The organism is Neptunomonas japonica DSM 18939 (genome assembly GCF_000422765.1).
Taxonomy (GTDB): domain Bacteria; phylum Pseudomonadota; class Gammaproteobacteria; order Pseudomonadales; family Balneatricaceae; genus Neptunomonas; species Neptunomonas japonica.
Map to the genome: position 1 here is coordinate 1 of NZ_KE383916.1, position 115,343 is coordinate 115,343.

General features: G+C 43.8%; 100 protein-coding genes and 5 tRNA genes (1 of these 105 running past the window's edge). 74 read left to right on the forward strand and 31 right to left on the reverse strand.

From position 1 onward, the window contains the following. The 5 genes from G511_RS0119215 to G511_RS0119235 all read right to left on the reverse strand — a co-directional run. On the reverse strand, positions 1-990 hold a 990-nt coding region (locus G511_RS0119215; protein ID WP_028471086.1), incomplete at its 3' end, for a cbb3-type cytochrome c oxidase subunit I. Between the two features lie 341 nt (positions 991-1,331). Next, positions 1,332-2,156, reverse strand: coding sequence for a hypothetical protein (locus G511_RS0119220; RefSeq protein ID WP_028471087.1), 825 nt, complete (start codon positions 2,154-2,156; stop codon positions 1,332-1,334). Then, on the reverse strand, positions 2,153-2,662 hold the full coding sequence (locus tag G511_RS0119225; RefSeq protein ID WP_028471088.1) for a DUF934 domain-containing protein: 510 nt from the start codon (positions 2,660-2,662) through the stop codon (positions 2,153-2,155). Before G511_RS0119225 ends, G511_RS0119220 begins: the two co-directional genes overlap by 4 nt. Positions 2,663-2,664: 2 nt before the next feature. Further along, on the reverse strand, positions 2,665-4,338 hold the full coding sequence (locus G511_RS0119230; RefSeq protein WP_028471089.1) for a nitrite/sulfite reductase: 1,674 nt from the start codon (positions 4,336-4,338) through the stop codon (positions 2,665-2,667). 105 nt (positions 4,339-4,443) lie between these two features. Next, entirely contained in the window at positions 4,444-5,844 is a 1,401-nt protein-coding gene (locus tag G511_RS0119235) for an aminotransferase-like domain-containing protein (RefSeq protein ID WP_028471090.1), read from the reverse strand. Positions 5,845-6,000: 156 nt separating this feature from the next. On the opposite strand from G511_RS0119235, the gene trmH reads away from it, so the two are divergent. Further along, a complete protein-coding gene (gene trmH / locus G511_RS0119240; protein WP_028471091.1) occupies positions 6,001-6,699 on the forward strand; it encodes a tRNA (guanosine(18)-2'-O)-methyltransferase TrmH in 699 nt (232 codons plus the stop codon). 10 nt (positions 6,700-6,709) lie between these two features. On the opposite strand, the gene G511_RS0119245 is transcribed toward trmH, so the two are convergent. Then, a complete protein-coding gene (locus G511_RS0119245) occupies positions 6,710-7,633 on the reverse strand; it encodes a LysR family transcriptional regulator (protein WP_028471092.1) in 924 nt (307 codons plus the stop codon). A gap of 208 nt (positions 7,634-7,841) precedes the next feature. Between G511_RS0119245 and speB the strand changes: the two genes are divergently transcribed. Both speB and G511_RS0119255 read left to right on the forward strand, forming a co-directional pair. Next, positions 7,842-8,807: an agmatinase gene (gene speB / locus G511_RS0119250; RefSeq protein ID WP_084629169.1), complete on the forward strand. Its 966-nt coding sequence runs from the start codon at positions 7,842-7,844 to the stop codon at positions 8,805-8,807. Between the two features lie 253 nt (positions 8,808-9,060). After that, positions 9,061-10,548 carry an aldehyde dehydrogenase gene (locus G511_RS0119255; RefSeq protein WP_028471094.1) on the forward strand — a complete coding sequence of 496 codons (1,488 nt, stop codon included), beginning with the start codon at positions 9,061-9,063 and terminating at the stop codon, positions 10,546-10,548. An 82-nt stretch (positions 10,549-10,630) separates the two neighbouring features. On the opposite strand, the gene G511_RS23460 is transcribed toward G511_RS0119255, so the two are convergent. The 3 genes from G511_RS23460 to G511_RS0119270 all read right to left on the reverse strand — a co-directional run bounded on the left by G511_RS23460 (position 10,631) and on the right by G511_RS0119270 (position 13,931). Then, the gene (locus G511_RS23460) at positions 10,631-11,488 is read right to left on the reverse strand and encodes a helix-turn-helix domain-containing protein (RefSeq protein ID WP_051222261.1); all 858 of its coding nucleotides are present in this window, start codon (positions 11,486-11,488) and stop codon (positions 10,631-10,633) included. 76 nt (positions 11,489-11,564) lie between these two features. Further along, a complete protein-coding gene (locus tag G511_RS0119265; RefSeq protein WP_028471095.1) occupies positions 11,565-12,950 on the reverse strand; it encodes an aspartate aminotransferase family protein in 1,386 nt (461 codons plus the stop codon). Between the two features lie 261 nt (positions 12,951-13,211). Further along, complete coding sequence (locus G511_RS0119270) at positions 13,212-13,931, reverse strand: GntR family transcriptional regulator (protein ID WP_028471096.1); 720 nt, start codon at positions 13,929-13,931, stop codon at positions 13,212-13,214. A 226-nt stretch (positions 13,932-14,157) separates the two neighbouring features. On the opposite strand from G511_RS0119270, the gene G511_RS0119275 reads away from it, so the two are divergent. The 6 genes from G511_RS0119275 to G511_RS0119300 all read left to right on the forward strand — a co-directional run bounded on the left by G511_RS0119275 (position 14,158) and on the right by G511_RS0119300 (position 20,771). After that, positions 14,158-15,495 carry a glutamine synthetase family protein gene (locus G511_RS0119275; RefSeq protein WP_028471097.1) on the forward strand — a complete coding sequence of 446 codons (1,338 nt, stop codon included), beginning with the start codon at positions 14,158-14,160 and terminating at the stop codon, positions 15,493-15,495. 256 nt (positions 15,496-15,751) lie between these two features. Next, on the forward strand, positions 15,752-16,843 hold the full coding sequence (locus tag G511_RS0119280) for a polyamine ABC transporter substrate-binding protein (RefSeq protein ID WP_028471098.1): 1,092 nt from the start codon (positions 15,752-15,754) through the stop codon (positions 16,841-16,843). A 165-nt stretch (positions 16,844-17,008) separates the two neighbouring features. Next, complete coding sequence (locus G511_RS0119285; RefSeq protein ID WP_028471099.1) at positions 17,009-18,178, forward strand: ABC transporter ATP-binding protein; 1,170 nt, start codon at positions 17,009-17,011, stop codon at positions 18,176-18,178. After that, entirely contained in the window at positions 18,175-19,134 is a 960-nt protein-coding gene (locus G511_RS0119290) for an ABC transporter permease subunit (protein ID WP_028471100.1), read from the forward strand. The genes G511_RS0119285 and G511_RS0119290 overlap by 4 nt, the downstream gene beginning before the upstream one ends. Beyond that, positions 19,131-19,946: an ABC transporter permease subunit gene (locus tag G511_RS0119295; RefSeq protein ID WP_028471101.1), complete on the forward strand. Its 816-nt coding sequence runs from the start codon at positions 19,131-19,133 to the stop codon at positions 19,944-19,946. Before G511_RS0119290 ends, G511_RS0119295 begins: the two co-directional genes overlap by 4 nt. A 99-nt stretch (positions 19,947-20,045) precedes the next feature. Beyond that, positions 20,046-20,771, forward strand: a complete 726-nt coding sequence (locus G511_RS0119300; protein WP_342664811.1) for a glutamine amidotransferase-related protein — start codon at positions 20,046-20,048, stop codon at positions 20,769-20,771. 107 nt (positions 20,772-20,878) lie between these two features. Here the strand turns inward: G511_RS0119300 and G511_RS0119305 are convergent, their stop codons facing one another. The 3 genes from G511_RS0119305 to G511_RS0119315 all read right to left on the reverse strand — a co-directional run bounded on the left by G511_RS0119305 (position 20,879) and on the right by G511_RS0119315 (position 23,434). Continuing rightward, entirely contained in the window at positions 20,879-21,082 is a 204-nt protein-coding gene (locus G511_RS0119305) for a hypothetical protein (protein ID WP_028471103.1), read from the reverse strand. 214 nt (positions 21,083-21,296) lie between these two features. After that, positions 21,297-21,917 (reverse strand): FMN-binding negative transcriptional regulator, encoded by a 621-nt coding sequence (locus G511_RS0119310; protein WP_028471104.1) that lies wholly within the window; start codon positions 21,915-21,917, stop codon positions 21,297-21,299. Positions 21,918-22,090: 173 nt separating this feature from the next. Beyond that, positions 22,091-23,434, reverse strand: a complete 1,344-nt coding sequence (locus G511_RS0119315; RefSeq protein WP_028471105.1) for a glutamine synthetase family protein — start codon at positions 23,432-23,434, stop codon at positions 22,091-22,093. Positions 23,435-23,603: 169 nt separating this feature from the next. On the opposite strand from G511_RS0119315, the gene G511_RS0119320 reads away from it, so the two are divergent. The 3 genes from G511_RS0119320 (at position 23,604) to G511_RS0119330 (ending at position 27,904) form a co-directional block, all read left to right on the forward strand. Beyond that, complete coding sequence (locus tag G511_RS0119320; RefSeq protein WP_028471106.1) at positions 23,604-24,893, forward strand: NAD(P)/FAD-dependent oxidoreductase; 1,290 nt, start codon at positions 23,604-23,606, stop codon at positions 24,891-24,893. A 142-nt stretch (positions 24,894-25,035) separates the two neighbouring features. Beyond that, positions 25,036-26,382: an omega-aminotransferase AptA gene (gene aptA / locus G511_RS0119325; protein ID WP_028471107.1), complete on the forward strand. Its 1,347-nt coding sequence runs from the start codon at positions 25,036-25,038 to the stop codon at positions 26,380-26,382. A 31-nt stretch (positions 26,383-26,413) separates the two neighbouring features. After that, positions 26,414-27,904, forward strand: a complete 1,491-nt coding sequence (locus tag G511_RS0119330) for a CoA-acylating methylmalonate-semialdehyde dehydrogenase (RefSeq protein ID WP_028471108.1) — start codon at positions 26,414-26,416, stop codon at positions 27,902-27,904. Positions 27,905-28,119: 215 nt separating this feature from the next. On the opposite strand, the gene G511_RS0119335 is transcribed toward G511_RS0119330, so the two are convergent. From G511_RS0119335 to G511_RS0119360, 6 genes are all read right to left on the reverse strand, one after another. Continuing rightward, positions 28,120-29,391 carry a hypothetical protein gene (locus G511_RS0119335; RefSeq protein WP_156905259.1) on the reverse strand — a complete coding sequence of 424 codons (1,272 nt, stop codon included), beginning with the start codon at positions 29,389-29,391 and terminating at the stop codon, positions 28,120-28,122. Next, on the reverse strand, positions 29,289-30,842 hold the full coding sequence (locus tag G511_RS0119340; RefSeq protein WP_028471110.1) for an MBOAT family O-acyltransferase: 1,554 nt from the start codon (positions 30,840-30,842) through the stop codon (positions 29,289-29,291). Before G511_RS0119340 ends, G511_RS0119335 begins: the two co-directional genes overlap by 103 nt. A gap of 206 nt (positions 30,843-31,048) precedes the next feature. Beyond that, positions 31,049-32,350: a TRAP transporter large permease gene (locus tag G511_RS0119345; RefSeq protein WP_028471111.1), complete on the reverse strand. Its 1,302-nt coding sequence runs from the start codon at positions 32,348-32,350 to the stop codon at positions 31,049-31,051. Positions 32,351-32,356: 6 nt separating this feature from the next. Beyond that, on the reverse strand, positions 32,357-32,992 hold the full coding sequence (locus G511_RS0119350) for a TRAP transporter small permease (protein WP_028471112.1): 636 nt from the start codon (positions 32,990-32,992) through the stop codon (positions 32,357-32,359). Positions 32,993-33,079: 87 nt separating this feature from the next. Then, positions 33,080-34,099 carry a TRAP transporter substrate-binding protein DctP gene (dctP, locus tag G511_RS0119355; RefSeq protein ID WP_028471113.1) on the reverse strand — a complete coding sequence of 340 codons (1,020 nt, stop codon included), beginning with the start codon at positions 34,097-34,099 and terminating at the stop codon, positions 33,080-33,082. Between the two features lie 160 nt (positions 34,100-34,259). Next, positions 34,260-35,174, reverse strand: a complete 915-nt coding sequence (locus G511_RS0119360; protein ID WP_028471114.1) for a LysR family transcriptional regulator — start codon at positions 35,172-35,174, stop codon at positions 34,260-34,262. A gap of 392 nt (positions 35,175-35,566) precedes the next feature. Here G511_RS0119360 and G511_RS0119365 point away from each other — a divergent pair, with 392 nt between their 5' ends. Continuing rightward, positions 35,567-35,989 carry a Crp/Fnr family transcriptional regulator gene (locus tag G511_RS0119365; RefSeq protein WP_425411415.1) on the forward strand — a complete coding sequence of 141 codons (423 nt, stop codon included), beginning with the start codon at positions 35,567-35,569 and terminating at the stop codon, positions 35,987-35,989. A 32-nt stretch (positions 35,990-36,021) separates the two neighbouring features. Here the strand turns inward: G511_RS0119365 and G511_RS0119370 are convergent, their stop codons facing one another. The 4 genes from G511_RS0119370 to G511_RS0119385 all read right to left on the reverse strand — a co-directional run bounded on the left by G511_RS0119370 (position 36,022) and on the right by G511_RS0119385 (position 41,165). Beyond that, positions 36,022-36,978 (reverse strand): DMT family transporter, encoded by a 957-nt coding sequence (locus tag G511_RS0119370; protein WP_028471116.1) that lies wholly within the window; start codon positions 36,976-36,978, stop codon positions 36,022-36,024. 154 nt (positions 36,979-37,132) lie between these two features. Then, positions 37,133-38,641, reverse strand: a complete 1,509-nt coding sequence (locus G511_RS0119375; protein ID WP_028471117.1) for a Na+/H+ antiporter NhaC family protein — start codon at positions 38,639-38,641, stop codon at positions 37,133-37,135. An 80-nt stretch (positions 38,642-38,721) separates the two neighbouring features. Next, positions 38,722-40,005 carry an NAD(P)/FAD-dependent oxidoreductase gene (locus G511_RS0119380; protein WP_028471118.1) on the reverse strand — a complete coding sequence of 428 codons (1,284 nt, stop codon included), beginning with the start codon at positions 40,003-40,005 and terminating at the stop codon, positions 38,722-38,724. A gap of 221 nt (positions 40,006-40,226) precedes the next feature. Further along, positions 40,227-41,165, reverse strand: coding sequence for a LysR family transcriptional regulator (locus G511_RS0119385; protein WP_028471119.1), 939 nt, complete (start codon positions 41,163-41,165; stop codon positions 40,227-40,229). Between the two features lie 238 nt (positions 41,166-41,403). Here G511_RS0119385 and G511_RS0119390 point away from each other — a divergent pair, with 238 nt between their 5' ends. From G511_RS0119390 to G511_RS0119405, 4 genes are read left to right on the forward strand one after another with little or no spacing between them, the layout of a single operon-like run. Continuing rightward, a complete protein-coding gene (locus G511_RS0119390) occupies positions 41,404-42,426 on the forward strand; it encodes a TRAP transporter substrate-binding protein (RefSeq protein WP_028471120.1) in 1,023 nt (340 codons plus the stop codon). Positions 42,427-42,482: 56 nt separating this feature from the next. Next, on the forward strand, positions 42,483-43,025 hold the full coding sequence (locus G511_RS0119395) for a TRAP transporter small permease subunit (RefSeq protein ID WP_028471121.1): 543 nt from the start codon (positions 42,483-42,485) through the stop codon (positions 43,023-43,025). Continuing rightward, a complete protein-coding gene (locus G511_RS0119400) occupies positions 43,015-44,337 on the forward strand; it encodes a TRAP transporter large permease (RefSeq protein WP_028471122.1) in 1,323 nt (440 codons plus the stop codon). Before G511_RS0119395 ends, G511_RS0119400 begins: the two co-directional genes overlap by 11 nt. Positions 44,338-44,351: 14 nt before the next feature. After that, positions 44,352-44,780 (forward strand): universal stress protein, encoded by a 429-nt coding sequence (locus tag G511_RS0119405; RefSeq protein ID WP_028471123.1) that lies wholly within the window; start codon positions 44,352-44,354, stop codon positions 44,778-44,780. Here the strand turns inward: G511_RS0119405 and G511_RS0119410 are convergent. Then, the gene (locus G511_RS0119410) at positions 44,777-45,736 is read right to left on the reverse strand and encodes a LysR family transcriptional regulator (protein ID WP_028471124.1); all 960 of its coding nucleotides are present in this window, start codon (positions 45,734-45,736) and stop codon (positions 44,777-44,779) included. The two genes, G511_RS0119405 and G511_RS0119410, sit on opposite strands and share 4 nt — an antisense overlap. A gap of 165 nt (positions 45,737-45,901) precedes the next feature. Here G511_RS0119410 and G511_RS0119415 point away from each other — a divergent pair, with 165 nt between their 5' ends. From G511_RS0119415 to G511_RS0119490, 16 genes are all read left to right on the forward strand, one after another. Beyond that, positions 45,902-47,365, forward strand: a complete 1,464-nt coding sequence (locus G511_RS0119415; protein WP_028471125.1) for a succinate-semialdehyde dehydrogenase — start codon at positions 45,902-45,904, stop codon at positions 47,363-47,365. A gap of 92 nt (positions 47,366-47,457) precedes the next feature. Further along, positions 47,458-48,810: an aminotransferase gene (locus G511_RS0119420; RefSeq protein ID WP_028471126.1), complete on the forward strand. Its 1,353-nt coding sequence runs from the start codon at positions 47,458-47,460 to the stop codon at positions 48,808-48,810. A gap of 326 nt (positions 48,811-49,136) precedes the next feature. After that, positions 49,137-49,607, forward strand: a complete 471-nt coding sequence (locus G511_RS0119425; RefSeq protein ID WP_028471127.1) for a CinA family protein — start codon at positions 49,137-49,139, stop codon at positions 49,605-49,607. Between the two features lie 94 nt (positions 49,608-49,701). Next, positions 49,702-50,739, forward strand: a complete 1,038-nt coding sequence (recA, locus tag G511_RS0119430) for a recombinase RecA (RefSeq protein WP_028471128.1) — start codon at positions 49,702-49,704, stop codon at positions 50,737-50,739. A gap of 87 nt (positions 50,740-50,826) precedes the next feature. Beyond that, the gene (locus tag G511_RS0119435) at positions 50,827-51,285 is read left to right on the forward strand and encodes a regulatory protein RecX (protein ID WP_028471129.1); all 459 of its coding nucleotides are present in this window, start codon (positions 50,827-50,829) and stop codon (positions 51,283-51,285) included. Positions 51,286-51,455: 170 nt separating this feature from the next. Further along, complete coding sequence (gene alaS / locus G511_RS0119440) at positions 51,456-54,047, forward strand: alanine--tRNA ligase (RefSeq protein ID WP_028471130.1); 2,592 nt, start codon at positions 51,456-51,458, stop codon at positions 54,045-54,047. A 42-nt stretch (positions 54,048-54,089) separates the two neighbouring features. Further along, positions 54,090-55,325: an aspartate kinase gene (locus G511_RS0119445; protein WP_028471131.1), complete on the forward strand. Its 1,236-nt coding sequence runs from the start codon at positions 54,090-54,092 to the stop codon at positions 55,323-55,325. A gap of 107 nt (positions 55,326-55,432) precedes the next feature. Beyond that, complete coding sequence (gene csrA / locus G511_RS0119450; RefSeq protein ID WP_028471132.1) at positions 55,433-55,633, forward strand: carbon storage regulator CsrA; 201 nt, start codon at positions 55,433-55,435, stop codon at positions 55,631-55,633. A gap of 62 nt (positions 55,634-55,695) precedes the next feature. Further along, positions 55,696-55,785 (forward strand) — tRNA-Ser (locus G511_RS0119455). 3 nt (positions 55,786-55,788) lie between these two features. After that, a tRNA-Arg gene (locus tag G511_RS0119460) sits at positions 55,789-55,865 on the forward strand. A 72-nt stretch (positions 55,866-55,937) separates the two neighbouring features. Continuing rightward, positions 55,938-56,014: transfer RNA gene (locus G511_RS0119465), tRNA-Arg, on the forward strand. 50 nt (positions 56,015-56,064) lie between these two features. Further along, a tRNA-Arg gene (locus tag G511_RS0119470) sits at positions 56,065-56,141 on the forward strand. Positions 56,142-56,205: 64 nt separating this feature from the next. Next, positions 56,206-57,663 carry a tRNA uracil 4-sulfurtransferase ThiI gene (gene thiI / locus G511_RS0119475; protein WP_028471133.1) on the forward strand — a complete coding sequence of 486 codons (1,458 nt, stop codon included), beginning with the start codon at positions 56,206-56,208 and terminating at the stop codon, positions 57,661-57,663. A 259-nt stretch (positions 57,664-57,922) separates the two neighbouring features. Continuing rightward, positions 57,923-58,162: an OadG family protein gene (locus G511_RS0119480; protein WP_028471134.1), complete on the forward strand. Its 240-nt coding sequence runs from the start codon at positions 57,923-57,925 to the stop codon at positions 58,160-58,162. Positions 58,163-58,223: 61 nt separating this feature from the next. Beyond that, on the forward strand, positions 58,224-60,005 hold the full coding sequence (gene oadA / locus G511_RS0119485) for a sodium-extruding oxaloacetate decarboxylase subunit alpha (protein WP_028471135.1): 1,782 nt from the start codon (positions 58,224-58,226) through the stop codon (positions 60,003-60,005). 12 nt (positions 60,006-60,017) lie between these two features. After that, positions 60,018-61,319 (forward strand): sodium ion-translocating decarboxylase subunit beta, encoded by a 1,302-nt coding sequence (locus G511_RS0119490; RefSeq protein WP_028471136.1) that lies wholly within the window; start codon positions 60,018-60,020, stop codon positions 61,317-61,319. A 72-nt stretch (positions 61,320-61,391) separates the two neighbouring features. Here G511_RS0119490 and G511_RS0119495 read toward each other — a convergent pair whose 3' ends face one another. Further along, positions 61,392-62,315 carry a histone deacetylase family protein gene (locus G511_RS0119495; protein ID WP_028471137.1) on the reverse strand — a complete coding sequence of 308 codons (924 nt, stop codon included), beginning with the start codon at positions 62,313-62,315 and terminating at the stop codon, positions 61,392-61,394. Positions 62,316-62,606: 291 nt separating this feature from the next. On the opposite strand from G511_RS0119495, the gene G511_RS0119505 reads away from it, so the two are divergent. Beyond that, positions 62,607-64,214: a response regulator gene (locus G511_RS0119505; protein ID WP_036552527.1), complete on the forward strand. Its 1,608-nt coding sequence runs from the start codon at positions 62,607-62,609 to the stop codon at positions 64,212-64,214. A 37-nt stretch (positions 64,215-64,251) separates the two neighbouring features. Here G511_RS0119505 and G511_RS0119510 read toward each other — a convergent pair whose 3' ends face one another. Then, complete coding sequence (locus tag G511_RS0119510) at positions 64,252-65,973, reverse strand: sigma-54-dependent Fis family transcriptional regulator (RefSeq protein WP_036552530.1); 1,722 nt, start codon at positions 65,971-65,973, stop codon at positions 64,252-64,254. 392 nt (positions 65,974-66,365) lie between these two features. Between G511_RS0119510 and G511_RS0119515 the strand changes: the two genes are divergently transcribed. The 18 genes from G511_RS0119515 (at position 66,366) to G511_RS0119600 (ending at position 84,956) form a co-directional block, all read left to right on the forward strand. After that, a complete protein-coding gene (locus tag G511_RS0119515; RefSeq protein WP_028471140.1) occupies positions 66,366-66,671 on the forward strand; it encodes a phenol hydroxylase subunit in 306 nt (101 codons plus the stop codon). Between the two features lie 27 nt (positions 66,672-66,698). Then, positions 66,699-67,682 carry an aromatic/alkene monooxygenase hydroxylase subunit beta gene (locus tag G511_RS0119520; RefSeq protein WP_028471141.1) on the forward strand — a complete coding sequence of 328 codons (984 nt, stop codon included), beginning with the start codon at positions 66,699-66,701 and terminating at the stop codon, positions 67,680-67,682. Between the two features lie 11 nt (positions 67,683-67,693). Further along, positions 67,694-67,960 (forward strand): MmoB/DmpM family protein, encoded by a 267-nt coding sequence (locus G511_RS0119525; protein ID WP_028471142.1) that lies wholly within the window; start codon positions 67,694-67,696, stop codon positions 67,958-67,960. Between the two features lie 20 nt (positions 67,961-67,980). Next, positions 67,981-69,483, forward strand: coding sequence for an aromatic/alkene/methane monooxygenase hydroxylase/oxygenase subunit alpha (locus tag G511_RS0119530; RefSeq protein ID WP_028471143.1), 1,503 nt, complete (start codon positions 67,981-67,983; stop codon positions 69,481-69,483). Positions 69,484-69,543: 60 nt separating this feature from the next. Beyond that, a complete protein-coding gene (locus G511_RS0119535; RefSeq protein WP_028471144.1) occupies positions 69,544-69,906 on the forward strand; it encodes a phenol hydroxylase subunit P4 in 363 nt (120 codons plus the stop codon). A gap of 11 nt (positions 69,907-69,917) precedes the next feature. Continuing rightward, complete coding sequence (locus G511_RS0119540; RefSeq protein WP_028471145.1) at positions 69,918-70,979, forward strand: NADH:ubiquinone reductase (Na(+)-transporting) subunit F; 1,062 nt, start codon at positions 69,918-69,920, stop codon at positions 70,977-70,979. Between the two features lie 349 nt (positions 70,980-71,328). After that, positions 71,329-71,637 carry a 2Fe-2S iron-sulfur cluster-binding protein gene (locus G511_RS0119545; RefSeq protein WP_036552534.1) on the forward strand — a complete coding sequence of 103 codons (309 nt, stop codon included), beginning with the start codon at positions 71,329-71,331 and terminating at the stop codon, positions 71,635-71,637. Between the two features lie 77 nt (positions 71,638-71,714). After that, a complete protein-coding gene (locus tag G511_RS0119550; protein WP_028471147.1) occupies positions 71,715-72,638 on the forward strand; it encodes a catechol 2,3-dioxygenase in 924 nt (307 codons plus the stop codon). Positions 72,639-72,735: 97 nt separating this feature from the next. Next, positions 72,736-74,196 (forward strand): 2-hydroxymuconic semialdehyde dehydrogenase, encoded by a 1,461-nt coding sequence (locus G511_RS0119555; protein ID WP_028471148.1) that lies wholly within the window; start codon positions 72,736-72,738, stop codon positions 74,194-74,196. 119 nt (positions 74,197-74,315) lie between these two features. Continuing rightward, a complete protein-coding gene (gene dmpE, locus G511_RS0119560; RefSeq protein ID WP_028471149.1) occupies positions 74,316-75,101 on the forward strand; it encodes a 2-oxopent-4-enoate hydratase in 786 nt (261 codons plus the stop codon). Between the two features lie 30 nt (positions 75,102-75,131). Next, entirely contained in the window at positions 75,132-76,043 is a 912-nt protein-coding gene (locus G511_RS0119565) for an acetaldehyde dehydrogenase (acetylating) (RefSeq protein WP_028471150.1), read from the forward strand. A gap of 16 nt (positions 76,044-76,059) precedes the next feature. Next, on the forward strand, positions 76,060-77,088 hold the full coding sequence (gene dmpG, locus G511_RS0119570; protein WP_028471151.1) for a 4-hydroxy-2-oxovalerate aldolase: 1,029 nt from the start codon (positions 76,060-76,062) through the stop codon (positions 77,086-77,088). Beyond that, complete coding sequence (dmpH, locus tag G511_RS0119575; RefSeq protein WP_028471152.1) at positions 77,088-77,891, forward strand: 2-oxo-3-hexenedioate decarboxylase; 804 nt, start codon at positions 77,088-77,090, stop codon at positions 77,889-77,891. Before dmpG ends, dmpH begins: the two co-directional genes overlap by 1 nt. Before the next feature lie 52 nt (positions 77,892-77,943). Continuing rightward, positions 77,944-78,135 (forward strand): 2-hydroxymuconate tautomerase, encoded by a 192-nt coding sequence (locus G511_RS0119580; protein ID WP_028471153.1) that lies wholly within the window; start codon positions 77,944-77,946, stop codon positions 78,133-78,135. A gap of 394 nt (positions 78,136-78,529) precedes the next feature. Continuing rightward, positions 78,530-79,501, forward strand: a complete 972-nt coding sequence (locus tag G511_RS23465) for a WD40/YVTN/BNR-like repeat-containing protein (protein ID WP_245574171.1) — start codon at positions 78,530-78,532, stop codon at positions 79,499-79,501. A 2-nt stretch (positions 79,502-79,503) separates the two neighbouring features. Beyond that, entirely contained in the window at positions 79,504-81,936 is a 2,433-nt protein-coding gene (locus G511_RS23470) for an efflux RND transporter permease subunit (protein WP_036552535.1), read from the forward strand. 14 nt (positions 81,937-81,950) lie between these two features. Continuing rightward, positions 81,951-83,606, forward strand: a complete 1,656-nt coding sequence (locus tag G511_RS0119595) for a DUF1302 family protein (protein WP_036552537.1) — start codon at positions 81,951-81,953, stop codon at positions 83,604-83,606. 33 nt (positions 83,607-83,639) lie between these two features. Then, the gene (locus G511_RS0119600) at positions 83,640-84,956 is read left to right on the forward strand and encodes a DUF1329 domain-containing protein (protein ID WP_028471155.1); all 1,317 of its coding nucleotides are present in this window, start codon (positions 83,640-83,642) and stop codon (positions 84,954-84,956) included. Positions 84,957-85,165: 209 nt separating this feature from the next. On the opposite strand, the gene G511_RS0119605 is transcribed toward G511_RS0119600, so the two are convergent. The 4 genes from G511_RS0119605 to flgA form a co-directional block, all read right to left on the reverse strand. Continuing rightward, positions 85,166-85,242 (reverse strand) — tRNA-Arg (locus tag G511_RS0119605). A gap of 153 nt (positions 85,243-85,395) precedes the next feature. Continuing rightward, positions 85,396-85,890, reverse strand: coding sequence for a flagella synthesis protein FlgN (locus G511_RS0119610; protein ID WP_028471156.1), 495 nt, complete (start codon positions 85,888-85,890; stop codon positions 85,396-85,398). A 6-nt stretch (positions 85,891-85,896) separates the two neighbouring features. After that, entirely contained in the window at positions 85,897-86,208 is a 312-nt protein-coding gene (flgM, locus tag G511_RS0119615) for a flagellar biosynthesis anti-sigma factor FlgM (protein ID WP_051222263.1), read from the reverse strand. Positions 86,209-86,334: 126 nt separating this feature from the next. Next, positions 86,335-87,039 (reverse strand): flagellar basal body P-ring formation chaperone FlgA, encoded by a 705-nt coding sequence (gene flgA / locus G511_RS23475; protein ID WP_156905260.1) that lies wholly within the window; start codon positions 87,037-87,039, stop codon positions 86,335-86,337. Between the two features lie 72 nt (positions 87,040-87,111). Between flgA and G511_RS0119625 the strand changes: the two genes are divergently transcribed. The 13 genes from G511_RS0119625 (at position 87,112) to flgL (ending at position 100,780) form a co-directional block, all read left to right on the forward strand. Then, positions 87,112-88,053 carry a chemotaxis protein CheV gene (locus G511_RS0119625; protein ID WP_028471158.1) on the forward strand — a complete coding sequence of 314 codons (942 nt, stop codon included), beginning with the start codon at positions 87,112-87,114 and terminating at the stop codon, positions 88,051-88,053. Between the two features lie 15 nt (positions 88,054-88,068). After that, on the forward strand, positions 88,069-88,917 hold the full coding sequence (locus G511_RS0119630) for a CheR family methyltransferase (protein ID WP_036552538.1): 849 nt from the start codon (positions 88,069-88,071) through the stop codon (positions 88,915-88,917). Between the two features lie 156 nt (positions 88,918-89,073). Further along, positions 89,074-89,484, forward strand: a complete 411-nt coding sequence (gene flgB / locus G511_RS0119635; RefSeq protein ID WP_028471160.1) for a flagellar basal body rod protein FlgB — start codon at positions 89,074-89,076, stop codon at positions 89,482-89,484. Between the two features lie 2 nt (positions 89,485-89,486). Then, the gene (flgC, locus tag G511_RS0119640) at positions 89,487-89,921 is read left to right on the forward strand and encodes a flagellar basal body rod protein FlgC (protein WP_028471161.1); all 435 of its coding nucleotides are present in this window, start codon (positions 89,487-89,489) and stop codon (positions 89,919-89,921) included. 66 nt (positions 89,922-89,987) lie between these two features. Further along, complete coding sequence (locus G511_RS0119645; protein WP_028471162.1) at positions 89,988-90,674, forward strand: flagellar hook assembly protein FlgD; 687 nt, start codon at positions 89,988-89,990, stop codon at positions 90,672-90,674. A gap of 15 nt (positions 90,675-90,689) precedes the next feature. After that, on the forward strand, positions 90,690-92,738 hold the full coding sequence (locus G511_RS0119650; RefSeq protein WP_028471163.1) for a flagellar hook-basal body complex protein: 2,049 nt from the start codon (positions 90,690-90,692) through the stop codon (positions 92,736-92,738). A gap of 118 nt (positions 92,739-92,856) precedes the next feature. Beyond that, positions 92,857-93,600 (forward strand): flagellar basal body rod protein FlgF, encoded by a 744-nt coding sequence (locus G511_RS0119655; RefSeq protein WP_028471164.1) that lies wholly within the window; start codon positions 92,857-92,859, stop codon positions 93,598-93,600. Between the two features lie 19 nt (positions 93,601-93,619). Next, positions 93,620-94,405 carry a flagellar basal-body rod protein FlgG gene (gene flgG, locus G511_RS0119660; protein WP_028471165.1) on the forward strand — a complete coding sequence of 262 codons (786 nt, stop codon included), beginning with the start codon at positions 93,620-93,622 and terminating at the stop codon, positions 94,403-94,405. Positions 94,406-94,435: 30 nt separating this feature from the next. Next, on the forward strand, positions 94,436-95,137 hold the full coding sequence (gene flgH, locus G511_RS0119665; protein ID WP_245574176.1) for a flagellar basal body L-ring protein FlgH: 702 nt from the start codon (positions 94,436-94,438) through the stop codon (positions 95,135-95,137). Positions 95,138-95,187: 50 nt separating this feature from the next. Further along, positions 95,188-96,282, forward strand: coding sequence for a flagellar basal body P-ring protein FlgI (locus tag G511_RS0119670; RefSeq protein WP_245574180.1), 1,095 nt, complete (start codon positions 95,188-95,190; stop codon positions 96,280-96,282). Between the two features lie 2 nt (positions 96,283-96,284). Beyond that, the gene (gene flgJ, locus G511_RS0119675) at positions 96,285-97,349 is read left to right on the forward strand and encodes a flagellar assembly peptidoglycan hydrolase FlgJ (protein ID WP_028471168.1); all 1,065 of its coding nucleotides are present in this window, start codon (positions 96,285-96,287) and stop codon (positions 97,347-97,349) included. Positions 97,350-97,417: 68 nt separating this feature from the next. After that, the gene (gene flgK / locus G511_RS0119680; protein WP_084629171.1) at positions 97,418-99,490 is read left to right on the forward strand and encodes a flagellar hook-associated protein FlgK; all 2,073 of its coding nucleotides are present in this window, start codon (positions 97,418-97,420) and stop codon (positions 99,488-99,490) included. Positions 99,491-99,505: 15 nt separating this feature from the next. Further along, positions 99,506-100,780 carry a flagellar hook-associated protein FlgL gene (gene flgL / locus G511_RS0119685; protein WP_028471170.1) on the forward strand — a complete coding sequence of 425 codons (1,275 nt, stop codon included), beginning with the start codon at positions 99,506-99,508 and terminating at the stop codon, positions 100,778-100,780. Positions 100,781-100,860: 80 nt separating this feature from the next. On the opposite strand, the gene G511_RS0119690 is transcribed toward flgL, so the two are convergent. Beyond that, positions 100,861-101,166 carry a flagellar protein FliT gene (locus tag G511_RS0119690; RefSeq protein WP_028471171.1) on the reverse strand — a complete coding sequence of 102 codons (306 nt, stop codon included), beginning with the start codon at positions 101,164-101,166 and terminating at the stop codon, positions 100,861-100,863. Between the two features lie 224 nt (positions 101,167-101,390). Here G511_RS0119690 and G511_RS0119695 point away from each other — a divergent pair, with 224 nt between their 5' ends. From G511_RS0119695 to G511_RS0119735, 9 genes are all read left to right on the forward strand, one after another. Then, complete coding sequence (locus G511_RS0119695) at positions 101,391-103,385, forward strand: flagellin N-terminal helical domain-containing protein (protein ID WP_028471172.1); 1,995 nt, start codon at positions 101,391-101,393, stop codon at positions 103,383-103,385. Between the two features lie 111 nt (positions 103,386-103,496). After that, positions 103,497-103,880, forward strand: a complete 384-nt coding sequence (locus G511_RS24035; RefSeq protein ID WP_051222268.1) for a flagellar protein FlaG — start codon at positions 103,497-103,499, stop codon at positions 103,878-103,880. Between the two features lie 32 nt (positions 103,881-103,912). Further along, a complete protein-coding gene (fliD, locus tag G511_RS0119705; RefSeq protein ID WP_028471173.1) occupies positions 103,913-105,943 on the forward strand; it encodes a flagellar filament capping protein FliD in 2,031 nt (676 codons plus the stop codon). A 36-nt stretch (positions 105,944-105,979) separates the two neighbouring features. Further along, the gene (fliS, locus tag G511_RS0119710; protein ID WP_028471174.1) at positions 105,980-106,369 is read left to right on the forward strand and encodes a flagellar export chaperone FliS; all 390 of its coding nucleotides are present in this window, start codon (positions 105,980-105,982) and stop codon (positions 106,367-106,369) included. A 201-nt stretch (positions 106,370-106,570) separates the two neighbouring features. Then, positions 106,571-108,076, forward strand: coding sequence for a sigma-54 dependent transcriptional regulator (locus tag G511_RS0119715; protein WP_028471175.1), 1,506 nt, complete (start codon positions 106,571-106,573; stop codon positions 108,074-108,076). Then, positions 108,073-109,155: a sensor histidine kinase gene (locus tag G511_RS0119720; RefSeq protein ID WP_028471176.1), complete on the forward strand. Its 1,083-nt coding sequence runs from the start codon at positions 108,073-108,075 to the stop codon at positions 109,153-109,155. Before G511_RS0119715 ends, G511_RS0119720 begins: the two co-directional genes overlap by 4 nt. A 51-nt stretch (positions 109,156-109,206) precedes the next feature. Next, positions 109,207-110,583 (forward strand): sigma-54-dependent transcriptional regulator, encoded by a 1,377-nt coding sequence (locus G511_RS0119725; protein WP_028471177.1) that lies wholly within the window; start codon positions 109,207-109,209, stop codon positions 110,581-110,583. 219 nt (positions 110,584-110,802) lie between these two features. Next, the gene (gene acs, locus G511_RS0119730; RefSeq protein ID WP_028471178.1) at positions 110,803-112,752 is read left to right on the forward strand and encodes an acetate--CoA ligase; all 1,950 of its coding nucleotides are present in this window, start codon (positions 110,803-110,805) and stop codon (positions 112,750-112,752) included. A gap of 148 nt (positions 112,753-112,900) precedes the next feature. Continuing rightward, positions 112,901-113,569, forward strand: a complete 669-nt coding sequence (locus G511_RS0119735) for a response regulator (RefSeq protein WP_028471179.1) — start codon at positions 112,901-112,903, stop codon at positions 113,567-113,569. Positions 113,570-113,612: 43 nt separating this feature from the next. On the opposite strand, the gene G511_RS0119740 is transcribed toward G511_RS0119735, so the two are convergent. Next, positions 113,613-115,343, reverse strand: partial view of a hybrid sensor histidine kinase/response regulator gene (locus G511_RS0119740; RefSeq protein ID WP_028471180.1) — the 3' portion only. It continues 2,205 nt past the right edge of the window; 1,731 of the gene's 3,936 nt are visible here — the last part of the coding sequence; its start codon lies beyond the right edge, outside the window; it ends in the stop codon at positions 113,613-113,615.

The following is a 115,343-nucleotide window of genomic DNA, read 5'->3' on the forward strand; positions in this document are numbered from 1 at the left end:
AATGGCCATCATAGGGCCTTCGAAGGTAGACATACCGTAGAAGGACAGAGACACAACTAAGAAACGAAGTATCGGGTCTGTACGTAGCTTATGCCATGCACCAGACAGTGTCATCATACCATTGATCATGCCGCCCCAAGACGGAGCTAATAGAATCAAAGACATAACCATTGCTACAGACTGAGTCCAATCTGGTAATGCAGTATAGTGAAGGTGATGACCACCAGCCCACATGTAAGTAGCAATCAGAGCCCAGAAATGCACGATCGATAGGCGGTAAGAGTAAATTGGACGCTCTGATTGCTTAGGTACGAAGTAGTACATCATGCCTAAGAAACCTGCAGTCAGGAAGAACCCTACTGCGTTATGGCCGTACCACCACTGTACCATGGCATCAACAGCGCCTGGGTATAGCGAGTAAGATTTCCACATAGAAACAGGCATAGCCATGCTGTTAACAATATGTAGAACCGCTACAGTGATAATAAAGGCCATATAGAACCAGTTACCTACATAGATGTGCGAGGTTTTACGGTTTTTGATAGTGCCTAGAAATACGATTGCATAGCAAACCCACACAATGGCTAGCAGAATGTCGATTGGCCATTCGAGTTCGGCGTATTCCTTTGTAGAAGTGTAGCCCATCGGAAGTGTAACGACTGCACTTACAATTACAGCTTGCCAGCCCCAAAAAGTAAAAGCGGCCAGCTTGTCTGAGAGAAGGCTAACTTGGCAAGTACGCTGAACTACATAATAAGATGTAGCAAACAACGCTGATCCGCCAAATGCGAAAATTACTGCATTAGTGTGTAACGGGCGTAAACGGCCGAAAGACATCCAAGCAGTATCAAAATTTAGAGCTGGCCATACCAATTGTGCAGCAATTAAGACACCAATTGCCATTCCAACGATACCCCATACGACTGTCATGATGGCAAATTGACGCACCACTTTGTAGTTATAGGTTGGGTGTGTGATTTCTCTACTCATATTGCGCTCTCATCAACAAACTATTAGATTTTTAATCCTGCATAATAAATTTACTTTCCTATAAGTTTATTGGTTATACGTATGTGCAGGTTTAAGAGTGATTACTTAAAAGACTATTTTTTGTATATATAAAGTATGTTATATGTATTTATATATTGGATGTAGGTACAGAGTTTTTATATTAATGGTGCACAGATTTTCTATTTTTATTAAGTTGTTTTCTAATTAGTTTTTTGTTTTTATAATCTATTTTTATTAATTTAATTATATAAATTATAAAAGAGTTTTATATTAATACTTGCTTTATTAGTCTTTAGATTTTGGGTGGTTATTGCTGTCGCTTATACGTTTGAACCAACTGTAATAAGGCATATTTTTTTATTGTCGATGTTTGGCGGAGGGTGATTGAGGCATAAATCATCATCACTAAAAGTACGAAGTTCTATATTGAATCTGCAGTAGTCGCGTGGTTCTGATGTACTGCCATGTAAGTGCGCGCTTGAAAAACAAAGTAGATCACCTGGGTTTATAGTAATACTTACAGCGTTTTCTTCATTGATTATTTGTGTAGCAGACGGGGAGTATGGGTAGTTAATATCCGATTTGTTTTTCTTAGCAGTGATTCTTGCGTTGCAAAAATCCTTATAGGACCAGTGATCAGTATTATTTTCAACCGCTTCGCTCCAATATCGAGGATAAAGCACAAGCGTATTTTTATCAGTGATTGGAAAAATAGTGCTCCACCAATTTATTTGATTTTGTATATTACTTCCCCACGTGTCACGGTGATATCCAATTTTTCCTCGATATTGGTTGTTTGTTGTATGTACTGGGGGCACTGAACGCATAAATATTATGTCAGAATAGTTTTTCTCTATTCTCATTCCACTTTGTTTGAGGGATAAGGCAAATAGGTTTTTGTATAATTTATTACTTCGAAATTTTTTTTGTAAAATATCAATATTACAATGGAACTCTAAGATGTTGCTTTCATCAAGTTTTTCAAACTCGATGTCTCCTTGGAATACGCCTTTTATTAGTTCCCTGAGGTGAAAGTTAAGTTCAAGCATGGCGGGTATATTATTAAATATAACTACGTCGCCATTGAATAGTATGTCATTTCTTTCTTTGTCATTAAGTGAGGTTGAAGATTTAATGATATTCATAGTATTCTATTTCTAAATAAAGGTTCAGGGTTAGTAACTGAACGAGCATATATCATGTCAAAACCTGTCAGTCCTTTTAAGGCATCTGCGGCAGACTTATCTTTGCGGACATTAAATGAGCTGAAGCCGCAATGACGCATTGCTGCAAGTTGATCGCGCAATACATCTCCAACGGCACGTAAATCGCCTTTAAAACCGTAGCGTGTTCTAAGCAGTGCCGCTTGAGTATAAGCTCTCCCGTCTCTAAAACTCGGAAATTCAAGTACTATCAGTGGTAGTGTGGAGATCCATGGTGCCAATACTGCTGGGTCGTCATCAGGTTGTAAGCTGACCCCTAGCTTAGAGGGGTCTTGCGAAGGTTGTGAGTCCAAGTGCTCTTGCCAATTAACGAATGAGATAATCTCATAAGCTGCTAGGTTTGAGCTGTTGTATAGAGAAACGGAATTCCATGGATCATCATTGGTCGCAGTAGCAACCCCATCGACTATTACGATTGTGTTTTCCATGTTTATGCACTTTCCTTAACAGCTGATTTATAAACTCGCTCTTTAAATGGAAGAAGCCCTATTCTATGCACCGTTTCTATAAAGGGCTCTTCTTGCTCTCGGTAGTCTAAGTATGTTGATAAAAGTCTATCTATTGCGTTTGGCACTTCATCAGCTTTAAATGCAGGTCCTATTACTTTTCCTATCGCACTATTTTTTCCTTGCACACCCCCTATCGTAATTTGGAAGAACTCTTCCCCTTTTTTATCAACACCTAGAATACCGATATTGCCTATATGATGATGGCCACAAGCATTAACGCATCCTGAAATGTTGAGACTAAGTTCACCCAGTTCATGTAGAAAATCTAACTTGTCAAAACGCTGTTGAATTTCACGACTAACAGGCAAGGAACGGGTGCTAGCGAGAGAGCAGTAATCACCTCCAGGGCACACAATGACATCGGTAAGTAAACCTATGTTGGGAGTTGCTAGGTTTAAATCATCAAGTATTTTCCATAGTGTGTATAAATCACTTTTACGAATATCGGGTAGTACCAAGTTTTGTTCATGAGTCACACGAATTTCACCAAACCCAAATTGCTCGGCTAAATCTGCAACTGCACTCATTTGTTTATTTGTAACGTCCCCTGGAGGTACATAGGGACCCGGTTTTGTTGATAAGATAACTGATACATACCCATCAACTTTGTGAGAACGGGTATTATTCTGTACCCAAGTTGAAAATGCATTATCTCTTGCCATCCAAGAGCCACATACTAAGTCGATAGCATCGAGTTTTTTATAGGCCGGGGGAGTGAAGTTTGCCGAAACCCGCTGATACTCTGCCAAGGTCAATTCAGCGAAGCTATCTCGGATTTGCTCCCATTCTTGTTCTACTTCCTGTGAAAAAGCATCTACACCTAAGGTTTTTACAAGGATTTTTATTCGTGCCTTGTACTTATTATCTCTGCGGCCATAGCGGTTGTAGACCCTTAACACAGCTTCAACATACGTCAGTAAATGTTGCCAAGGAAGGTCCTCCCTCACCAGTTGATTAAGAATAGGTGTTCGACCTAAGCCTCCACCCACCATGACTTTTAGTCGCATCTCTTCGTACTCATCACGATATAAATAAAGTCCAATATCGTGAGAACGAACAGCTGCACGGTCATATTCAGATGATGAAATGGCTATTTTAAACTTCCGGGGAAGGTAAAGAAATTCAGGGTTTACGGTTGACCACTGGCGCAATATCTCAGCTAGAGGCCTTGGATCAATTAACTCATCGCTCGCTACACCAGCAAATGCTTCTGTGGTGATGTTCCGAACGCAGTTTCCAGAGGTCTGGATAGCATGCATTTCGTTATTTGCCAGTAATTGCAGTATATCTGGCACTTCCTCAAGTTTTATCCAGTTAAATTGAATGTTTTGACGAGTTGTAAAGTGCCCATAGTTTTTATCATACTTGTTTGCAATCTGGCTTAGCGTCCTCAGTTGGTTAGAAGATAAGGTCCCATATGGGATAGCAACACGAAGCATGTAAGCTTGTTTTTGTAAATAAAGCCCATTTTGTAAGCGAAGTGGCAAGAACTCCTCTTCGCTAAGCTCCCCAGATAAGCGGCGTTCAACCTGATCCCGGAACTGCTGTACTCTTGCCTGCACTAAAGCATGGTCATATTGGTCATATTTATACAAAGTAATAATGCCTGTGAAAATTGTCTATTTGCACAGACTAAACTTTGCTACCGATGTGGTACAGGCTCAATGTTTTTAAAGGAATGGGGTACAGATTAATTTCATTTATGGGAGAAGTATACTTGGGAGACGGTTAAGTGCTTCAACCCTTTGCTGATTCCAAGGATGCTCGTAGCTGATGCGTAAACAGTGTTTAAATTGCCCTTTGATTGAAAATAGAGGACCTGGTGTTATGACCACTTCTTGCTTTAATGCCTCAGGGTAGGCCAGTAAGGTGTTTACGTGCTCCGGCATCTCCACCCACACAGCTAATCCACCTTCCGGAATGCTTACACGTAAATCACACGGCCAAGCATGCAAATATGCAATCAAGTGATCTCGGCGCTCTCGCAGTGCATTACGTTGACGTCTAAGGTGCACAGCGTAGCTACCGTCCTTCATATACTCGGCGACACCTTGTTGCTGATACCTGCTGTTGGCTAATTGAGTCACAAGCTTAAGATGTAAAATACGTTGGTGCCAGCGAGCCCCAGATACCCAACCTAATCTCAAATCACGTGATAAGCATTTAGAGAAAGAACTGCAAAGTATTACCCGATTTTGCGTATCTAAGGCTTTTAGAGGGTCAGGTATAGCCCCGAATGCTGTATCGGCATAAATATCGTCCTCAATTATGGCTAAATCATGCTCCTCAGCCAGTTCAAGAATGCGCTTTTTTGAGGTTAGCGGCATTAAAGCTCCGCCAGGTGTGGCGAAAGAAGGAGACACGATACAGGCTTTAACTTCCCAGCGTTTTAGCACTTCTTCTAAAGCGGCCACATCAACTCCCGTATTAGTTGATGTAGGTACTTCAATAACTTGTAGCTCAAGTTGCTCTAATAATTGTAAAACACCGTAAAATCCTGGTGACTCAACTGCGACTACATCTCCTTTTTTGCAACATGCCATTAAGGAGAGGAATAACGCATGCTGGCAGCCAGAAGTTATGCACAAATAATCGGGTGATGTTACCCAGCCACGCCGAGCATGGTGGAGAGCTAACTGCTCCCGTAAACCTACATTACCCGCTGGCTCATCATAATATTGGTAATTATCACCTCGTTGGCGTCTTAGTGAACGCCCGATTGAACGATTTAATACGGTAATCCCGTGAGGTAAATCACCTGTGTGTAAATTAGGTAACAAGTCAAATGCTGCGCTCCTACTCATAATATCATGCAGTAGATCACTTGCATTTACTGAACGTGGTGCTTCTATTCCTATGCGACTGACCGGATGCTTTACAGCGTCAGGCTGTAATGTGACGAAGTAACCTGATTTGGGTCGAGCTTCTATTAACCCTCGCCCTTCTAACTTATGTAGTGCGCGAAGTACGGTCGCTTTTGATACCTTTTGCTCTCGACACAGAATTCTTATTGAGGGCAAACGTTCGCCTAGGCCCCAGCGTTGCTCCTGGATCCCCTGTAGAAGCCAGTTTTCAAGTTCTTGATAACGATATTCCGACATGAGACGCACCTAGTAAGTAAATCTGTACCTGCAAATATTAATTTATTTACTATTGTCCTTTTTCTATGTAAAGAAATATTCTAAAAAGAATCATCAACAGTAGGTTCAGGTATTCGTTAAAATAGGGCTCTTATCAATAGAACCCAGAGTTTCATAATGACACCGCAACGCAAACAGAAACTGATATCGACGCTTGAACGACGCCAACCCGATCTGCAACTCATTACAGACCAGGTGCATAAATCCAGGAACTTAGCGGCACTTATCCGTACTTGTGATGCAGTAGGCGTCCCCTATGTACACACTGTGGCGCCTAAAACAGGTTATGGATATAGCGGCACTGCTAAAGGCAGTGATCGTTGGGTCAAAACTATTCATCACGACACCTGTGAAGAAGCAATTGAGCAAGCCCGCTCTAAAGGGATGAAAGTCTACGCGGCGCACTTTTCTGAGCGTGCAGTTGATTATCGTGATGTTGATTATGCTATTCCTTGCGCGATTTTGATGGGCTCAGAGAAAGAGGGTGTTAGCCAAGAGGCTGCTGATCTGGCTGACCAGCATATTCTTATCCCTATGATGGGTATGGTGGGCTCACTTAATGTATCGACGGCTGCCGGCATTATTATGGTTGAGGCGCAGAACCAGCGTTTAAAAGCGGGTTTGTATAACGAGTCTCGTCTTGATCCTCAGGAGTTTAAAGATACACTTTTTGAATGGAGTTGCTCCGATATTGCTGACTTTTGCCATAAAAAAGGCTTGGAGTACCCCCCGTTAGATGATGACTTGGTCATGGCTGACTCAGCGGCGTGGTATCAAGCTTATAGAGAGGGTACGGCAGCCAAGCGTGAGTGGTAGCCAATAAACGTTAGGTCGTTTGAGGCGCGTTAAAAAGGTGTATCTGCTCTTTAAGCCATATAAGCGCTGGGTCATTGCTAAAGAGTGGATGATGAATAGTTGTCATGGGGATGCTGGGGATGCTGCTAGGAGGCGAGACCTTACGTAGTGGTAGCATCTGGAAAAATAGTTCTGCCATCTGCGAGGGCAGTGTGATGATGGCCGGTGTCTTGGAAACAACTCTGGCTGCCGCCATATAATTGGTGGTTCGCGCGATAGCGTGGCGGGATAGCTGCTGGCTGCTTAGCCAGTTATCAATGGCGCTGGTGGTGTCTCCCGTAAGGTCAGAAAAAACAACATGCGAGAGTGTTACAAACTGATCCACTGACAATGACTCTGTTACCCAGTGATTATCTTGCCCAACGAGGCAAACAAACTGTTCTGTTCTCCAATGCTCTACTATCAAATGTGCCGGGATCTTTTGTGTCGCATCCATGCCTACCACGATATCTACTTGACGATTTTCCAAGCGCACAGCAGAAGCGCGCTCGCTTATCATCTCTATTTCTAGTCTGATGTTTGGAGCAATGCTTTGTAGATGTTTGAGCAGGTCAGGAAAGATAACTGACTCAAAATAATCTGTGCAGGCAATACTGAACGTACGATCGCTGTTATGCGCTACGAATGAAGCGGTAGGCGCGATAGTACGGTTGATAAGCTGCAGAGCTTCTCGGACATCAGGCAGCATCTCTAATGCGTGAGGCGTGGGCTGCAGACCATTCTCAGTTCTTATCAATAACGGATCATCGAGTTGTTGGCGTAAGCGATTGAGCGCATGGCTCATCGCTGACTGGCTCAGGAATACTTTTTCTGCGGCTTTACTAACATGACACTCACTAATAAGTGCTTCAAAAATAACCAACAAATTAAGATCAAACTGTCGCAGTGGTTTCATAGAGGGTACTTCATAGAAAGCTTATTGAAAGAAAAAACAAATTATTAATATTATGCATTTATATATTATAACTATGCATTTAACTAATAATTTATAGAAAGGTATTCTATTCTCAGGTTTTAATAAGACGCTGGATTAACCCGTTAAGTTAGCTTAATCGCTAGATTAGTAACTGGGCTAAAAGCGCATAAATATTGAGGAACAGAAGATGTCTGAGGTTGATGGTCAATCGAGTGTAAGCGTTGCTAATAGCTCGGCAGTAGCGGATGCAGATATGCCCTTGTATGGCGCTATGGGTATGACGTTCATGCAATTTCCAGCAGTAAGCACATTGTCACAGTGTGATGCAGAGGTGATCGTCAGTGGTGTGCCTTTTGATATGGCAACATCGGGGCGACCGGGTTCACGTTTTGGGCCGCAAGGCATTCGCCAAGCATCCGTTAACCTAGTGTGGGAGGGCGCTCGTTGGCCTTGGACGTTTGCTTTGGATGATCATCTAGCGGTGGCAGATGCAGGTAATGTCATTTTTAAGCATGGTGAACCACAAACATTAGTTGATAATCTTGAAGAGCATATCAGTGCGATTATGCAGGCAGGAAAAAGCGCGTTAACCTTTGGTGGAGATCACTTCATTACATTGCCTATTTTACGCGCTTACGCTAAAAAGCATGGCCCGGTTGCGCTGGTTCACTTTGATGCGCATACCGATACCTATTCTGGTGGCAGTAAATATGATCACGGCACTATCTTCCACCATGCTGTGCAGGAAGGCTTGGTTGATACCGAGCATTCCTTACAAATAGGTATTCGCACGGCTTATACCGTTGAAGATCATCCGTTTGAGGTGTTGGATGCAGCTTGGGTGGATGATCACGGACCTGCGGCAACATTAGAGCGCATTCGACAACGTGTAGGGGACAAACAAGTCTATGTAAGTTTTGATATTGATGGGCTAGATCCGGCCTTTGCTCCCGGTACAGGTACGCCTGTGGTCGCGGGGATCAGTATTGATTGCGCATTGAAAGTTATTCGTGGTTTACAAGGTTTGAATCTCATTGGTATGGATGTGGTTGAAGTAGCACCTGCCTATGATCAGGCAGAGATCACTTCTTTGGCTGGAGCAACCTTAGCACTGGAATATTTATATGTATTAGCGGCTAATAAAATGGCATAAAAAAGCCGCCTGTTATGAGCAGGCGGTAAAGTGCATATTCAAAGAAGAGCGTCGATGCCATATAGCATGGCGACACCATCCCTGTATCTTGCTGAATACTCGCGGTCGCTTTATATACCCTTGAGTGGGTAGCCGATAAATAATTACCCCTAGCGATATAGGCTACCTACTCAGGTGTATATATTGTCTAACTAGGGTTCTCGTAGACTGACTCTTATAAGTGATATCTACGGTTAAGCAGAGAGAGTAAATCATGACAAACCATACACAATGGAAAGCGTTGAGCGAATCTGTCGTTTTGCGCCATCAAGCCTATATTAATGGTGCTTTTCAGCCCGCCGTGAGTGGTGAAACGTTTCCCTGTATTAACCCGACAACAGAGAAGCTGCTGGTAGATGTTGCTAGTTGTGATGAAGCCGACGTAAATCTGGCTGTAGCAAGTGCCTTACAGGCTTACCGCTCTGGTGTTTGGTCAGAATTAGCGCCTAAACAGCGTAAGCAAATATTGTTGAAACTGGCTGATCTGCTTGAGCAGCACAAGGATGAGTTTGCGGTATTAGATACCTTGGATATGGGGAAATCGATCTCTGAAATGACAGCAATTGATATCCCAGACAGCATTGACTGTATTCGTTGGACCGCAGAGTGTATCGATAAGCTTTATGGTGAAATAGCGCCAACAGGTAACGATACCTTGGCCTTGATTAGTCATGAACCCGTGGGTGTTGTAGCGGCTATTACGCCGTGGAATTACCCACTAATGATGGCGACTTGGAAGCTTGCGCCAGCATTGGCCGCCGGTAACAGTGTTATCTTGAAACCTTCAGAAAAATCACCGTTAAGTGCGCTGCGTTTGGCTGAGTTAGCTACGCTGGCAGGCATCCCGGATGGTGTGTTTAATGTGTTACCGGGTTTTGGGCATACAGCGGGTAAAGCATTAGGCTTGCATCACGATGTTAATGTTCTGGCATTTACCGGCTCAACACGTGTGGCCGGTATATTGATGGAATATGCTGGCCAATCCAACCTTAAGCGTGTTTGGTTGGAAGCGGGTGGTAAGTCACCTAATTTGATTTTTGAAGATTGTGACGATGTAAAGAAAGCCGCCGCTACTGCTGCTGCCGCTATCTTCTCAAACCAAGGTGAAGTGTGTATTGCATGCTCACGTATCTATGTACAAAAAAGTATTAAAGCAGAATTCACTGCTGCGCTTGTTGAAGCGGCTAGCCATTACCAACCGGGTGACCCACTTGACCCTGCCACCAATATGGGGCCGATGGTTGATGGGGCGCAGTTAGAAACAGTCGCGCACTTTATCTGTTCTGCTAAAGAAGAAGGAGGAGAGGTGTTATTGGGTGGTACCCCAGAGTACGTTGAAGGGCAGGGCTTTTATGCTAAACCGACGATTATTTCTGAAGCGCACAATGGTATGACATTCGTACAGGAAGAGATTTTCGGGCCAGTGTTAGCGGTATGTGAGTTTGATACTGAAGAGGAAGCTATCGCACTAGCGAATGACTCTAAGTACGGTTTAGGTGCTTCTGTATGGACAGCAAATTTATCACGTGCGCATCGTGTTAGCCGTAAGATTCACAGCGGTATGGTCTGGATAAATACGTGGGGTGAAGGTGATTCAACCGTACCTTTTGGTGGTGTTAAAGCATCCGGAAATGGGCGTGATAAATCATTGCATGCAATGGAAAAATATACAGAATTGAAAAATGTATGGATTCGATTATAAACGGGCCTGTACAAAATAAGGTTAGCGCACTCTATGCGCTAACCTTATTTACATTTTTCGACCTTAAGTCTTTAAAGAGAGCTTAACCTGCCAATGCAATCTTGTTAGAGAGAGGTCCATCTGAAGAAGATGTTGTCGCTTCCAGCTCGCTCAAGTGCACAAGAAAGAGTGTGAATATTTCAGATTGAGTCGATGTGTTAAGGCGGGTATGGATGTTCTTACGATGAACTTTAACTGTGCCCAAACTAATATTTAGCTTGCTGGCTATCGCTTTAGAAGAGTGCCCCTGTAATATTAGTCCGGAAATTTCTTGCTCTCGCCGCGTCAATACACCACTTCCAAAAGTGTTCAGTGCTTGTTTCATCGCTCCTTCAGATTTTTCGTACTGCACATACTCCTGAGATTGCGATAACCAGAACTGACGTACCAGTGAATTAACGATGGGGTATATCTCGTTGAGACGATTCAGTTCAGCACGTGTGATGGTGCCCATGCTGGATTTTCGCCCTAAGGAGATTGCGCAGGTGACGTCATTATCCAATTCGATGATCAGGTTTATCTCATCAATCAAGTCAAAATCTTTATAGCAGGTTTGGTAGTATTCGGTGGTTTCAAATGAATCGGGTGCGATTTCAATTAAGCGGCTAAGCCCTGAATTTATGCCAGCTTGTATAGCATTAAACAGCGGATCTAGAATGTACGCTTGGTTAATGTAGGTGCGCAATGTTGGGCTTTGTTCAGCGGGATCAGTGGGGTGTAAGATTATCGGTTTAAAAGACTTCTTGTAGGTCACCATCAATATAGTGCTGACATTACATTGCGTTGCTAATAGCTCTGCCAAGGCTTTGGGGAAATTACGTAAGCGAATATGATCGATAACGTAGGCAAGATCCTTCTGCCAGTTGGCTGATGTACTGTCCAGGCTGGGTTTGTGGTTCATACCTACTTCCCTTTATTTAGCTTGTGTATAAACCAAAGTGGCTAGAGGTGATAGCCTCTGGCCACTTTGATAAATGTTATTTGCTGACGGACTTAAGTGTTAAATCAAAGCAAAGGCGGGCTTTTTCACAGAGCTCATCGACTTCAGCATGGGTGATGACAAGCGGTGGAGAAAGCACCATGCGGCTACCAACAGCGCGCATAATCAAACCGTTATCAAAGCAGTGGTCACGGCACATTAAACCAATATCCAGATCACTCGGGAAGAGTTCTTTGGTTTCTTTGTTTTTAACCAGAGCGATACCCGCGATTAAACCAACACCTTCTATATGGCCAACTAAAGGATGCTCTGTGAGCATATCGCGAAGCTTTTTCTGCAGGTAAGGGCCAATGTCATTAGCTACATACTCAACAATATTTTCTTGTTTCATTAGCTTTATATTGGCAATGGCTACAGCCGCTGACACTGGGTGACCTGAGTAAGTGAAACCGTGGTTGAAGTCGTCGTCGTGCTCAATGAACGCGTTAGCAATACGGTTACCTACTGCAACCGCAGCAATGGGTAAGTAACCAGAAGATAGCCCTTTAGCCATCGACATAATGTCTGGTGTAATGCCTAGTGTTTCGCTGCCAAACCAGCTGCCCGTACGCCCAAATCCACAGATGACTTCATCGGCGGCTAGTAATACGTCGTACTTGGTGCATATTTTTTGAATCTCTGACCAGTAGTTTGCTGGTGGTATGATAACACCGCCAGCGCCTTGAATGGGCTCACCAACAAAGGCCGCAACATTGTCTGGGCCCACTGCAAGGATTTTTTCTTCCAGTGCAGCTGCGCAGGCAATACCAAACTCTTCTTCTGACATATCACCCGCTTCACCATACCAATAGGGTTGGCGAATACGTTCGATATTGGGCAGTAATGGCGCGCCCTGCTTATGCATTCCGCTCATTCCACCTAGGCTTGTACCGCCGACGGTGCTGCCGTGATAGGCATTTTCTCGACTAATAAGAATGCTTTTATACGGCTTTCCTTTGATGGCCCAGTACTGGCGCACCATGCGAATAATGGTGTCTATTGCTTCAGATCCTGAGTTTGCAAAAAAGATGTGGTTCAGATCACCGGGAGTAACGCTAGCAATCTCTTTGGCTAATTCAGCAACAGGCGCATGTGTTGTCTGGAAAAAAGTATTGTAGAAAGGCAGCTCACTCATCTGTTGCGTAGCTGCATCTGTTAACTCTTGGCGCCCGTACCCCATATTGACGCACCACAGACCGGCCATTCCGTCCAAAATCTTATTGCCTTCGCTGTCCCAGATGTAGACGCCTTCCCCTTTGGTAATGACGCGTGCTCCTTTTTTGTTAAGAGCACCTGTATTGGTGAAAGGGTGTAAATGGTAGCTGGCATCAAGGGACTGAACATCTGCAGTGATGGATGAGCCGTTGTTTTTATCTGTGAGCATCTCTCTCTCCACAATGCTTTCATGAATAGTTGAAAGCGAAAAGTTGTCACATTGAGTTATCAATTGTGATCATTAAATGAGGTTTAATTACTGATTTCTTCATCAGGTGATGATTTCATTTTGTGATCACAAAATTTAAAAGTCAATCAAAAAACACTCACATTGATTTTTTGAGTACTCTTTTAATGCGTTTATGAGTGTGTTTTTTCTTTGGCTTTTAGCTAAGAGGGTGTGCGCCTTGAAGCACGGCACACGGTATGGTTAGGCGTGAGAGGCGGTTCTGGATTGTTCGATAAAGCGATGTAGTAATTCAGGTGTGCTAGCAAAGGCGATACCTTCACGAATATCAGCTGTGATTGCCAATTGAAGTGCAAAAGCATCCTGCTTTTCTATGGCGAGCATCGCTTCATTGTGCCTGTCTATTACATAATGTTCTTCGAGTTTGCTGGTGGCTAAACGCATGAAAGGCCCTAGCTGTAACCATAAGCTCTCGATGAGCGGCAAGGTTACTTGGTGTGGGTTGGCTGTGTAGAGCAAACGATGAAAATTTTGATTAAGAATGCTTATTTGCTCAAGATTTTCATCATCTTGGGCCTGATCAATTAAGCGATCTAGGCTGTGTAGTTCAGCTAAGCGTGTGGCATCTATATAAGGTAAGGCCCTGGCTGCTGCGTGTGATTCAATGGCAATGCGTGCTTCACATAACTCAGTAAATTTCATCGCCGTCATAGTGGGAACCATAACGCGCCGGTTGCCTTGTATTTCTAATGCACTCTCAGCGGATAGTTGGCGTAGTGCTTCTCTTATGGGCATAGGGCTTACATCAAGTAATGCGGCTAACTCTCTAATCGTGAGCGCACGCCCAGGAAGAATCTGACCGTTCATTACAGCGCCTCTTAACGTCTCATATACCCACTGGGTGATAGTTACAGAGTCATCGCGCTCAGTTAATGTAATTTGTATGGGAGACTTCTTGTCCATAATCGGTATCGGTTCTGGCTGTTTTTTTCTATTCTAATGCGATCACTAAACAGGGTGAAAGATTTTTTTCATAAAGTGTCAATTCGCCTTGTTTTATTTTTCTGATTACATAAAATTATTTTTGTGATCACAAAGTATGGTTTTTCTTAAAGTGATTATGTGAAACTATGTACTTAATCTGCTTCGGCTAACCGAGTGCACAAAAGATGTCGAGTGAGAATCTTATATGAATTCCAAAAAAGACAATGAGTTTGACCTGTTTATTACAGACCTAAACGGCAATTTACGCGGTAAGCGCATGCCAGGAAGCGCTTTGCATAAAGTAAAGGATGAGGGTGTAAAGCTGCCTCGCTCGGTGCTGGGTTTTGATTTTTGGGGTGATGACGTTTTAGAAAACGGTTTAGTTTTCGAAACAGGCGATAGTGATGGTGTTTGTATGCCTGTTCATGAAGGCTCTGTTCCCGTGCCTTGGGCAGACTCACCGCGTGATCAGGTTTTGGCTATGATGTTTAACCCAGACGGGACGCCATTTGGTGCCGACCCACGCCAGGTATTAAGTGGTGTTGTTAAGCGTTTTAAAGCACTCGGCTTAACCCCCGTTGTTGCTACAGAGCTAGAATTTTATTTGATGGATGGGAAGTCTGAGGAAACCCAGCGTCCTCGTCCACCTATTTTGATTGAAGGGCATGGCCGTCGCTTGTCTGAGACTGACTGTTATTCCATTGATGAAATGGACTGCTTATCTGCATTCTTCACAGAGGTTCGTGAGGTCTGTGATATTCAAGGAGTTCCTGCGGATACGATTATCTCTGAGTTAGGCCCTGGGCAGTTTGAGATTAATCTCAATCATGTACCAGACCCAATGCAGGCCGGTGATCAGGCGATCATGTTTAAGCGTCTAGTTAAAGGGATTGCCAGAAAACAAGGTTATGCTGCGACCTTTATGGCGAAGCCGTATGCCAAGAAAAGCGGTAATGGTATGCATGTACACTTCAGCCTATTAGATGAAGCAGGTAATAATGTTTTTGATAATGGCGGTGAGGAAGGCACGGATGTTCTCAAGCACGCGGTAGCTGGTTTGATGCATACCATGGCAGACAGTATGCTAACTTTTGCACCACATATGAATTCGTATCGCCGCTTTATGGCGGGTGCGCATGCGCCTACTTATGCAAGTTGGGGCTATGAAAATCGTACAGTTGCCATCCGCATACCTGAAAGCCCTCCTAATGCGCGTCGTATTGAGCACCGTGTAGCCGGGGCTGATGCTAACCCATATCTAGTATTGGCTTCTATTTTAGCGGGTGCGCTTTACGGTATCGAAAATAAGTTAATGCCACCGGCTCCAATTGAAGGTGATGCTAACGCTGAAAATAACGACAAGCTGGTGCTACCGAATAAGTGGGATGAATCCACCGAGATCTTTAATAAGAGCGATGTACTCAAAGAGTATCTGGGCGAAGAGTTTATCCGTGTTTATACGGCGGCAAAGCGCCAAGAACAGAAAAAACTGCATGAGCAAATCTCTGATATTGAGTATGAAGCTTACTTAGGATTGTTGTAGTCATAGTAAATAGTTAGCCTCTACTACTTTGGGCCAAATACCCCCCGATGGGTATTTAGCTCATATGCAGTGCTAGCGTAGATTTAAGGAAGTAGATAAAAATAACAATATGCAGGGCTTCGATTAACGCTTAATAGTCTGTAATGAGAAAATGCATACAGTACTGGTTGAGATCGTTTTATTAGAGCTGCAACTGAATACGAATGAGAATTTCTATTCGGATAATACAGGCATAGCCTGAAATGGAGAACGTTCAATGAGTCCTAAAAAACTTGGTTTAGCAGCCGCACTGACATTCGCACTTTCTAATACTGTGGTTGCCGAAGAGCAGGTTCTTAACATCTATAACTGGTCAGATTATATCAACCCTGAAGCGGTTACCCAGTTTGAGAAAGAAACCGGTATTAAAGTTAACTATGACGTTTATGATTCTAACGAAGTATTAGAAGCTAAGTTGATGTCTGGTCGCACTGGTTATGACCTTGTTGTACCCACAGGCTCATTTTTAGAGCGCCATGTACAAGCGGGTATTTATGCTGAAATTGATCGTTCAAAACTAACCAACTATGCCAACTTAGATACGGTGTTAGCAGAAAAAATTTCACGCCATGATGCAGGCAATAAACATAACGTTCCTTATGCATGGGGAACTATTGGTTTGGGCTTTAACGAAGCGATGGTTAAAGAGCGTTTAGGTGAAATGCCACTTGATACACTGGACCTGATTTTTAAACCAGAAGTCGCCGCTAAATTGGCAGATTGCGGTATCGGTTTATTAGACTCTCCCGCCGAAGTGATGTCTATTGCACTAAATTATTTAGGGCTTGATCCTAACTCCGAGAAGAAGTCGGATCTTAAGAAAGCAACAGCACTGGTTAAATCTGTGCGCTCTAGCTATAAATATTTCCACTCAGGCCAATACATATCTGATCTAGCAAACGGTGAAGTATGCGTAGCTCTAGGTTATAACGGAGACATTTTACAAGCACAGAGCCGTGCTGAAGAAGCAGGCCAAGGTAACGTGATTGGCTATGCAATCCCTAAAGAGGGCACCTTGGTATGGTTTGATCTGTTAGCCATTCCTGCGGATGCGCCGCACCCAGAGGCAGCGCACAAGTTTATTGATTTTGTGTTGAAAGCAGAAACCGCAGCCGGTATCTCAAATTACGTTTATTACGCAGTAGCGAATACGGCAGCAGAGCCATTATTGCTAGATGAAGTGCGTAACAACCCAGGTATTTACCCATCAGATGAAGTGAAAGCTAATCTTTTCACACAAAATGCCCATACGGCTAAATTCGACCGTTTATTAACGCGCGCTTGGAGCGGTATTAAAACCGGTCGCTAACGTCTACTTAATAGCGTAATAAATTAGTGATAAGGGGTGGCCGATCTTCCCCTTATTGCTCCAAGTAAGAGTCTCTAAGTAAGCCTTTCGTTTGCACCTGGAGAAATCTAACGGCTAGGTTTATTTAGAGATTCCCTGATAATAATAAATACCTGAGGGGTTGTTATGACGTCGTCTCAACTTAATGAACTATCTACGTCTACTGTAGCTAATTCTACTGAAGTGCCTTTGTGGAAGCAGGATGGTGCAGAACCTTTTTTAAAAATTGAGAATGTCACCAAAATGTTTGGTGAGTTTACCGCTGTTGATAACATATCGTTGGATATCTATAAAAACGAATTATTTTGCCTTTTAGGCGGATCAGGATCAGGTAAAAGTACACTGCTACGTATCTTGGCTGGGTTTGAGTCGGCAACCAGTGGCCGTATTATCATTGATGGTGTGGATATGGCGGGTATTCAACCGTGGAAACGTCCTGTCAATATGATGTTTCAGTCTTACGCATTGTTTCCTCATTTAAGTGTTGCCGATAACGTGGCATTTGGTCTTCGCCGAGAAGGCGTTGCGCGTAGTGAAGTAAAGCAACGTGTTGCACAAATGTTAGATATGGTGCAACTGAGTGCTCTTGGTAAGCGTAAACCGAATCAGCTTTCCGGTGGCCAGCGCCAGCGTGTTGCATTAGCGCGTTCTCTGATTAAGCGTCCTAAGTTGTTGCTTTTAGATGAGCCTTTAGGCGCTCTGGATAAAAAGCTACGTGAAGAGACTCAGTTTGAGCTTATTAATATTCAAGAAGAGCTAGGTGTTACGTTTGTTGTCGTGACACATGACCAAGAAGAGGCGATGACGCTTGCGACGCGCATTGGCGTAATGAGTAACGGTGTGATTGTACAAACCGCTGAACCACATGTGGTTTATGAGTATCCGAATAGTCGTTTTGTGGCTGAGTTTGTTGGTTCGGTCAACTTGTTTGAGGGTAAGGTCGTTGAAGACCTTCCTGATAGCGTACGCATTCGTTCTAAAGAAGCGGGTGTTGAGTTGTTTGTTAATCACGGTATTAGCTGTGCTCCAAACCAAACCGTGCATATGGCAATACGCCCAGAAAAGATCAAAATCAGCCGTAATAGGCCAGAACAAACAGAAAACTGCATTCAGGGTATTATTGAAGATATTGCCTATATGGGCAGCCTTTCTGTTTTTAAAGTGCGCTTAGCTAATGGCAAAGACGTGCGTGTCACTCAGCCTAATTTTGTAAGGGATATGGGAGCGCGTTTTACCTGGCATGAACAGGTTTACTTGTCATGGGATATGGATAGCAGTGTGGTTTTGACCTCATGAGTATCCCGTCAGGATCCGCCTGGATCGATAAGTCAGCATCAGGCATGGCTAGGTATAACTTATCTAGAGGCGTCAACTGGGGGCGCTTTAGTGTTATTGCTGTCCCAGGTTTGTGGTTAGGAATCTTCTTCTTTATTCCTTTTTTGGTTGTGTTCAAAATATCGCTATCCGAATCTGCGATTGCGGTGCCGCCATATTCGGCGATGCTCGAATGGGATTTGGAAGAGGCATATGCCACCTTTAAGCTAAATTTTGGCAATTACTTGTATTTGTTTGAAGATACTTTCTATCTAGATGCTTATATAAGTTCAGTAAAGATAGCGTCAATATCTACCTTCTTTACATTGATAGTCGGCTTTCCTATTGCATACTTAATCGCTCGCAGTAAGCCTTCTATGCGTGTGGTATTGCTATCCTTGGTTATCTTGCCATTTTGGACGTCTTTCTTGCTGCGCGTTTATGCGTGGATGGGCTTTCTGAAAAAGAATGGCATCGTGAATGAGTTCTTGTTATCCACAGGGATTATCGACCAGCCATTAGTCATGTTGCAGACTGATTTTGCTGTATATATCGGTATTGTTTATACCTATCTACCGTTCATGATTTTACCCTTGTATACCGCGTTAGAAAAAATGGACTTAACACTATTGGAGGCTGCTGAAGATTTGGGCTCGCGCCCTTATCAGAGCTTCTTTTTGGTGACGCTGCCTTTAGCTGTGCCCGGTATTATTGCGGGTTGTTTATTGGTGTTTATACCAGCGGTGGGCGAGTTTGTTATACCTGCGCTGTTGGGTGGTTCCGATACCCTAATGATTGGCCGTGTGCTTTGGGATGAGTTCTTCCTTAATCGAGATTGGCCAATGGCATCGGCAGTGGCGATTGTGATGTTAGTAGTACTGGTGTTGCCGGTGATGTTGATCCGCAATGCACAAGGTAAAGAGGAGGCTCACTCATGAAGCGCAGATCATTATTTTTAACTATTACCGCGAGCATGGGTTTTGTTTTTCTTTACGCGCCGATCATTGCATTGATCGTGTATAGCTTTAACAAGTCAAAGCTAGTGACGGTGTGGGGAGGCTGGTCGTTAAAGTGGTATAGCGAACTCTTCAAAAACCAACAAATTATTGATGCGGCTCTCGTTAGTTTAAAGATTGCACTTGTCAGTGCTAGTTTGGCGGTAGTGTTGGGTACGATGGCTGGCTTTGTCTTATCTAGAATGGGTCGCTTTCGTGGCAAAATGATTTTGTCTGGTTGGATTACGGCTCCTTTGATTATGCCGGAAGTTATTACCGGGCTTTCGCTGCTCTTATTGTTTGTTGCAATGGAAGGGATGTTTGGTTGGCCTGCTGGGCGTGGTACTGGAACGGTTATCATTGCCCATACGACGTTCTGTATGGCCTATGTGGCAGTCATTGTGCAATCACGCTTAGCATCAATGGATGAAACCTTGGAAGAAGCGGCAATGGACTTGGGCGCTAAGCCTTCTACCTTGTTCTTCTTGGTGACTTTACCGCTGATAGCACCGGCGCTGATTTCCGGTTGGCTGCTATCATTTACTTTGTCACTTGATGATCTGGTTATCGCGAGTTTTGTTTCTGGACCCGGTAATAGCACGTTACCCATGGTTATCTTCTCCAAAGTACGCTTGGGTGTAACACCAGAGGTTAATGCTTTAGCCACCATTATGATTGCGATTGTAGCGATTGGGGTGCTTGCGGCGATGTATCAGATGCGTAGACAGACCAAGCTATCCAGTAATCAGGAGTAGAATGTGCAAACGAGCATAAGCGCTGCATTAGCTTTAAATGAGAATGTATAAAATTTAAGTAACAGTTTATGTAATGGTATTAAGGTAGTGGCGGATAACATGATGAAATTAGGGATTCTGGCAACAGGTATTACTCCCGATGAACTGCTGGGTAAATTCGGTTCTTACGCAGATATGTTTGTACAGTTGTTCAACAAAGCGGATTGCCCATTTGAATACGAAGTCTTTGATGTACGTGAAGGAGATTTTCCTGAAAGTGCTTCGCAGTGTGATGGTTGGGTTATTACGGGTTCAAAGTTTAATGTTTATCAGAACTTGCCATGGATGCAGCAGCTTAAAAAGCTGATTCTTGATATTCATAAAGCTAACAAACCGATGGTCGGCATCTGCTTTGGTCACCAAATTATTGCCGAAGCGTTTAACGGAAAAGTAGATAAGTATGAAGGTGGTTGGGGTGTAGGTTTACAGCGCTACGGGCTAACCGGCGAGTTTGACTTCCTACCCACAGATGTAAACTCGTACGTTATCAATGCAATGCATCAGGACCAAGTGGTTGTTAAACCAGCGAATGCGAAAGTGTTTTCGGCTTCAGATTTTTGCCAATATGCTGGGCTTATCTACGATGACCGAATCATTACTTTTCAGGCCCATCCTGAATTTACTATCGAATACAGTGATCCACTGATTGATTTGCGCAAAGGTGAGGTTATCCCCACTGACGTGTCAGAACAAGGCTTAGCAACACTACGCCAACCAGAAGCAGCAACCGATTCATTAGAGATAGCCCATTGGATGGCTAAGTTTTTAAATGATAGAGCTGCCTAGTGGCAAGAGTTTAGATATAACAAAATTGTTGGAAGGTGTTTAATTTTAGGACAAAAAAAGCGGATGCTTTCGCACTCCGCTTTTCTAATCAATCGTAAGAACCGCTATTAGTTAATCTGTAATAGGTTTGGCTTGCTAACTAACATTTTAGCTGTTGTGGAAAGACGGTTCATCCACAAGTTTTTACGAACCAGGCGGGCTTCACGTTTGTTTAATTTCTTGTATTCAGCACTTAAACGTAGGAAGTAATCTTTCTCAGCTTCACCGTGAGCGGGCTGGTGGTTTTGTCTGAATTCATTGAGCTTTGTCATAAGGTTTTCTGGGTGTCCTAAATAGTCTGTACAGACTGTCAAAATTAGCCATCAGCGACTAAGGCTGAAGCGGCTTAATTATAAAAAATTAGGAGCGTATATTAGTGCTGTTGCTGCGTCGCAACAAGAGATGTTTTTTTGTCATAATCATGAGAATAATTCATCATTTGAATAGGGCTTATTAATAAGCCCTAAGCCAAAAAAGAGGGTGAAGCTATTGTAGATTTCCGGTTCCTAAATTTAGCTTTTTCATATACAGGGCAAGGGCTTGATCAGCTGTGTGCTTAGACTGGCTCAATGCTGTGTAAACACCTTCCTGATCTTCACTTTTACGAAGCTGGCCTAACTTAAGCTTACCGTCAATACGTGATAATTCTATTTTAATACCAACGATACCGGCTAGTAGCTTATCTCTGAATTCGTCAGTAATAATTTCTCTTTTCTCAAGGAGTGCGGGCTCGTATTGATGAACTACTTCTTCCACCGCTTCTAACGTTTGTTTGTCGCTCAATAAGCTAGCAGTTCCATATGCATGAACTGCTGCATAGTTCCACGTAGGTACTGCCGGTGCGTGGGCATACCAACTGGGAGAAATGTAGCTATGTGGGCCAGAGAAGATGATCAGTACTTCTGCGTTTTCAAGCTCTTTCCAGTGAGGGTTAGCTTTTGCGCAATGACTATATAGCACGCCGTACTCACCTTCGTTACGATGTATAACAAAGGGGATGTGTGTGCCGGTTAGGGAGCCTGAGATAATGACACCAAAGCCGAACTCTTCTATAAAGTCGTGAGTAGTCGACAGGTCGCTCATCTGCATATTTTTTGGGATATACATCGCATCATGTTCCTTGATTATTTCTGCTTGGCTAGATTAGCAGCCAGCAATAATGTGTATAGAGCCACTATTAGTCTGTTTAGCAGAGCCACTCTACGAGATCACAGAAGGGATGTTTTGGCTGCTATTCAGCTGTTTGAATATGCAGCCAATTTAGAATGCTTTTTAATATATTAAACATTGAGTAGTAGAAACTCGCGTTCCCAAGAGCTAATCACCTTATGGAAGGTTTCAAATTCGGCACGTTTTACGCCGATATAAGCATCAATAAAGCGGGAACCCATAATTTCACGCAGCTCAGGGCATTCTTCTAATAAGCGCAGGCCCTCTTCAAGAGAGCGGGCAAGCTCTACAGTATCGCCTTCTTCAGCGGCGGCATCGTATGTGGGTTTGGTGGGCCGTAGTTGCCCTTTGAGCCCTAAGTACCCGCAGGCAAGATTGGCCGCAATAGCAAGATAAGGGTTACTGTCTGAGCCTGGAAAACGGTTTTCAATTCGGGTCGCTTCAGGCTCGGCTTTAGGCGCTCGTAGCCCCGTTGTGCGATTATCTATGCCCCATTTCATATTAACTGGGGCCGATATGTCTGGCGCAAAGCGGCGATATGAGTTGACGTTAGGTGCATAAAAGCTGATAGCACTGGGTGTGTATTTTTGTAACCCACCTAAGTAATGATAAAAAGTTTCACTGTAGTCGCCATTTTCAGCACAAAAGATGTTTTTTCCTGTTTTTACATCGATTAGGCTCTGGTGAATATGCATAGAGCTTCCGGGCTCATGCTGCATCGGTTTAGCCATAAACGTCGCATAGATATTATGCTTGAGAGCAGTCTCGCGTAAGGTGCGTTTGAAGACAAAAACTTGGTCGGCTAGCTTTAGTGGGTCGCCATGAAGGAAGTTTATCTCCATCTGTGCGGCACCGGATTCGTGTATCAGTGTATCTACATCCAAGCCTTGGGCTTCACAGTAACTGTAAAGAGTATCAATGACAGGGTTAAACTCATTAACAGCATCAATGCTGTATGACTGGCGTGCGGTTTCTCTTCGACCTGAGCGACCAGTGGCTGGTTTTAATTCATTATCAGGGTCTATATTTTTTTGTATAAGGTAGAACTCAACTTCGGGTGCAATAACTGGGCGTAGCCCTTCTTTTTCAAACAAAGCGAGTACTTGGCGAAGTACGGTACGTGAAGATAATGGGTGCAGTCCGCCTTGAGTGTCATAACAATCGTTGATGACTTGAGCGGTGGGCTCATCTGCCCAAGGAACAATGCGCAGAGTTTCTGGGTCGGGCACTAAAATCATGTCCCGGTCACTGGCGTCGACAATGTCGTAGTGGTTGGCTGCCCAATCGCCGGTCACTGTTTGAACAAGCAAGGTTTCAGGTATACGTCCTCCTTGTTCAGCGAGGAATTTTTTGGTGGGATAAAACTTCCCACGTGCATTTCCGGTCATATCCGGCAGAGTTGACTCTACTTCTGTAATAGCGTGATCTTTGAGAAATTTCTCTACGGCTTCCATAAATCACCTTCATATTTTCTCGTCTGTGTTGCCCTGCTATTGATCTATAAGTTATGGCAACAGGGTGTTTGTAACAGTGAACATAATAAATATAGTGCCTGTTGATATTTTATGTTGTTATTGTTTCATTCACGATAACCCTAAAACAAGGTAAGAGACGGCGTCCATTATGGCTGAATATGCTCCCTCATATTATATGGCTACGGCGAACACGCTTGGTAATGATACGCGCTGTCATGCGGAGCTAGTTGGCGAGGTAACTACGGATGTTTGTATTGTGGGCGCAGGTTACACGGGCCTGTCTGCTGCATTACATCTGGCTGAAAAAGGTTATTCAGTGACGTTATTAGAAGCAGAAAAAATAGGTTGGGGTGCTTCTGGTCGTAATGGTGGTCAGGTTTGCCCTGGCCATAATATGGAATACCAAGCGCTTAAAAGCAAGGTTGGCGCTGGCAATGCTAAAGTGCTATGGGATATGTCTATTGAATCCGTAGCATTAGTGAGGCAGCTGATTACACAACACAATATTCAGTGTGACCAGAAGCAAGGAGTACTGCATGTTGCGGCAAAAGCATCTCATGTTAACGCGCTGCAAGAATCAGTTGAGCATAAGCAAAAAGAGTTGGGTTACGAGGACATTCGTTATCTTGCGCGTGATGAAATACAAGCCATGCTGGGTACTGATCATTTTCATGCAGGAGAGTACTGGAGCGAAGGCATCCACTTGCACCCGCTTAATTATGCGCTAGGACTAGCGGACGCTGCTTTAGGTGCTGGGGTCAGTATTTATGAGAATACTAGGGTAAGCGCATACAAAACCGGGGTTGATACTCGTGTTAGTACCGTGCAGGGTGAGGTTAAAGCACGTTATATATTGCTAGCCTGTAATGGTTATATAGAAAATCTAGAGCCAAGAATTGCTAGCAAGATCATGCCTATCAATAATTTTATGCTAGCAACTGAGCCATTGAGTGATGAGTTGTGCCACAGAATTAACCGCGACGATGTCGCTGTCGCTGACTCAAAGTTTGTTGTTAATTATTTTAAGCTGTCAGCTGATAATCGCATCTTGTGGGGCGGTGGTGAAAACTATACACGGCGTTTTCCTAAGGATATTAGGCACTTTGTGCAAAGGCATATGCTTGAGGTCTATCCTGAATTAGCAGGCGTTAAAGTGGATTATGGGTGGGGCGGGACGTTAGCCATTACACTTAATCGTATGCCCTATTTTGCCCGCATAGAGGGTAACCTCTTTGTTGCACAAGGATATTCTGGTCATGGTGTGGCATTGGCTACCTTGGGTGGCAAACTAATGGCGGAGGCTGTTAGTGGTAGTGCAGAAAAATTTGACCTGTTTGCAAAAGTACCTACGCCGGATTTTCCTGGAGGCACCTTGCTACGTTGGCCGGGGTTAGTGGCTGGTATGTTGTATTACTCATTGCGTGATAGGTTTCTATAGTTAACTTATCACTTAATATAAGTTAAAAATAAATGAATTTAATAACCTAATGAACTGGGCATAATTGCATCAATGATATCGAATTGTAAGATCAATACAGCTCAGTCTGTTTAGCATCTTTTTACAACCTATGAGGTGGCGAATGAATAAAAATAATGACGACCAGGCACTTTGCGGTTTATCTCAAGAGCAGTTAGATGCTCACTGGATGCCTTATTCAGGCAACCGAGAATTTAAGAAAGATCCACGCCTAATTGTTTCAGCTGAGGGGAACTATTATACCTCTGCTGATGGTAGAAAAATTTTTGATGGCCTCTCTGGCTTATGGACGTGTGGTGCTGGCCATAGCCGCCCGGAAATTACTGAAGCCGTAAGCCGTCAAGTTAAAGAATTGGATTACTCTCCTGCTTTTCAATATGGGCACCCAAAGTCATTTGAGCTGGCACACCGTATTACTGAATTAATGCCTGAAGGGCTAAATCGTGTTTTCTTCACCGGTTCTGGTTCTGAAGCTGTAGAAACAGCACTGAAAGTTGCTCGTGCTTACTGGCGCAAGAAAGGTCAGGCGAGCAAAACGCGCTTTATTGGTCGTGTTAAGGGCTACCACGGTGTTAACTGGGGTGGTGTGAGTGTCGGTGGTATCGTCGGTAACCGTGTGCTTTATGGACAAGCGCTAGATGCCGTACATTTGCCGCATACGATGCTGCCAGAGAACCTGTTTACTAAGGGTATGCCAGAAACTGGCGCGCACTTAGCTGATGAGCTGGAAAACTTACTCGCGCTGCACGATGCGTCTAATATTGCTGCTGTTATCGTTGAGCCATTAGCCGGTTCTGCTGGTGTGATTCCACCGCCTGTAGGCTATCTTAAACGTTTACGTGAGATTTGTGATAAGCACAATATTTTGCTCATTTTTGATGAAGTGATCACAGGCTTTGGCCGTATGGGCTCAAATACAGGCGCAGAAGAATTTGGCGTTGTGCCAGATATGATGACGATAGCGAAGCAGCTAACCAATGGTGTTATCCCTATGGGAGCTATGGTTGCTAAGCAGGAAATCTACGACACCTTTATGGAAGCAGGTGGCGCAGAATATATGCTTGAATTGCCACACGGTTATACCTATTCCGCACACCCCGTTGCCTGTGCTGCTGGCCTTGCTTCACTGGATATTTTGGCACAAGACAAGTTAGTTGAAAGGGTCAAAACTGTTTCTCCGCAGTTCGAAGAAATGCTGCATAGCCTCAAGGGCACAAAGTATGTCTCGGATATCCGAAACTACGGATTGGCTGGCGCTTTAACCATTGAGTCTGCACCGGGAGAGCCTGCATTGCGTCCTTTCCAGATTGCGATGAAGTGTTGGGAAAAAGGTTTTTATGTTCGTTGTGGTGGCGACACGATTCAACTGGGTCTGCCATTCACTGTTGAAAATGCAGAGATTGATAACGTGATTAATGCGCTGGGCGAGTCGATTAACGAACTTGCATAAGCTCGCAACAATAAAAATTTGAGGAAAGAAAATGACAACTGTAGGCCATTTAATTAACGGTGAAATGCGTACTGATGCAGCACGTACTCAAGATGTATTCAATCCGGCGACCGGCGAAGCTACAAAGCAAGTTGCGTTGGCGTCCGTAGAAACAGTAGAAGAAGCGATTGCTGCTGCACAGGCGGCGTTTCCTGAATGGCGTAATACGCCAGTAGGTAAGCGTGCTGCTGTTATGTTTCGCTTCAAAGCTTTGCTAGAGCAGAACGCCGATAAAATTTGCCAGATGATCGGTGAAGAGCACGGAAAAATTAGCCATGATGCAGCGGGTGAGTTGCAGCGTGGTATTGAAAATGTTGAGTATGCTTGTGGTGTTGCCGAGCTACTTAAAGGCGAGCATAGCAAAAATGTAGGCCCAAATATTGATTCATGGAGTGAGTTTCAGCCGTTAGGTGTTGTTACGGGTATTACACCGTTTAACTTCCCTGCGATGGTGCCGTTATGGATGTATCCAATGGCTATCGCTTGCGGTAATACATTTGTATTGAAGCCTTCTGAACGTGACCCTAGTTCGACGTTGTTTATCGCTCAACTGTTACAGGAAGCGGGTTTGCCAGCAGGTGTAATGAATGTAGTTAACGGTGATAAAGAAGCCGTTGATGTACTGCTAACAGATGTTCGTGTTAAAGCGGTAAGCTTCGTTGGTTCAACACCGATTGCTGAGTATATCTACAGCACAGCCAATGCAAATGGCAAACGCTGTCAGGCTTTGGGCGGTGCTAAAAACCACGCGATCGTTATGCCAGATGCTGATATGGATAATGCTGTAAATCAACTACTGGGTGCTGCTTTTGGATCATCAGGCGAGCGTTGTATGGCTTTGTCTGTTGCTGTTGCAGTAGGTGATCAGGCGGCAGATGCATTGGTCGCTAAAATGAGTGCAGCCATGCAGTCATTAAAAGTCGGTGCAGCAACTGATAGCAGCAATGACTTTGGTCCTGTTATTACGCGTCAGCACCAGCAGAAAGTTGTGGGCTATATTGATAGTTCAGAGCAAGACGGAGCAACCATTGTTGTTGATGGTCGTAACCCTCAGGTGGCTGGTTATGAAGAAGGTTTCTTTGTTGGCGCGACATTGATTGATGGTGTAACGCCTTCAATGGTTAGCTATCAGGAAGAGATTTTTGGCCCTGTATTGCAAATCGTACGTGTTAATACGATGGATGAAGCGATGCAGCTGATCAATGATCATGAATATGGAAATGGTACTTGTATCTTTACCCGTGATGGCGAAGCAGCACGTTACTTCTCTGATAATATTCAAGTGGGTATGGTGGGCATTAACGTACCACTGCCAGTGCCAGTTTCTTATCACAGTTTTGGTGGTTGGAAGCGCTCATTGTTTGGTGATCTTCACGCGTACGGTCCAGACTCAGTACGTTTTTACACTAAGCGTAAAACGATTACTCAGCGTTGGCCTTCAAGCGGTGTACGTGAAGGCGTATCGTTCTCTTTCCCTAGCTAGATGTTTTTCTGAGGAGTTATGTTTTGCTCCTCAAATTTTCTCCCTGGAGTAGTCTGTTCTATCTTTGATAGCTCCTACTTTATCGATAGTGGCTACTCTATTAATAAGTCTTACTTTATTGCTAGCTCTATCCTTTTTGCAGGCTTCTGATTTATCAGAGCCTGCTTTTTTTATGGACGCTGCAAGAAGGCAGCAATAGTGCAAGCAGAGGGCGGTTATTCTGAACTAGCATGAAGGCTACTAATCGTGGACTTCTCTTTAGCTAATCGTGGTTCGATATTTTCTTTCGTTAGTTTGAACTCAGTATTGCTTGATAAAATGTGTTCAATAATCACCTCTCCAAGCTCTTCCCGGTAGTGCGATGGCTCCCAATACCATTTCATGAATTTTCCTCGCCCCTGAGGCACTGGTTCAAGGGTATATCGGTTGAAACCGCTGAAATCTAATAGAGTTCCATGAGGGAAAAAGTCTAATATGGATAGCTGGTTAACTAGCTTTCGTTTCCACGCTAGATAGAGTTCGAAATGACCTGTTTGATTAACAATCTCAAGATATCGATGATGGTAAGGGCTGATAAAGATATCCAGTTTAATACCTTTGCTTTTCAGCGCATCAACCAATATTTTCAAAGAGTTAAAGCTGCTGGATTGTCCCTGCTTATCCGCTAGGCTGTATGATTTTCCATTTAGTCTTTTTAGTAGTTCTTGTCGCTTTTGGTCAAACAGAGCTTGAGTGCCTTCATTATTGACGATAGGGATAAAACCCTGTGCTTGATTGAATCCGTCCAGGGTTGTGTAGTTTGTTTGTTGGTGTTGTCTCGCTAGGGTTTTGATACTCGCAAGGGTTGTATCCAGCGAATATAAAGTGGCTAAGCGCGCTTTTATATTATTATTGAAGTAATAAGGATTGGGCTGTTGCAGTAAAGTTAATGGCATATTAGAACTAGGATAAGGTTTAGGCGGCCAGTTAACTGTAGATGTTGAACGTTGGAGAAAATCTAAAAAATCGATGCTTAATATTACACGCTCAGGTGTGCTTGTTTCTAGCAAATTTAGTAGATGTTTGGTTTGCGTACCTACTCCTGCACCTCTTATTCCAAGGTTATAGACTGTCTTTTCTTTAAAAAGGGCGCTGCTAGGGTTAAGGCCTAACTCCGGTCGAGAGTTACCTAATATGACTATATTAGGATTAACGTGCCGCCATTGGTAGGCTTTAGTCAGATATATTTTGTCTCCCGCTTCTGTTTTATGACAATTTAACCCCTCTATACAGCGGTTATGCCAGACCGCAAAGGGGTCTGTTGCCCAGTTTAATGAAGCGACAACTATTAACAGTAAAGCTGTGACAGTAGAAAATTGTTTTAGATAAGTGTTCATACTGCCCTTTAAAACTGAAAGTAGAGGAAGTCGCTGACTTGCCCAAGCGTCATTAAACCAATGACGAGCAACAATGATGAAAAGCTTGCCCATACCAGTGCTGGTTGCCATGCAAGCTTACGAATGAAACGTGGAGCAAGCCAAAAACCAGCGCCTGCTGTTTCTTCTATATTGGTTAGTGATGCGCGATGCTGGCGAAATAGATCTTGTACAGTAGGCAAACAAACAACAACAGGGATAAGTAATAGGCAATAGATCCATGCTGATACTAGATGGCTTGCACCCCCGTGGTAGCCTGTCACTCCCCATGATTGAAGCATTACACCTATCTCACCTAAGCGGGCTAGGATAGCCATTGGTATCGCGACACCGTTTAGCCCAACCATTCCTTGTAAAATACTTAATGCTCCGTCCAAGCTGGTGGCACGGAAAAAGCCCCATGCAACGATGACAGTCAGCATAGTGATGAGCCAAGCAATAGATGCATGCAATTGTAACCAGGTATGGCGTTCACTCAATAAGCGCCAGCCTTGGTGTACGGCTAGAAAACCTCCGTGAAGAGCTCCCCAAATGACGAAATTCCAACCGGCTCCATGCCATAGCCCACCTAATAGCATTGTCGTCATAAGAAAAAGATAGCGATAGCCTTGTCCTTTACGATTCCCCCCAAGAGGTATGTAAATATAATCTCTGAGAAAGCGCGATAATGTAATGTGCCAGCGTCGCCAAAACTCGGCGATAGAACGGGCTTTGTAAGGAGAGTAAAAGTTAAGAGGGAGAATGATGCCAAACATGCGTGCTAAGCCTAGCGCCATGTCTGAATATCCTGAAAAATCGAAATAGATTTGAAAGGTATAAGCGAGTATGCCAGACCATGCGAGCAATAAATCAGGTGCAGAACCAGCATCTGCTGCATTAAAGACAGGGTTGGCGTAGTCGGCCATACCGTCAGCTATCACCGTTTTCTTAAAAAGCCCAATCGCAAAAATACTGATACCGATTGCTATATGATTTGCGTTAATACGAAACGCATTATTACTTTGGAACTGTGGCAGCATCTCTTTGTGATGGACTATAGGTCCGGCGATCAGTTGTGGAAAGAAAGTTACAAATAAAGCGTAATGAATAAAGCGATATTCTTCAGTCACTTGTTTATAAGAGTCGACTAGATAAGCAATTTGTTGAAACGTAAAAAAGGATATCGCTAATGGCAAAACTATATTTTCGATAGACCAATCGCTATTGGTTAACCAGGCTAAATTGAAAACCAAAAAGCCTGCATATTTGAAGTACCCTAAAACGGCAAGATTACCTACTACCCCCGCAGTTAGTAGCCATTTACTTTTAAGATTGTAGATATATCGCCCCAGATGGTAGTTACACACCATAGAGCTAAGAATAATCAGAAGGTAACTAGGGTCCCACCAGCCATAAAAGAATAAGGAAGATAATACTAACCAGAGTATGGCTGATTCGTTGCCGAAGCGGCTGGCTATCCAAAAGAAGCCAAATAAAACAATAGGAACAAATCCAAATATGAATTCGGCGGAGTTAAATAGCATTAGATACCTTTCTTATTTGAAGATCCGTTCGTTAAGAGTTCCTATATATTATCATTGGGAAGAGTAAAAAACTGCAGGCTTTTAGTTCTGATTTTTTTAAAAATAGAGATGTGAACAGCAGGTGAATATAGCTTTTTTAAAGTTAAAAAGCAGACGAATCTAGGTATAGGTTCGTCTGATAAAAGGTGTAAATCGTTGTGAGTTTTTTAATTCCCCATGACTAAATGCGGTAAAAATAGCGATAGTTCCGGAACAAATGTAACGAGTAGCACCATAGGTAAATGGCCAAAACAGAGGAGCTTTAGAGTGGGTTTTATATATTTATCCAATGAGAGTTTACTAACCCCTCCTGCCATATAAAGCATCGGGGCGCAGGGTGGAGATACATTGCCTAAGCCTAAGTTCACGCCAACGACAGCTGCAAAGTGAATAGGATCTATGCCTAGCTGTTGTATTACCGGTAAGAAGATGACTGCTGCTAATACACTGCCTGAAATATCATCAACTATCATGCCGATCAGTAACAGTAGAACATTGATTAACAGCAAGATTACATACTTGTTATCTGATATCTGCAGTAATGCTTCTGCTAATTCTTTAGGTACTTGTTCAAGAATCATCGCCCGGCTCATGATGAACAGGAAAAACAATACTGCCATAATGGAGCCTGTCATAGTCACAGCTCTAACGGTAACAGAGCCAAGGCTGCGTAGTGATAAGCCTTTATAAACAAAGAGTCCAACAGGAATGGCGTAGATTACGGCAATGGCGGCTGCTTCGGTCGGCGTGGCAATACCGCTGTAAATAGCACCTAGGATGATGATCGGCATAAGCAGAGCAAATCCTGCACTGTAACCCGCTTTAGCAACACCTACCGTCGCTTCTTTAAATGAAAGCGGTGCCTCTACTTTAATTTGGTCATTATTACGCAAGAACCAGAAGTTAAGTATGCAATACAGCAGCGTAAGCATAATTCCTGGGATAATTGTTGATAGGAACGCAGCTCCCACTGAAAGGCCGCCCGTTATCGAGAAGATGATCATGGGAATACTGGGGGGAATCATTAATGCCAATACGGAAGAACAAGCAACCAATGCCGTTGCATGGCCTTCTGGGTAGCCTTCTCGTACCATGCGCGGAATCATAATTTGGCCAATCGCCGCGATAGCGGCAGATGAGCTACCAGAAATTGCGCCAAATAACGCACAAGTAAGGACAGTAACTGCGCCTAATCCACCTTTAATTCGTCCTACAAAGGCGTTAACAAAATTAAGTAGCCTATCGGATATTCCGCCTTCGGCCATTAATATGCCGGCAAAGATAAATAACGGTAAGGCTAGTAACGCAAAACCACTGGCAGTTTTAAAGCCGTGAGGGATCAAAAAAGATATGTTGTTGCCTGTGGTGTAGGCAAAAGTTAGTGCGCCAATGCCAAAAGAAAAAGCAACAGGGATTTCAGCCAGCAGTAAAATGACAACTAGCAGCATAGTAAGAAGAAAAATAGTCATTTTAGTTTACTCCTGATGACAACGAGCCTGACGGCTTTTACGTAATGCTCGAAACTCATTGATAGCTTCCAGAAGAAAGTAGCCAGCCATCATTGAAAAGCCCACAATCATGCTGCCGCTCCAGAGCCCACGAGGCCATTGGAGGTTAATGCTCATGCGCCCTTTATCGATAACGAACAGTGCATACTTGAAAGCGAAGTAACCAAAAATACAGGCCGCTGTCATACTGATGATAGAGCCCGCAAAACGAATCATGTTGATTTTGTAAGGGTCGGTAATGATGAGGGTCACAATGCCGCCGTGTATGTGTTCTCGTACACGGGTCGCGTAGCCCATTCCTAAAAAGTAGATCCAAACACCCAGTAATACAGCCGCTTCTTCAATGCCAGCGAAAGGGGACTCAATCACATAACGCATGATGATCTGGCCGAACATTAAAAAAGATAAACCGAGTCCTGTCATGATCATCAGTACTCGAAAAATCCAGTCAAGAATCTGTTCGAATTTTATTAAAAAACGTTCTGCACCTTGGGGCTCATTTTCAGGAATAGCACTTAGGTGATGGGGGGCAGGGTGGTCAGACAGGTCGGGATCAAAATTATAAACGCTGCTATCACCTGCAGTGTGTTTTTGCACGGTCATTGGGGCTACCTCGAAGAGGTTAGAGGAAATACCGTCATCTCATTGAGAGATGACGGCGTAGACATCATTAACTAGTTCGAATATGGATTAGTTAATGCCTGCGATTTTTCGCATCATGCCCATGATTTCGCTACCCACTATTTTTTCCATGTATGGCCATTCGCTGGCATACAATGCTTGTTTTGCTTTTTCCAGCTCTTGGTCATTTAGCTCTACGATTTTAATACCGTGGTCGCGTACTTTTTCCAAATAGCTGTTGTCGATCGCTTCAGCTTCTTGCCATGCCCATTTGAGTGTTTCATTAGCCGCTGCTTGAATTTTTTCGCGCTCAGTTGCTGGTAGGTCTTCCCACCAATCTTTATTGACTAGCCAAAAAGCATGTTCAAAGTAGTCACGTGTAAGAATGTAGCTTTCTAGCACATCGCGCATCTGCCAAATTTCAACAGCAGGACCAAAAGCACGGCCATCAACTGTGCCTAGCTGAAGTCCTGTATAAAGCTCAGCAAAAGGCATCGGTACGGCAGAGAATCCCCAGTTTTTAAAGCGCTGCACAGCAAGCGGTGTAGGCACTACACGCATTTTTATGCCTTTCGCATCTTCTGGGAAGTTTGTTGGAATTTTGCCGACACCTTTACGAATAGTGATAGAGCCAAAACCAGCAGGAATGATACCTAAAGAGACAAGGTCGTTGTCCGCAAGAATTTTGTTATACACATCAAGCATTGGTCCGTTGGGGCCGTATACTTCACGCGCTTTGTCCCAGCTATCAACAACATAGCCCAGCCATGTTAGGTCTAAACGACCATCAAATTCAGAAGCACCATACGTCATAGTCATAGGGATGACACCCTGCATGGTTTGTTCAAACTGCGAAGTCCAGTCACCCAAGTCACCACCCGGGTGATAGTCTGCGGAATAGCTTGAATTTTGTGTTGCTAGTTCTGCCATGAACTTCTCAGAAGATGCATGGAAAATATGATCTGTTGTCATTGCTTGGGCAAGAATGAAAGTTTCATCTGCCTGTGCTGATCCAATAGCTGATATAGACAGTGTTGCGGCGAGTGCGCAGTTTGTAATAATAGATTTGACGTTTTTCGTAATTGTCATAGTGACCTCTGGTATTTTTTTTGTATGGTCATTCCGTGGCTTCATTTGATGTGAAGCTCAGTGATTTTGCGTTAAGCAGAATGTTGGTTAAATCCTAAATATTTTTAATACAGTTAAGTAATTACTTAACTGTATTATTCTAGAGGTCAGGCTAAATTTATTAGGATTGAGTTGTATCAGTTAGGTTTTCTAGGTAGGTCTGTAAAACTAAATTTGAGCGTGCGCCTTTGCGGGTAATTGCAGAAAATTGAGTTGAATAGTTATACTTTTCAGGAAGTAAGGCGCGCATTTTTTCGGCACCAACCCACTGCGCCGCTAAATGTGCCGGCAAATAACCTATGTAGCGCCCTGTCAGAATTAGAAAAGCAATTCCTTCTCTGTCGGTAGCTGTTGCAGTGGATTTTAGTTGTTGATAGCACGCTTTGATTTCGGGTGTTTGTGCATATGCAGGTACGACAGCATCCCACTCCCCCAGTGTTTTTAAAACACTGTCTCGGGCTGCAAAGAGCGGATGGGCTGATGAGCAATAAAGCTGAGATTCTTCTTGGTAAAGCGGGAAGTAATGCAGGCCTGCAAGGGGGCGTAAATCCGGTACTATCCCAATATGCAAACGTCCATCAAGCACACCTAGCTCTATCTCGTTAGGAGGAATCATTCGGATATTGACCGTTACATCGGGCCCTTGAGTTTTGAGTGCTGATAACGCGTTTGTAATTCTCATGTGCGGCAGGGTAACGAGGTTGTCGGTAATACCTATGTTTAACTCGCCCTTGAGTTGCGTATGCAGTGTATTGACTTGGGTGCGAAAGTCTTCAATTGATGATAGCAGTTGCAGAGTGTAGTGATAAATGTGTTCGCCTTCTTCTGATAGAGAAAATCCTGAGCGTCCTCGTTGGCAGAGCCGAAAGCCAAGGCGGCTTTCTAAATCAGACATAGCGATGCTGATAGCCGCTCGGCTAATGTTGAGTTCAACTTCAGCCGCTGAAAAGCCACCGCACTCTACAACCACCTTGTATATTCGAAGCAAGCGCAGATCAATGTCGCTTAGCTGGCCTTTAAATTTTATTTTGCTCACGATAATGCTCTTTTTTAACGTTTTAGATGTGGTTTTGTTTTAGTAAGTATTTTTATATTACTTTTTTTTAAACTTAAATGTGAAGTTAAAATCAGGCATTTTTACTATTCGTCGTTGTTATTGGAAGTAGGTGATTTGCTATTATTAAGAAGCTTTCTGGATATAAAACTACTAACTCAGTGTCTTACTAGTAGAGGCATATTTATTATATTTTTATCTGAGTAGTTAAGAGCTCACTTTGCAGCACTGTTTGAATGGTGAATGGGCTATACTTGTCATAGTGCAGTTTGTCATGAAAATCAGTAGTACAAGATTAGGTATTTGTTATGCAGTTACTCACCTATTCGGCAGTTGATAATATTTTCCCAACAGACTTCTGTCGGGAGCTTTCAATGTTTGGAGCTCTGACACAAGATTGTCTTGAATTTCTGCTACAAGAAGGCAGTATTTATCAATGTGAACAAGGGTATACACTGTTTTCTCCGGGTGAAGATTCCAACTATTTCTATGTGGTATTAAATGGACGAGTGGGATTTTCTAGGGCTAAAGGCGACCAAAAAATCTATATTCGTAGCTTCAAACCAGGAGAGCAAATTGGCTTTGTCGGGATGATTGGTTTGCATGAGCGAAGAGGTTTTGCTGTTGCAGAAGAACCCACGTACCTTTTAGAAATTTCATCTGCTTTATTTCATCAAGTCTGCGAAAAATTTCCCTCAGATTTTGTGGTTTTTTTAATCAATATTACCCGTGAGATGAGCCGTGAGATCAATCATCTCGATGCTCTTTGCGCTGACCTTAATACGCTTGAACAGTAGTCGTTAGTGCTAGCGGTAGTGACCGAGTATATTTAGTCAGGCGTAGCAGTATGGTCAAGAGGGTGGACCTTGGCAGGGCGTTTTCTGTCTGCCAATTCTGAAATGAGCATGCCTGATATGATTAAAGCAGCACCAATCATACCTTTCTCACCAAGCGTCTCATCTAAAAATAACCATGCTGATATGTGTGCAAATATTGGTTCTGCTGCAAAAATAAGCGCTACTTTATGCGGCTCAAGTAGTTTCTGGCTTGCTGACTGCGCCCAAAAAGCATAAGCCGTTCCAAGCACGCCTGCGATTAAAACAGCAAGTAAAACTATTGGGTTAAGTAGTTGTTCTTGCCAAGCTATGGGTGTTGCTTCAGGGAAATAAAACGCCGGGTTGGGATCAGCTAATGCGGCAAAAGTACTATAAACGGCAACAGCGACGAGCTGGACGATGCTTAGAGGAATGATCGGTAAGCTATCAACCATACGGCCAGTGAGCACAATATGAGTTGCAAATGCGAATGCGCATATGAGTACTAGTACATCGCCATAATTGAACGCTAAGTTATCACCCATTGTTAGCAAATATAAGCCTGTAGTTGCAGTGCAAACTCCAATCCATACGGGCCTGCTGACGGCTTTTCTGAATATAAATAAACCGAGTAGTGGCACCAAGGGTACGTTCAACCCAGTAATGAATCCGGCATTAGACACCGAGGTGAATCGTAAACCTTCTGTTTGTGTATAAAAACCAATAAACAGTAAAAAGCCTAATAACAAGCCTGCGGGTATGAGTTTTTTATAGGCTAATGGTGCTTCATTTTTCGCTGACAACCATAATAAAGGCAGTAACGATAGGGCAGCTAAAGCAAAACGGATAGCATTAAAGGTATGTGTTGGAATCCGTGCGACAGCAAGATCAATCAGAACAAATTCAACCCCCCAGATCAAGCTAACAAACAGCAGCATGACGGTGGCAATACGAGTAGAAGTAATTGTCATTATTATGCGCTTCTGTCATGAGATTAACATTTTGGTGTTAATCGATTGAATCGGTTTAGGCTCAATCACTAACTTTTCATTGGATAATGTTATCTGAAAAATCAACGAATTGAGCCAGTAGCTACTTACACAATAATTGAGGCTGGTTGTGGCTTTAAGCCATAACAAAACCCAGTATCAACAGTGATGCAAATGCTAAAGCAGCTGCGATCATTGCATAGGGAATCTGTGTGAGTGCATGTTGCATTGGTGTACAGCCCGAGCCTTGTGATGACAGTACTGTTGAATCACTGAAGAAGCAGGCGTGGCTGCCAAATGCAGAAGCAGATAAGAGCGCACCAACGGTTAATGGCATCGACATATCAAATGCGATGGCCATAGGAATCACAATCGGTAATGACACTACAAAAACGCCCCAGCTAGAACCAGTTGCAAATACGACAGCTGCCATAGAAGCAAACACTAAGGCTGGCAGCATCTCTTTAGATAAGTAGGGTGTTAGGGAATCGATGATATAGGGAGTCATGGCGAGTTGATCATTGATCTCTTTTACCATGAAGCCAGCACAGACTACTGCGATTGGGTGTAGCATGACTTTAAAGCCATCCAGCATAGAGTCTACCAGTTGAGCAAAGCTCAATAGACGCTGCCAGAAATACAACACCATAGTAAACATTGACGCGACTAATGCACCTAATAGCAGGTCTATATCGTAGTAAATACTTGCAGCAACCAACACCGCCATTGGCAATAGGAAGTTCATTAATCCAATGAGTGGGGAGGTCTTTTTCATCTTAGATGTATCAAAACCATCCACTAAAATACCGGGAGGAATTGTTTTGCCTGCTTTAGCACGTTCTTCAGCTTGTTTCATGGCACCAAAGTCGCCCAAAATACCTGCGGCGACTAAAAATACAACCAGTAGCGCTAGCCAGCCATAAGCCATGTACGGGATAGAGTCGATATAAAGCGACATCCCTTTGCCCTCAGCTGCTGCACCGTTTTCTTCAAGTAAGGCTGCAAAATACACCGCCCATGTTGATACGGGAACGAGAATGCACACCGGGGCTGCTGTAGAGTCTACTAAAAAGGCGAGTTTTTCACGTGAGATTTTATAGTGATCGGTGAGGTTTTTCATCGATGCAGAAACAGCCAAAGAGTTTAGATAATCATCGATAAATACCATGATACCTAATGTGCAGGTTGTGAGCATGGTTCCACGACGTGTTTTAATACGTCGCGCTAGCATTTGACCAAAGCTGAGCACGCTGCCACCGCGCTCTAGCATGTTGATTAATCCGCCCATCATGCCGCATACCAAAACAATCCAAGCAATGGTCTCGTTCATAACAACAGAGATAGATAAATCACCTAGCCCGCTGATAACATTGGAGGGGTCTAGTAATAGCAGTCCGGCGATAATGCCTGCAAAAATAGACTCAAGCGGTTTTTTAGTAATAACAGCGACAAATAGAATCAATAGAGCAGGCAGCAGGCTATAAAAACCGTAAGATTCCCCTTCAACATGTTGTGTTGAAAGATAGGTAAAGAAGGCCATAATGCCGCCGAAAAATAGTAACCACTTTTGAGGGCTACTCGTAGTCTCTTCTACGTGTGTTAAGGCGTTACTCTCAATGCTGGGTTGAGCTAAATCTGTACTCATGGAAATACCTTGGTCATTATTATATTTTTTTGAGCCATTTTCTGTGTCACAGCGCTGTTAGACGCTATGTTAATAAAAAACTAAACGCCTAGTTTATCGCGCATGTTGTAGTACCAAGCGCCCATGGCAGTGTAAGGAATGCGGAAAGCCCTTCCACCTGGAAAAGGATACTGAGGAAGGCTAGCAAAAATATCATAACGAGCTGCTTGTCCTTGAATAGCATCAGAAAGTACTTTTCCAGCTAGGTGTGAAGAGGTAATGCCGTGGCCGCTATAGCCTTGTGCGTAGTAGATGTTAGCGCCGATACGGCCAAACTGCGGCAAGCGCATGAGTGTTAATAAAAAGTTACCCGTCCATGCGTAATCAACTTTAACGCCTTTGAGCTGCGGGAAGGTTTTTAGCATATTAGGTACGATAAGAGACTCAATCTTACTAGGCTCTCGTGCGCCGTAGGTTACACCGCCGCCATAAATTAAACGGCCATCACCGGATAAGCGAAAGTAGTCCAGTAGGTAGTTGCAGTCTTCCACGCAGTTGTCTTGAGGCAGCAGTTCTTTTTGTTGTGCTTCACTTAGAGGGGCTGTGGTGATGACTTGCGTACCGCATGGCATTGCTTTTTGTTCAAGTTTTGGAATGAGCCCACCTAAGTAAGCGTTACCCGCAACAACGACAAAATCAGCTGTGACGCAGCCGTTTTTGGTATGAACTTTGGCTTTGCTACCTTCTTCAACACGGATAACTTCTGAGTCTTCATAAATGACACCGCCTAAAGACTCCAATGCAGCAGCTTCACCTAATACAAGGTTGAGCGGATGAAAATGCCCACCACTTTTATCCAGTAAGCCGCCTTCATAGCGTGTAGAGCCTACATGCTTTTGAATACTTTCTGCTGAGAGCATCTCTAACTGAGTATGCCCATGCGCTTCCCAAAGCTGTTTTTTACTTTCCATTTCTTGTAACTGTTTAGCATTACACGCGGCAAAGATGCCGGCTTCTTTCAGGTCGCACTGGATGCCGTATTTGCTGATGAAGTGGCGGATTATTTTCCCGCCTTCAAAAGCCATTTTACCCATCTCGGTGCCCGTCTCTTTGCCGTAGTGCTTCTCGATAAAATCGATATCTCGGCTAAAACTGTGGACGATCTGCCCACCGTTACGCCCTGAGGCGCCAAAGCCAATGCGGCTACCCTCAAGTACAACAACCTTGAAGCCACTCTCGGCGAGATGTAGCGCTGTAGAAAGTCCGGTGTAACCTGCACCAATAACACAGATGTCTGCAGTGATCTGCTCGTTTAGTGTTGGGCGTATGTTCTTATCGTTAGCCGAGGCGGCATAGTAAGACGTTGTGTGTGATGGTGCTGCCATAATAAACCTCTATATCACGACCGGCAGGTAGCAGGTCGATTTTGGCTTCGGATGTTTAATAAACCCATCAAGTTACTTGTTCGCCGTCATAACTATTTGGCTGAGGGTTTATATAGCTGAGGCTAATAAAGATACTTTGCAGGGGATCATTGTTGATATACCCAGTAGGGTATATTTTATCAAATGCACAATGATAATGAGTTTTAAAATATGAAGTTTTTTTAGTATGGAGCGTCTATCTGGGTGTCTGAAAAAACATTGAGAATGGTTTTAAGAAAGAGGTCTTTAGCACGGTTTGGCTGGGAGGATTTCTTACTGATAACCGCAGCGCCTAAGGAAAAGAACTTACTGCTAGAGGCGATAGCTTTGAGGTTCCCCTTAGCCACATGAGGCTTGGCAACCTCTTCTGGTAAGAAGCAAATATACTGTCCAGATAAGACCATTGCGATGCGAGATTCGTAATGATAAGAGGTTCCGGCAAGATGCATGCTGGATAGCTGCTGGTAAACTTCTTCATGAGGTTTAAGCCCCGCATGCACCATGCGTGAACCATTAATAAGCTCTTCGGTTAACTGATCTTCAGATAGGTCGTAGAGAGGGTTGTCTCGACCACAATACAGATAATTATTGTCAGAAAAGAGGTGTATATAATTTAGCCCTTCTAATTGGCGATGATAGGGAATGAACGCAATGTCTAATTCATCATTCAACACCTTTCGTTCCATGACACTCATGTGTTCAACATCTGTTGATAGCTCTACATCGGGCGCTAGCTGACAAAATTCCTTGATTATTTGTGGTAAACGGCAACGGGCATCTAAGCTGAAAGCATCGCTAAGGGCAATTTTTAGAGAGCCAGACGGTTGGGTGCTAAGGTTGTTTATTGTGTTACGGAACCCTTCTAGTAATTCTAGTAATGTATTGGTTTGCTGATAGATTACAGCGCCTTCTTCAGTCAAAGAAAACCCTGCTCGACCCCGCTTACATAAGGTTAAATTTAGTCTGGATTCTAGATTGGCAATATGAATGCTAATCGTTGGGCGACTAATGTTTAACTGAGTTTCAGCCGCACTGAAGCCGCCACAATCAACCACGGTTTTGAATACTTTAAGCTGTTTTATTTCATAGTCACCAATTTGGCCCAACGAAAAATTTTTCATGACTTTTCTTACTCGCCTTCAGTGCTGGTGGATCATCACAGCACAGCCAAAACTCCAAATATGCACCGATGACTAACAGTTTATTCTAAGTTGAAGAGGTCTGCCTGTTAAGTAATGGAAAATAAACCTTTACGTGTAGTCACGCTAATTTAAACGCAGAGATGTATCTGGAAGGATAGCTAGCTCTGAGTTTAACGGTTATTGAACAAGCCAAAAGCGAAAATTACGGGTAATTAATATGTTAAAAAAAATAAAAGATATTAAGCATAAAATTTCTACATCAGCGTTCGCGATAACTTTAGGTTTAAGTGTTGTCGTGGCAGATGTATCTGCAGCTGAGCATAATTGGCGTTTTAGTAACTTGTATGGACGTGGTACAGCTTTTGGTGAGTTGTATGAAGGTTTAGCTAAAGACATAGAGTCAATGTCTGATGGCAGAATTGCTGTACAGGTTCTTTACTCAGGTGAAGGCGTTGGTACAGCTGGTTTGCTGGGTGCGGTCAAGTCTGGCTTGATCACAATGGGTGCTCCTTTCCAATCTATGCACGCCGGTGAACTACCTGCAGGTGTTGTAGAGATTGGTTTGCCGGGCGGTACAGATGATCCGGTAAAACTGAATGCGTTGTTCCATGACCAAGGTTGGGATGTGGTACTTAAGCAAGCGTATGGGTCACAAGGTATGGTGTGGCTTGAGCCTTATATTCAACCACCTGTATATATCATCACGAAAAACCCTATTAATTCAGTAGCTGATTTTCAAGGTTTAAAAATTCGTGCTCCGGGTGCTTACGGAAAATTCCTACGTAACCTCGGCGCATCACCTGTATCTCTGGCATGGAGCGAAATATACACGAGTCTAGCAACCGGTGTTATTGACGGTTCTATCGGCAGTAACATGATCGACCATCGTGATGGAAACCATGTTGAAGTTGCGAAGTATATGTATCGCCTGCCGCTGGCCGGTGCTCAAGTATTACCTATTGTTGTAAATCGTGGTGCTTGGAAAAAATTACCAGAAGAGCTGAAGGCTGCTGTGCAAAAAGCGACAGAGAATCATGCTCAGGCACAATTGAGTAAGTCCAAAGCTTGGGAAAGTGAAGCAGTGACAGAGATGAAAGCTAAAGGGCTGCAATGGAGCCCTGAAGCGAGTGATGCTGATAAAAAAGCATGGGCGGATGCCGGTGCTGGTTTGTGGGATGAGTACGCTTCGCAAGATAAATACAGTAAGCAGTTGATCGATATTCTGAGAAAGAGCCAGTAATTCGTTTCAGCATTGAAAGAGGCGTTTTCGCCTCTTTTTACTTTATAGGTGTCTTCATGGTTGCCACTTTCTTAAGAGGTGTATGCCGCAGTATTGATCTTGTCGTTATGCTGACAGGTAAAGCTGCTTCTTACTTAATGCCTATTTTGGCTTTTGTTGTCGCGTTCGAAGTGTTCTCTCGCTACTTTCTCGGTAAGCCGACTATCTGGGCTTTTGATGTTTCATTATTTTTGTTTGGGTATGTTGCTGCTTTAGGTGGCGCGTATGCCCAGCAAAAGCGAGCGCATATCAATGTTGATATTCTCTATCTAAGCGTTTCCCATAAAACACGATGTGTGTTCAATCTGCTGTCTTTCTCCCTAGGGATTTTCTTTTTACTGATTATTCTACATATGAGTCTTGGCAAGTACGAAGAAGCCATTGAGTTTGATTATCGTCGCCAAGGTGAGTGGGCGCCTCCTATGTATCATTTCTGGGTAATGCTGGTTATTGCTAGTGGGCTTTTTATAGCTCAATTAGGCCGCGATATGCTGCTTGATCTTTATTACCTATTTACCGGTCAGGCGTTAATTGAGCAGGAGAGTGATGATGGGAATTGAGTTATTAACAGCTGTTTTATTACTTTGTATCTTGGTGTTTTTTGCACTAGGTGCGCCGGTAGGTTTGGCGCTAGGTGGTATCGCGATGGTTATCGGCTATATGACCTGGGGCGATGGAATCTATAATGTTATACCTTCGACAATTGAGGCCACTTATTTCAGCTTCATTTTATTGGCCATCCCGCTCTATATTTACATGGGTCAATTGCTGACTAAGTCGGGCATCGGTGATGCCATGTTTAACGCGAGCCAATTGCTTATTGGGAAAGTAAGAGGCTCTCTGGCCATCAGTGTAATTGCTGTATGCTCAATGATTGGCGCTATGGTAGGTATTATTGGTGCCGGGATTATGACCTCTGGCAGTATTGCGCTTCGTCCAATGCTTGAGCGTGGTTACGATAAGCGATTGGCTTTGGGTGTGATTATGGCCGGTGGTGGTTTGGGTATTTTGATTCCCCCTAGTATTCCTATGATCATGTTTGCTGCATCAACGCAAAACTCTGTTGGCCGAATGTTTTTGGGTGCGATGGTGCCTGCATTACTGATGATATGCTTGCTAGTTGCCTACGTTGTTATCAGTTGTCGACTTAACCCTTCAAGAGCTCCTTTATTAGAAGAGATGGAGCCAAGTACGCCTTTAAATGCGAAACAAAAATTCAGGACTGCACGAGATGGTTTGTTTGCTGTCCTGCTCATTGTCGCTGTGTTGGGCAGTATTATTACCGGTATAGCTACGCCGACTGAATCCGGTGCCATCGGTGTAGTGGGTGCCATTGTGTTAGCAATTGTTTTTAAACGTTTCAAAATGGAAATGTTCCAAGCTGCTGGTTTGCAAACGGCTATTTTGGTCAGTGTAGCGATGTGGATAATTTTTGGCGCCTCAGTCTTTAGTAACTTTCACCTATTGATGGGTGTTCAGAGCATGGTAGCCGAGTTTGTCGGTGGGCTTGATCTGCCGCCGATCATGATCATCATCATGTTTCAAATCATTATGTTACTGCTTGGATTTATCATTGATGAGTTCATTATTGTCTTGATGTGCGCTCCCTTATTTACTCCTATTGCGGTCTCTATGGGTTATGACCCTATTTGGTTTGGTGTATTGATGATTATTAATATTCTAATAGCCGTACAGACGCCGCCTTATGGTTTTGCTTTGTTTTATCTCAAAGGTATTGCGCCAGCAGGTGTCGGGATGGGGGATATATACAAATCTGTGACGCCGTTCATTATGCTTAATTTAGTCGTTTTAATTCTCTGCATGGTATTTCCAGAAATCGTACTGTGGCTACCTAATAAAGTGATGGGTTAAGGGGAGGGGACGTAGTGTTTAAGAGTATTTTAATTCCTGTTGATTTGGCTCATGAAGAGCAGTTACCTAGGTTAGTCGAGGCGGCAATATTGTTGGTTGGCAGTGCTGCCGGATCGATTAATTTACTTTATGTGGATCAGAGCCTCGTGCACCAAGGGAGCTACCCGCATCTTAACGATGAGACTTATGCCGAGCATAAAAAAGATGCGAAGCAACGCATGCAGCATTTACTTACTAGTCTGGTGCCTGAGCACTTAGTGGGCGTGTGTGCTGCTTGTCAGGGTACAGCGCATGATCAGATTATCGAGCAAGCAGGTATTTTGAAGTCTGATGCTATTTTGATGATGGCAAAACGGCCTGGCATGAGTAGTTACTTTTTAGGATCAAACTCTGAAAAAGTAGTACGTCATGCCGACTGCTCTGTCTTCGTTATTCGCGGTTAATGATCTTCAGACATTGTTTGCTTTTCTGTATTGGCAATGGATTGTCGAAGGCATTGATTGAAGATGTTGATTATGACTTCGTTACTGCGTTTTTTTCGGGTAATGGCTTGGAAAACATTGGTATAGCCGTATGTGTCAGTAAATAAGGGATGCATCTGTGCTTTTAGTCCCCAGTTTCTGACTAAATGACGAGGAAGGAATCCTAAATAATGGCCACTTAAAATTAGTGTTGCTCGGGATTCTTGGTGATGGGCTTTGGCTTGCTTATTCCAGAGCTTCATATCAGGGTGGGTTTCCCTACCAGGCATTAATCGAGGAGATTCGACGAAAGAAAATTGCCGTAATTCTTCTCGTGTTATTTCCTCGTTTTTCTTTTCAAACAGAGGGTGACCTTGTGCGCAATAAAGACGCATCTCTTCATCAAAGAGTGGCAATGTTTCTAGTTCTGGATACTGGTGCGGTAGAACGGTGATGCCGATATCAACTTGCTTATCCATAACTGCAGTAGTGACTTCATCAGAACTCATAGTGCTGATTTGTACATGTACGTCGGGGGCTTGCTGGGAAAAACTATCCATAGCATTAACAATGCAGGAGTTGTGAGCCCCTAGCATATGCTCTGCAAAGCCTAAATGAAGTTGTCCAAAAATGCGGTTGTGTGAGTGATTAATTCGCTGCTTGAATTGCTCTAAAGCGCCAACAAGCTCCAAGGTGGCTGCATAAACAACTTCTCCTTGCTCTGTTAGGCGAAAGCCACCTCGGCCGCGCTCGCACAGGTGCATATCCAAACGCTTTTCAAGATCGGAAATATAGTTAGATATGGTTGAGTTAGCGAGATTTAGACGGATTTCAGCTGCCGTAAATCCTCCTGCATCAACTACTGCGGTGAAAACCCGGAGCAAACGAAGGTCAATGTCAGCTAATTGGCCAGAAATGGCTGCTTTTTTGCGGCCCATAATAACCTCCAAGATAAAAGTCGGGATGAAAGCGAATATTACATTTGTATATTTAAATGTAAATGGATTCAAATCATTATATAAGCCAATGAAAAACTGATTTATAAATACACAACATTAAGTGATAGCACGAATTCTAGCTATCGGACTGTCGGAGAAGTGAGCATGACAATGCAGTTAAAAGATCCTAGCTTGTTAAAAACACAGGCGTATATAAATGGCCAATGGGTCGATGGTACCGACGGTGAAACGTTTGCAGTGACTAACCCAGCAACGGGTGAGCATTTGGCAGATGTTGCTAGTGTTGGTGCAGATGAGACGCGACGTGCAATCTTGGCAGCACAAGAAGCCATGATTAGCTGGAGAGCTTTGCCTGCAAAAACGCGTTCAGAGTTATTGGAGCGCTGGTTTTCTCTGGTCATTGATAATCAAGAAGACTTGGCTGTATTGATGACGGCTGAGCAAGGAAAGACTTTGTTTGAATCTCGCGGTGAGGTGGCTTACGGCGCTTCATTTATTAAATGGTTTGCCGAAGAAGGTAAGCGTGTTTATGGTGATATAATCCCTACTCCTGGAGACCGTCGTGGTGTTGTTGTTAAGCAACCGGTAGGTGTTGTGGCAGCTATTACGCCATGGAATTTCCCTAACGCGATGATTACACGAAAAGTGGCTCCTGCGCTTGCTGTAGGGTGTGCAATGGTACTTAAACCGGCGGCAGAGACACCATTGTCTGCGTTGGCATTGGTTGAATTGGCTAACCGTGCTGGATTACCAGCAGGTCTGTTTAGTGTTCTTCCTGGCATGGATGCAAAAGCGATTGGTGCAGAGATGACCTCTAATCCTATCGTGAAAAAAGTCACTTTTACGGGTTCAACACCCGTTGGCAAGTTATTGATGAAGCAGTGTGCCGATACAGTCAAGCGCACCTCTATGGAGTTGGGCGGTAATGCACCAGTCATTATTTTTGATGATGCTGACTTAGATGCCGCCGTTGCTGGCGTAATAGTTGCTAAATATCGTAACTCGGGCCAAACCTGTATCTGTGCAAATCGTATTCTTGTACAGGATGGTATCTATGATGCATTTGTTGAGAAGTTTGCGGAAGCGGTAAAAGGCTTTCGTGTTGGTAATGGTATGGATAATGACTCCACTCATGGTCCGGTTATTACTGAGAAAGCCGCTGCAGAAATTCACGCTAAGGTTCAAAGTGCTGTGTCTGAAGGTGCTCATGTTGTCTTGGGCGGTAAGCCCGGTGCGTTAGGTGGTTGTTTTTATGAACCGACAATTTTGACCAATGTTACCAACAAGATGCGTGTGTTCCGTGAAGAGATCTTTGGCCCTGTTGCGCCTGTATTCAAGTTCTCTAGCGAAGAAGAAGCAATCGCAATGGCAAATGATACTGAGTTTGGCCTAGCTGCTTACATCTATACAGAAAACTTAGGCCGTATATGGCGCGTATCAGAAGGTGTGGATTACGGCATGGTTGGCGTGAATGAAACAGCTATCAGCTCTGAAGTTATTCCTTTTGGTGGGATGAAAGAGTCCGGTCAAGGGCGTGAAGGTTCAAAGTACGGTCTAGATGATTATCTAGAAACCAAATATATCTGTATGGGCGGTCTTAACCGTTAATATTTAGACGTTATCAATGGTGCCTATGTGTTCTCTAATTAGACTTTTTTAGAAACATGTAGGTGTCTTAAGTGTTCTCGAGGAAAGAGAGTATGAGCAGTATTATATACCCAACAACCAACTTTAAAGCGACCCGCACACTGACTATTGAGCGAGGGGAGGGTGCCTATGTTTATGATAGCGAAGGTAACCAATACCTTGAGGCATTGGCAGGTCTTTGGTGTACATCGTTGGGTTATAACAATCGCGAGCTAGTGGATACAGCAAGCGAACAGATGAGTAAATTATCTTTCTCGCATATGTTTGGTGGCAAGACACATCAAGTGGGAATGGATTTAGGAGTTAAGCTCGCTGAAATGGTTCCTGTAGAGAACGCCAAAGTCTTTTTTGGTAGCTCAGGAAGTGATGCAAATGATACTCATATTAAACTGTTGCGTTATTACTTTAATGCCATCGGTAAACCGGAGAAGTATAAAATAATTTCGCGTGAACGCTCCTATCATGGCGTGACGGTGGCTGCTGCATCTCTAACAGGCTTGCCGCCAAATCACACTCATTTTGATTTGCCGTTTGACGCTTTAGGTGTATTGAGAACAGATGCGCCGCATTATTTTCGTGGTGCTCTGGCGGGTGAAAGTGAAGCGCAGTTTGTTGAGCGTATTACTAATAATCTTGAGCAGCTTATTATTAAAGAAGGGCCTGATACTATTGCTGCATTTATTGCTGAGCCAATTACAGGGGCCAGTGGAGTCATCGTACCACCTGAAGGTTATTACGAAAAAGTGCAGGCAATTCTTAATAAGTACGGCATTCTTTTTTGGGCTGATGAAGTTATCACAGGTTTTGGACGTACGGGGAATGACTTTGGTTGTACAACAATGGGCATCGAAAAACCAGCAATGATGACGCTGGCTAAACAGTTGTCTTCTGCTTATATGCCGATTAGTGCATCGGTTATACGTGGTGATATGTACGATGCCATGGTAGATCAAAGCTCTTCTGTTGGTGTGTTTGGCCATGGTTATACGTATTCAGGGCATCCGGTTGCTTGTGCCGTCGCACTGAAAACAATGGAGATTTATGAGCGAGATAATTTGTTCGCCCGTGCCGCCGTTTTAGGAGCATATATGCAGAAGCGTCTTGGTGAGTTTCTTGAACACCCTCTAGTTGGGGAGGTGCGCGGGAAAGGCATGATCGCTGCTGTTGAGATGGTTGCTAATAAGCAAACAGGTGAATCATTTAATGGAGGTGCAGTGGGTGCTTTTGCACAACAAGCTTGCCAGAACCACGGCATGATAACGCGTGCTGTTGCAGGTTCGTCCTTAGCGTTTTGTCCTCCGCTGATTGTTACCGAAGCGCAGATTGATGAAATGATTGAAAAATTCAGTAAAGCACTGGATGACACTTACCAATTTGTTAAGCAAGAAGGCCTATTAACAAGTTAGTGAGCTAGCGGTAGTTGTGTTTCCGGGTCTGACCATTAAGGTCATTTTTTGGGGAGGATAATATCCTCCCCTTTTTTTAATCAAAATTTATCCTGCCTATCTTTAAAACGAGTTGCTCGTTTGTGTTTCTCCGTGCTTCGCCATGCTGCTATCGTAAAATCAGGTCATTGTGTGATTAATGGCTGCATCATTTATCTATTATTGATACTTTTCTTCTATGAGTTAGTAACACTAGTTACTAGGCTGTATTAGTTAGTTGTTACTAATAAAGTGCTAATAGTTTCGTATTTTTGTAATTGAATTATCAAGTGTATTTGGAGAGCCTGATGTCAAATTTTGCAGAAGAGGCAGGGGTAGCGCTGAAGTCACGTGCTGCAGTATTAGCTACGGCTGAGTCTTGTACAGGCGGTGGCATTGCACAAGCAGTTACAGCGGTAGCGGGAAGTTCTGAGTGGTTTGGTTGTGGTTATGTGACCTACTCAAATGAAGCGAAACAGCAAATGCTGGGTGTTAACCCGGATGTTATCGAAGCACATGGTGCGGTTAGCGAGGCTGTTGTTAGGCAAATGGCAGAAGGTGCTTTGCATAAAAGTGGTGCTGATATTGCGGTTGCAGTGAGCGGAGTGGCGGGCCCAGGAGGTGGATCGAAGGATAAACCTGTTGGTACTGTATGGCTTGCTTGGGCCATACGGGGTGAGGCTACAGTAGCCACTGGCAATTTATTCTTAGGGGATAGGGAACAGGTACGAAGTCAAAGTATTGAGAAGGCATTAGAAGGTATTGTGAGTTTGCTTTAAGAAATAAATTAAGATGCTTGCAATTAAATAGGGATGTCGTAATAATACTGTCCATACATACAGTATTATTGTCAGGCAGTGTAAAGGGTTGAATATGGACGATAACAGAAAAAAAGCGCTTGATGCCGCTTTATCACAGATTGAACGTCAATTCGGTAAAGGCGCTGTTATGCGCATGGGAGATCAGCCGCGTGAGGCTATTCCTTCCGTTTCAACTGGTTCATTAGGTTTGGATGTAGCGCTGGGTATAGGTGGTCTTCCTTATGGTCGTGTTGTTGAGATCTATGGGCCTGAGTCTTCTGGTAAAACCACCCTTACATTGCAAGTTATTGCTGAAGCGCAAAAGCAGGGAAAAACCTGTGCATTTGTGGATGCTGAGCATGCGCTTGATCCTAACTATGCAGAAAAACTCGGCGTTAATGTTGATGAGTTGCTAGTGTCTCAGCCGGATACGGGGGAGCAAGCTCTAGAAATTTGTGACATGCTGGTTCGTTCTAATGCTGTAGATGTTATTGTTGTTGACTCAGTAGCTGCGCTAACACCTAAAGCTGAGATAGAAGGCGAGATGGGTGATTCGCACATGGGGCTGCAGGCACGTTTGATGTCTCAAGCACTGAGAAAAATGACAGGTCATGTAAAAAGCTCAAACTGTCTACTGATTTTCATTAACCAAATTCGTATGAAAATTGGTGTGATGTTTGGTTCACCAGAGACAACAACAGGCGGTAATGCTTTAAAGTTTTATGCTTCTGTTCGTTTGGATATTCGTCGTATTGGTGCTGTTAAGCAGGGCGATGAAATTATTGGTAACGAAACGCGTGTTAAGGTTGTTAAGAATAAAGTATCTCCTCCCTTTAAGCAGACGGAGTTTCAGATTCTATACGGTCAAGGTATTTACCGTATGGGTGAGATTATTGATTTGGGCGTACAGAACGGTTTTGTCGATAAGGCAGGCGCTTGGTACGCTTACAATGGAGATAAAATTGGGCAAGGCAAAGCCAATGCTGCTAAGTATTTAACTGAGCATCCAGAAGCGGCACAAGCGATAGAAAGTGCTTTGCGTGATAAACTGCTGACTTCACAGGTTCCTGATAAAGAAGAAAAAGCAGATGCTGAGCAGTTGGATCTGTAAACCTTATTTAGGATAAGGTAGTTATCATAATTAAAGGCCGTTTTTACGGCCTTTTTTATTGTCTAAATATTATATGCCGGAGCAAATATGGAAGCCGAAGCTGAAATCAGATGTGCTGTTATTGCTTTATTGGCGCGACGAGAATATAGCCGTGCAGAAATTGAGCAAAAGTACCGGAATAAATATGATGAGGAATTGCTGACACGTGTATTAGATAAATGCCAGGACAGTGGTTATCAAAGTGATCAGCGTTTTGCTGAGATGTTAGTAAGAAGTAAAACAGGCCAGGGTTATGGTTTGTTGCGGATATTACAAGAGGGTAAGCGTAAAGGTTTAAGTGAAAGCCTATTAAAAGACTGTATCCAAGACCAACAACCTGATTGGTTTGAATTGGCTGCTTCGTTATGTCAGCGAAAGTTTAAGGAAAAAACGGATAAGCAAGATAGGAAGCTTTACGAGAAACGCGTACGCTTTTTGCTCAGCCGTGGTTTCTCTTATGAACAAGCCAAATACGCTCTCGAGTTGGCTAATAACGAAATGGAATAGACTAATTGCTGCTTTATATCTCATCATCTATTGACAAAAAGATTCGAACAAATTCCGGCTGCGATATATACTTGTTCGCCATTTTACGTGTGATTTACATTAAATAGCTCATTAAAAGGGCTTTTTTAGGTGTGTAACCAGCAGCGGAACGATTCATCCATATGAAATACATGACAAGTGCCGAAATTCGCCAGGCTTTCCTGGATTATTACAACAAACAGGGGCATGAAATAGTGGCGTCAAGCTCACTGATTCCTGCGAATGACCCAACTTTGCTGTTTACCAATGCCGGTATGGTGCAGTTTAAAGACGTATTCCTTGGTGATGATAAGCGTGCATACAGTCGCGCTACAACATCTCAGCGTTGTGTGCGGGCCGGTGGTAAGCACAATGATCTTGAAAATGTTGGCTACACAGCTCGTCATCATACATTTTTTGAAATGCTTGGAAATTTTAGCTTCGGTGATTATTTCAAACCTGAAGCTATTCGTTTTGCTTGGGTTTTCCTTACAGAAGTGATGGGCCTGCCTAAAGAAAAACTTTGGATCACGGTACATCACTCAGATGCGGAAGCTGAGCGTATCTGGAAAGAAGAAATTGGTGTCGATCCCGAGCGTTTTTCGAAGCTAGATGAAGATAATTTTTGGGCAATGGGTGATACCGGCCCGTGTGGTCCTTGTACTGAAATTTTCTTTGACCATGGTGAAGATATTTTTGGTGGTCCTCCAGGAAGTCCTGACGAAGACGGTGATCGCTACATCGAGATTTGGAATGTAGTATTCATGCAGTACAACCGTACTGCTGATGGTGAAATGACACCATTACCGCGTCCATCTGTTGATACAGGTATGGGGCTGGAGCGTATTGCTGCTGTAATGCAGGGTGTGCATAGCAACTATGAAATTGATCTGTTTCAAAACTTGCTAAAAGCAGCGGCAAAAGCAGTAAAAACAGATGATCTAGACAGTAAGTCATTACGCGTTATTGCGGATCATATTCGTTCGTGTTCATTTTTGATTACTGATGGTATTACGCCTTCAAATGAAGGGCGCGGTTATGTATTGCGCCGTATTATTCGTCGTGCGATTCGCCACGGTAACAAGCTGGGTATGAAAGGAGCTTTCTTCAACTCATTGGTCGCTTCCTTAGCAAATGAGATGGGTGAAGCTTACCCTGAATTGATTAAAATGCAGTCTCAAATTGAGCGTGTTCTGCTTAAAGAAGAGCAGCAGTTTGCTAAAACATTAGATAATGGTATGCGTTTATTAACGGAAGCCATTAATGGTCTTGAAGGGTCAATTCTGTCCGGTGAAACCGTCTTTAAGTTATATGATACCTATGGTTTTCCGGCAGACTTAACCGCTGATGTTGCTCGTGAGCATGACTTGACGCTAGATATGGAAGGCTTTGAGCTGGCCATGGAACAGCAGCGCCAGCGCGCGCGCGCTTCAGGTGGGTTTGCTGTTGATTATAACGACAAGCTTGAACTTAGTGGTGAAACTGAATTTGTTGGTTATGAACACTTAGAAGGCAGCTCGAATGTTGTTGCTATCTTTGTAGAAGGTGAAACGGTTAAGCAACTAACAGCAGGGCAATCAGGCATTGTTGTGTTGGATCATACACCTTTTTATGCTGAGTCAGGTGGGCAAGCTGGTGATCAGGGGCAGTTGAGCTGGGATCAAGGGCAATTTAGCGTTACTGATTGCACTAAAGAAGCTAAGAGTCATTTACATATGGGCGAATTAGCAGAAGGTGTTTTGTCTGTAGGCGATAAGGTCTTTGCGCATGTTGATGAAGCTGCTCGCTTGTCTACTGCTAACAATCATTCGGCCACACATCTATTGCACGAGGCTTTACGCAGAGTCCTTGGTGAACATGTACAGCAGAAAGGATCGTTAGTGAACCCTGAAAGGTTGCGTTTTGACTTTGCTCACTTTGAGGCGCTCACAGCAGACGAGATAACGCAGGTTGAGGCTATGGTTAATAGTCAAATACGTGCTAATACCGATGTTAAAACGGATGTTATGGCGATAGAAGATGCTAGGCAAACCGGTGCGCAAGCGTTGTTTGGTGAAAAGTATGATGATCAGGTTCGCGTACTAACACTTGGAGAAGGCTTCTCTGTTGAATTGTGTGGTGGTACACATGCAAAACGTACGGGCGATCTTGGCTTTTTGCACATTATTTCAGAAGGCGGGATTGCTGCGGGAGTGCGCCGTATTGAAGCAGTGACTGGTCAGGCTGCACTGGAGTATGTAGCAGCTAATACTCATCATTTGAATGAAATATCCGCGCTGGTCAAAGGCTCTCGTGACACGGTAGTTGAGAAAGCTCAGGGTCTGTCTGATCGTAATCGCCAACTAGAAAAAGAGTTGGATCGTTTGAAAATGATGCTTGCTGCGGCTAAAAGTGGAGATCTTGTCTCTAATGCCGTGGAAGTGAATGGTATTAAATTGCTGGTTGAGAATCTTGATGGTGCCGACCCTAAAGCGCTACGAGATACCATTGATCAACTGAAGAATAAATTAGGGTCAGCAGTGGTTGTGCTGGCTACAGAGAGTGAAGGGAAGGTAAGTTTGGCGGCAGGTGTAACTAAAGACCTGACAAGTCGAGTTAAAGCGGGTGATTTAGTACGCGAACTGACAGCTAAATTAGGCGGTAAAGGCGGCGGTCGTCCAGACTTTGCACAGGGCGGAGGAGTGGACTGTGCTGCATTACCTGCAGTACTTGATAGTGTTAAAACCTTGATCGCCGATCGATAGTATAGGTAAACGACATAAATAGCTGATGGAGACTGATAGGCAATGGCTCTATTTGTACAGAAATATGGTGGGACTTCGGTTGGTTCGGTAGAACGAATCGAAGCGGTTGCAGATAAACTGCAGCGCTTTCGTGAGCAGGGGCATGATTTAGTAGTAGCTGTGTCAGCAATGAGCGGTGAAACAAATCGATTGGTAGGTTTGGCTAGCAGTATTCAAGATACGCCAAGCCTGCGAGAGTTGGATGTGCTCTTGTCGACAGGTGAGCAGGTAACGATTGCGTTGCTTTGTATGGCGTTAGAAAAACGCGGCATAGCTGCGCGTTCTTATACGGGTAGTCAGGTTCGTATCCTTACGGATAGTTCACATACCAAAGCGCGTATTCAGGATATAGACGTTGAGCGAATTCAAGCGGATATAGCGGCAGGATGCGTCGTAGTTGTTGCTGGTTTTCAAGGAGCGGATGCTCAAGGCAATATAACAACGTTAGGCCGTGGTGGCTCTGATACTACGGGGGTGGCATTGGCTGCTGCCCTGAAGGCGGATGAGTGCCAAATCTATACGGATGTAGATGGTGTTTATACAACAGATCCTAGGGTTGTTGAGGGCGCTCAGCGTCTTGAAAAAATAACCTTTGAAGAAATGCTAGAGATGGCAAGTCTTGGATCTAAAATATTACAAATTCGTTCGGTCGAATTTGCCGGTAAGTACAAAGTACCTTTACGTGTACTGTCCAGTTTTGAAGATGGGCCGGGTACTCTGATTACTATAGAGGAAGATGATACAGTGGAAAAGCCAGTTATTTCAGGAATTGCATTCAACCGTGACGAAGCAAAACTTACTGTATTAGGTGTGCCAGATATTCCGGGCGTAGCTTCAAAGATTTTAGGGCCGATCAGTCGCGCTAATATCGAAGTTGATATGATTGTTCAGAATATCGCAGCAGATCAAACCACAGACTTTACTTTTACTGTACATCGTAATGATTACAATAAAGCTGAAGAGATACTTCGCCAAGTCGCTAGTGATCTTTCTGCAAGGGAAGTCGTGGGGAACAATAAAATCGCTAAGGTGTCTATTGTTGGTGTTGGTATGCGTTCTCATGCAGGTGTGGCAACTAAGATGTTTGATTCTTTGGCCAGTGAAAATATCAATATTCAAATGATATCAACGTCGGAAATTAAGGTTTCTGTTGTAATTGCTGAGAAGTACCTTGAACTAGCTGTGCGTGGGTTACATTCGGCATTTGAGCTGGATAAAGCCGATACTGTCAGTGAATGACGACGCTTAATATTTAGTCTATAGTGTAGGCTCACAATGACTAGGTCAGGTAATAATAATTACCTGATCCGGTAATGTGGTACTAAGGGACGATTGGGAGATCCGAAATGCTAATTTTAACTCGCCGTGTAGGTGAAACCTTGATGGTAGGTGACGAAGTCACTGTTACTGTACTAGGTGTAAAGGGTAATCAGGTACGTATTGGTGTTAATGCGCCTAAAGACGTAGCAGTGCATCGTGAAGAGATTTACGACCGTATTCAGCGTGAAAAAGACGGTGAAACCGACAGTGCTGAAACACAAGATTAATTTTTTTAGAATAAATGCTTTTCTTTTTAAAATCAGTCTTGTATAGTACGCCGCGTTGACCAGGTGAGATGGCCGAGTGGCTGAAGGCGCGCCCCTGCTAAGGGCGTATAGGGGAAACTCTATCGAGGGTTCGAATCCCTCTCTCACCGCCATTTGCGCCCGTAGCTCAGCTGGATAGAGTACTTGGCTACGAACCAGGCGGTCGCACGTTCGAATCGTGCCGGGCGCACCAGTCAACAGTGTGAATCGATTTAACAATCGATAGTGTGAAAAGTGTAAAAGTTATACCTAGTAAGTGTTAAACGCGCCCGTAGCTCAGCTGGATAGAGTACTTGGCTACGAACCAGGCGGTCGCACGTTCGAATCGTGCCGGGCGCACCACTTAACTAATAGTATGATCAGTAACACAGTATGTCTAAAAAAGTGTAAGCGCGCCCGTAGCTCAGCTGGATAGAGTACTTGGCTACGAACCAGGCGGTCAGAGGTTCGAATCCTCTCGGGCGCACCACTTCCTCTCCTTGTATTATCATTCAGTTCAATCCTAAATCCCTAATCTAAGAAAGCTCTTTGATATGAAATTCATCGTCAAATTATTCCCAGAAATTACCATTAAAAGCCGTCCAGTACGTAAGCGTTTTATTCAGCGGCTGCAAAATAATTTACAAATACAGTTAAAGCGCATTGCCGATGAAATAACTGTCAGTGGGTTTTGGGATAAAATCGAAGTTGTTCTACCAGAAGAGTCGATAAGCTCTTATGAGGCGGTTTGTGATGCTATGCAGCGCACCCCTGGTGTGCAGTTCTTTATTCAGGTAACTGAATTCCCTCTGGGTGATTTTCAGGATGTTTTTGAAAAAACGCTACCACTGTACGTTGAGCGTATCAAAGGCAAAACATTTAAAGTACGTGTAAAGCGTAGCGGTAAGCATGAATTCACCTCCGTTGATTTAGAGAGATATGTTGGTGGTGGTTTGTTGCAGCACTGTGAGTCGGCTGGTGTCGACGTACATAATCCTGATGTCTATGTTGATATGGAAGTGCGGGATGAGCGTCTATATATCGTTGAAAAACAGTTGCAGGGCTTAGGTGGTTACCCGTTAGGCTCTCAAGACGCTGTCCTTTCTTTGATCTCTGGTGGTTTTGATTCTGTAGTCGCGTCTTACATGACAATGCGTCGTGGTTCTAAAACACATTTCTTATTTTTTAATCTTGGTGGTAAAGCTCACGAAATAGGTGTTCAGCAAGTTGCTCTTCATTTATGGCAGCGCTATGGCTCATCTGCACGTGTAAAGTTTGTTTCTGTACCTTTTGACGAGGTAGTTGGTGATATTTTACAAAATGTACATCACTCTCATATGGGCGTTGTGCTGAAAAGGCAGATGATGAGAGCTGCTGAACAAGTAGCTGACTTCATGAAAATTGATGCGATTGTTACTGGTGAAAGTATTGCACAGGTTTCCAGCCAGACAATTCCTAATTTAACTGTGATTGATCAGGCAACAAGTAAGCTAGTTATTCGTCCGTTAATTACCATGGATAAGCAAGAGATTGTAGACAAAACAAAAGCACTCGGCTGCTTTGATATTGTCAAAATGATTCCAGAGTATTGTGGTGTTATTTCAGACAGACCAACTACTCAAGCAAAAATGGCAAAAGTGTTAGAAGAAGAAGAATGCCTGGATATGGATGTTTTGAATAAGGCTGTTGTAGGCTGCAAGGTTATAGCGATCGATCAAATTATAGAAAACTTGGATGTTCAAAGTGAAATTGAGGCGATGAGCAAAGTCTCTGAAAATCAAGTAATTGTTGATGTGCGTGCGCCAAATGAGCAAGAACGTAAGCCGTTAAATATGCCAGGGTGTGAAATTATCCTTGTTCCTTTTTACGAACTTGATGCTGCAGTAGTCACTTGGTCAGAGAATAAAGAGTATCTATTGTATTGTGATAAAGGTGTTATGAGTCGTTTGCATGCACAAAATTTGCAAGAAAAAGGCTTTAATCACGTAAAAATATTTCGTCCGTTAGTCTAATCGACAGGTTAGTTAACGCGTAATTTTTATTTATATTGTTGATTTTGTTGATTAATAATATTGTCGACAATCTGTGGATGTATCGACGAAAGTAAATCTAAAACACAGAGGTAAAGTTGCTACAGCGTGCCTTTTGAGGTTTAATTGCCTCTGTCATAAATTTCTTTTATTACGCAGTATATTCGGTTTTACGAAGATACTCGTTGGTATTAGGGGTTTATACATACTTTTCATATTATTAAATTAGGAGCAGCCACAGATGGATAATCTGTTATCAGAAGGCCTTACACTGATGGTCTTTGGTATGGGCTTTGTTTTTACGTTCCTGACGTTGTTAGTTGGTGTAACAACTCTCATGTCAAAGCTGGTCGTTAAATATGAACCAGCTCCGCAACCTAAAGCAGCCCCTTCAAGATCTGTTTCACCTGCGGTTGCGCAGGGTGGAAGTGATGAGCTTGTAGCTGTGATTACAGCTGCGGTACATAAATATCGTTCATAAGAAACGATAAATAACACTATAAATTATTCGTGCACTATTATCGACAGAAGGCCTTTTACCCATGTCCGATGCAAAGAAACCGCTAGGTATTACTGATGTAGTTCTGCGTGACGCTCATCAGTCTCTCTTCGCTACGCGTATGCGTATTGATGATATGTTACCGATCGCAGAGAAGCTTGATAAAATTGGTTACTGGTCCCTAGAAAGCTGGGGCGGAGCTACTTTTGACTCTTGTATCCGTTTTATCGGAGAAGATCCATGGGATCGTATTCGTGAACTAAAAGCGGCTATGCCAAACACTCCTCAGCAGATGTTATTACGCGGGCAAAACCTACTTGGTTACCGTCATTATGCTGATGATGTTGTACATAAATTTGTAGAACGTGCAGCTATTAATGGTGTAGACGTATTCCGTATTTTTGATGCAATGAACGATCCACGTAACCTAGAAACTGCGATCAAAGCAGTGAAGGAAACAGGTAAGCATGCTCAGGGTACTCTTTCGTTTACAACAAGCCCTGTCCATACGACTGATATGTGGGTTGAATACGCTAAAACGCTAGAAGATATGGGTGCAGACTCAATTGCTATTAAAGATATGTCAGGAATTCTGACTCCTTACGCTGCATTTGATCTTGTTTCTCGCCTTAAAGCACAGACTGATTTAGAAGTGCAGCTTCATGCACATGCTACTTCAGGTCTATCTGATATGACGATCCTGAAAGCGGTAGAGGCTGGCATTGACCGTGTCGATACAGCTATATCCTCTATGTCTATGACATATGGACATAGTTCGACTGAGTCTGTGGTAGCTGCATTGGCAGGTACTGATCGTGATACTGGTTTGAATCTAGAAGCGTTAGAAGATGTTGCTGCCTACTTTAGAGAAGTACGTAAGAAATATGCCAAATTCGAAGGTTCTTTGCGCGGTACAGATTCACGTATTCTGATTGCTCAGGTGCCTGGTGGCATGTTGACAAACATGGAGGGCCAGCTAAAAGAGCAAGGTGCTTCCGATAAGTTTGATGAAGTACTCGCTGAAATTCCTCGTATTCGTAAAGACTTGGGTTATATCCCGCTGGTTACGCCTACTTCTCAGATTGTTGGTACGCAGGCTGTTATCAATGTTTTGATGGGCGAGCGATACAAAACTATATCTAAAGAAGTTCAAGGCATCCTTAAAGGTGAGTATGGCGCAGCTCCTGCACCATATAATGCTGAGCTTCAGACACGTGTTTTGGATGGTGCAGAAGAATTAACTTGCCGTCCTGCCGATATGCTTGAATCAGAAGTTGAAAAGCTAACAACCGAACTTCGTGCTGTGGCAAATGAAAAAGGTCTCACTCTAGCTAGTGCAGATAAAGAAATTGATGATGTATTAACCTATGCATTATTCCCACAGATCGGTTTGAAATTCCTGGAAAATCGCGGCAACCCTGACGCGTTTGAACCTGCCCCTACATTAGAGGATGCTATGGCTATGGCTGCACCTAAAAATACTGGACCACAAGTTTATACTATTACTGTCAATGGTCAGAATTATGTTGTTCAAGTAGCTGAAGGAGGAGATGTTTCTTCAATAACTCCTGCTACGGCCCCTGTTGCTGCCGCTGCGCCAGCTGCTACTTCAGGTGATCCTGTATCAGCACCTTTGGCTGGTAATATCTGGAAAGTCCAGGTAACACCGGGTCAGGCACTTCAAGAAGGTGATGTAATCGTAATCCTCGAAGCAATGAAAATGGAAACTGAAGTACGTGCTGCAAGAGCCGGTACAGTTGTTTCTGTTGACGTTAAAGAGGGTGATGCAGTTCAGGTGGGTGATACCCTTATCACTTTAGCGTAAGGGGTCTATCGAATGGATAAGCTTCTCGACCTGTGGCTAGCCTCAGGTATTTATAATATTTCAGTAGGGCAATTTGCAATGATCGTTGTCGGTCTATTGCTGCTTTACTTAGCGATTCGAAAAAACTTTGAGCCTCTATTGCTTGTTCCAATAGGCTTTGGTGGCATTCTGGCAAACATTCCAGAAGCAGGGTTGGCGTTTTCTGCAGTAGAAAATGCGGTACATTTTGCTACCCCTGAGTTGTTATCGGGCTTTGCAGCTATTCTAGGTATTGCGAGTGTTGATCCGCATGATGTTTTACATGCATATCATACCTCTACTGCTAGTGTGCATGCGGCGGCGACACTGTTTGCAAACGACAATAGCTTCAATAACGGCATGCTGTATAACTTTTATACAGTAGCGATTGCTTCAGGTGCAGCACCTTTGATTATTTTCATGGGTGTGGGTGCAATGACAGACTTCGGACCGTTGTTGGCGAACCCTAAAACCTTGTTTTTAGGCGCCGCTGCACAGTTCGGTATTTTTGCTACCGTACTGGGTGCTGTGACTCTAACTAGCTTGGGGTTAATGGACTTTAGCATTCAAGATGCTGCTGCTATTGGTATCATTGGTGGGGCTGATGGTCCTACGGCGATCTATGTGGCGAGCTTGTTGTCTCCTCAATTGCTGGGTGCAATTGCAGTAGCTGCATATTCGTATATGGCGCTTGTTCCTTTGATCCAACCGCCTATTATGCGTGCATTAACAACGGAAGCTGAGCGTAAGATTCAAATGGTGCAGCTGCGCCATATCTCGAAGTTAGAGAAAATCTTATTCCCATTGTCGTTGCTCATATTGGTAGCTATGTTGCTGCCAGATGCTGCGCCTCTGTTGGGTATGTTCTGTTTCGGTAACCTAATGCGTGAATGTGGTGTAGTTGATCGCTTAAGTGATACTGCGCAAAATGCATTGATCAATATCGTTACTATCTTCTTGGGACTTTCGGTTGGATCTAAACTTTCCGCTGATAAATTCCTGGATATAGAGACGTTAGGCATCTTAGTGCTAGGTATTGTTGCTTTTGGTATCGGTACTGCGATGGGCATCTTAATGGCTAAGTTTATGAACAAATTGGCAGGTGGTAACTCTATCAATCCATTGATTGGATCTGCTGGTGTATCTGCTGTGCCTATGGCTGCTCGTGTATCGAACAAGTTGGGTCTTGAGGCTAATTCTCAAAACTTCCTGCTGATGCATGCTATGGGGCCAAACGTTGCAGGTGTAATCGGTTCTGCGGTTGCTGCGGGCGTTATGATCAAGTTTGTTGGCTAATGCGATAAGTAAATAAAAAGGCTGCTCCTTGAGCAGCCTTTTTTGTATCTGTATGTTTATGTTGAAGAAAGGTTAATAGCCTGCCAGTGTCTCCACATGAGCTTCAACACTGAACGCTAATGCTACAGGGTTGTAGCCGCCTTCTAAAACAGACACTAAGCGTCCCTGAGAATATACACGGGCTACGTCCATGAGTAGTTTTGTGACCCAGCGATAATCATCTTCATTTAAATTTATGTCAGCCATTGGGTCTTCGTGATGAGCATCGAAGCCTGCCGAGATAAAAATCATATCAGGTTTGTGATTTTGTAATGCCGGAAGCCAATGCTTCTCAACTATATTCCTGAAAAAAGCGCTATCACTGTGAGCAGGCATTGGACAGTTAACGATGTTAGGTCGTTGAATGTCGCAATATCTCTCAGGATAGTACGGGTGCTGGAAGGTAGAACAAACTAGCACTTCTGGTTTATCTTTAAATATATCAACAGTTCCGTTACAGTGATGTACATCAAAGTCGACAACAGCCACACGCTTCACTTGTGGGTGTTGTAATGCCTGCATTGCACCTATCGCCACGTTGTTAAAAAAACAAAAGCCCATCGGCGTATTATGTTCAGCATGGTGCCCTGGTGGTCTTACCGCACAAAAGGCGTTATCAGTCTTACCTGCAAGCACTCGATTAGTCGCTAGGATAGTTGAGCCTGCGGCTAAACTAGCGGCATGTAAAGAATCAGGGCACAAGGCCGTATCTTCATCCGCATAAACGATGCCTTCTTCAGGCAGTTTCATTTCTAGGCGTTTTTGATGAAGTGATGCATGCGCCATTGCTATCTGCTCAGAAGTAACATGAATAGATTGCATTGTTTCTAATTGCTGGATTAAGCCTGTCCTTTCAAGGACCTTGCGTATTGCTAATAGTCTAATCGGGCTTTCCGGATGCTCTGGTCCCATATTATGAAGACCACAATCGTCATGGGTAATAAAAGTAGTTGTCATATTCCCTTCAACTCTCATTCTTTTTTATCAGTGTACTGGAAAATGACATTCTGGACTGCTTAGCCGAAGGTCTAAAAATGCGTGTAGTCATCTTTTACTTGATTTAAGTCATGGGTCTTAAGCACGTGTGAAGATAAGATGTTATCCACAGCATAGAACTGTATTAGACACCGCGTGTTCACCCTCGCCGGTGTTTTTTTTTGTCTGAACGACTGACTCCTTCCCCCGGCCATCAATGGCTCCTATACTATGTACTGAAAACTTTATTCTTGCAGAAGGATCGCTGATTTAGTGCACCCGCCGAAAATTGACTACTCTACTAAACGTGTCCTGTTGATCGAAAGCAGTGGAAATATGCGTTCGACGATTGTTTACATGTTAAGACAGTTAGGAATTGCCAATATCCAGGCGGTAACTATTAATAGTCACGTACTGGAACTGATTAAAGATGGAGCCTTTGATATTATTTTATTGGGGCATAATGGAAGTGATCAGCTAACGGGTTTGCAATTACTTGAAGAGTCTCGCTTTCTTGGTTATATAAAACCTGAAGCCTGCTGGATGTTTATGACGGGAGATTCTTCGCAAGAAGTCATATTACATGCTATTGATAATCAGCCTGATGCATTGTTAACCAAACCATTTTCAATGGATGAGCTTAAATCAAGGTTAGATTTACTGATATTCCGTAAGGATGCACTACGTGAAGTAGATGCTCTTGTGGAGCGCGGTCAGCTAGATATGGCGGTTAAGGCGTGTGATCAAATTGAGTTATCTGGAAGTGATTATGATTATGTACAGATGATGAAAGGGAAGTTGCTGTTACAACTAAATCGTTTTGAAGAAGCCGAGCGTTTTTTCAAGCAGCGCTTTACGCATCATAATGAAAAAGAGAGTGGGTTATGTCTTGCACAAGCCTGTATGGGGCAAGGCAAATACGCTGTTGCAAAACCTCTGCTCATAAAACTTGTGGCGAAGTTTCCTCTTTTTTTATCTGCTTATGATTTGCTTGCTAAGCTGTATGAGCATGAGGGTGAATTAATACCTGTGCAAGATACATTAAAAGATGCTACTCAGAAATCACCACTAAGCTTGTTAAGGCAAATGGAGCTTGGCAGAATAGCTGTTTATACGAAAACATTAGAGTTGGCTGAAGGAGCATACCGGAAGTCTATCTCACTAGGGCGAGATAGCTGTTATAGCTCTCCTGAACCTTTCTTACGCTTGGCTAATGTACGTCGATTAGAAATGGCGGACCTTCCTGAAAGTGAGCAACTTGGCCTTCAGGGGCAGTTTGATGAATTGCTCAATACTGCGAGTTACCAATATCCCAAAGATAAAGCCCTTAAGGTTAAGACTGCGCTCTTACGAAGCCAGCTAAGCAGTGATATGGGTAATGAAGATGATGCAAACCGTTACATGGTTGAAGCATCTAAGTTTGCTGGGCAACTTGACCAATCACTGGATTTACAAAGAGAGTTATTGGATATAACAGGCGACCGTTTACCTATTCTTGAGCAGCGCCCCGCTCCAGGCAAGGATAAGCCTAAGGGATATACGCATGATCCAGAAATGAGTATTCGGGTTAACCGCTTAGGTGTTAAGCATTACCTTGCAGACAAGATCCCCCAGGCAATTCGTTACTTTGGTTTGGCTATTGAAAATGACCCAAAAAACTCTCGGGCATTACTTAACTTAGCGCAGTTATTTCTAGAATCTGCAAAACAAGAATCCACCCGTCGAGAAGAACGCCTCAAAATGGTGACACGGTATTTACGTTTGGCGGAGCGTATGACATTGAATGAGCTAGAGACCAAAAAACTCACCTTGCTAAAGGCTTGTAGTAAAGTGTCTTTAGAGAAGCTTCCCGAAGGGAGCTTAGGTGTCTTGTTAAAATAGCAGTAAGATCACTTTTTAAAAATGACCTTACTGAAATTCAACTTTCCAGCTTTTTTAAGCGGTAAGCTAACTGGGGGCGGGTTATCCCTAGCAAGCGAGATGCTTTTGAAATATTTCCTTGGGATTGCTCCATAGCCTCTAATAATAGAGCAGATTCAAACTCATCAAGATTTACATTGTTGGTTAATAACTCTTTACAGATGTTCTTGTAAGAGTTGTTGTCGGAGTTGTCCGCCCCGCTATTTGTTATCTGAGGTGATGCATCTAGAGCACGCTGACTCATTATATTAAGTGGGTGGCTGGGTTCTGACAGTGAAGGGAAAAATGAATCTAGATCAATAGTGTGATTGTTCTCACTAAGAATTACTCCACGTTCTATCATATTTTCCAGTTCGCGAATATTTCCCGGCCATTTGTACTCCATCAATGCTTGCATAGCCATATCTGAAACACCCAGTGTTCTTTTATTATAGAAAGTATGATATTTCTCTAAAAAGTGATTGATCAGTAGGGGGATATCTTCACTACGTTCACGTAGGGGAGGGATATGCACGGGATAGATGTTGAGGCGATAGTAAAGGTCTTCACGAAAAACGCCATCTTGTACTGCTTTCTCTAAATTAATATTGGCCGCCGCAACGACTCTCACATCAATGAAACGGGTGCGGTTATCACCCACCCTTTCTAGCTCGCTCTCTTGTAGAACTCTAAGTAAAGACGCTTGTGCACGAGGGGAGAGATCGACAACCTCATCTAGAAAAAGAGTACCTCCATTCGCACGTTCAAAGCGCCCTTCACGTGATTGCGTAGCACCAGTAAAGGCTCCTTTCTCTACACCAAATAATTCTGCTTCGATAAGATCCGGTGAAATACAGGCACAATTAACTGCTATAAAGGGTTTATCGGAGCGATCTGAACTTTGGTGAAGCCCGCGGGCAAAGATTTCTTTACCTACGCCTGTTTCACCTTGCAGTAATACAGTGACTTTACTGGTTGATGCTTTGTGTATTAGTTGGCAGGCATTTCGAAAAGTGGCCGATTGACCTACTGAGTTGAGTAGTGAGTCTCCTTCTTTTTCACTGTTACCAAAGTTGGCGCGAAGGTCACTTAGTTGGCTTTGTAATGAAAACAGCTCTTCTGCAATGGGGTCAGGCAAGAGCATTTGTTCAAGTTCAACTGAGTCCTCCCATTCTTCAACAGGCTTGCCAACAATATGGCAATGCTCGGCTCCAGACCCTTTGCAGGAAGTCTCTTTAAATATGATTTTTTTACCCATGTAGTAAGTAGCAAATCCACTGGCATATCCAATCAATGTCCAACAAATAGGCGTGTCCGATGCACCACATTCTTGGCGATGAACCTCAGCTTCATATGAGTCGAACCAGTCGAATTCACCATCAAACGTGCCGTTATCTAGATCAAAATCGAGGAAAGTTGGTTTGACATTAACCATGCCTTTCAGGGTGTGTAGCTGTGGGCCTACATAAAAGGATTGTTTCTTTGACAAATCAGGTCTTATCTTGCTGACAAGCTCAGCATCTTTCCAACCAGAGTGGTAGCCAAATCTCATTAAAAAACCACGAGCTCTTTGAACGCCTAAGGTCTCGATAAGTTCTTTTCGTAGTAACCCCATCACGCTTGCGTGAATCAATAACATCCTTTGTTCATTGAACCAGATTTTTCCGTTTTCATGATCAAAGTGAAGTTGTGACAGGAGATCTTCGCTGCCGGGAAACTGAAGTTCAGGTTGCTTAGACATTATTATTTTTATACCAACTTAGACTGTATGGAAATTATTATGGAGTATTTTCTTTGCGGTTGTCGAATGGTTTTTAATCAAGTCATAAGCTTTCGATATTGCTACTCCGATTTCACTATGTGTTTTAATTTTCCTCTTTGTAGGTGTTGTGAGTGATCAAATGATCAAATGAATGGGCTGGTTTTTTAATCATTTGCTGAGGTGGGTGAATACTATTGAGTTCATGCTCTATGTTGTGCCGGCTTATTGTATTTTCATTTTGTTTTTATATTTTTCTTTTTAAACAAATAGTTATGATTTTAATTTTTTTAAAAATTGGCTTCTATTAAATTATGGCACAGTGGTTGCTCTAGGCTCTACTGAGATGATTAATGCCACAGGGGCTATTCGTGATGAGCAAATCAATACTTGTGACTAATAACAAAAAAATTGACTCTTCGTTTGAACAGTTAGAAAAGTATGTGCGTGTACACAGTAATCCTGATGCTCCGTTTGTCGAATTCGACTTTGCTATTGGTGCTCCAGAGTTGTTCGTTGAACTTGTTTTACCTCGGCTTGCGTTTGAGGCTTTTTGTAAGAGTAATGCAGTCGTACATATGAACAATGAGCAGATCGCCATTGTTGACGCCGAAAGCAGAAAGTGGCGTTACGGCGAAGATACGCTCATGGCAAATAATCATGCTCAATCTCCTTCATAACAATAACTATCAGCTGGGAAAAGTTCGATGACCATTGAAATCAAAACTTCGATGCTGGAGCCGGTTCGTCATACCTTTGCGCATATAGAGCGCCGTTTTGGTGACAAACCTGCCACGCGCTATCAGGAAGCTACATATGACGTTCAATCAGAAACTAACTTCCATTACCGTCCTTTATGGCAACCTGACTTAGAGCTCAACGATCCACGTCGTACTGCTATTCAGATGAGTGATTGGTATGCCTTCAAGGATCCACGTCAATTTTACTATGGCTCGTATGTGCAGCAGCGCGCAAAAATGCAAGAGGCTGCTGAGAATAATTATGCTTTTTTTGAAAAGCGTAATCTTGCAAACCACCTTAGCGAAGAGCTACGTGCCAGTCTCATTCGTTTTCTAGTGCCGTTTCGCCATGTTGAGCATACCGCCAACTTAAACAATGTTTATGGTGCTGCCTATGGATATGGAACTGCGATCACTCAGGCACTGATGTTTGATGGTATGGACCGTCTTGGTATGGCTCAGTACCTGTCACGTATAGGTTTGATTCTAGATGGTAATAGTGGTGACTCGCTTGTAGAGGCTAAAACACAATGGATGTCAGCAGATATTTGGCAAGGTGTTCGTGCTATTTGTGAAGAAATGTTGGTGACTAAAGACTGGTTTGAATTACTGATCGCTCAGGATTTTGTTATCGATAATTTGGTTGCCAATCTCGTGTATGAGCAGTGGGACGAACACCTAGTTGCCAATGGTGGTCAGGATGTAGCCATGTTGACTGAATTTATGCGGGTTTGGCACAAAGATACCGCTCGCTGGGTTGACGCTGTGATTAAAGTGGCAGCGGCAGAATCTGAAGAAAATCAGCTGTTAATTTCTGACTGGGTTACCAAGTGGCGTGGTAAGGCTGCTGAGGCATTTGCGCCTCTTTGCAATGAAATGCTGAGTGAAAACGCACTGACTGATGCGCTTTTGGTTATGGATAAACGATTGGCTAAGGCCGGTGTTAAGTAAGGGGTTTCTGCATGTCAAAAGTCTATATAGCACTGCAAGATAATGATGTCTCACGCTACATCGTGGAGGCTATCGAAGAGGATAATCCAGATGTGACGGTTATCCATATGCCTGCCATGATTCGTATTGAGAATGAAGGTTTTTTAGTGGTTAAGCGTGAAACAGTAGAAGAAAAACTAGGGCGTGAATGGGATGTTCAGGAGCTTCATTTGAACCTAATTACGCTGGGCGGAAACGTTGATGAAGAAGATGATCAACTGAGCCTGACCTGGAACTAATAATAAAAAGGTACTTCGAGATGGCTACTAAAAAGCTCAATTTAAAAGATAAATATCGTTTGTTGACGCGCGATTTGGATTGGGAGTTTTCCTACCAAGATCGTAAAGAAGCGTTTCCTTACGAAGAGTTTGAGGGAATAAAAATTACTGACTGGTCAAAATGGGAAGATCCATTTCGTTTGACCATGGATAGTTATTGGAAATACCAAGCTGAGAAAGAGAAAAAACTGTACGCCATACTGGATGCTTTTTCACAGAATAACGGACAAACCAATATTTCAGATCCGCGATATGTCAATGCACTCAAGATATTCCTGACAGGTGTATCGCCGCTTGAGTATCAGGCATACCAAGGGTTTGCACAAACAGGGCGTGAATTTGGTGGTATTGGTGCGCGTGTCGCGTGTCAGATGCAGTCCATTGATGAATTACGCCACGTTCAGACTCAGATCCATGCAATGAGTCATTACAACAAGTTTTTCGACGGCTTTCAGGAGTTCAGCCATCAGCATGATCGCATTTGGTATCTGTCTGTACCTAAATCCTTCTTTAACGATGCGCGCGCGGCCGGGCCTTTTGAGTTCATGGTTGCTATCGGTTTCTCATTTGAGTATGTGCTGACTAATTTGTTGTTTGTGCCCTTTATGTCCGGTGCTGCTTACAACGGTGATATGGCAACAGTTACTTTCGGTTTTTCTGCACAATCTGATGAAGCTCGCCATATGACACTTGGGCTAGAGGTCATAAAGTTCCTGCTTGAGCAGCATGAAGATAACGTACCGATTGTACAAAAATGGATCGATAAATGGTTCTGGCGCGGTACACGATTGCTCACTATTGTTGCCATGATGATGGATTACATGCTGCCAAATAAGGTGATGAGCTGGAAAGAAGCGTGGGAGGTCTATTTCGAAGAAGCGGGTGGCGCATTGTTTAAAGATCTAGCACGTTACGGTATTCGCATGCCTAAGTATGCTGAAACTATCGAAAAAGAAAAAGAGCATATCTCGCATCAGGCATGGTGGACTTTTTATACGCATGGTCATGCTACGGGTTTTCATACTTGGGTTCCTTCAGATGAAGAGCTGGATTGGCTGAGTGAAAAATATCCAGATACCTTTGATAAGTATTATCGTCCTCGTTGGGAAATGGCCAAAGAAATGGAAGCTAAAGGTGAGCGTTTCTATACCAAAGCCTTGCCGCAGTTGTGCACGGTTTGCCAGATTCCAATGCTGTTTACAGAGATGGACGACCCAACCCAGACTTGCTATCGCAGTTCAGACTATGAAGAAAATAAATACCACTTTTGCTCAGACGGTTGTAAAGACATCTTTGATGATGAGCCGGAAAAATATGTGCAGTCGTGGCTACCTGTCCATCAAATCTTTCAGGGTAACTGCGGTGGTCCTGATGTCGAGGATATTCTGCGCGATTACTACCGTATCAATGTCGGTACCGACAACATGGATATGAAAGGTTCGCCAGATGAATTGCGCTGGAAAGAATGGAAAGGTACAGCCTAATAACAGAATAAAAACCAACAGAGACCACTGATGTGGCCTTAGCATGGGGATAAAAAGAATATGCCAGTACATGCAATTACGCCGAATTATAGCGGCGAGGTAAAAGATCGAGTTGAGAACTTTCATGGTAACCAAGTTGTTTATGTGGGTTGGGACAAGCATTTAATGTTTTGTGCGCCATTTGCATTTCCATTACCGCCAGATATGCCATTTCGTGTCTTACTCGAAACCGTCATGCCAGATCCTTTTTGTGTACATCCCGAGTGGGAAAAGATTGACTGGAGCCAGGTGAATTGGTTGTTAGACGGTAAGCCATTCATGCCACAACTTGATGTTGCGTTACAAGATCAAGGGGTAGGGCACAAATCAGTAGTACGCTTTCAGACGCCTGAGCTTCTGGGTTTTCACAATGCTGGAGTATGAGGGGGACCATTATGACTTATGAAGTAACGGTTGAGCCGACGGGCGATGTGATCGAGGTTGAAGAGGGGCAAACCATTCTTGATGCAGCGTTACGTCAAGGCGTTTGGTTACCGTTTGCTTGCGGACATGGTACTTGTGCTACTTGCAAGGTAGTCGTGTTAGAAGGTGATTCAGATTTAGGCAACGCATCACCTTTTGCTTTGATGGATGTGGAGCGTGAAGAAGGCAAAATACTTGCCTGTTGTGCCATGCCTGAATCGGACATGGTAATAGAAGCTGATATTGACGTAGACCCAGATTTTCAGGGAAACCCGGTATACGACATGATTGGAACAGTCACTGATATACGTGATTTGTCGCCTACGATTAAAGGTATTCACTTTAAGCTTGATAGAGCGATGGAATTCCAAGCAGGGCAGTATATTAACTTACGTATCCCTGGTGTTGAAGGTTCTCGTGCATTCTCTATCGCCAATAAACCTAGTGAGAATAATGTACTGGAGCTGCATGTACGTCATGTGCAAGGAGGTGCTGGTACCACATGGCTGCATGAAGTATTGGAGCTGGGCGATACGCTTGATATCTCTGGACCCTATGGGCAATTTTTTGTACGTAAGTCTGACCAGCAAGGCGCAATATTTATTGCGGGTGGTTCTGGCCTTTCTAGTCCGCAATCAATGATTTTGGATATGCTCGAAGCGGGTGACACGCGTCAGATATATTTGTTTCAGGGCGCTCGCAATGTGGGAGAGCTTTATAACAGGGGGATTTTTGAAGTGCTTGATCAGCAGCATGAAAACTTTCATTACATACCTGCGCTTAATGCACCTTTGGCTGAAGATAATTGGCAAGGGTTTAATGGTTATGTGCATGAGGCAGCGAAATCTTTCTTTGATAATCGCTTTTCTGGTCACAAGGCTTATTTATGTGGCCCCCCGCCCATGATTGATGCTGCAATAACGACACTGATGCAAGGGCGTTTGTTTGAACGTGATATCCATATGGAGCGTTTCTTTACTGCCGCAGATGGTAGTGAGGAGCAAACTAGGTCGGCATTATTTAAACGTATTTGATCTGTAAAAAATCCATATCTAAAGCCAGCCATCGTGCTGGCTTTTTTATTGCTGGCGCTAACAACACTGCTTAATCAATTCATTAATTACAGAGATGAAAAAGTGATGATTTGATCACTCCTTATTTATACAAGCAAAGTTATATGTGTGGAACTCGCACAGGTTAATTATTCATATTTAAAAAATATTTATTATTTATCAATAAGTTATTTTTTTGTAGAGGCAGAGGATATTAACAGCTTCATCTCTGGCACAACGGTTGCAATGAATACCTTATTGAAGAAAACCATTTAGCGAAATAATAAATAAAGCCATTCGCTGCAAGGGATTCATGAGGGACAGAAAACTGATGGCGAAAAAATTCCAGGTTGAGGTTGTTAATTGCCAACAGAGTTTTACTGCGCTTGAGGGGTGTTCCTTGCTGATGTCGATGGAGCGTAGCGGTACACAGGCTATAAAAGTGGGATGTCGGGGTGGTGGTTGCGGCATGTGCAAAATTCGTGTGATGAAAGGTCGCTATATCAGCAAACGCATGAGTCGTGCTCATGTGAGCGAGTCTGACGAACAGCAAGGCCTTGTACTGGCATGTCGTGTTTTTCCACAAGAAGACCTGACGATTGAGTCAGATCTAATCGTGGATAGCGTATCTGAAAAATAGTAAGGGCCTCGTTGGCGAGGTCTAATCTCGCCAGCGTGTATGGGTTAAATACAATAATAAATAAGAGGAACTCTCAGATGAAAAAAGGAGTTATGCGACCTGGGCATATCCAGTTACGGGTGTTAGATATAGAAGAAGCGTTGAAACACTATCGTGATCTGATCGGTCTGATTGAGGTACATCGTGATGCTAAGGGCCGTGTCTATCTTAAAGGGTGGACCGAAGTTGATAAGTTTTCCGTGGTACTTCGTGAGGCGGATCAGCCCGGTATGGATTTTGTTAGCTACAAATGTGTGAGCGAGGCAGTCGTTGATCAGCTTCGCGATGAGTTGGTTGCTTTTGGTTGCAATGTAGAAGATATACCTGCTGATGAGTTGGATGGTTGTGGTCGTCGCGTACGGTTTGATTCTCCGACAGGGCATATGTTTGAGGTTTTCGCTACAAAAGAGCAAACCGGTAAATGGGGCGTCTCTGCCGTTAACCCTGAAGCCTGGCCTCGTGAGCTGACAGGTATGAAGGCGACACGTTTTGATCATTGCTTATTATATGGAGATGACCTGGAAGGGTCATTAAAGCTGTTTTGCGATGTTCTCGGTTTTGATATCGCTGAACAGGTGTTGGACGAGAATGGAGAGCGTATAGCTCAGTTCTTAACGGCTTCTCTTAAAGCCCATGATGTTGCTTTTATTAAGCATCCTGAAAAAGGTAAGTTCCATCATGCATCCTTCTATCTGAATACATGGGAAGAGGTGTTGCGTGCCGCAGACCTTATCTCTATGACAGACACATCTTTGGATATTGGACCAACGCGTCACGGATTAACACATGGCCAAACCATCTATTTCTTCGACCCATCGGGTAACCGTTCTGAAGTCTTTTGTGGAGGTGACTATCACTATCCTGATCACCCACCAGTCACATGGACTGCGGACCACCTTGGTAAAGCAATTTTCTATCACACGCGTGAGCTTAATGAGCGCTTCTTGACGGCATTAACCTAATTAGCGTGCCTAACCTGACGATAATTGATCCCCTTCATTATCGTCAGGTAAGTGCTGGCTAAGTACAGGTGAATGAGGAAGGTAACGAGATAACTATATGAAAGAATTTAAGCACTTTATTAATGGCGAATTCACCGGGTCCGCCAGTGGAAAAACCTTCGAAAACCGTAACCCCGTTGATCATAGTTTATTAGGGCTGGTTCATGAAGCGGGAAAAGCAGAAGTCGCAGCTGCTGTTACTGCTGCGAAAAAAGCGATGCATGGGCCTTGGGCTAAGTTAACGCAAGCGGCGCGTATTGATATGTTGAACCGAGTGGCGGATCGCATTAACGAGCGCTTTGAAGAGTTTCTAGATGCTGAGTGTAAAGACACGGGCAAGCCACGCAAAGTCGCATCACATATCGATATTCCACGTGGTGCTGCAAATTTCAAAGCTTTTTCCGAAACCCTAGCCAACCATCCGACTGAGTCATTCAAGCTAGATACGCCGGATGGCCAAGGCGCGCTTAACTATGGTCATCGTAAACCTAAAGGGGTTGTGGCAGTTATCAGCCCCTGGAATTTACCACTGCTATTGATGACCTTCAAAGTTGGGCCAGCACTTGCGTGCGGTAATACGGTAGTAGTCAAACCTTCAGAAGAAACTCCGGCCACTGCAACCTTGTTGGGTGAAGTTATGAATGAATGCGGTATCCCTAAAGGAGTTTATAACGTTGTTCATGGTTTTGGTGGTGAGTCAGCGGGCGCATATTTAACAGCCCATCCTGATGTGGATGCAATTACTTTTACTGGCGAGACACGCACAGGTGAAATCATCATGCGAGCGGCCTCCGTTGGGCTGCGTAATATCTCGATGGAATGTGGAGGCAAAAACCCGGGTATCGTTTTTTCGGATTGCGATATGGATAAAGCAATTGAAGGCACCATGCGCTCTGCTTTCGTGAACTGTGGCCAAGTGTGTTTAGGCACTGAGCGAGTCTATGTGGAGCGGCCCATTTATGAAGAGTTTGTTCAGCGACTTAAAGCGGGTGTTAGTAAATTGAAGTTGGGGCGCCCTGAAGACCCAGAAGTCGATTTTGGCCCTCTGGTTAGCCTTGAGCATAAAGAAAAAGTGCTCTCTTACTACAAGCTAGCGGTTGAAGAGGGTGCAACCGTTGTCATTGGTGGTGGTGTTCCTGAAATGGGGGCTGAACTGAACAAGGGTGCTTGGGTTGAGCCGACTATCTGGACTGACCTTGCTGACGATGCTCGTGTGATTAATGAAGAGATATTTGGCCCTTGTTGCCATATTCGCCCGTTCGATACAGAAGCCGAAGTGATCGCCCTCGCTAACGATACCTCTTATGGCTTGGCAGCAACGGTGTGGACAGAAAATACCTCACGTGCCACACGTGTTGCAGAAGCAATGGATGTTGGCTTGGTATGGGTTAATAGTTGGTTCTTGCGTGACCTGCGTACTGCATTTGGCGGCGCTAAGCAGTCAGGTATCGGGCGTGAAGGTGGCGTGCATGGGCTGGAGTTTTATACCGAGCTTAAAAACATCTGTATCAAGCTGTAAGCGGTGGCTTATCTGCGTTTTTTTTGCTGCGTGTTAAACCGATGTCGGGCTAATTAGCCCATGAACTTAAACGAGCTAATCAGCTTAGGTTAGCCAACTAGATTTAACGAGAGAGCGTCATGGATAAAGAACTAATTATGCAGTGCGGTGACGAGCTGTACGAAGCATTGAGTGGACGCCGTACATTACGTCCTTTTACTGAACGGTTCAGCGATATTAGCATTGAGGATGCTTACCATATTTCCTTACGTATGGTTGAGCGTCGTGTGGTAGCGGGGGAGCGCATTATAGGCAAGAAAATTGGAGTGACCTCCAAAGTCGTGCAAAACATGCTCAATGTACATCAACCAGATTTTGGTTATCTGACTGACAAAATGGCATACAGCCAAGGTCAGGAAGTGCCAATTAGTGAGTTATTGATTCAGCCAAAAGCTGAAGGCGAGATCGCTTTTATCCTGAAAAAAGACTTAATCGGCCCCGGTATCACTAATGCGGATGTGCTGGCAGCAACGGAGTGTGTGATGCCGTGCTTTGAAATTGTTGATTCACGTATCGAGGACTGGCAGATAAAGATTCAGGACACCGTAGCAGATAACGCTTCATGCGGCTTATTTGTATTAGGTGATCGTGCTGTTGACCCACGTAAAGTGGATTTGACCACTTGCGGCATGGTTGTTGAGAAAAACGGTTCGATTATCAGTACGGGGGCGGGTGCGGCAGCGCTTGGTAGCCCGGTTAACTGTGTGACGTGGCTTGCAAATAGGCTGGGCGAATTTGGTATTCCATTAAAAGCAGGCGAAGTAATTTTGTCAGGCTCATTAGTACCATTGGAGCCAGTTAAAGCCGGTGACTACATGAGTGTCAGCATTGGCGGTATGGGTTCGGCTTCGGTGCGTTTTGTCTAATATTTCAGGTAACATTTTTGGGTAACTACGATGAGTAAAAAGCTAAAAGCAGTGATTATCGGGCCAGGAAATATTGGTACCGATCTATTAATGAAAATGATGCGCTCTGAGTGGATCGAACCTGTATGGATGGTGGGTATTGATCCTGAGTCTGAAGGTCTGAAACGCGCTAAAGAGATGGGGATGAAGGTCTCTATTACGGGTGTAGATGGTATGCTTGAACACGTTGTTGAAGATGATATTCGTGTAGCTTTTGATGCTACCTCAGCTTATGTACATGCTGATAATAGCCGAAAACTTAATGAGCTTGGTGTGATTATGATCGATCTAACGCCAGCGGCTATCGGTCCATTTTGTGTCCCTCCCGTTAACTTGCAAGATCATGCCAAAAACCTGGAGATGAATGTCAATATGGTGACCTGCGGTGGTCAGGCTACCATTCCTATGGTGGCGGCAGTTTCACGTGTACAACCTGTTGAGTATGGCGAAATTGTCGCAACGGTTTCGTCGCGATCAGTTGGGCCTGGAACACGTCAAAATATTGATGAATTCACACGTACTACTTCAGGGGCCGTTGAAAAAGTCGGTGGTGCTAAAAAAGGTAAGGCGATTATTGTGATTAACCCAGCAGAGCCGCCTTTGCTGATGCGTGACACTGTGCACTGCCTGACAGAAACAGAGCCTGAGCAAGACGCCATTACTGAATCCGTTCACGCCATGGTGAAAGAGGTGCAAAAGTATGTGCCGGGTTATCGCCTTGTTAACGGCCCTGTTTTTGATGGTCGTAAGGTAACGGTCTTTATGGAGGTTGAAGGTCTAGGAGATTTCTTGCCTAAATATGCCGGTAACCTCGATATCATGACTGCTGCCGCATTACGCACAGCAGAAATGTTTGCCGAAGAAGCGGCGAACGACACCATCACCCTTCCAGCACGCACTTAAGCAGAGGAGAGTTGTAATGAACCTTAAAGGACAAAAAGTCACTCTTCACGATATGAGTTTGCGTGACGGAATGCATGCCAAGCAGCATCAAATTTCACTAGAGCAGATGATCGCGGTCGCAACCGGTTTAGACGATGCTGGTATGCCACTGATTGAGGTAACACATGGTGATGGTTTAGGAGGCGCATCATTGAATTATGGTTTTCCTGCACATGCTGATGAGGAGTACCTCAACGCCGTTGTTCCTAAAATGAAAAATGCCAAAATATCCGCCTTACTGTTGCCTGGAATAGGCACGCTTGATCATTTGAAAATGGCAAAAGACTGTGGCGTAACCACTATTCGTGTGGCGACCCATTGTACTGAGGCAGATGTGTCGGAACAGCATATAGGCATGGCGGCTAAAATGGGTATGGATACCGTTGGCTTTTTGATGATGGCGCATATGGTGTCAGCAGAGAAAGTACTTGAGCAGGCTAAGCTAATGCAAAGCTATGGTGCTAACTGTATCTATTGCACTGATTCAGCGGGCTACATGCTGCCGGATGAGGTAACTGAAAAGCTCGGGCTGCTGCGGGCTGAGCTGAACCCTAATGTCGAGTTAGGGTTCCATGGGCATCATAATTTGGCAATGGGTATCGCCAACTCACTGGCTGCGATTGAGGCCGGAGCCAGCCGTATTGATGGCTCTGTTGCTGGCTTAGGTGCTGGGGCGGGAAATACGCCTTTGGAAGTATTGGTTGCTGTGCTGGATAGAATGGATGCGGTCTCAGGTGTTGACCTTTACAAAATTATGGATGTTGCCGAAGACCTTATCGTACCGCTAATGGATAGCCCTATTCGTTTAGATCGCGATGCATTAACGCTTGGTTACGCCGGTGTTTATAGCTCCTTCTTATTATTCGCTAAGCGTGCTGAAGCAAAATATGGCATTTCGGCACGCGATATTTTGGTTGAGCTTGGGCGTCGCGGAACGGTGGGTGGTCAAGAAGACATGATCGAAGACTTGGCACTAACAATGGCAAAAGCGAAAGGGATACTCTAATGAACGAACCTAAAGGTAACCTGACACAGTCGCAGATTGAAGAGCTAGCGATTCATCTTGAAAATGCTGAGTTACAAGCATTTGAAGTCACCAAAATCACTGATGACTTCCCGAGTATGACTTATCAAGATGCATTTGATATTCAGTGGGAAATCCGGCGTAGAAAAGAAGCGCGTGGTAATAAAATTGTGGGTATGAAAATGGGGCTCACCAGCTGGGCTAAGATGTCGCAGATGGGTGTTGAACATCCTTGTTACGGCTTTTTAGCCGATTACTTTGCTATTCCAGACGGTGGAGAAGTAAAGCATGATGAGCTGATTCATCCAAAAATTGAAGCAGAGTTAGCGTTTGTTACCAAAGCCCCGCTCAAAGGTCCGGGGTGTCATATCGGGGATGTGTTGGGTGCCACAGACTTTGTTATGCCCGCTGTTGAAGTGATTGATTCTCGCTATAAAGACTTCAAGTTTGATCTTAAAAGTGTGATTGCTGATAACTCCAGTTCGAGCCGCTTTATTACCGGTGGGCGAATGGCTGATGTTGCTGATCTTGATCTGAAAAACCTTGGTGTTGTGATGGAGGTCAATGGTGAAGTAGTGGCAACCGGTGCAGGGGCCGCTGTCCTTGGGCACCCAGCTGCTTCGGTGGCGATGTTGGCAAATATGCTAGGTGAACGTGGCGAAGCGATACCCGCTGGAACCTTTATCATGATCGGAGCAATTACCGCAGCTGTTCAAGTCAACAAAGGTGACTCTTTCTGCGTGCGCTACCAAGATTTGGGTACGCTTACGGGTAAGTTTGTCTGACGAAAAGCAGCGCTTGCATACAAAATCATAGGGTATTTAGGAGTGATTCATTATGCCGATTGTACAAGTAAATATGCTTGAGGGCCGTACAGATGATCAGAAAGAAGCATTGATTGCTGAGATAACTGAAGCCATGGTGCGCTCTATTAGTGCTCCTCGGGAAAGCGTACGGGTAATGATTAATGAGATGCCTAAACAGCATTTTGGTATTGGTGGCAGCTCTGTGCAGAAAATGGGGCGCTAGCCATAGGTGCATTAAAGAATTTGCTGTGGTCACAATATTTATACCCGCCGTAAGGCGGGTTTTTTGTGCTTATTAATTACGATTTTTTAATTATTTCCATGCTTACTATCGGCAAAGTCTTCAATGTTTTTTCTGATTTATTAGGGATAGCCATTTTTCATTAAATGCTGAATTGCCCTGTGATTTTTTGATGATTTAATCACTTTTATAATTTCTTCTACCATTAGAATTAATTTTAGTCACTTATATATTCTTAAGATAACCTAACTTAATTGTTTGATATTTATCAATTAATTTATATTCCAACAATATTTTCCCCCGCTGGCATGAGCTTTGCTTTTATAGAGAAGTTACTCAAAAGATCTTCAATAACTATAAAAATGAAGTGAGAAAAATGTATTCCGAGCAGCGTAAGCACAATTATCTTTTTGTTCTCATGGCGTTTATCCCTTTCGCACTCGTCGGCTGTGAAGCACCGCTGAACTTAGAAAGTGTGGATAAGGAAACCTCTCAGCCGATCCGACGTACGGACCAGCTACAAGCGATTGCTAGTAACGATCAGGCAATGATAGTAGTGGGAAATAATGGCTTGGTGCTGACAACGGCAAAGGGAGAGTTGCAGTGGCAGCGCCATCAGTTAAAAAACCAGCCAAATCTGATTGATGTGGAGAGCTGTCCTGATCAGAGCTTTATTGCATTGAGCTTTGAAAAGCAAATATGGCGTAGCAATGACAATGGTCAGCAATGGCAACTGATTAATTTAGGCACTCAAGAAAATATGTTGGATCTAGTCTGCGCACCTGATGGCAGTTATTGGGTGGCGGGTAGCTTTTCAAGCATTCTTTCCAGCCATGATGCTGGAGCAAGTTGGAAAGAATTCTCTTTCAACGAAGATGCCATGTTAACCAGCATCCAGTTTGTTACTCCTCAGGTTGCTTATGCTACCGGTGAATTTGGCATGGTAGTGCGCTCTGATGATGCGGGTGCTAGCTGGAGCCTACTTGAACCACTCCCTAATGAGTTTTATCCACAGGCTACATTGTTTAAGAGCAGCGTAGAGGGTTGGGTCGTTGGGTTAGACGGGGTAGTCATGCATACCTCTAATGCGGGAAAACACTGGCAGGTTCAGCCAACACCCGTTGCTGCGCCTTTGTATGGTTTGCATCTGAGTAAGGCTGGGCTTTATGCCTTGGGTGAGAATGCCACTGTTCTTCAAGAGCAAAATGGGCGTTGGGTTTCTGTGACGTCGCCGCCTGTCTCTGCATATTTACGTGCGGCTGAAACCGTGGGCGATCAGTTATTGGTAGCGGGTGGTAACGGTACGTTACTGGCGTTGAATTCCAAAAAAAATAACCATTCGGAATAATCATGGATAAACGATCGGCTGAGGCCCATAAAGCTACGCATTGGTTGCACCATCTGGAAGAGATCGTATTTAACTCTCCCAAAGTAATTCTTTCGCTAATTCTGATGGCAACTTTATTTTTTGCAGCACAGATACCCAGCGTAAAAATCTATTCTGACTTTGCGGATTTGCTGCCGCAGACTCATCCTTATATTGAGCTGCATAACGAAATTAAAGAGTCGTTTGGTGGTGCTAACGTCATCATCGTGGGTGTTGAATTTACTGAGCACGATATTTTCAATAACGAGGCGCTGGCACGCATCCATCGAATTACTCAAGCTGTCGACTCTCTTCCTGGCGTCAATCACAACCTCGTTGTTAGTGTAACGCACCGTAACTCTCGAAAAGTGTGGTTAACGGCTGAAGGTAATGTTAACTCTGAGCCTTACTATAACCCTGAAAATACTGACTTGAGTGATCAGAAGTTGGCGTTGTTGCGCAAGGATATAGTCGCTGATGCACGTGTATATGGCCCATTAGTGAGCCCAGATAAGCATATGGCGCTGGTTAAAGCGCAGTTGATTGAAGGGCAGTTAGATTATGCAGCGACCTTTAATAAAATTCAGGAGTTACGCCAGTTAGAAGCAGCTGATGGTGTGCGTATACATGTAACAGGTCAACCGATGTTGGTGGGTTGGGCATACCAATACCTAAACCAGATTATTGAGATTTTTCTGTTCACTGCGCTGATTATGCTGGCGCTGTTGGTATTCTATTTTAGAAAAGCCTACGGGATTCTTGTACCACTTGCTGGCGTGGTTGTTTCTGCTATCTGGGGAGTTGGTATCATCTCTTTATTTGGCTATAACCTTGATCCTTTAAGCTTAGTTATTCCTTTCCTTATCTCTGCACGTGCTATGTCACATGGCATTCAGCTGGTGGAGAGGTACTATCTTGAGCTAAATGATCATGATGATCATCATGTTGCGGCAAGACTGACATTCGATAGCCTGTTTCGGCCTGGAAGCTTAGGTGTAGTTTCTGATGCTGTCGGTTTGTTGTTACTCGCGATTGGCTCTATCCCGTTGAACACTAAACTGGCGCACTATGCCTCGGTATGGGCGCTAAGCATTATCGTCATCGTACTGTTAGCGGTACCGCTATTGTTGTCTGTATTGCCTAAGCCAAAAAACAGCGAGATTAAACATAATCTGTTTCGCAATGTGGGTTATTTCTGTGCAGATCTTATTAGCGGCGTTAAACCTGCGAAACGTGCTCTATCTGTCGCGCTTATATTGTTGCTGAGCGGTTTCTACCTGTCTTCAAATGTTGTTATCGGTGAGTCTGAGCCGGGCTCGCCTATCTTGTATCAAGATCATGATTACAATTTATCCTCAAAGGCTGTTAACGATAGTTTTCCTGGTTCTGAAGAGATGTATATCGTTGCACAAACTAGTGAAAAGGGCGGTATAAAACGACCTGAGGTGCTTAAAGCGTTAGCTGATTTAGAACGGCACATGTTGCTTGACCCAGATGTAGGTGGAGCGAAAGGTGCACCGGACTTGGTCAAGCAAGTTAACCGTTTACTGCATAACAATGACCCGCGCTGGCAGCAGATCCCAGATGATAAATTGTATGTTGGTGGTCTGATGTACACCTACATGATGTCTAATCCGATTCCGGGGGCGTTGAACGAGTTTATCGATACAGATGAGCGTATAGCTAACTTAGTCTTTTACTACAAAGATCATCAAGGTGAAACGATTCGTCGTGCTATCCATACGGCTAAACAGTGGATCGCTGCTAATGAGGGGCAAGTTGAAGGTCTAACTATTCGTCTTGCAGGAGGCACTATCGGTGTTATTGCCTCTCAGAATGAAGCTGCTTTTGAAACCAATTTATGGGTGTTGCCGCTCGTCTTTTTACTGATTTTCATCTTTGTTGCCGCGTTTTACTCTTCTCTTATGGCAGGAACCATGATGTTTGGTGCGATGTTGTTCGCCACCACTTTGACTTATGCCTACATGGGAATTGTGGGCATGGGAATCAACAGTAATACCGTTCCAATTATTGCTGTAGGTGTGGGTGTTGGCATCGATTACTCGATTTATATGATGGATAGAATTCGCTCTGAAATGGTGCTGCTCGGTGATCTGAATGCTGCAGTAAACCGTGCCATAAGAACAACGGGCCTAGCAGTGAGCTTTACAGCCATTACCTTGATTGCCGGTATTGTTATGTGGGTGCTTCTGTCGGACCTGCGTTTTCAAGCGGATGCTGCGCTGCTGTTGATTGTGATGATCATTCTCAATGGAGCGGCTGCGATGCTACTGGTACCTAGTTGGGTGCTGGTATTTAAACCGAACTTTATCGTTAAAGCGTATGTGGACGAAGACGGCGTGATTCATGCCGATCAGAGTTCTGAAGATGTATCACTTATTACAACCAAGGCATAACAGAGGCTATAACTATGTCGAAAAAAATAACAACGACATTCACTCATCTTACTGTAGGCATCGCTGCCGCTATAAGTACAGGAATGGTCGCCACATCTGTGGTGGCCGCTGAGACAGAATGGGCAGGGTTTATAGAAAATGCTACATACTATCGTGAAGATGTTGGGCTTTCGAAGTTCCGTAATACCGGTCAAGCAGAGTTTGAAACAAAATTTGAGTCGGATACTTTTCGCTCACTTAAATTGAACGGAACGTTTAGAGCGACTTATGATGGTGTTTATGATCTGAACGACGATGAATTTGGTAAAAATTCTGGACATGCTTATCTAGGTGAAAATTGGCATGGGCGTGATACATCAACCGCGGTATTAACTCCCGGTGTTTCTTTTCCTTGTGAAAATGATCCCACCTTATGTAATAACTTAGATGGTTATATGGATCACAAAGAAAGTGATGCCAAAACCCCTGACTTTAATGATCAACTCGATTTTATTCGTGAGTTGTATATTAGTGCAGACAAGCAATTAAGTAATGGTGATGTACTCAATATACGCTTGGGTAAACAACAGGTTGTTTGGGGTAAAACAGACCTGTTTCGCGTGTTAGATGTTATTAACCCGGTTGATTATTCACGTCACAATATCTATGACGAATTGGAGGATATTCGTATCCCCCAGTGGATGCTTACGGCTGAATGGCGAATGGGGCCCAATTCTGTTTTAGATGATTCAAACCTGTCGATGGTTTGGAATTTTGATAAATTTCGACCTAATAATTTGGGCACATGTGGGCAGTCATATCGGATGATTGATGCCGGCTGTTTTTTTGCATCATCAGCCAACCTTCAGTTGATACCGGGAGGGCCGTACTCGCAACCCGTACCTATTATCCACGATGTTGAAGATCATGACTGGAGTCTAGCCAATACCCAATTGGGTCTTAAATGGGAGGGCGTCTACGGTGATGCAACTTTCTCCGTAAACGCGCTTACTTACCGTCAACAGTTACCCTCATTACACTTTAGACCGATAGCACCAGGCGCCTCTGTTCCTGCTGCAGACGGCGTGTTTGATATCAAGTTTCCGCGTGTGAATTTACTAGGTGGGTCGATTGATTACTACTCCATGGGTATGGATGCAGTATGGCGCTTAGAGATGGCTTATACGCAGGGAGAAGAGCAACCCCGTGATACTGATGGGCATAAAGAAACCGATATGCTGCGTTATGTAATTGGTTTTGATAAAAATATTATTCTGCCTGAATTAGGTACGCGTAGTGCTTTCTTGTTATCGACTCAGTTGTTTGGTGAACACATTCTGGATCATGAACGTGATATGCCAAATGAAGCCGATAATTGGGTTGGAACGTTATTGTTTAAAGGTTGGTATATGAATAACCGCCTTAGCCCTCAGATTATTATCGCTCATGATGTTGGTGCTAATGCCACCGTATATGCGCCGAGTGTTTCTTGGTCTCCAGATAATAATTGGATGTTTAATGCAGGCGTGAATATTAAATCAGGTGGTAAGAAAGAATTCCCATGGGGTGTTGCATCGGCATTTGGTGACCCATCTCCTCAAACGGAACCGTTAGCGCGTTTTACTAATGGCCCGATAGGTGTTGCGCACCAGGAAGACGAAGTGCAATTGAGTGTGCGTTACAGCTTTTGATTTTTAACAGCTAACAATTACAGGTATAAAAAAATGCTGAAAAATACTTTATTCTCTGCTGCACTGGCTTTAACTACGCTTAGCGGTGTTCAAGCAGCACAAATATCGGAAGATGTAATTCAGAACAGCTTCTACCCTTATAAAACGGGCACTCCAAGCTTCCCAGGACTCAATGCTGGGATGACAATAAATCAGGAAAATGTTGATCAGTTTAAAGACGCTCTTGATCCTGCAATGTATACATTTATTAAAAATGGCGCTACTGAAATGAAAGTAGGTGCGACCACCTCTTTTGATTTGCACCCCAGCTATGTTGAATCAACTCGTAAATACTCCAGTAATGTCTCACTCGGTGCAAAAAGTGGAGAGGTTTCCCCTACAATAGCAGGGAGACCTTTTCCGCAAGAACCCTCAATGGATGATCCACGAGCAGGTGAAAAGTTAGCATGGAACTACAAATACGGTTACAACTGGGGGGATTCGGCGGCAATTTATCCCTTCTATTGGAAATATAGAAATATGGAGAGCGCTAAGGTCGAGCGTACCATTAAAATGAATTTTCATTTTTTGAACTTTACGCACCGTACCTCGCAGGCACCTTACCCTGCAATAACTCCTAACCCCTCTAATCTATTTCGCGCAATTTATGTACAGGTTCTTGAACCATTTGATGTGAAAAATACTCAATTGCTTATTCAGCGGTTTGAAGATGACACCAAGGTGGATAATGCCTATCTGTATCTTGGGTTTCAGCGCCGAGTTCGCCGATTGTCTTCAGGGCAAACCACTGATGCCTTCTTAGGATCAGATGTAATGATCGAAGACTTTGAGGGTTATAACGGTCGTATCAGTGATATGAAGTGGTCATATAAAGGCACCAAAAATATGCTGGTTCCGATGTATAACCATAATGAGATGGACCTCGACTCTAAAACACACTCAGATAAAGACGGTTATCAAGTCATTGCATTTGGTGGGCAGGGTGGTTGTTTCCCAGATATCACTTGGCAGCTTCGTAAGGTCTATGTTGTAGAGTCACAGCCGGTTGATCAAAACCATCCGATCAGCAAGCGTGAGCACTATATTGATGCTCAAACCTTTATTATTCCACGAAATATTACTTATGACCGTAAAGGCGATATGTGGAAAAGCTGGACAATAGGTCAGAGCCATCCGGATTATCATTTACCAATTAATAAAGGCACAGGTGTATCAATTGATGACTCCTTCTCTATGATTGATATACAAGCTCAGCACTGTACAACAGGTCAATTTAAAGGGATTGTAGCTCCTGACTTGAACCCTGTAGATAAGTTTAATGTACAGAACATGCGCGCATCAGGCAGCTAATCTTCTTAGTTTTTGTTTCATCATACTTTGCCCGGCGATCGTCGGGCTTTTTTGTGTAAGCGTGGTTTTCATTATTTATGAGGTATGACTACTGTTATGTAGGTAAGCCAGTAAAGATGAAAATACAAAATCATGTAATGCCGCTAATTCTTTAAATAGGTGGGCTGTCTTATGACTGAGAGCTTAGAAGGTGTGATTCTCAAAAGGAGTGGTGTCCCAGGCAGGATTCGAACCTGCGACCTGCCCCTTAGGAGGGGGCTGCTCTATCCAGCTGAGCTACTGAGACAAGTTTAAACGAATAATTAACGCACGTTTAAGATGCGGTATATTAAGGCTTTTTTGCCAGCCTGAAAAGTAGGATCTTTATTTATTGGCCATTACGTAGGTAAAAAGTGGGAATCAACGAAAGTGCTTTTACAAGCAGTCGCTGTAATTGGCTTTATGCCTTGCCGATGTGAGATTGTCCAGTGTAATTACCTTTAGCCCCTTTGGAAGTATACAGCGAATTGCTGGGCTTTTGTCCGCGTAAAGCGGTGAGTAGCTTATCTAGACTTTGACTTGAGCGCATTACGATTTGTTCGTTGCGCTGATTAGCATTCATAGTGCTTTTTAGTACAGTTTCCAAATCACTCCAATGAGCTTTGAACTGCTGTGCAAGTGCTTGGTTTTGGTTTTGAGAAAGTAGTGAAGAAAGACCTTCTTTAGAGACAGGTAAGCCTGCGGCGATTAATAACTCTGCTCTTGTTTGGTTATTCTGATCAAACTGTCTAAGGATAGTTTGTTTTTCAGTGTTAATGGTCTGGATTGTTTCGATTTCTCGAGCTTTTAGTGCGGCAAGTTCTTGATCTAACAGTTTTTCTAATCCGCTTAAAATAGTAATGCCCTCTAAGGCGAGGGCATCAATAGATGCAAGAGTAGAAGAAAAATCTGTCATATAGGGTTATTCCATCATGGTATCAAAATCGATCATTTTTTCTGCTACTTGCTGAGCATCAATTTTATAGCTACCACTATCTATTGCCGCTTTAATGCTGGCAACACGCTCACTATCAACATCCGGTGTGTTTGCAATTTTGGCATCAGCCGCTTGCATCGCTTTAACGGTATCGCTTAGCTCAACTGTATCTTTTTGAATAGGCTTAGCGGAAGTATGGGTGACAGGTGCAGCACTCCCATTACTTTTTTGGGTGCTGACCTTTTCACGAGCTGTCATCGCTTGTTGCGATAAGGAGCTGTTAAGATCAATAGCCATTTTTTTGCCCTCAAAAACTATGTATATGTTGTTTAACGGCTACATTTATTAAAACTTTAGAAGAAAAGTGAAATAAATTATCTAGTCTGCAATATGTTGTAATTATAAACATTTGCCTTGAAATAGCTACCGAGATACGGATACTCGGCCTCTGCTTTTCACATAGGCGCGGATAACTTTTTGTGATTTGTTATTGAGTATTCTTATTTGTTCGCCCTTTTTTCCGCTCTCAAGTGCTGTGCCTTGTGTTCTCACCGCTAGTGAGCCGATTATAGCTTCAATAATAACGATGTCGTTACGCTCAACCAGTTTCGGAATAAGTAACATATTAGCGGTTAATAACGTGCCTGCAGAAATATTACGGCGGGCAGTCAGGTTAATGATTTGATCAGGAGTGGTAAAGAAGCTTTGGTTAATCAGGCTGGTATTTCTTCGAACAAATGATAAATCACTAGCTCCAATGCCGGAGCCTTTTAATATGGGGTGTCTTGCTGTCGCGACCATGGAAAATATATTTACTTTAGCTATGACATAAACAGCCCACTTTTTCGGAGCTTGGCAGCGTACGCGAAGCGAGATCCGACCACCTGTGGGAAGAGTAGAGGGAGTGGGAATATCAAATTTCGTACATTTTTTAAAATTTGTATGATCATTAATCGGGTTTACGACTATATTGATATTAGATTGAGATTTTTCTGCGGAAAAGTGTTCGTAAAGATGTTTTTCTACAATGCTTTGTAAAGCTTCCGCTGCACAGTGTGTAGAGAGTAGAGAAACGCTTAATAAAATGATGAGAGTGCCGATAACAGGCATTATTCGAAAATAACTCACGGAGGCTCCTGGTTTAGAGCAGGGTGTTGTCGTGGTGTCGCTGTTATAGTGACAATAGATTTGGTGTAGATCATGTCAGGTATTTTAGATACTGTAAACCTGCGTACCCAGATGGTTGGGCAGAACCGTTTAGAGCTTTTATTGTTCGCACTTGAAACCGAACAGGTATACGGAATCAATGTGTTTAAAGTACGCGAAGTGCTGCAATGTCCTAAGTTGACAGAAGTTCCGCGGCAAACAACTTCTGTTAAAGGGATGGCACATATACGCGGAGAGACAATACCCGTGTTGGATCTTTCTGAAGCGGTGGGGCGCTCTGGTATTCCCAAGGATGAACACCAGCAATGCTTCTTGATAGTTGCCGAATATAATACGCGCACATTGGCCTTTCTGGTGAGAAAGGTAGATCGTATTTTGAATACTCACTGGGATCAAATTATGGCTCCTCCCGCAGAAATTGGGGTGGAGAACTATCTGACAGCTGTCTTTGAGTATGAAGATAAGTTAATAGAAATTTTAGATGTTGAGCAGATACTCGCTGATTTGTATCCAATGCATACTAATGTCAGTGAAGAGATTGCTACTCAAGAGATGAGAAGTAAGGCAAAAGAGTATCATATTTTATGTGTTGATGATTCTAGTGTCGCTCGCAATCAGATGCAGCGAAGCCTTGAGGATCTAGGCGTTAAGGTGACGACATGTAATAACGGAAAAATTGCATGGGATATGTTGAATAAGCTGTCCGACAGCGGAAATGATGTTACTGAACTTTTCTTAATGGTTATTTCTGATATTGAAATGCCTGAAATGGACGGTTACACATTGGCTGCAATGATCAGAGAAGATCCGCGGATGGAAAAAATGCATATTGTGCTTCATTCTTCATTAAGTGGCGGATTTAATGTCTCGATGGTGAAGAAAGTGGGAGCGGATGGCTTTTTGGCTAAGTTTAATCCTGATGATTTAGCGAGTGTGGTTATTGAACGTATTAAGAAGCTTGAGCAGCGGCTGTAGAATGGAAGCATCGCTATGAATGAGCGTGTTGATGCCTTCAGAATAACGCCAGAAGAATTTATTATTTTTAGCCGCTTTTTAGAAAAAAGCTGCGGGATTTTACTGGCAGAACATAAACAGTATCTTGTGAAAAGCCGGCTAGGCAAAATCATGCAAGAGTGTTCGCTAAATAACTTGAATTGTCTTGTTAAGCTGCTTGAGAGACCAGGGGGGAGTCAGCTCAAAGACAAAGTTATTGATGCGATGACGACCAACGAAACACTATGGTTTCGTGATATACACCCTTACGATATTTTAAAAAATAAGTTGCTCCCTGAAATAAAAGAGAAAAAAGGTCGTCAAAAAGTACGTATTTGGTCGGCAGCTTGTTCTACTGGGCAAGAGCCATATTCTATGAGTATGGTTATTGATGAGTATAAGCGTGCAAACCCCGGCTCTTTTTTAGCGGGAGAAGAGATAGTAGCAACGGATATTTCTGCCAGTGTGCTGCAGCAGGCGCGCTCTGGCGAGTATGAGATGCTGGCGTTAGGTCGTGGCTTAGAGCAGAGTCGTTTACAAAAGCACTTTAAAGCGAACTTAAATGGTTCTTGGACTATTAATCCTGATATTAAATCAAGAGTGCGTTTTCAAAGTATTAATTTACTTGGTCAATATACGGGGTTAGGGCACTTTGATGTTATTTTCTGTCGTAATGTGATGATTTACTTCTCTCTAGAAGTAAAAACTGAAATTTTAAGAAAAATGCATAAGCAGCTTAATCCTGGTGGTTATCTGTTATTGGGCGCCTCAGAATCACTTCCTGGTTTATCTGACTGTTACAAAATGATTCATTGTCGTCCAGGTATTATCTACCAAGCTATTTAGTTTCATAGCGGCAATCAGAAGCGGCAATCGAGTGCCGCTTTTTTAATCCCCTTCCTATAAGAATCTTTGAACCCTCCCGTGTTAAGGGCTATGCAGCACTTTGCTCTGTTTGGCATGGATGTTGCTATATTCTATCTACACAGTATGAGGTGACGTATGGCGATTACTTTTGAGAAAGCATTAGGAATACATGATGACGCAATTGCGCTGCGCTCTAAGCGTGCAGAAGTGATTGCTAATAATATAGCCAATGCCGATACGCCAAACTTCCAAGCACGTGATATCGATTTTAAAAGTGTGCTGCAAGGTGTTCAGGGGGCTCAACAGAATCAAGCGCCTTTGAAAATGGTTAACACTAACGCAGCGCATAAAGATGCTGTTATTAATCCGGATTATGCATCTGAGTTGTTATTCCGTACACCGACTCAGCCATCTGTTGATGGGAATACGGTTGATGTTCAGGAAGAGATGGCTCGTTATACAGAAAATGCTTTAGGTTACCAAGCATCGTTTGATTTTTTAAATCGTAAATTTAAAGGCATTACCAGCGCGATCAAAGGTGATTAATCATGTCATTAGCAAATATATTTAATATAGCGGGTTCGGCGATGAGTGCTCAGACAATTCGTCTGAACACAACAGCAAGTAACATGGCTAATGCTGATAGTGTGAGCTCCAGTGTTGGTGAAACTTATCGAGCACGTAAGCCAGTTTTTGAGTTGCAAGCGCCTTCACTTGAGCAGGTTACAGACACTGATAGTGGGTTGATACCCGGGCAGGGTGTGCATGTGGCAGGTATTGTTGAAAGCCAAGCACCGCTTCGTACGGCGTATGAGCCAAGCCATCCTTTAGCTGATGAAAAAGGCTATGTCCATTATCCTAATGTGAATGTTGTTGAAGAGATGGCGGATATGATCTCGGCCTCAAGGTCGTTTCAGATTAACGCAGAAATTATGAATACTGCGAAACAGATGGTGCAACGAGCTCTGACATTGGGGCAGTGATTTGCTGAACAACTATTAACCTGGTCAAGCAAGTGCTGGCCGTAATCAAAGAGTTGAGGTCATGATATGGCTGATATTAACGGTTTAAATAACGCAACTTCGGTTTATGAAAAGATAAACCAGGCCAATGAGGCGTCTTCTACCGCTAAATCTAAATCGCAGTCTGAAACAGATAGCGACATGTTTATGAAGCTGATGATTGCACAGTTGAAGAACCAGGACCCTACCAGTCCTGCTGACACTGCTGACTTTATGCAGCAAATATCAAATATGAGTTCGGTTGAGAGTATTAATAACCTCAACACGACTATGTCTGATATGAGCAGTGCTCTGTTAACCAGTCAAGCGGCCTTGCAAGCATCGTCAATGGTAGGGCAAACAGCTTTTGTGAAAACTGATAAGGCGGTGCTAGATAGCCGGGGCATTATAGAAGGTGTATATACGCTTCCTGAAAGCGCCAAGGGTGTGCGGGTTTCGATTTATGACTCGGTAGGAGGTGTCGTCGATACCTGGGAAGCGAAGTCTGTGGCTGCTGGTGATCATAATTTTGGTTGGAGTGTGGGTAATAGAGATCCACAAAGTGAGTACAAAATTGTGGTGGAAGCGACAGATTCAGAAGGCGTGTATAAGCCAACTGAAAGTTATATTGGCCATCGAGTTGACAGTGTTACCTTGGGGCAAAACGGTATTGGTATGAAAGTGAATACAGGTGCCGGGACAGTGAATATGAGCGACATCAAGCAAATAGGTTAATGAGAGGGTACAGTCATGGCGGGTTTTAATATCGCGGTTACAGGGTTAAAAGCATCATCGACCATGCTTGATGTCGCAGGTAATAATATAGCGAACTCTAGTACAGTAGGTTATAAAGCATCCCGTACAGAATTCGGTGATATCTATACAGCATCGGTTGTGGGCTCGGGAAGTAGTAATACGCCAGGGTCGGGTGTTACTGTGGCGAATATTGCGCAGGACTATAGCTCTGGAACGTTAGAGTTTACTAACAATAACCTTGATTTGGCGATTAATGGTTCAGGTTTCTTTCAGTTAGATGATCAGCAAGGCGGTATTACTTATACGCGTGCTGGTGCATTTGAGCTGGATAAAGAAGGTTATGTTGTTTCTAAGGATGGCAAGCGTCTGCAGGGGTATGGGCTGGACGATAAAGAAAATCGTTTGCCTATAGGTGACTTGGCAGTAACCCAAAAAGAATACCCACCTAAAGCAACCAGCGACATGGATCTTGCGTTCAACATCGATGATCGTGAAGACTCAACAACACTTTTGCCGAATTACGATAAAGATAAAGCCGGCTCTTATACCTATAGTACAACCGTGCGTACGTTCGATAGTTTGGGTAATGAGCACACTGTAAAATACAATATGGTTGAGCAGCGTCCTGAGCAAGAGTACAAAAAGTATGTAACGGCTCCCGCAAGTGATGTGCTAATTTCAGGCGCTCCTGCAATAACCGTAGCTTTGGCTGCTGGTGTGCCAACAGCCGCGGCGGGCTTTGCCCAAGTTACGACAACGGCTAAAGGCGCAACAGGAAATAACCAAGAGATTTGGAGGCTTCAGGACCCTGTTCTTAAAGATCTTCAGGAAACGGATCCAAGAATTTTTGCTGTTGAGTACTACCCTGATGGAGCGGGTTCAGGTGAGTTGAAGATTATTACTCGTGCAGACTCGCTTGAATTTGGTGACTTGGTTGTAACCGATAATGCGGCTACTCCTGCCTCATTAGTACCCACGGCAACGGATACCACAGGCTTTACTTCAAGTAATGAGAAGCAGTACTTTGAGTTTAATGCTGCAAACTTCCCAACCAATACATTTAATATTAAAGTTTCTGGTGTAGAAATCGATATTTCTACGGGTACCGGCGGTATGAGTGCTGAGTTGGTTGCCCTAGCTATTCGTGATCGTGAATCAGATATTATTGAAGCGAATCCGCTTATTCAATCAGTAAGCTGGGACCCTGATCAGGGTACCAATGGAGCATTACGTATTGAATATAAACCAGAAGTAACCCCAGGCTCTTTGAACGCTGTTTCTGTGGGTGTGTTTGATGACAGTGTCTCGCAACTATTTGCGGCTGATAGTGTTGCTGGTGGTGCTTTAAATGCGCACTTTACTGAGCCAGGTGATAACTCTTATGACGGTGTTTATCGAGTATATGCGTACTTAAATGGTGATGAAGCGCTTGATCTGGGTAAAGCTAACGACCCAGGAAATGGCTCGGCTACTGAGCCTGGCCCTATTCTGATTAAATTTGATCCTACCAGTGGTATTCTTTCATCGGTTAATGGCGAGGAAGTGCGCACCGGCGCAGCAGTGCCTGATTTGTTAATTAAGGGTGCCGATCCAGCTAACCCAAATAATGTGATTACATTAAATTTGGCAGGATCTACACAGTTTGCATCTGATTCTATTATTAAGGCTTCAGACCAAGATGGTTATCCAAAGGGTGATCTTATTGGTGTTTCGTTCAGTGGAACCGGCGATATGATTGCGGCTTTTAGTAACGGTGAAGAGCTTAAAATTGGTGTGGTTGCTGTGGCATCTTTTGAAAACCAAGCAGGTTTACAGCCAAGCGGTGATACTGAGTGGTCGGCAACGCTGGCATCTGGTGGGGCTTTAATGAACCCGCCGGGAACTGGTTTGAATGGTTTGCTTCGCTCGGCTGCTTTAGAGCAGTCCAATGTGGACTTGTCTGCAGAGCTAGTAAAGTTGATAGAAGCGCAGCGTAACTTTCAAGCAAACTCTAAAACACTAGAGACATTGAATACGGTAACTCAATCGATTCTTCAGATCTGATTTGTACTTTCTTCTGTTTATTAAAAGAGTCGCTTATGCGGCTCTTTTTTTTGGCATGTAGTTTGCATTTAACGATATATAAAATAGGTACGGCAACCACAAAATTCCGGATGAAGTTATGGATAAAGTTGTTTTTATAGCGATGAGCGGTGCACGAGAAAATATGCTTGCACAGCAAACTCATGCTAACAATTTGGCTAACGTGAGCACGACTGGTTTTAAAACAGATTTGGCTCAAGCCCGCTCAATGCAAGTGTTTGGCGAGGGCTTACCTTCACGTGTTTATGCAATGACGGAAAGACCGGCAACCGATACAACGACAGGGACTTTCATTCAAACAGGCCGAACACTTGATGTTGCTATTGATGGAGGTGGTTGGTTAGCCGTTATTGGGGCCGACGGCAAAGAGGCCTATACCCAATCAGGTGAGCTGCAGCTCAATGCCGCTAATCAGCTTGTGACGGGCAGTGGTTTGCCGGTAATGGGTAATGGCGGCATCCCTATCGCTATTCCTGCGGCTGAGCAAGTCGATATTGGTTCCGACGGGACTATTACAATCCGCCCATTAGGAGAGTCTGCCGCTGAGTTAGCGGTCGTTGACCGTATCAAGCTAGTGAAGCTCGATGAGCAGTCTATCTATAAAGGTGTCGATGGTTTGATGCATGTGGACGGTGGCCTTCCTCAGCCGCCAGATTTGGCGCTTAAGTTGCGTTCAGGGTATTTGGAGTCCAGTAATGTGAATGCTGTCAATGAGCTGGCCAGTATTATCAGCTTGTCACGACAGTTTGAAATGAACATAAAAATGATGAAAACCGCAGAAGATAATTCTACTGCTGCGGCAAAAATTCTTCAGTTAAGTTAAGCAGTATTAGGAGATAGCAATGCACGGTGCACTTTTTGTCGCTAAAACAGGTTTGTCAGCACAGGATACACAGCTGAAAGTTATCTCTAATAACTTGGCAAACGTCAGTACGGTCGGTTTTAAAAAAGATCGCGCTGTTTTTGAAGATCTGCTTTATCAAGTACAGCGCCAGCCAGGTGCAGATTCTTCTGAAGGTACTCAGCTGCCATCAGGGCTGCAATTGGGTAATGGTGTTCGAGTGGTTGGTACGCAAAAGCTATTTCAAACAGGTGAAATGCAGGTATCTGAAGAGCCATTTGATGTCGCTATTAATGGTCGAGGCTTTTTTCAAGTAACCATGCCTAGTGGGGAGCTTGGTTATACACGTAATGGCCAGTTTCATGTTAATGCTGATAATGAGCTGGTAACTACAGAGGGTTATTTAGTTGAACCTGCGATTACGTTACCAGCTGAAATACAGACATTCACTGTAGGTGTTGATGGAACAGTAACAGCTGTCGTTGCCGGAAGTGCTACGCCAGTTCAGCTTGCGCAGCTAGAAATAGCAGACTTTGTGAACCCGGCAGGTTTACAAGCGATTGGACAGAACTTATTTATTGAAACCGCCGCAAGTGGTGCCCCACAAGTAGCAGTGCCAGGTGAAGCTGGTACCGGGATTTTGCGTCAAGGAATGCTGGAAGGATCGAACGTAAACTCTGTCGAGGAGTTGGTGAATATGATCACAACCCAGCGTGCTTATGAGATTAACTCAAAAGTGATTTCTACTGCAGATGAGATGCTCTCTTATGTTTCGCAGCAGTTGTAATTTATTGATGTTATTTAGTGTGTGAAGTCTATGAAAATGAACGCATGGAAAATAAGAATGAAGCGCTTTGTGCTAGTTACCATCGTATCAGTGCTTATGGTTGGCTGTGTTAATAAGCCAGTAAAGCCTGATCGCCCTTACTATGCGCCAGTGGCCCCGCAGCAATTACAGCAACCAAGGCCAGTGAATGGTTCCATTTTTAATGCGGCCACCAATATTGATATCTACAGTGACGGCCGGGCACACAGAGTTGGAGATATCATCACTATTGTATTAAGTGAAAAGACCCAATCTTCTAAAACAGCGAAAACAACAGCGGATAAGAGCAGTACATTATCATTGCCACAACCGACTATTTTAGGGAATGCTCTGTCTGTTTTTGGTGCGCCAGTTAGTGCTTCATCAGGTGCATCAACAAATGAATTTGAAGGTGAAGGTAAGTCAGATATGAGTAACAGTCTCACTGGTGATATTACTGTGACCGTTCATGAAGTGTTACCCAATGGCGTACTCTCTGTGCGCGGAGAAAAGTGGCTGCAGCTTAACCAAGGTGATGAGTATATTCAGATCAGCGGCTTACTTCGGCCTCAGGATATTGCCTCTGATAATACGATATCCTCCACCAAATTAGCTGATGCTAGGATAGGGTACAGTGGGACGGGTGGTGTGCATGATACTAATACGATGGGTTGGTTAAGTAAGTTTTTTGTCAGCCCTTTATGGCCTTTTTAATGTTGTGCTTGAGTAGATGCTCTGCAATAAACTGGAACATGGTGAATAGTATGTTTAGTAAAACGTTGTCTGTATTACTGCTTGGGTTGGCACTTTCAACTAGTGCACTGGCCGAGCGTATTAAAGATATCAGCTCGGTTGCAGGTGTTCGTAATAACCAATTAGTGGGCTATGGTTTGGTGGTGGGGCTTGATGGTACGGGGGATAAAGCCAGTTTTACATCACAGACTTTTAGAAATATGTTAAATAATTTTGGTGTGGCTATTCCTGCCACTGTTAACCCAAAATCTAAAAATATTGCAGCGGTTGCTATTCATGCTGAGCTCCCTCCTTTTTCTAAACCAGGCCAAACAATTGATCTTACCGTGTCCTCTATTGGTGACTCAAAGAGCCTGCGCGGTGGTAGCTTATTGTTGGCGCCTTTAAAAGGAGCTGATGGTCAGATTTATGCCATGGCTCAAGGTAATCTTGTTGTATCTGGGTTTGGTGCAGAGGGGCGTGATGGTTCTCGTTTATCTGTGAATATACCTAGCGTAGGGCGTATACCTAATGGGGCAACAGTAGAACGGACTGTGCCTAATGCCTTTGCACATGGCGACAGTTTGACGCTAAACCTAAATCATCCGGATTTTACGACATCGCGCCGAGTGTCTGAGGAAATAAACGGTTTGTTGGGCACTAATACTGCAGCGGCGATCGATGCGACTTCTATTCGCGTGAGGGCGCCTAGGGATGCTTCACAGCGTGTCTCGTTTATTTCAGTTCTAGAAAATTTAGAAATCACACCGGCAAAAGAGATTGCCAAAGTAATTATTAATTCGCGTACCGGTACCATCGTAATTGGGCAGGATGTCAGAGTTTCCCCTGTTGCTATCACCCACGGTGGTTTAACGGTGGCAATTACTGAGAACTTCGATGTGAATCAGCCGAATGCATTAGCGGGTGGCGATACAGTCATTACGCCTCGTACAGGTATTGAGGTCGATGAAGGTTCGGGACATATGTTTGAGTTTTCTCCAGGAACATCGTTGCAGGAAATCATAGAGGCAGTAAACCAAGTGGGTGCGGCGCCGGGTGACTTAATGGCCATTCTTGAAGCCTTAAAACAGGCTGGTGCTCTTAAAGCTGAGTTGATAGTGATCTGATTATGGCTATTAATAACGATCCAAATCACAACCCACAGTTTTACGCTGATATGAACAGTTTGCAAAAACTTAAGCATCAGGCGAAAACGGATACACCTGAAGCGCTTAAGCAGGTTGCTGAGCAGTTTGAGCAGATGTTTCTTAGTATGGTAATGAAAAGTATGCGTGAGGCTAATGCATCTTTCGGCGAGGACAATCCATTCAGCAGTGGTGATGTGCGTTTTTATCAGGGGATGCTGGATAACCAGATGACGCAAGAAATGTCTCAGGGTAAGGGAATTGGTTTGGCGGATGTGTTAGCAAGGCAGTTAAGCCACCAGTTAAATGTACGAATGGGTGATGATGATGATAATAAGGCGCGCCCTGTATCGGAATCTGAGCGTTTATTAAATCGTGCTTTTGATCAAGGGGCCAGTGCTGCGGCGTCAACGTTATTAGGCCAAAATTTTGTGCGAACTGATGATAAAACAGAAGCCCCGCCATCTATTACACCTATTAATGAAACCATCGATGCGCTACTTGCAGCGAGTGAAAATAAGTTGAATAACGCAAAAGCCTCTGTTGCCTTGCCTGCAAATTTTGAATCGCCTGAAGAGTTTGTCTCCTCGTTGTTGCCTTTAGCTGAAGGAGTTGCCGCTGAATTAGGCGTTGATCCCAAAGTGCTTCTTGCTCAAGCCGCATTAGAAACAGGCTGGGGGAAGCACATAATTAAGGATGGTGCAGGTGAAAGTAGCAATAACCTATTCAATATTAAAGCAGATAAGCGCTGGGATGGAGATCGAGCTCAGGTCAACACACTAGAATATCGTGACGGTTTGGCTCAACAAGAGAAGGCTCAGTTTCGCTCTTACGATTCATACGAGCAAAGCTTTCGAGATTATGCTGATTTCTTGAAAAGCAACCCTCGCTACCAGCAAGCGTTGGAATCTGTGGCTAATCCCCGTCAATATTTGCAGCAGCTACAAGCGGCTGGCTATGCCACAGACCCAGCCTATGCAGACAAAATAACCACGATTTTTGAAAACCGAATTTTAGCGATGGAATTAAACACACCTAAAGAAGGTTGATGTTTGGCCGCTATAAAAAAGATAAATATGAGTTTGTATCGCTGTTAAGGCGCTAAGCTCAGGAGGTAATGATGTCTAGTTTCAACTTGCTAAATTTAGGTAATCAGGCGCTCAGGTCTAATCAGGCGGCGCTGTCGACGGTTGGGCAAAATATATCCAATGTTAATACGCCGGGATATAGTCGTCAGATTGCTAATTTCTCTACGCTGCCAGATCAGACTGGCGTGCAGGTTGATTCTATTGATCGTATTACTAACAAATTTCTGACTCAGCAGTTATGGTCTGATTTGTCTTCTTATAATCAGACGTCGACTTATGCAAATATGTCGGGCGAGTTAGATAATTTACTAGCGACTGAAACAACCAGTGTTTCTAATGCGCTAGACCAGTACTTCAGTGCCGTGCAAAATGTAGTAGATGACCCTGTTTCAATCCCTAATCGAGAGTTGTTTGTTGCACAATCAGATGCGCTCGTTAAACGCTTTAATGATTTGGGTGCGCATATTAATCGCCAAAGCACCACCATTAACAGTGTGATCGATGATTTGGCCAGCCAGATAAACTCATTAGCCACCAGCATAGCTGAGACAAATACCAGCATTCGAATAGCCACATCATCCGGTAATTCTGCGAATGAACTCAAAGACCAGAGAGAAGAGTTAACTAATCAGCTATCTGAACTCGTGGGTATTAAAGTCATAGAGCAAGGCGAGCAGTTTAGTGTTTTTATCGGTAATGGACAGCCTTTGGTGGTCGGTGTTGCCGCCAGTCAGGTGCAGTCGGTGCAAGGTGACCCAGATAGCTCACAGAATGAACTGGCAATAGTCGTTTCAGGTAACAAGGTTACTGTTTCAGATGAGTTGAGTGGTGGCCGAATTGGCGGGTTACTTCAGTACCGGGAAGAAGCACTAAATGATGCGCGTGATGAGCTGGGTAGGATAGCGATTGGTTTTTCTGAAAGCATGAATACACTGCATCGTGCAGGTATGGATCTTGATAATCAGCTAGGCGCGGATATATTCAGTGATGTAAATAGCAGTGCTTTGCAAAGTAGCCGTCTTACCGCCAAGTCAGATAACCAATCAAAGTTTAGTGGTGGCAGTGGTGTTGAAATTCAAGATATATCCAAGCTACAAGCGTCTGATTACGAGCTGACGTACGATAGTGATAATAGTATTACCTTGGTTCGAAATAGCGATGGAAAGCAAATTCGAGTCAATCAGATGGCGGCGGTTACACCTGACGACCCTTTACTAACGACGGCTGATCCTGGGTACAAACAAGCGGCGGTTGCTGCCGTCGATGAAGAAGGCGAGTTTTTTCTTGGATCAGATGGAAAGACATTGTCTTTCCAGGTTGATGGTATGAAGGTCACCCTAAATACCGATACTCGATTTGCTAAAGGAGATACCTATCTTATTCAGCCAGTACGCACGGGTGCAGAAGATCTCTCATTGCAGCTTAACGATGCGAGAAAACTTGCGTTAGCATCTCCTGTAAGGATCACAGCAGACAGTGATAATAAAGGTTCAGGCGTTGCTACAGTCGCCGTGACTGATCCAGAGAAATTGCGCCTGTCTAACAGTAGTGAGCTTACACCTCCAGTATCGATTGTCTTTAATGCGCCGGCCCCGCCCTCGATTGCTGACCCGGCGCCAAAGATGACCTACACCGTTTATGATGTGAGTGATCCAACCAACCCTCAAGCATTGAGTGCTAATAACGAATATGTGCAGGGGGCAACGATAGGCCTAAATGGTTACAGTGTTGAAATAGGCAATGAGCCGCAAGCAGGTGATCGTTTTAGTTTTACTTTTAATCACAATGGCGTATCTGATAACCGTAATGCGTTAGGGTTATCTAATTTGCAGCAAGAAAGTAGTTTGAATGGTGGTAATTATCAAGACCTCTACAGCAGTTTGGTTGAGCGTGTAGGTACGCGAACGGCAACATCACGCATTACAGTAGAAGCAAACAAGGCGGTGCTGGACTCAACCAGCAGTGCAAAATCCAGTGTGTCGGGGGTTAACCTTGATGAAGAAGCAGCCAAGTTGGTGCAGTTTCAGCAAGCGTATCAGGCATCTGCACAACTGATAAAAACATCACAAACACTATTCGACACCTTGTTGAGAAGTGTTTAAGAAGGAGGCTGAGTTATGCGTATTTCAACCCAGCAACAGTATTTTAAATCGATAGACCAGATGCAGAACTCGCAATCTAAACTGGCAGACTTGCAGAACCAGATATCGACAGGTAAAAAACTGCAAACCCCTTCCGATGATCCAGTAGCGGCAGCGCAGGTAGTTAAGCTAGAACGCGAATTGGCGCAGTATGAAAAGTACGACGATAATATTAATGTTACCCAGCGACGTTTGGAGTTAGAAGATTCCATATTGGATGACATTAATATAGCCACAGATAGAATGCGTGAAATAACCCTGCAAGCGGGTAACGGAACACTTAATGATCAAGGGCGTGAAGCAGTAGCCAATGAGTTGAAGCAGCTATCAGGGTACGTCGCTGGATTAATGAATACCAAAGACTCGCAAGGAGAATACCTTTTTGCCGGCAGTCGAGGGGCAACAACGCCGTATGTATTAGAAGGCGATAGGTATGAATATAAAGGTGATGATGGGCAGCGCCAGATTCAAGTTGGAGCGGCGCTGTATATGCCTTCAAACGATTCAGGTAACTACCTTTTTGAAGCCGTAGATGATGAGTTGAGTGTTGCGTTATCTGGTGATTCTGTTGCAAGCAACAGTGCCTTTGTTGGTAGCGCGACGTTTGCAAACGAAACAGAAGAAGAAAGGTTTACTGCTGCTGCGCAAATGGCCGGTTGGGGTGACTTGACAGTGCGGACAACAGAAACTGCCCCGTTACCCTCTGGTGTGTTTACCTTTGATGTGCTTGATAGTGGTGGCAATGCGGTTAAGGATCAGTTCGATAATGTGGTTGCAGGCAATTTTTTAACCAATCCCATTAGCGTAAATATTCATGGGATGGACATAGTTATTCATGAACCGACAGCGGCTGAATCTGGAGATATTGTATTAACGGTGTCATCTGAAAAGAAAAATATTTTAGATGTTGCTATGGACCTTGCTGATGTATTAGCTGAACCGGTTCTCTCTGATGAAGATCGCACTGTGCTGAATGAGGCAGTGGCTAAGGGTATTGATCAATTCAAACAAGCTGCCGAGCGAAATATCGAAGCAAGAACAACGTTAGGTTCGCGTCTCGGAACATTGGAGCAGATTAGCGGCTCTAATTTGGACTTTGAGTTGTTTACTAAAAGTGCGTTATCGCGCCTTGAGGATGCTGATTTGGCATCTGTAATTAGCCAGTTTAAGCTGCAAGAAGTCACTTTGGAGGCGTCGCAGGCCACGTTTGGGCGAATATCATCATTATCTTTATTTAATTACATCAATTAATAAGCGTAGTTGCGTCATTAGATATGTACGGTGCTAACGGCTTATATATTTCTATTTATGTGGTATGACGCATGGGCTTATTAGGTTGACTGATAAGCCTTTGTCATTTTTGCTCCCTTGCTCGCTTGTTTTCGCTCGTTTGCTAATGCCTGAAGCTGCGCGGTTATTTTAGGCATCATCAGCGCATCTATTTTTTGTACCTTCATTACCAAGCGTTCTATTTCGCGTGAGCTGCTTTCGTCTTTTGGCGCGTTAAGTTGCTCGGCTTGCTGTATTAATTTGGCTCTGTTGAGCTGTAACTGTTCAACTTTTTGCCAGTCTTTCTGTAAAGATAATTCGCTTATTTCTATTGTTATATCAAGTACTTGCTGTATTTTTTTGAGCATTGTCAGTTCCTTGTTCTTTTTTACTAAAGCATACATTGCGCAGGCCGCTATATAAAGTATTCGAACCATAATGCTGATGTAGAAGAAATTGAAAATAAACTCTAAAGCAGTAGCGGCATTGGTCGATAACTAAAACATAGCCGGTGTGATGCAGACTCTTTTAAACCGCATCCAACGGAAATGTACACTAAAAGCCAGTCAGATCTGGTGAAGGAGAAGCTCTTATGTCTATGGTAATCAATTCCAACATTATGTCACTTACAGCTCAGCGTAACTTGACACTATCTCAGAATGATCAGAACTCAGCGATGGAACGTTTGACCAGTGGTAAACGTATCAATTCCGCTTCTGATGATGCTGCAGGTCTGGCTATCTCTAACCGAATGACTTCTCAGATCCAAGGTCTGAACCAGGCTGTACGTAATGCTAACGATGGTGCGTCATTGATCCAAACAGCTGAAGGTGCGCTGGAAGAATCTACCAACATCTTACAACGTATGCGTGAACTGTCTATCCAGTCTGGTAACGGAACTTACTCAAGTGGTGACCGTTCTAAAATGAATGCTGAGGTTAAGCAGCTTGTATCTGAGCTGGATCGTATCTCTGAAACTACCAGCTTTAACGGCCAGAACGTACTAGACGGCACGTTAGGTACGGTTTCATTGCAAGTAGGTTCTGAAGCGAACCAGACGATTGAAATGAAAATCGGTGCAATGGACTCTAAGTCGCTTGGTATGGGCTCTACTAGTGCCGATGTATTAAGTGGCAATATCACTAAAGCAAACATTGATATAGCGAATAACTCTGTAACCATTAATGGCCAGTCTGTAATGGCTATTGGTGAAACTTATGATGGTAGTGCTGCTGGCGAAGCTGGTAACTTGGGCAATCTTGTAGATGCAATTAATACTAACGTTCGTGGTGTTACTGCTTCTACATATGGAGAAGTAACCGCTTCAACAGCTGGTGATGGGATCCTAGTTGAAGGTACGGATACATTTACAGCCACATTGACAAAGTTAGACGGTACTACTGCTGCCATTAGTGTGACTGGTACCGAGAATATGGACGACTTGGTTTCAAAGTTAAATGAACAGGGTGGCGGGTTGATCTCTGCTTCTGTTACTGACGATGGCAAGTTGAGCATTAGTGCAGAAAATGTTGCATCAATAGGTATTACGGATGCTGGCGGCGCTGCTGGTACCATAGCTGCGACTACGCAAGCTTCTATCTCGCTAACATCCGAAGATGGTGGTGATATTACAGTTGAGCGTGGTTCTGCAGGTTCTACTTCTGACTTAACGGCACTTGGCTTCCGCGAAAATAACGTCTCAGGTGTGATTGAAGGTGCTGCTTCCGATGCAGGTACAACAACCTTAGCGGCTGGTGATGTAACTATTAATGGTACAAGAGTGGGCGCTGGCGAAAGTGGAGCGCTGCAAGATACTGTTTCGGCAATCAATAAAGTGAGTGGTGACACGGGTGTTACCGCTAATGCTTTTACTTCTGTTGAAATCGATTTGTCTGCCGGTACTGCCGCAGGTACATACGCCGACTTCAGTATGAATGGTGTAGTCATTACTGCTGGTGCTGATTTGGCTGCTCTAGTTTCTGGTATTAATGATGAAACTACTTCTACAGGTATTACGGCAACTCTTTCAGGTGAACAGTTACGCTTAGAGGGTGATGTTTCATCTATTACCTTTGGTGCGGATGATGGTGCTGCTGATACAGGTACAGCACTTGCGGCGTCTCTTGGAGCTGGTATTACAGTAGCTGATGGCGTAGGTGGTGTTAAGCTTACATCCGATAGCGGTGCACCAATTAGTGTTGACGTTACTGCAGATGGTGCATTAGCTACAGGCTTGTTAGATGCTAATACTACAGCTAACGGTAAGTTTGGAGCAGCAGTTAACAGCATTGATATCTCAACGGCTGCTGGTGCGCAAAAAGCGATTGGTGTTATCGATAATGCACTAGAAACTATTAACTCGACTCGTGGTGATATGGGTGCGATCAGCAACCGTCTAGACTTCACTGTCAATAACCTGTCAAGTGTTGCAGAAAACGCATCAGCCGCACGTTCACGAATTGAAGATGCTGACTTTGCAGTTGAATCAGCTAACTTGAGTCGTGCACAGGTACTACAGCAAGCAGGTACAGCGATGTTGGCTCAGGCTAATGCTGCGCCTCAGCAGGTACTGTCACTACTACAGTAATAAAGTAGTAACGGTAAATAGGTTAGTGAGTTAATAACCCGCTAAATAGAATCCCTCACCACCGTTGGTGGGGGATTCGTGTTTTCAGCCTGCGGGTTTAGGAGGTGTGAAATGTCAGTAGAATCAATGAATGCTAGCAATGTGGCGGCGAATACGCAGGTAGCGCAACAGCCACAAACACAGCAAACGAGTAGATCTGGCGAAACTGAAGTCGTTAATCAAGCAGCGTTGTCGCAGTCGGAAGCATCTGAAAAACCATCACAAAAAATGACCGCAGATGAAGTGCAGGTAGTCGTTGATAAGCTAAATGAGTTTATGCAAAACGACCAGCGCAATCTTAACTTTAGCATCGATAAAGATACTGAAGATATGGTTGTAAAGGTTATGGATACTGAAACCCAGGAAGTGATTCGTCAGTTTCCTTCGGAAGAAACCATCAAGCTAGCGAAACATCTTGAAGGTATGTTAGGTTTGATTTTTAACGATCACGCTTAAATAAAGTTCTACATCAGTAAGAGGAGAAGGTTATGGATACCAATATTGTTTCCGCTCTGGGAGCTGGCTCCGGTATCGATACCAAGAGTCTGGTTAAGTCGCTGGTAGACGTAGAAAAAGTTCCTCAGCAGGAGCGTTTGGACTCTAAAAAAGAGACGATAAATGCTCAGATTTCTGCTTATGGAACATTGAAAAGTAGTTTGTCTGAATTCCAGAAAATACTCGAACCTCTCTCTGATAATGATACCTTTAATGCCCGGGCTGTCTCATTCCCTGAAACTGATGTTATTAGCCCTAATGCATTGGCTGCCAATGCGCAGGCTGGTACCTATCAAATAGAAGTACTAGAAGTAGCTCAAGCACAAGCGCTAGCTGTTAATACAGCTTTTACTGATAAAGATGAAAGTGCAAATACGACAGGCAACTTAACTATACGTTTGGGTAACTGGACGTATGATGTGGATAATAACCCAACATCGTTCGCTGAAAATGAGGACAAAACAGCACTTGCACTAGAAATCACAGCTGATGATTCAATACAAGATATAGCCGATAAGATAAACAAAGCTGAGTCAGATGTTCAAGCATCGGTCTTATTAGTTGATGGTCAATATCAGTTAATGATTTCAGCACCCTCTGGTGCTAATAATGCGTTGGAAATTACTGGTGATGATCCTAGCCTCGACATGTTCGCCTTTAATGCCGGTAGTTACGCAAGTGTTACAGAAACCCAGCAAGCTCAAGATGCTGAGTTAAAAATTAATGGTTTAACAGTCTTTCGTGAAAGCAACGAAATAAGTGATGTTATCCAGGGTTTAACCTTTGATATTAATAAGAAAAGCCCCGATGAAAAATTCACATTTTCAATCACAGAAGATAAAGCTACTGCAGAGCAGTCTGTTCGTAACTTTGTAGAGGCTTATAATGAGTTGTATGACGCCGCTAAAGCCTTAACCGGTATAAGTACTGATGCTGAAACGAATGAGTCCTCTAGAGGCGATTTGGCAACAGATAGTTTAGCTAAAAGTGTTTTGTCGCGTATCAGGCAGATGGTGAGTTCTGAAGTACCTGGCGTGAGTGACTTTAATTCGTTATCAAATGTGGGTATTCGTACTCAATTAGATGGCAAGCTTGAAATTAACACAGAAGATTTTGATGCAGCGCTTAAGGATAACTTTGATAAATTAGGTGCCTTATTTGCGCCACAAACATCGTCTTCAACTAATGATGTTGAAGTCAGTATTGGTAGCTACGCTACTAAAACAGTATCAGGTGTTTATTCGGGATCTATTACAACAGCGCCAGCCAAAGGCTCTGTTGTAAGTGATGCCGCTTTTGTTGCATTTAATACCGCTGATACACCCACCGGAGATTTTACCTTTACTGTTGAAGTCGATGGAGCAACATCAGAAGAGTTAACCCTATCGGGTGATTTTTCGACGGCAGATGAATTGCGCTCGGCGTTACAGGCGTTGATAAACAATGATGATACTTTAAAAGCTTCAAAAGCTTTTGTCGATGTAACGGTGGAGCCCGGTGGAGAGTTTACGCTGGCGTCTCGCCAGTTTGGCAGCACTTCTAAAGTGTCTATAGCGGCTAATGGTGCTGATTTTGCTACAGCAACGAACCTTTCTACATCTTCAGTTTCTACCAGCGGGCGCGATGTAGCGGGTACTATCAATGGTGAAGCTGCTTTTGGAGCGGGCGAAGTTCTTCTACCCGCAATTGATACTGATCCATACGGTCTGAACTTGAGTGTACGCGAAGGTGCATCAGGTGATTTCGACTTTACCTTTTCTCAAGGTTTTGCCGGTGAGCTGACTAAGCTTATCGATTCTTTTCTGTCTTCTTCAGGGACTATTAAAACCCGAGAAACCAGCCTTAATAAGGATTTAAAAGGTATTGATGTTGCGCAAGAAGCGCTTGATCGGAAAATGACAAAATACGAAAGTCGACTTTCTCTACAGTTCCTGGCAATGGAGCGGATTGTTGCAAGCTTTAAAACAACGGGTGATTCATTGACAGGTATCGTTGACCGGTTACCGTTTACTGCTAAAAAATAAATACGAGCTTTATAACAATTACGCTTTGGAGTGAAAATGAGTATTAACTTGAATGCCATGAAGCAGTATCAGAGTGTGGATCTGCGCTCGGCGGTGGAAACCGCTTCACCTAAAGAGCTGATCTCCATGTTGGTAGACGGCGCTTTGACGGCAATGGCAAAAGCCAAAGGCGCGATTGAGCGAAAAAATATCAGTATGCGTACAGAACAGCTAAATAAAGCTAATGATATTATTTTGGGTTTGAAAGACTTTCTCGATCACGAACAAGGTGGCGAGATAGCCGCTAACCTTGATGCTTTATATGACTATATGGTGCGAACGCTCATGCAGGCAAATAGAAGTAATGATGAAGCTAAGGTTCAGGAAGTCATGAATCTGATGCTGCAAGTTAAGTCTGGTTGGAATGCGATGGAAGTCCCTGCATAAAGCGTGTGAGTTTCAAATAAGCTGGATATGTTCTAAGAGCGCTTTTATGAAAACATAAGAGCGCTTTTTTTTGCCCTTTCGCCAAGTATCGTCAATAATTTATAAGCACTGTTGAGCGGGTTGCGATTAATCCATCGCATTTCTTGTTAATCTCTATTCTTCTGCTAGACTGTCAAAAAAATGACATTTTATCAGTGATTTATGAATGCACCTTCTAAAATGAATGTACTGCTGGTCGATGATGATGATAAGCGTCGACAATCTGTCAGTACTATCTTCAGCTTTCTTGGCGTTAACCATCAAATGATGACTTTCGTTGAGTGGTTTCAGAATAACCATGTTAGCTCTGATCTGAGCATGGCGTTTATTGGGCGTTGCTTATTACCGGTCTCGCTTGAAAAGCTAATAGCATCATTTCGTCATAACGATGCACAGACATCATTGTGTCTTTTAGAACCGTGGGATGACATAGAGCAGTTAAGTGAGCGCTCTAAAGTTCAGTTGTTACGTGTTTTAGATGGCCCTTTGACTGAGCATGTTTTGACAGATCTCTTGCATGAAGCACAAGTGCTTAAGGGAGGGGATGAGGCTTTTGATCAATCTCTTTTCCCGCAGCTCATTGGGAAAAGTCAGCCAATGCAGAGCTTGAAGCAATCAATGATGCGTGTTGTTGATCGTGATGTGAATGTCATGGTCACGGGAGAGTCGGGCACAGGTAAAGAGTTAATCGCTCGCAGCTTGCATGATTATTCAAAAAGAGCGTCTGGGCCGTTTGTTCCGGTAAATTGCGGTGCCATTGCACCCGAATTGCTCGAAAGTGAGCTTTTCGGTCACGAGAAAGGCGCATATACAGGTGCGATTAGCGCGCGTGCTGGCCGGTTCGAAATGGCAGATGGTGGAACCCTGTTTTTGGATGAAATTGGCGATATGCCTTTAGCTATGCAAGTGAAGTTATTGCGCGTTTTACAGGAGCGGTGTTTTGAACGTGTAGGCGGCAGTAAAACCATAGAAGTTGATGTCCGTATTATCGCCGCCACACATAAAAACCTAGAGGAGATGATCCTCTGTGGTGATTTTCGTGAAGATTTGTATTATCGACTCAATGTCTACCCCATTGAAACTCCGCCGTTGCGTGAGAGAAAAGATGATGTAGTGATGTTGCTGCATACTTTGGCGCAACGAGCTGAGAAGCAGGGGCTGGGGCGTTTGCGCTTTCATATGTCTGCATTGGACTCGTTGCAAAGGCACCCGTGGCCGGGGAATGTGCGTGAGCTTTCTAACTTAATAGAACGTCTTGCTATTATGCACCCTGATGGTGTTGTTGGTGTTTCAGAACTTCCTGCTAAATGCCGTCATATTTCTGAACCTGAACCGACTCGTTATCAAGCACAAAACCCTCTGCCTTTAGTCACGGGCGAAGCGAGCCCTATTAGTTTTGTGACTAATGATAACTTTATAGCTACTGAGAATACTGATGTTGTGGATGAAGCTCCCGTCTTTGCTATCACCTCCCCATCAATGGTTGTTCCTGCAGAAGGAATCGACCTTAAACAATATATTGAGTCGATAGAGAAAGCATTAATAGCAGATGCTTTAGATAGAACAGGTTTTGTTGTAGCGCGAGCCGCGGCTCTGTTAATGATAAGAAGAACAACGCTAGTAGAAAAAATGCGTAAGTTTGGTATTTTGCGGGTATCAGGTAAATGAATGAAATCGATCGTTTGAAGCAAGAGCTCGAAAACACTAAAGCTGAGCTAGAGAGCATAAAGCGCGTGCGAGATCGCGAAATGGCGCACGGTGACCTGCTTGCTGTTCGAATGCGTCAATTACTTGACCTATTACCTGCTGGTGTCATTTTGATTGATAATCAAGGATTAGTATCGGACTGCAACCCTGCTGCGGAGGACCTTTTAGGAACGCCTTTACTGGGTGAGCTTTGGATGCAGATTATTCAGCGCAGCTTTGCTCCTAAGAATGATGATGGTCATGAGATATCCTTGCGAGATGGTCGACGTGTCAGCCTTTTAACGAGAGCAATGAAGGATGAGCCGGGGCAGCTGGTTTTATTAACGGACCAGACAGGCACTAGGCTGCTGCAGTCGCGTTTGTCTCAATATCAACGACTCACTGAAATGGGACGTATGATGGCATCATTAGCCCATCAAGTAAGAACACCTCTGTCAGCAGCCCTTCTTTACACTAGTCACCTTAGTGCTGAGAGTATCACTGATCAACAGCGTATTAAGTTCTCTTTAAAAGTTAAATCAAGGCTCTTGCATCTGGAGCATCAAGTGCAGGATATGCTGCTTTTTGCTAGAGGAGAAACCAAATTAGATAATCGTGTTTCTAGCGAGGCACTGTTTCAAGCAATTGATGATGTGTTGGATGTGCCGCTGGCGCAATATGATGCAGACTGCGAACTGTCTAACAATGCCAAAGGTTACTGGCTACAGTGCAATCAGGAAACGCTTATTGGTGCTATTCTAAATTTGGTTAACAATGCATTGCAGGCAGCAGGTAATGAGCATCCTCTGCTGATTGAGGCGCATATAGCAGAACAAAATATTAACATCAGTGTGATTGATAGGGGGCCGGGGATGGACCCTAACACTGTAGCGCAAGCGCTAGAGCCTTTTTTCACGACGAAGTCTCATGGAACAGGCCTTGGTCTTGCTGTCGCTCAGGTGGTTGCTAAGGCGCATCATGGTAGCTTTACGTTGGTGTCTCAGCCGGGCCAAGGTACGGTGGCTCAGTTCTGCTTGCCATTTATTCGGCAAGGCGTATAACCCAACCCATTTTCACATGTCGCTTGAATTTATAATAATTAGGAAGCAAAGATGTCGCTAACGGTATTGGTTGTCGAGGACGATTTTGACTTGAGAGAAGCGCTGGTTGATACCCTCGAGCTCGCTGGAATAAACGCCGTTGAAGCTGAAGATGGTGAGTCCGCTATCTTGCGCTTAAAGAGCAATGCAATTGATATGGTTATCTCTGATGTCAATATGCCGGGTATCGATGGCCATGCTTTGCTTCAGTATGTGAAACAAAATTTACCAGGCATCCCTATGTTGTTAATGACAGCGTTTGGTCAAGTTGATAAAGCGGTTGATGCCATTCGTGAAGGCGCTGTTGACTATCTATTGAAACCTTTCGAGCCTGATGCGCTGATCAGCATTATTAATCAATATGCAGGCGGTGTTGCTAAGCCATCTTGTGAACCGGTGGCTGAAGAGGTATCAAGTCAGCAGTTATTGCAACTAGCGCGTCGTGTTGCCGATACTGCTTCCACTGTTCTTATTACTGGTGAGTCGGGTACCGGAAAAGAGGTTTTGGCGCGTTATATTCACGACCACTCGGAACGTTCTGATAAACCATTTATCGCTATTAATTGTGCAGCGATTCCGGAAAATATGCTCGAAGCTATGTTGTTTGGGCATGAAAAGGGTGCGTTTACCGGGGCGGTGGCAAGTCAGCCAGGAAAGTTTGAGCAAGCTAATGGCGGCACATTGCTGTTAGATGAAGTAACAGAAATGGATCTGGGGTTACAGGCTAAATTACTTCGTGTTCTTCAGGAGCAAGAGGTTGAACGGGTAGGTGGACGCGCTGTAATCAAGCTCGATGTTCGTGTACTCGCAACAACAAATCGACAATTAGAAGCGGCTGTAGCTGAAGGTAAGTTTCGAGAAGACTTGTACTATCGTTTAAATGTCTTCCCATTACAGTGGCTGCCTTTGCGAGAACGCCGTGCTGATATTGTACCTTTGGCAAAAGGTTTATTTGAAAAACATTGCCAAAAGATGAAGCGCCCACCCATTTGCTTGAGTAATGAAACACAAGTAGCGCTGTCTCAGCATTCGTGGCCAGGCAATGTCCGTGAGTTGGATAATGTTGTACAGCGAGCGCTCATTCTACAAGCAGGCAGTATTATTACACCATCAGATCTGCATATGGTCACTGGTGCTATATCCTTACAAGAAAACTTATCTTCTAGTCTTACTGGTGAGTTGGCTATTCAGGAAGAAGATGATTCAGGAAAATTGGGTAGTGATTTGCGTCAACATGAGTTCCAGTTAATTATTGATGCATTGAAAACATCGGGTGGAAGCCGAAAGGAAGCAGCAGAACGATTAGCGATTAGTCCTAGGACATTACGATACAAGCTGGCTAAGATTCGTGAATCTGGTTTGGATCTGGACAAGTTGTTGGCAAAGTGACTGGTGTGTCGCTATTGAAATAATTTATTAAATATCAGTATGTTATATTCTATTAAGACTATTGAACGAGTCTAAATAGACCAATGTCTAATTCAGGATTAAGCTCGTGGTTGGGTATAAATCTAGACTCTAATTCCGTATGTCGAACCCTTAGAGAATTATAATAAATGGGTAGATAGACGAATATATAATTAAAACAAGCAAGCTAAGGGCATCACCATGAGCGAAAAGGTATATCCAGTCAGTCCAGAAGTGGCGGCACAGGCACATATTGATAATGCAAAATATGAAGCTATGTATGAGCAGTCTATCAATGACCCGGATACATTTTGGGGCGAAGAAGGGAAGCGTCTTGATTGGTTCAAGCCATACACTAAAGTTAAAAACACCACTTTTGATCCGCACAACGTTGATATTCGTTGGTTTGAAGATGGTACCTTGAATGCTTCTTATAACTGCTTAGACCGTCATCTTGAAACGCGTGGTGATCAAGTCGCTATTATTTGGGAAGGTGACGACCCAAGTGAATCTGAAAATATTACATACCGAGACCTCTATGAGCGTGTTTGCCGCTTTTCTAATGCACTAAAAAATCAGGGCGTTGAAAAAGGTGATGTTGTCACTCTATACATGCCAATGATCCCTGAAGCGGCTATCGCTATGTTGGCTTGTACACGTATTGGTGCTGTTCACTCTATCGTTTTTGGTGGTTTCTCACCTGAAGCTTTGGCTGCTCGTATTGAAGGCGCTAATTCAAAAGTAGTGGTAACGTCCAACTACTCATTGCGCGGTGGCAAGGTTGTCCCATTAAAAGCTAACGTAGATAAAGCCTTAGAGCACCCAGCTGCAGCGGCGCTTGTTGAAAGTGTTATTGTTGTTAAGCGTGTAGATCAAGATGTTGCTTGGAACGAAAAAGTTGATGTGTGGTACGAAGGGCTTGTTGCTGCAGCGTCTGCAGAGTGTGCTCCAGAAGAGATGGAAGCGGAAGCGCCGATGTTTATTCTTTACACCTCAGGCTCAACAGGTGCACCTAAAGGTTTGAAGCATACGACTGGCGGATACATGGTCTATGCAGCCATGACGCACGAATATGCTTTTGATTATAAAGACGGTGACATCTACTGGTGTACTGCTGATGTTGGTTGGGTAACAGGTCATAGCTATATCGTTTACGGGCCGTTAGCAAATGGCGGTACTTCTTTGATGTTTGAAGGTGTTCCTAACTATCCTGATAACAGCCGTTTTGGTCGTGTTATTGAGAAGCATAAAGTAAACCAGTTATACACAGCTCCAACGGCTATTCGCTCATTGATGCAACAAGGCGAAGATGTTCTGGGTGATTCAGACCTGTCTAGCTTGCGTATTCTTGGATCGGTTGGTGAGCCAATTAACCCAGAGGCATGGAACTGGTACCACCGTATCGTTGGGCAAGGTCGTTGCCCAATCGTTGATACTTGGTGGCAGACAGAAACTGGTGGCATGATGATTCTTCCTCTGCCAGGTGCTACAGCACTTAAGCCTGGTTCTGCAACACGTCCTTTCTTTGGTGTGCAGCCTGCTCTGCTTGATGCAGATGGTAATGAGCTGGAAGGTGCGGTTGATGGAAACCTAGTGCTTAAGGATTCTTGGCCTGGTCAGAGCCGCTCGATCTGGGGTGATCATGAGCGCTTTATTCAGACGTACTTCTCGACCTATAAAGGTGTTTATACCACTGGAGATGGCGCGCGACGTGATGAAGATGGTTACTACTGGATTACGGGTCGTGTTGATGATGTTATCAACGTATCAGGCCACCGTATGGGTACTGCTGAGGTTGAGTCTGCACTAGTAGCGCATCCTGCAGTTGCTGAGGCGGCGGTAGTTGGTTATCCGCATGAACTTAAGGGGCAGGGTATATATGTTTATGTAACCTTGCAGTCTGGCTATGAGCAATCAGATGAATTGATGAAAGAGCTTCGTTTGCACGTTCGTAAAGAGATTGGACCAATAGCTTCACCTGATTTGATTCAATTTTCACCAGGTATGCCTAAAACTCGATCAGGTAAGATTATGCGTCGTATCTTGCGTAAAATTGCTGAAGACGATTTCGATGCTTTGGGTGATACCTCCACTTTGTCAGACCCAACTGTTGTTGATGATCTGATCGAAAACCGAATGAACCGTAAATAAGGTTGTTTCTTAATTACGTGTTAATTTAGTGAAAACTCCCTCTTCAGTTGATCTGTAGGGGGAGTTTTTCGTTTATAGATGTTATTATTCACGCTATATAAGATTGAATAATATGGATTTGGACACGTCTGTGTCCGGGGGATAAAGCATGCAGCTAGCCAGTAAAATCATTATTGCAGATGACCATCCGTTGTTTCGTGCGGCATTACGCCAGGCTGTAACTCAGGCGATTGAGGGTGTTGAAATTGTAGAAGCCGACTCACTGGCGGCGGTGCAAGAAGCTGTTGTTCAGCACAGTGATGCAGATTTGGTGCTACTCGATCTTCATATGCCGGGTACCCATGGGTTTACTGGCTTGGTATTTTTGCGAGGGCAAAACCCAGGTATGCCAGTTGTAGTTGTTTCAGGAAGTGAAGAGGTTAGTGTTTTAAGGCGTGCTATGGACTATGGTGCTTCTGGCTTTATTCCCAAATCAGCTCCGCTTGAAACTATCTCAGAAGCGATAGTTGCCGTTCTTAAGGGTGAAGAATGGTTGCCGCGTGATATTACAGAGAACGGCACTGTTGATGTTAGTGAGGAAGAGCGTAAGTTTGCAGCGGCTTTGGTTTCGTTAACGCCGCAACAGTTTAGAGTGTTGACCATGCTGACAGAGGGTTTGCTTAATAAGCAGATTGCTTATGAGCTAAACGTATCAGAAGCAACCATTAAGGCGCATGTTACCGCTATTTTACGTAAACTGCGTGTGCATAGCCGTACACAGGCTGTTATTGCTGCCCAACGTTTGAGTGTTGATCCTGCACGCACAGAAATGGAATAGTATTTAAATTCGAAAAAACGAAGCACCCTATTGGGTGCTTTTTTTATGCCGATTTGCTGGCTGAGACAAGCTTGTTAATCATGGCACGTAATGCCGCCGGCTTAATCGGTTTTGTCAGTAGTTGGGCGCCAAAGTTACTAATCTCCTCTTTCACTTCATCTGTACGGTCTGCTGTAATGACAAGAGCAGGGATTTCTTTCCCCCATATCGTATAAAGCTCATTGAGAGCCATGATACCTGTGTCTAGTTCATTTAAATGGTAGTCCACAAGAGTAATGTCGGGAAGAGGTGTTTCTTCGCTGTTGTATAAGCTGGCTGCTGCCTCGATCGATGCTGCCGTATAAGTTTCACAGCCCCATCCTTGCAGTAGCGCTGACATGCCTTCCAGTATTTTAGGTTCATTATCAATAATGAGTGCGGTTGTACCATTAAGCGTTTTACTTCTTATCCAGCCGCGTTGCTCTGGTTTGGATTGTACTTCTTTAGCTGGGTCGCCCAGAGGTATTGTTATGCTGAAAACAGTTCCTTGGCCAGGCCAGGAGCGCACATTAATCTTATGTTTTAACATTTTGGCGATACGGTCAGTGATGGCTAACCCTAAACCAAGTCCTTGTACCTTGGAATGCTTAGGGTTATTGATGCGTTTAAACTCTTCAAATACCTCATGAAGCTTTTCTTTAGGTATGCCAACACCGGTATCCCACACTTCAATACGTAGCTGTTGTCCTATACGTCGACACCCTAAAAGTACTTTGCCGTCTTGTGTATAACGCAGAGCATTTGATAGGAAGTTTTGCAGAATTCTTCTTAGTAATTTTTGGTCAGAAGCAACGATTTGGTAGCAATGAACGTAGCGAAAAGCTAAGGCTTTTTCTTGTGTGAGAGCAGCAAATTCTGTGCTTAAGTTGCTAAAGAGCGAGTCTAATGAAAAGTGTGTGATGACTGGTTCAAGAGCACCTGCATCCAGTTTTGATATGTCCAAAATAGTAGTGATAAGCTCTTCAGCCGCTTTCAGGGAGCCGTCTAGGTTGTCTACTAGCTGTGTTGTGCTTGGAGATGAATGACTTTGCTGGGCTAAAGCCGAAGTGAACAGTCTAGCTGCATTTAATGGCTGTAGTAGATCATGGCTTGCGGCAGCTAGGAACCGGGTTTTACCTAGGTTAGCGGCTTCGGCGTCGCTTTTTGCTTGGCGTAATTCATCTTCCATTAGTGCTCGAATGGTGTTTTCTTTGCGTAGTTCTTTGTTTACAACCGAGAGGGCGTGGGTTCGCTCTTTGACACGCTGTTCAAGTGTCTCATTGGTTATTTGTAAGGCAATTTCTGCATCGCGACGTTCAGTAATATCTTGATAGAGAGTGAAATAACCTAGTACATCGCCATATTCCCCTACATGAGGGATGTAAGTAACTTCAGCAAAGCGTTTAGCGCTATTTTGTGAGGGGAGGTCTGTTTCAAATTTTTGCCGGTTGCCATTTAGAGCTTGTTGGATGAAGTCTTTTCTTTTTGCATACTCGGTTGCATCAAGTATTTTGTAAGCAGGCATGCCAATCATTGTGTCGTGTTCCATGCCAAATGCTTCAGCGTAGGCTTTGTTGACAAAAAGATAGCGTCGCTCTGTATCTAGGTAGGCGATTAATACCGGGACATTGTCAGTGTATATTCTAATATTGTGTTCACTCTCACGCAGTGCTTCTTCAATTCGCTTGTGTTGAGTGATGTCCATGTAGGTATTTACGTATCCTCCGTTGGGAGTTGGGTTGTCGCGTACTTCAAG

Bases quoted from the DNA above. Each gene is read 5' to 3' on its own strand.
- G511_RS0119220 (WP_028471087.1), bottom strand. From the start codon at position 2,156: ATGAATATCATTAAATCTTCAACCTCACTTAATGACAAAGAAAGAAAT.
- G511_RS0119225 (WP_028471088.1), bottom strand. From the start codon at position 2,662: ATGGAAAACACAATCGTAATAGTCGATGGGGTTGCTACTGCGACCAAT.
- G511_RS0119235 (WP_028471090.1), bottom strand. From the start codon at position 5,844: ATGTCGGAATATCGTTATCAAGAACTTGAAAACTGGCTTCTACAGGGG.
- trmH (WP_028471091.1), top strand. From the start codon at position 6,001: ATGACACCGCAACGCAAACAGAAACTGATATCGACGCTTGAACGACGC.
- G511_RS0119245 (WP_028471092.1), bottom strand. From the start codon at position 7,633: ATGAAACCACTGCGACAGTTTGATCTTAATTTGTTGGTTATTTTTGAA.
- speB (WP_084629169.1), top strand. From the start codon at position 7,842: ATGTCTGAGGTTGATGGTCAATCGAGTGTAAGCGTTGCTAATAGCTCG.
- G511_RS0119255 (WP_028471094.1), top strand. From the start codon at position 9,061: ATGACAAACCATACACAATGGAAAGCGTTGAGCGAATCTGTCGTTTTG.
- G511_RS23460 (WP_051222261.1), bottom strand. From the start codon at position 11,488: ATGAACCACAAACCCAGCCTGGACAGTACATCAGCCAACTGGCAGAAG.
- G511_RS0119265 (WP_028471095.1), bottom strand. From the start codon at position 12,950: ATGCTCACAGATAAAAACAACGGCTCATCCATCACTGCAGATGTTCAG.
- G511_RS0119270 (WP_028471096.1), bottom strand. From the start codon at position 13,931: ATGGACAAGAAGTCTCCCATACAAATTACATTAACTGAGCGCGATGAC.
- G511_RS0119275 (WP_028471097.1), top strand. From the start codon at position 14,158: ATGAATTCCAAAAAAGACAATGAGTTTGACCTGTTTATTACAGACCTA.
- G511_RS0119280 (WP_028471098.1), top strand. From the start codon at position 15,752: ATGAGTCCTAAAAAACTTGGTTTAGCAGCCGCACTGACATTCGCACTT.
- G511_RS0119285 (WP_028471099.1), top strand. From the start codon at position 17,009: ATGACGTCGTCTCAACTTAATGAACTATCTACGTCTACTGTAGCTAAT.
- G511_RS0119290 (WP_028471100.1), top strand. From the start codon at position 18,175: ATGAGTATCCCGTCAGGATCCGCCTGGATCGATAAGTCAGCATCAGGC.
- G511_RS0119295 (WP_028471101.1), top strand. From the start codon at position 19,131: ATGAAGCGCAGATCATTATTTTTAACTATTACCGCGAGCATGGGTTTT.
- G511_RS0119300 (WP_342664811.1), top strand. From the start codon at position 20,046: ATGATGAAATTAGGGATTCTGGCAACAGGTATTACTCCCGATGAACTG.
- G511_RS0119305 (WP_028471103.1), bottom strand. From the start codon at position 21,082: ATGACAAAGCTCAATGAATTCAGACAAAACCACCAGCCCGCTCACGGT.
- G511_RS0119310 (WP_028471104.1), bottom strand. From the start codon at position 21,917: ATGTATATCCCAAAAAATATGCAGATGAGCGACCTGTCGACTACTCAC.
- G511_RS0119315 (WP_028471105.1), bottom strand. From the start codon at position 23,434: ATGGAAGCCGTAGAGAAATTTCTCAAAGATCACGCTATTACAGAAGTA.
- G511_RS0119320 (WP_028471106.1), top strand. From the start codon at position 23,604: ATGGCTGAATATGCTCCCTCATATTATATGGCTACGGCGAACACGCTT.
- aptA (WP_028471107.1), top strand. From the start codon at position 25,036: ATGAATAAAAATAATGACGACCAGGCACTTTGCGGTTTATCTCAAGAG.
- G511_RS0119330 (WP_028471108.1), top strand. From the start codon at position 26,414: ATGACAACTGTAGGCCATTTAATTAACGGTGAAATGCGTACTGATGCA.
- G511_RS0119335 (WP_156905259.1), bottom strand. From the start codon at position 29,391: ATGGCAACCAGCACTGGTATGGGCAAGCTTTTCATCATTGTTGCTCGT.
- G511_RS0119340 (WP_028471110.1), bottom strand. From the start codon at position 30,842: ATGCTATTTAACTCCGCCGAATTCATATTTGGATTTGTTCCTATTGTT.
- G511_RS0119345 (WP_028471111.1), bottom strand. From the start codon at position 32,350: ATGACTATTTTTCTTCTTACTATGCTGCTAGTTGTCATTTTACTGCTG.
- G511_RS0119350 (WP_028471112.1), bottom strand. From the start codon at position 32,992: ATGACCGTGCAAAAACACACTGCAGGTGATAGCAGCGTTTATAATTTT.
- dctP (WP_028471113.1), bottom strand. From the start codon at position 34,099: ATGACAATTACGAAAAACGTCAAATCTATTATTACAAACTGCGCACTC.
- G511_RS0119365 (WP_425411415.1), top strand. From the start codon at position 35,567: ATGTTTGGAGCTCTGACACAAGATTGTCTTGAATTTCTGCTACAAGAA.
- G511_RS0119370 (WP_028471116.1), bottom strand. From the start codon at position 36,978: ATGACAATTACTTCTACTCGTATTGCCACCGTCATGCTGCTGTTTGTT.
- G511_RS0119375 (WP_028471117.1), bottom strand. From the start codon at position 38,641: ATGAGTACAGATTTAGCTCAACCCAGCATTGAGAGTAACGCCTTAACA.
- G511_RS0119380 (WP_028471118.1), bottom strand. From the start codon at position 40,005: ATGGCAGCACCATCACACACAACGTCTTACTATGCCGCCTCGGCTAAC.
- G511_RS0119385 (WP_028471119.1), bottom strand. From the start codon at position 41,165: ATGAAAAATTTTTCGTTGGGCCAAATTGGTGACTATGAAATAAAACAG.
- G511_RS0119390 (WP_028471120.1), top strand. From the start codon at position 41,404: ATGTTAAAAAAAATAAAAGATATTAAGCATAAAATTTCTACATCAGCG.
- G511_RS0119395 (WP_028471121.1), top strand. From the start codon at position 42,483: ATGGTTGCCACTTTCTTAAGAGGTGTATGCCGCAGTATTGATCTTGTC.
- G511_RS0119400 (WP_028471122.1), top strand. From the start codon at position 43,015: ATGGGAATTGAGTTATTAACAGCTGTTTTATTACTTTGTATCTTGGTG.
- G511_RS0119410 (WP_028471124.1), bottom strand. From the start codon at position 45,736: ATGGGCCGCAAAAAAGCAGCCATTTCTGGCCAATTAGCTGACATTGAC.
- G511_RS0119415 (WP_028471125.1), top strand. From the start codon at position 45,902: ATGACAATGCAGTTAAAAGATCCTAGCTTGTTAAAAACACAGGCGTAT.
- G511_RS0119420 (WP_028471126.1), top strand. From the start codon at position 47,458: ATGAGCAGTATTATATACCCAACAACCAACTTTAAAGCGACCCGCACA.
- G511_RS0119425 (WP_028471127.1), top strand. From the start codon at position 49,137: ATGTCAAATTTTGCAGAAGAGGCAGGGGTAGCGCTGAAGTCACGTGCT.
- recA (WP_028471128.1), top strand. From the start codon at position 49,702: ATGGACGATAACAGAAAAAAAGCGCTTGATGCCGCTTTATCACAGATT.
- G511_RS0119435 (WP_028471129.1), top strand. From the start codon at position 50,827: ATGGAAGCCGAAGCTGAAATCAGATGTGCTGTTATTGCTTTATTGGCG.
- alaS (WP_028471130.1), top strand. From the start codon at position 51,456: ATGACAAGTGCCGAAATTCGCCAGGCTTTCCTGGATTATTACAACAAA.
- G511_RS0119445 (WP_028471131.1), top strand. From the start codon at position 54,090: ATGGCTCTATTTGTACAGAAATATGGTGGGACTTCGGTTGGTTCGGTA.
- csrA (WP_028471132.1), top strand. From the start codon at position 55,433: ATGCTAATTTTAACTCGCCGTGTAGGTGAAACCTTGATGGTAGGTGAC.
- thiI (WP_028471133.1), top strand. From the start codon at position 56,206: ATGAAATTCATCGTCAAATTATTCCCAGAAATTACCATTAAAAGCCGT.
- G511_RS0119480 (WP_028471134.1), top strand. From the start codon at position 57,923: ATGGATAATCTGTTATCAGAAGGCCTTACACTGATGGTCTTTGGTATG.
- oadA (WP_028471135.1), top strand. From the start codon at position 58,224: ATGTCCGATGCAAAGAAACCGCTAGGTATTACTGATGTAGTTCTGCGT.
- G511_RS0119490 (WP_028471136.1), top strand. From the start codon at position 60,018: ATGGATAAGCTTCTCGACCTGTGGCTAGCCTCAGGTATTTATAATATT.
- G511_RS0119495 (WP_028471137.1), bottom strand. From the start codon at position 62,315: ATGACAACTACTTTTATTACCCATGACGATTGTGGTCTTCATAATATG.
- G511_RS0119510 (WP_036552530.1), bottom strand. From the start codon at position 65,973: ATGTCTAAGCAACCTGAACTTCAGTTTCCCGGCAGCGAAGATCTCCTG.
- G511_RS0119515 (WP_028471140.1), top strand. From the start codon at position 66,366: ATGAGCAAATCAATACTTGTGACTAATAACAAAAAAATTGACTCTTCG.
- G511_RS0119520 (WP_028471141.1), top strand. From the start codon at position 66,699: ATGACCATTGAAATCAAAACTTCGATGCTGGAGCCGGTTCGTCATACC.
- G511_RS0119525 (WP_028471142.1), top strand. From the start codon at position 67,694: ATGTCAAAAGTCTATATAGCACTGCAAGATAATGATGTCTCACGCTAC.
- G511_RS0119530 (WP_028471143.1), top strand. From the start codon at position 67,981: ATGGCTACTAAAAAGCTCAATTTAAAAGATAAATATCGTTTGTTGACG.
- G511_RS0119535 (WP_028471144.1), top strand. From the start codon at position 69,544: ATGCCAGTACATGCAATTACGCCGAATTATAGCGGCGAGGTAAAAGAT.
- G511_RS0119540 (WP_028471145.1), top strand. From the start codon at position 69,918: ATGACTTATGAAGTAACGGTTGAGCCGACGGGCGATGTGATCGAGGTT.
- G511_RS0119545 (WP_036552534.1), top strand. From the start codon at position 71,329: ATGGCGAAAAAATTCCAGGTTGAGGTTGTTAATTGCCAACAGAGTTTT.
- G511_RS0119550 (WP_028471147.1), top strand. From the start codon at position 71,715: ATGAAAAAAGGAGTTATGCGACCTGGGCATATCCAGTTACGGGTGTTA.
- G511_RS0119555 (WP_028471148.1), top strand. From the start codon at position 72,736: ATGAAAGAATTTAAGCACTTTATTAATGGCGAATTCACCGGGTCCGCC.
- dmpE (WP_028471149.1), top strand. From the start codon at position 74,316: ATGGATAAAGAACTAATTATGCAGTGCGGTGACGAGCTGTACGAAGCA.
- G511_RS0119565 (WP_028471150.1), top strand. From the start codon at position 75,132: ATGAGTAAAAAGCTAAAAGCAGTGATTATCGGGCCAGGAAATATTGGT.
- dmpG (WP_028471151.1), top strand. From the start codon at position 76,060: ATGAACCTTAAAGGACAAAAAGTCACTCTTCACGATATGAGTTTGCGT.
- dmpH (WP_028471152.1), top strand. From the start codon at position 77,088: ATGAACGAACCTAAAGGTAACCTGACACAGTCGCAGATTGAAGAGCTA.
- G511_RS0119580 (WP_028471153.1), top strand. From the start codon at position 77,944: ATGCCGATTGTACAAGTAAATATGCTTGAGGGCCGTACAGATGATCAG.
- G511_RS23465 (WP_245574171.1), top strand. From the start codon at position 78,530: ATGTATTCCGAGCAGCGTAAGCACAATTATCTTTTTGTTCTCATGGCG.
- G511_RS23470 (WP_036552535.1), top strand. From the start codon at position 79,504: ATGGATAAACGATCGGCTGAGGCCCATAAAGCTACGCATTGGTTGCAC.
- G511_RS0119595 (WP_036552537.1), top strand. From the start codon at position 81,951: ATGTCGAAAAAAATAACAACGACATTCACTCATCTTACTGTAGGCATC.
- G511_RS0119600 (WP_028471155.1), top strand. From the start codon at position 83,640: ATGCTGAAAAATACTTTATTCTCTGCTGCACTGGCTTTAACTACGCTT.
- G511_RS0119610 (WP_028471156.1), bottom strand. From the start codon at position 85,890: ATGACAGATTTTTCTTCTACTCTTGCATCTATTGATGCCCTCGCCTTA.
- flgM (WP_051222263.1), bottom strand. From the start codon at position 86,208: ATGGCTATTGATCTTAACAGCTCCTTATCGCAACAAGCGATGACAGCT.
- G511_RS0119625 (WP_028471158.1), top strand. From the start codon at position 87,112: ATGTCAGGTATTTTAGATACTGTAAACCTGCGTACCCAGATGGTTGGG.
- G511_RS0119630 (WP_036552538.1), top strand. From the start codon at position 88,069: ATGAATGAGCGTGTTGATGCCTTCAGAATAACGCCAGAAGAATTTATT.
- flgB (WP_028471160.1), top strand. From the start codon at position 89,074: ATGGCGATTACTTTTGAGAAAGCATTAGGAATACATGATGACGCAATT.
- flgC (WP_028471161.1), top strand. From the start codon at position 89,487: ATGTCATTAGCAAATATATTTAATATAGCGGGTTCGGCGATGAGTGCT.
- G511_RS0119645 (WP_028471162.1), top strand. From the start codon at position 89,988: ATGGCTGATATTAACGGTTTAAATAACGCAACTTCGGTTTATGAAAAG.
- G511_RS0119650 (WP_028471163.1), top strand. From the start codon at position 90,690: ATGGCGGGTTTTAATATCGCGGTTACAGGGTTAAAAGCATCATCGACC.
- G511_RS0119655 (WP_028471164.1), top strand. From the start codon at position 92,857: ATGGATAAAGTTGTTTTTATAGCGATGAGCGGTGCACGAGAAAATATG.
- flgG (WP_028471165.1), top strand. From the start codon at position 93,620: ATGCACGGTGCACTTTTTGTCGCTAAAACAGGTTTGTCAGCACAGGAT.
- flgH (WP_245574176.1), top strand. From the start codon at position 94,436: ATGAAAATGAACGCATGGAAAATAAGAATGAAGCGCTTTGTGCTAGTT.
- G511_RS0119670 (WP_245574180.1), top strand. From the start codon at position 95,188: ATGTTTAGTAAAACGTTGTCTGTATTACTGCTTGGGTTGGCACTTTCA.
- flgJ (WP_028471168.1), top strand. From the start codon at position 96,285: ATGGCTATTAATAACGATCCAAATCACAACCCACAGTTTTACGCTGAT.
- flgK (WP_084629171.1), top strand. From the start codon at position 97,418: ATGATGTCTAGTTTCAACTTGCTAAATTTAGGTAATCAGGCGCTCAGG.
- flgL (WP_028471170.1), top strand. From the start codon at position 99,506: ATGCGTATTTCAACCCAGCAACAGTATTTTAAATCGATAGACCAGATG.
- G511_RS0119690 (WP_028471171.1), bottom strand. From the start codon at position 101,166: ATGCTCAAAAAAATACAGCAAGTACTTGATATAACAATAGAAATAAGC.
- G511_RS0119695 (WP_028471172.1), top strand. From the start codon at position 101,391: ATGTCTATGGTAATCAATTCCAACATTATGTCACTTACAGCTCAGCGT.
- G511_RS24035 (WP_051222268.1), top strand. From the start codon at position 103,497: ATGTCAGTAGAATCAATGAATGCTAGCAATGTGGCGGCGAATACGCAG.
- fliD (WP_028471173.1), top strand. From the start codon at position 103,913: ATGGATACCAATATTGTTTCCGCTCTGGGAGCTGGCTCCGGTATCGAT.
- fliS (WP_028471174.1), top strand. From the start codon at position 105,980: ATGAGTATTAACTTGAATGCCATGAAGCAGTATCAGAGTGTGGATCTG.
- G511_RS0119715 (WP_028471175.1), top strand. From the start codon at position 106,571: ATGAATGCACCTTCTAAAATGAATGTACTGCTGGTCGATGATGATGAT.
- G511_RS0119720 (WP_028471176.1), top strand. From the start codon at position 108,073: ATGAATGAAATCGATCGTTTGAAGCAAGAGCTCGAAAACACTAAAGCT.
- G511_RS0119725 (WP_028471177.1), top strand. From the start codon at position 109,207: ATGTCGCTAACGGTATTGGTTGTCGAGGACGATTTTGACTTGAGAGAA.
- acs (WP_028471178.1), top strand. From the start codon at position 110,803: ATGAGCGAAAAGGTATATCCAGTCAGTCCAGAAGTGGCGGCACAGGCA.
- G511_RS0119735 (WP_028471179.1), top strand. From the start codon at position 112,901: ATGCAGCTAGCCAGTAAAATCATTATTGCAGATGACCATCCGTTGTTT.